At 55.4% G+C, this 105492-nt stretch carries 95 protein-coding genes, 1 rRNA gene and 1 riboswitch; of the genes, 46 read left to right on the forward strand and 50 right to left on the reverse strand.

Going from position 1 to position 105492, the window contains the following annotated elements:
- Window position 1 precedes the first annotated feature (1 nt).
- Window positions 2-117: ribosomal RNA gene (rrf, locus tag M8013_RS02210) — 5S ribosomal RNA — on the forward strand.
- Window positions 118-210: 93 nt separating this feature from the next.
- Here the strand turns inward: rrf and mobB are convergent.
- Both mobB and mobA read right to left on the reverse strand, forming a co-directional pair.
- Window positions 211-705 carry a molybdopterin-guanine dinucleotide biosynthesis protein MobB gene (mobB, locus tag M8013_RS02215; protein WP_271266202.1) on the reverse strand — a complete coding sequence of 165 codons (495 nt, stop codon included), beginning with the start codon at window positions 703-705 and terminating at the stop codon, window positions 211-213.
- Window positions 702-1286, reverse strand: coding sequence for a molybdenum cofactor guanylyltransferase MobA (gene mobA, locus M8013_RS02220; RefSeq protein WP_271266203.1), 585 nt, complete (start codon window positions 1284-1286; stop codon window positions 702-704). The genes mobB and mobA overlap by 4 nt, the downstream gene beginning before the upstream one ends.
- 68 nt (window positions 1287-1354) lie before the next feature.
- Between mobA and M8013_RS02225 the strand changes: the two genes are divergently transcribed.
- The 3 genes from M8013_RS02225 (at window position 1355) to dsbA (ending at window position 3337) form a co-directional block, all read left to right on the forward strand.
- Complete coding sequence (locus tag M8013_RS02225; protein WP_271266204.1) at window positions 1355-1624, forward strand: YihD family protein; 270 nt, start codon at window positions 1355-1357, stop codon at window positions 1622-1624.
- A 75-nt stretch (window positions 1625-1699) separates the two neighbouring features.
- Complete coding sequence (locus tag M8013_RS02230; protein ID WP_271266205.1) at window positions 1700-2686, forward strand: serine/threonine protein kinase; 987 nt, start codon at window positions 1700-1702, stop codon at window positions 2684-2686.
- Window positions 2687-2713: 27 nt separating this feature from the next.
- Window positions 2714-3337, forward strand: a complete 624-nt coding sequence (gene dsbA / locus M8013_RS02235) for a thiol:disulfide interchange protein DsbA (protein WP_271266206.1) — start codon at window positions 2714-2716, stop codon at window positions 3335-3337.
- A gap of 14 nt (window positions 3338-3351) precedes the next feature.
- On the opposite strand, the gene M8013_RS02240 is transcribed toward dsbA, so the two are convergent.
- A complete protein-coding gene (locus tag M8013_RS02240; RefSeq protein WP_271266207.1) occupies window positions 3352-4260 on the reverse strand; it encodes an acyltransferase in 909 nt (302 codons plus the stop codon).
- A gap of 436 nt (window positions 4261-4696) precedes the next feature.
- Here M8013_RS02240 and polA point away from each other — a divergent pair, with 436 nt between their 5' ends.
- Together polA and spfP are read left to right on the forward strand one after the other, a co-directional pair.
- Window positions 4697-7489, forward strand: coding sequence for a DNA polymerase I (gene polA, locus M8013_RS02245; protein ID WP_271266208.1), 2793 nt, complete (start codon window positions 4697-4699; stop codon window positions 7487-7489).
- A gap of 164 nt (window positions 7490-7653) precedes the next feature.
- Entirely contained in the window at window positions 7654-7701 is a 48-nt protein-coding gene (gene spfP / locus M8013_RS23685) for a small protein SpfP (protein ID WP_071892919.1), read from the forward strand.
- A gap of 98 nt (window positions 7702-7799) precedes the next feature.
- Here the strand turns inward: spfP and yihA are convergent, their stop codons facing one another.
- Entirely contained in the window at window positions 7800-8426 is a 627-nt protein-coding gene (gene yihA, locus M8013_RS02250; protein ID WP_271266209.1) for a ribosome biogenesis GTP-binding protein YihA/YsxC, read from the reverse strand.
- A 577-nt stretch (window positions 8427-9003) separates the two neighbouring features.
- Between yihA and yihI the strand changes: the two genes are divergently transcribed.
- Together yihI and hemN are read left to right on the forward strand one after the other, a co-directional pair.
- Window positions 9004-9519: a Der GTPase-activating protein YihI gene (yihI, locus tag M8013_RS02255; protein ID WP_271266210.1), complete on the forward strand. Its 516-nt coding sequence runs from the start codon at window positions 9004-9006 to the stop codon at window positions 9517-9519.
- 188 nt (window positions 9520-9707) lie between these two features.
- Complete coding sequence (gene hemN / locus M8013_RS02260; protein WP_271266211.1) at window positions 9708-11081, forward strand: oxygen-independent coproporphyrinogen III oxidase; 1374 nt, start codon at window positions 9708-9710, stop codon at window positions 11079-11081.
- Between the two features lie 52 nt (window positions 11082-11133).
- On the opposite strand, the gene glnG is transcribed toward hemN, so the two are convergent.
- The 3 genes from glnG to glnA form a co-directional block, all read right to left on the reverse strand.
- A complete protein-coding gene (gene glnG / locus M8013_RS02265; protein ID WP_271266212.1) occupies window positions 11134-12546 on the reverse strand; it encodes a nitrogen regulation protein NR(I) in 1413 nt (470 codons plus the stop codon).
- A gap of 11 nt (window positions 12547-12557) precedes the next feature.
- Window positions 12558-13607 (reverse strand): nitrogen regulation protein NR(II), encoded by a 1050-nt coding sequence (glnL, locus tag M8013_RS02270; RefSeq protein ID WP_271266213.1) that lies wholly within the window; start codon window positions 13605-13607, stop codon window positions 12558-12560.
- Window positions 13608-13793: 186 nt separating this feature from the next.
- On the reverse strand, window positions 13794-15203 hold the full coding sequence (glnA, locus tag M8013_RS02275; protein ID WP_271266214.1) for a glutamate--ammonia ligase: 1410 nt from the start codon (window positions 15201-15203) through the stop codon (window positions 13794-13796).
- 387 nt (window positions 15204-15590) lie between these two features.
- Between glnA and typA the strand changes: the two genes are divergently transcribed.
- The 5 genes from typA to fabY all read left to right on the forward strand — a co-directional run bounded on the left by typA (window position 15591) and on the right by fabY (window position 20615).
- On the forward strand, window positions 15591-17414 hold the full coding sequence (typA, locus tag M8013_RS02280) for a ribosome-dependent GTPase TypA (protein WP_271266215.1): 1824 nt from the start codon (window positions 15591-15593) through the stop codon (window positions 17412-17414).
- A 306-nt stretch (window positions 17415-17720) separates the two neighbouring features.
- Window positions 17721-18320, forward strand: a complete 600-nt coding sequence (gene yihX, locus M8013_RS02285; RefSeq protein WP_271266216.1) for a glucose-1-phosphatase — start codon at window positions 17721-17723, stop codon at window positions 18318-18320.
- Window positions 18314-19195: a virulence factor BrkB family protein gene (locus tag M8013_RS02290; RefSeq protein ID WP_271266217.1), complete on the forward strand. Its 882-nt coding sequence runs from the start codon at window positions 18314-18316 to the stop codon at window positions 19193-19195. Before yihX ends, M8013_RS02290 begins: the two co-directional genes overlap by 7 nt.
- Window positions 19192-19629, forward strand: a complete 438-nt coding sequence (dtd, locus tag M8013_RS02295) for a D-aminoacyl-tRNA deacylase (RefSeq protein WP_271266218.1) — start codon at window positions 19192-19194, stop codon at window positions 19627-19629. The genes M8013_RS02290 and dtd overlap by 4 nt, the downstream gene beginning before the upstream one ends.
- A 44-nt stretch (window positions 19630-19673) precedes the next feature.
- A complete protein-coding gene (gene fabY / locus M8013_RS02300) occupies window positions 19674-20615 on the forward strand; it encodes a fatty acid biosynthesis protein FabY (protein ID WP_271266219.1) in 942 nt (313 codons plus the stop codon).
- Window positions 20616-20634: 19 nt separating this feature from the next.
- On the opposite strand, the gene M8013_RS02305 is transcribed toward fabY, so the two are convergent.
- Entirely contained in the window at window positions 20635-21549 is a 915-nt protein-coding gene (locus M8013_RS02305; protein ID WP_271266220.1) for an alpha/beta hydrolase, read from the reverse strand.
- A gap of 200 nt (window positions 21550-21749) precedes the next feature.
- Between M8013_RS02305 and M8013_RS02310 the strand changes: the two genes are divergently transcribed.
- The gene (locus M8013_RS02310; RefSeq protein ID WP_271266221.1) at window positions 21750-21992 is read left to right on the forward strand and encodes a ribbon-helix-helix domain-containing protein; all 243 of its coding nucleotides are present in this window, start codon (window positions 21750-21752) and stop codon (window positions 21990-21992) included.
- Window positions 21993-21994: 2 nt separating this feature from the next.
- Entirely contained in the window at window positions 21995-22366 is a 372-nt protein-coding gene (locus M8013_RS02315; protein WP_271266222.1) for a type II toxin-antitoxin system VapC family toxin, read from the forward strand.
- Between the two features lie 39 nt (window positions 22367-22405).
- Here M8013_RS02315 and fdhE read toward each other — a convergent pair whose 3' ends face one another.
- The 4 genes from fdhE to fdnG are packed head-to-tail and all read right to left on the reverse strand — an operon-like array spanning window position 22406 to window position 27929.
- Entirely contained in the window at window positions 22406-23335 is a 930-nt protein-coding gene (fdhE, locus tag M8013_RS02320) for a formate dehydrogenase accessory protein FdhE (RefSeq protein ID WP_271266223.1), read from the reverse strand.
- On the reverse strand, window positions 23332-23967 hold the full coding sequence (gene fdoI / locus M8013_RS02325) for a formate dehydrogenase cytochrome b556 subunit (RefSeq protein WP_271266224.1): 636 nt from the start codon (window positions 23965-23967) through the stop codon (window positions 23332-23334). The genes fdhE and fdoI overlap by 4 nt, the downstream gene beginning before the upstream one ends.
- Window positions 23964-24866, reverse strand: coding sequence for a formate dehydrogenase subunit beta (gene fdxH, locus M8013_RS02330; RefSeq protein WP_271266225.1), 903 nt, complete (start codon window positions 24864-24866; stop codon window positions 23964-23966). The genes fdoI and fdxH overlap by 4 nt, the downstream gene beginning before the upstream one ends.
- A 12-nt stretch (window positions 24867-24878) precedes the next feature.
- The gene (gene fdnG, locus M8013_RS02335) at window positions 24879-27929 is read right to left on the reverse strand and encodes a formate dehydrogenase-N subunit alpha (RefSeq protein ID WP_271266226.1); all 3051 of its coding nucleotides are present in this window, start codon (window positions 27927-27929) and stop codon (window positions 24879-24881) included.
- A 428-nt stretch (window positions 27930-28357) separates the two neighbouring features.
- On the opposite strand from fdnG, the gene fdhD reads away from it, so the two are divergent.
- Both fdhD and M8013_RS02345 read left to right on the forward strand, forming a co-directional pair.
- Window positions 28358-29143 (forward strand): formate dehydrogenase accessory sulfurtransferase FdhD, encoded by a 786-nt coding sequence (gene fdhD, locus M8013_RS02340; RefSeq protein WP_418939520.1) that lies wholly within the window; start codon window positions 28358-28360, stop codon window positions 29141-29143.
- A 113-nt stretch (window positions 29144-29256) separates the two neighbouring features.
- Window positions 29257-29469, forward strand: coding sequence for a YdgH/BhsA/McbA family protein (locus tag M8013_RS02345; protein WP_271266228.1), 213 nt, complete (start codon window positions 29257-29259; stop codon window positions 29467-29469).
- A gap of 42 nt (window positions 29470-29511) precedes the next feature.
- On the opposite strand, the gene M8013_RS02350 is transcribed toward M8013_RS02345, so the two are convergent.
- On the reverse strand, window positions 29512-29835 hold the full coding sequence (locus M8013_RS02350) for an AzlD domain-containing protein (RefSeq protein ID WP_271266229.1): 324 nt from the start codon (window positions 29833-29835) through the stop codon (window positions 29512-29514).
- Window positions 29835-30494 carry an AzlC family ABC transporter permease gene (locus M8013_RS02355; protein WP_271266230.1) on the reverse strand — a complete coding sequence of 220 codons (660 nt, stop codon included), beginning with the start codon at window positions 30492-30494 and terminating at the stop codon, window positions 29835-29837. The genes M8013_RS02350 and M8013_RS02355 overlap by 1 nt, the downstream gene beginning before the upstream one ends.
- Before the next feature lie 101 nt (window positions 30495-30595).
- Here M8013_RS02355 and M8013_RS02360 point away from each other — a divergent pair, with 101 nt between their 5' ends.
- From M8013_RS02360 to M8013_RS02375, 4 genes are all read left to right on the forward strand, one after another.
- The gene (locus M8013_RS02360; protein ID WP_271266231.1) at window positions 30596-31144 is read left to right on the forward strand and encodes a helix-turn-helix domain-containing protein; all 549 of its coding nucleotides are present in this window, start codon (window positions 30596-30598) and stop codon (window positions 31142-31144) included.
- A 20-nt stretch (window positions 31145-31164) separates the two neighbouring features.
- Window positions 31165-32160, forward strand: coding sequence for a LacI family DNA-binding transcriptional regulator (locus tag M8013_RS02365; RefSeq protein ID WP_271266232.1), 996 nt, complete (start codon window positions 31165-31167; stop codon window positions 32158-32160).
- A 104-nt stretch (window positions 32161-32264) separates the two neighbouring features.
- Window positions 32265-34388, forward strand: coding sequence for an alpha-galactosidase (locus M8013_RS02370; RefSeq protein WP_271266233.1), 2124 nt, complete (start codon window positions 32265-32267; stop codon window positions 34386-34388).
- 44 nt (window positions 34389-34432) lie between these two features.
- Entirely contained in the window at window positions 34433-35707 is a 1275-nt protein-coding gene (locus tag M8013_RS02375; protein ID WP_271266234.1) for an MFS transporter, read from the forward strand.
- Here the strand turns inward: M8013_RS02375 and rhaM are convergent.
- The 9 genes from rhaM to rhaB all read right to left on the reverse strand — a co-directional run bounded on the left by rhaM (window position 35695) and on the right by rhaB (window position 45552).
- A complete protein-coding gene (gene rhaM / locus M8013_RS02380) occupies window positions 35695-36009 on the reverse strand; it encodes an L-rhamnose mutarotase (RefSeq protein WP_271266235.1) in 315 nt (104 codons plus the stop codon). The genes M8013_RS02375 and rhaM overlap by 13 nt on opposite strands.
- A complete protein-coding gene (fucO, locus tag M8013_RS02385) occupies window positions 36006-37154 on the reverse strand; it encodes a lactaldehyde reductase (protein WP_271266236.1) in 1149 nt (382 codons plus the stop codon). The genes rhaM and fucO overlap by 4 nt, the downstream gene beginning before the upstream one ends.
- A gap of 58 nt (window positions 37155-37212) precedes the next feature.
- Window positions 37213-38217 (reverse strand): ABC transporter permease, encoded by a 1005-nt coding sequence (locus tag M8013_RS02390; RefSeq protein ID WP_271266237.1) that lies wholly within the window; start codon window positions 38215-38217, stop codon window positions 37213-37215.
- The gene (locus tag M8013_RS02395) at window positions 38214-39218 is read right to left on the reverse strand and encodes an ABC transporter permease (protein ID WP_271266238.1); all 1005 of its coding nucleotides are present in this window, start codon (window positions 39216-39218) and stop codon (window positions 38214-38216) included. Before M8013_RS02395 ends, M8013_RS02390 begins: the two co-directional genes overlap by 4 nt.
- Window positions 39218-40723: a sugar ABC transporter ATP-binding protein gene (locus M8013_RS02400; RefSeq protein ID WP_271266239.1), complete on the reverse strand. Its 1506-nt coding sequence runs from the start codon at window positions 40721-40723 to the stop codon at window positions 39218-39220. The genes M8013_RS02395 and M8013_RS02400 overlap by 1 nt, the downstream gene beginning before the upstream one ends.
- A gap of 109 nt (window positions 40724-40832) precedes the next feature.
- Window positions 40833-41819 (reverse strand): rhamnose ABC transporter substrate-binding protein, encoded by a 987-nt coding sequence (rhaS, locus tag M8013_RS02405; protein ID WP_271266240.1) that lies wholly within the window; start codon window positions 41817-41819, stop codon window positions 40833-40835.
- Window positions 41820-41900: 81 nt separating this feature from the next.
- Entirely contained in the window at window positions 41901-42731 is an 831-nt protein-coding gene (gene rhaD, locus M8013_RS02410; RefSeq protein WP_271266241.1) for a rhamnulose-1-phosphate aldolase, read from the reverse strand.
- 95 nt (window positions 42732-42826) lie between these two features.
- Window positions 42827-44086, reverse strand: coding sequence for an L-rhamnose isomerase (gene rhaA, locus M8013_RS02415; RefSeq protein ID WP_271266242.1), 1260 nt, complete (start codon window positions 44084-44086; stop codon window positions 42827-42829).
- The gene (gene rhaB, locus M8013_RS02420; RefSeq protein ID WP_271266243.1) at window positions 44083-45552 is read right to left on the reverse strand and encodes a rhamnulokinase; all 1470 of its coding nucleotides are present in this window, start codon (window positions 45550-45552) and stop codon (window positions 44083-44085) included. Before rhaB ends, rhaA begins: the two co-directional genes overlap by 4 nt.
- Window positions 45553-45855: 303 nt before the next feature.
- On the opposite strand from rhaB, the gene rhaS (M8013_RS02425) reads away from it, so the two are divergent.
- The 4 genes from rhaS (M8013_RS02425) to yiiM all read left to right on the forward strand — a co-directional run bounded on the left by rhaS (M8013_RS02425) (window position 45856) and on the right by yiiM (window position 49174).
- On the forward strand, window positions 45856-46692 hold the full coding sequence (rhaS, locus tag M8013_RS02425; RefSeq protein WP_271266244.1) for an HTH-type transcriptional activator RhaS: 837 nt from the start codon (window positions 45856-45858) through the stop codon (window positions 46690-46692).
- Between the two features lie 73 nt (window positions 46693-46765).
- Window positions 46766-47614: an HTH-type transcriptional activator RhaR gene (gene rhaR / locus M8013_RS02430; protein WP_271266245.1), complete on the forward strand. Its 849-nt coding sequence runs from the start codon at window positions 46766-46768 to the stop codon at window positions 47612-47614.
- Between the two features lie 188 nt (window positions 47615-47802).
- Window positions 47803-48423 carry a superoxide dismutase [Mn] gene (sodA, locus tag M8013_RS02435; protein ID WP_271266246.1) on the forward strand — a complete coding sequence of 207 codons (621 nt, stop codon included), beginning with the start codon at window positions 47803-47805 and terminating at the stop codon, window positions 48421-48423.
- 76 nt (window positions 48424-48499) lie between these two features.
- On the forward strand, window positions 48500-49174 hold the full coding sequence (yiiM, locus tag M8013_RS02440) for a 6-hydroxyaminopurine reductase (protein ID WP_271266247.1): 675 nt from the start codon (window positions 48500-48502) through the stop codon (window positions 49172-49174).
- Window positions 49175-49218: 44 nt separating this feature from the next.
- Here yiiM and cpxA read toward each other — a convergent pair whose 3' ends face one another.
- Window positions 49219-50592 (reverse strand): envelope stress sensor histidine kinase CpxA, encoded by a 1374-nt coding sequence (gene cpxA / locus M8013_RS02445; protein ID WP_271266248.1) that lies wholly within the window; start codon window positions 50590-50592, stop codon window positions 49219-49221.
- The gene (gene cpxR / locus M8013_RS02450) at window positions 50589-51287 is read right to left on the reverse strand and encodes an envelope stress response regulator transcription factor CpxR (protein WP_271266249.1); all 699 of its coding nucleotides are present in this window, start codon (window positions 51285-51287) and stop codon (window positions 50589-50591) included. The genes cpxA and cpxR overlap by 4 nt, the downstream gene beginning before the upstream one ends.
- Before the next feature lie 150 nt (window positions 51288-51437).
- Between cpxR and cpxP the strand changes: the two genes are divergently transcribed.
- From cpxP to M8013_RS02480, 6 genes are all read left to right on the forward strand, one after another.
- Entirely contained in the window at window positions 51438-51938 is a 501-nt protein-coding gene (cpxP, locus tag M8013_RS02455) for a cell-envelope stress modulator CpxP (protein WP_271266250.1), read from the forward strand.
- Between the two features lie 154 nt (window positions 51939-52092).
- The gene (gene fieF, locus M8013_RS02460; RefSeq protein WP_271266251.1) at window positions 52093-52998 is read left to right on the forward strand and encodes a CDF family cation-efflux transporter FieF; all 906 of its coding nucleotides are present in this window, start codon (window positions 52093-52095) and stop codon (window positions 52996-52998) included.
- 173 nt (window positions 52999-53171) lie between these two features.
- Window positions 53172-54134: a 6-phosphofructokinase gene (pfkA, locus tag M8013_RS02465; RefSeq protein ID WP_271266252.1), complete on the forward strand. Its 963-nt coding sequence runs from the start codon at window positions 53172-53174 to the stop codon at window positions 54132-54134.
- 208 nt (window positions 54135-54342) lie between these two features.
- The gene (locus M8013_RS02470) at window positions 54343-55332 is read left to right on the forward strand and encodes a sulfate ABC transporter substrate-binding protein (protein WP_271266253.1); all 990 of its coding nucleotides are present in this window, start codon (window positions 54343-54345) and stop codon (window positions 55330-55332) included.
- Window positions 55333-55438: 106 nt separating this feature from the next.
- Window positions 55439-56188 carry a CDP-diacylglycerol diphosphatase gene (locus M8013_RS02475; protein WP_271266254.1) on the forward strand — a complete coding sequence of 250 codons (750 nt, stop codon included), beginning with the start codon at window positions 55439-55441 and terminating at the stop codon, window positions 56186-56188.
- Window positions 56189-56261: 73 nt separating this feature from the next.
- A complete protein-coding gene (locus tag M8013_RS02480) occupies window positions 56262-57566 on the forward strand; it encodes an SLC13 family permease (RefSeq protein WP_271266255.1) in 1305 nt (434 codons plus the stop codon).
- A gap of 57 nt (window positions 57567-57623) precedes the next feature.
- Here M8013_RS02480 and tpiA read toward each other — a convergent pair whose 3' ends face one another.
- Both tpiA and M8013_RS02490 read right to left on the reverse strand, forming a co-directional pair.
- Entirely contained in the window at window positions 57624-58391 is a 768-nt protein-coding gene (gene tpiA / locus M8013_RS02485) for a triose-phosphate isomerase (RefSeq protein ID WP_271266256.1), read from the reverse strand.
- Between the two features lie 111 nt (window positions 58392-58502).
- Window positions 58503-59093, reverse strand: coding sequence for a DUF1454 family protein (locus M8013_RS02490; RefSeq protein ID WP_271266292.1), 591 nt, complete (start codon window positions 59091-59093; stop codon window positions 58503-58505).
- 119 nt (window positions 59094-59212) lie between these two features.
- Between M8013_RS02490 and M8013_RS02495 the strand changes: the two genes are divergently transcribed.
- Window positions 59213-59632, forward strand: coding sequence for a DUF805 domain-containing protein (locus M8013_RS02495; protein WP_271266257.1), 420 nt, complete (start codon window positions 59213-59215; stop codon window positions 59630-59632).
- Here M8013_RS02495 and fpr read toward each other — a convergent pair whose 3' ends face one another.
- The 4 genes from fpr to M8013_RS02515 all read right to left on the reverse strand — a co-directional run bounded on the left by fpr (window position 59633) and on the right by M8013_RS02515 (window position 63977).
- The gene (gene fpr / locus M8013_RS02500; protein WP_271266258.1) at window positions 59633-60379 is read right to left on the reverse strand and encodes a ferredoxin--NADP(+) reductase; all 747 of its coding nucleotides are present in this window, start codon (window positions 60377-60379) and stop codon (window positions 59633-59635) included.
- Window positions 60380-60475: 96 nt separating this feature from the next.
- Complete coding sequence (gene glpX / locus M8013_RS02505) at window positions 60476-61486, reverse strand: class II fructose-bisphosphatase (protein ID WP_271266259.1); 1011 nt, start codon at window positions 61484-61486, stop codon at window positions 60476-60478.
- A 116-nt stretch (window positions 61487-61602) separates the two neighbouring features.
- Complete coding sequence (gene glpK, locus M8013_RS02510) at window positions 61603-63111, reverse strand: glycerol kinase GlpK (protein WP_271266260.1); 1509 nt, start codon at window positions 63109-63111, stop codon at window positions 61603-61605.
- Between the two features lie 20 nt (window positions 63112-63131).
- Window positions 63132-63977: an MIP/aquaporin family protein gene (locus tag M8013_RS02515; protein ID WP_271266261.1), complete on the reverse strand. Its 846-nt coding sequence runs from the start codon at window positions 63975-63977 to the stop codon at window positions 63132-63134.
- A 402-nt stretch (window positions 63978-64379) separates the two neighbouring features.
- Here M8013_RS02515 and zapB point away from each other — a divergent pair, with 402 nt between their 5' ends.
- The gene (zapB, locus tag M8013_RS02520) at window positions 64380-64619 is read left to right on the forward strand and encodes a septal ring assembly protein ZapB (RefSeq protein ID WP_106995785.1); all 240 of its coding nucleotides are present in this window, start codon (window positions 64380-64382) and stop codon (window positions 64617-64619) included.
- A gap of 352 nt (window positions 64620-64971) precedes the next feature.
- Here zapB and M8013_RS02525 read toward each other — a convergent pair whose 3' ends face one another.
- From M8013_RS02525 to priA, 10 genes are all read right to left on the reverse strand, one after another.
- Window positions 64972-66066 (reverse strand): DUF6708 domain-containing protein, encoded by a 1095-nt coding sequence (locus M8013_RS02525; RefSeq protein WP_271266262.1) that lies wholly within the window; start codon window positions 66064-66066, stop codon window positions 64972-64974.
- A gap of 131 nt (window positions 66067-66197) precedes the next feature.
- Complete coding sequence (locus tag M8013_RS23535) at window positions 66198-66914, reverse strand: DUF6708 domain-containing protein (protein WP_336263502.1); 717 nt, start codon at window positions 66912-66914, stop codon at window positions 66198-66200.
- A 53-nt stretch (window positions 66915-66967) separates the two neighbouring features.
- A complete protein-coding gene (locus tag M8013_RS02535; RefSeq protein WP_271266264.1) occupies window positions 66968-68425 on the reverse strand; it encodes a T6SS effector BTH_I2691 family protein in 1458 nt (485 codons plus the stop codon).
- Window positions 68426-68881: 456 nt separating this feature from the next.
- Complete coding sequence (gene rraA, locus M8013_RS02540; RefSeq protein ID WP_271266265.1) at window positions 68882-69367, reverse strand: ribonuclease E activity regulator RraA; 486 nt, start codon at window positions 69365-69367, stop codon at window positions 68882-68884.
- 92 nt (window positions 69368-69459) lie between these two features.
- The gene (menA, locus tag M8013_RS02545) at window positions 69460-70386 is read right to left on the reverse strand and encodes a 1,4-dihydroxy-2-naphthoate polyprenyltransferase (protein WP_271266293.1); all 927 of its coding nucleotides are present in this window, start codon (window positions 70384-70386) and stop codon (window positions 69460-69462) included.
- A gap of 62 nt (window positions 70387-70448) precedes the next feature.
- On the reverse strand, window positions 70449-71780 hold the full coding sequence (gene hslU, locus M8013_RS02550) for an HslU--HslV peptidase ATPase subunit (protein ID WP_271266266.1): 1332 nt from the start codon (window positions 71778-71780) through the stop codon (window positions 70449-70451).
- A gap of 9 nt (window positions 71781-71789) precedes the next feature.
- Window positions 71790-72320: an ATP-dependent protease subunit HslV gene (gene hslV, locus M8013_RS02555; RefSeq protein WP_271266267.1), complete on the reverse strand. Its 531-nt coding sequence runs from the start codon at window positions 72318-72320 to the stop codon at window positions 71790-71792.
- A gap of 91 nt (window positions 72321-72411) precedes the next feature.
- Window positions 72412-73410, reverse strand: a complete 999-nt coding sequence (gene ftsN, locus M8013_RS02560) for a cell division protein FtsN (protein ID WP_271266268.1) — start codon at window positions 73408-73410, stop codon at window positions 72412-72414.
- A 93-nt stretch (window positions 73411-73503) separates the two neighbouring features.
- Window positions 73504-74529 carry a DNA-binding transcriptional regulator CytR gene (gene cytR / locus M8013_RS02565; protein WP_271266269.1) on the reverse strand — a complete coding sequence of 342 codons (1026 nt, stop codon included), beginning with the start codon at window positions 74527-74529 and terminating at the stop codon, window positions 73504-73506.
- Between the two features lie 134 nt (window positions 74530-74663).
- Window positions 74664-76859 (reverse strand): primosomal protein N', encoded by a 2196-nt coding sequence (priA, locus tag M8013_RS02570; protein WP_271266270.1) that lies wholly within the window; start codon window positions 76857-76859, stop codon window positions 74664-74666.
- A gap of 207 nt (window positions 76860-77066) precedes the next feature.
- On the opposite strand from priA, the gene rpmE reads away from it, so the two are divergent.
- Window positions 77067-77279 carry a 50S ribosomal protein L31 gene (gene rpmE, locus M8013_RS02575; RefSeq protein WP_271266271.1) on the forward strand — a complete coding sequence of 71 codons (213 nt, stop codon included), beginning with the start codon at window positions 77067-77069 and terminating at the stop codon, window positions 77277-77279.
- A 48-nt stretch (window positions 77280-77327) separates the two neighbouring features.
- Here rpmE and metJ read toward each other — a convergent pair whose 3' ends face one another.
- The gene (gene metJ, locus M8013_RS02580; protein ID WP_015960995.1) at window positions 77328-77645 is read right to left on the reverse strand and encodes a met regulon transcriptional regulator MetJ; all 318 of its coding nucleotides are present in this window, start codon (window positions 77643-77645) and stop codon (window positions 77328-77330) included.
- A gap of 277 nt (window positions 77646-77922) precedes the next feature.
- Here metJ and metB point away from each other — a divergent pair, with 277 nt between their 5' ends.
- From metB to katG, 4 genes are all read left to right on the forward strand, one after another.
- Window positions 77923-79083 (forward strand): cystathionine gamma-synthase, encoded by a 1161-nt coding sequence (metB, locus tag M8013_RS02585; RefSeq protein WP_271266272.1) that lies wholly within the window; start codon window positions 77923-77925, stop codon window positions 79081-79083.
- 2 nt (window positions 79084-79085) lie between these two features.
- Window positions 79086-81518 carry a bifunctional aspartate kinase/homoserine dehydrogenase II gene (locus M8013_RS02590; protein ID WP_271266273.1) on the forward strand — a complete coding sequence of 811 codons (2433 nt, stop codon included), beginning with the start codon at window positions 79086-79088 and terminating at the stop codon, window positions 81516-81518.
- 230 nt (window positions 81519-81748) lie between these two features.
- The gene (gene metF, locus M8013_RS02595; protein WP_271266274.1) at window positions 81749-82639 is read left to right on the forward strand and encodes a methylenetetrahydrofolate reductase; all 891 of its coding nucleotides are present in this window, start codon (window positions 81749-81751) and stop codon (window positions 82637-82639) included.
- Window positions 82640-82783: 144 nt separating this feature from the next.
- On the forward strand, window positions 82784-84955 hold the full coding sequence (gene katG, locus M8013_RS02600; protein WP_271266275.1) for a catalase/peroxidase HPI: 2172 nt from the start codon (window positions 82784-82786) through the stop codon (window positions 84953-84955).
- A 111-nt stretch (window positions 84956-85066) separates the two neighbouring features.
- On the opposite strand, the gene gldA is transcribed toward katG, so the two are convergent.
- The 6 genes from gldA to argE form a co-directional block, all read right to left on the reverse strand.
- Window positions 85067-86170 carry a bifunctional L-1,2-propanediol dehydrogenase/glycerol dehydrogenase gene (gene gldA, locus M8013_RS02605; RefSeq protein WP_271266276.1) on the reverse strand — a complete coding sequence of 368 codons (1104 nt, stop codon included), beginning with the start codon at window positions 86168-86170 and terminating at the stop codon, window positions 85067-85069.
- Window positions 86171-86182: 12 nt separating this feature from the next.
- Entirely contained in the window at window positions 86183-86845 is a 663-nt protein-coding gene (fsa, locus tag M8013_RS02610; RefSeq protein WP_271266277.1) for a fructose-6-phosphate aldolase, read from the reverse strand.
- 128 nt (window positions 86846-86973) lie between these two features.
- Window positions 86974-87795: a helix-turn-helix transcriptional regulator gene (locus M8013_RS02615; RefSeq protein WP_271266278.1), complete on the reverse strand. Its 822-nt coding sequence runs from the start codon at window positions 87793-87795 to the stop codon at window positions 86974-86976.
- Window positions 87796-87882: 87 nt separating this feature from the next.
- Window positions 87883-89616, reverse strand: coding sequence for a phosphoethanolamine transferase CptA (locus tag M8013_RS02620; protein ID WP_271266279.1), 1734 nt, complete (start codon window positions 89614-89616; stop codon window positions 87883-87885).
- 206 nt (window positions 89617-89822) lie between these two features.
- Entirely contained in the window at window positions 89823-92474 is a 2652-nt protein-coding gene (gene ppc, locus M8013_RS02625; protein WP_271266280.1) for a phosphoenolpyruvate carboxylase, read from the reverse strand.
- Between the two features lie 247 nt (window positions 92475-92721).
- On the reverse strand, window positions 92722-93873 hold the full coding sequence (gene argE / locus M8013_RS02630) for an acetylornithine deacetylase (protein ID WP_271266281.1): 1152 nt from the start codon (window positions 93871-93873) through the stop codon (window positions 92722-92724).
- An 88-nt stretch (window positions 93874-93961) separates the two neighbouring features.
- On the opposite strand from argE, the gene argC reads away from it, so the two are divergent.
- The 4 genes from argC (at window position 93962) to oxyR (ending at window position 98403) form a co-directional block, all read left to right on the forward strand.
- Window positions 93962-94966 (forward strand): N-acetyl-gamma-glutamyl-phosphate reductase, encoded by a 1005-nt coding sequence (argC, locus tag M8013_RS02635; RefSeq protein WP_271266282.1) that lies wholly within the window; start codon window positions 93962-93964, stop codon window positions 94964-94966.
- Window positions 94967-94972: 6 nt separating this feature from the next.
- Entirely contained in the window at window positions 94973-95749 is a 777-nt protein-coding gene (gene argB / locus M8013_RS02640) for an acetylglutamate kinase (RefSeq protein WP_271266283.1), read from the forward strand.
- Window positions 95750-95850: 101 nt separating this feature from the next.
- The gene (gene argH, locus M8013_RS02645; protein ID WP_271266284.1) at window positions 95851-97224 is read left to right on the forward strand and encodes an argininosuccinate lyase; all 1374 of its coding nucleotides are present in this window, start codon (window positions 95851-95853) and stop codon (window positions 97222-97224) included.
- Window positions 97225-97485: 261 nt separating this feature from the next.
- Window positions 97486-98403 carry a DNA-binding transcriptional regulator OxyR gene (gene oxyR / locus M8013_RS02650; RefSeq protein WP_271266285.1) on the forward strand — a complete coding sequence of 306 codons (918 nt, stop codon included), beginning with the start codon at window positions 97486-97488 and terminating at the stop codon, window positions 98401-98403.
- Here oxyR and sthA read toward each other — a convergent pair.
- Window positions 98386-99786: a Si-specific NAD(P)(+) transhydrogenase gene (gene sthA, locus M8013_RS02655; protein WP_271266286.1), complete on the reverse strand. Its 1401-nt coding sequence runs from the start codon at window positions 99784-99786 to the stop codon at window positions 98386-98388. The genes oxyR and sthA overlap by 18 nt on opposite strands.
- 196 nt (window positions 99787-99982) lie before the next feature.
- On the opposite strand from sthA, the gene fabR reads away from it, so the two are divergent.
- Together fabR and M8013_RS02665 are read left to right on the forward strand one after the other, a co-directional pair.
- Window positions 99983-100621: an HTH-type transcriptional repressor FabR gene (gene fabR / locus M8013_RS02660; RefSeq protein WP_271266287.1), complete on the forward strand. Its 639-nt coding sequence runs from the start codon at window positions 99983-99985 to the stop codon at window positions 100619-100621.
- A 10-nt stretch (window positions 100622-100631) separates the two neighbouring features.
- A complete protein-coding gene (locus M8013_RS02665; protein ID WP_271266288.1) occupies window positions 100632-100991 on the forward strand; it encodes a YijD family membrane protein in 360 nt (119 codons plus the stop codon).
- Window positions 100992-101036: 45 nt separating this feature from the next.
- Here M8013_RS02665 and trmA read toward each other — a convergent pair whose 3' ends face one another.
- Entirely contained in the window at window positions 101037-102137 is a 1101-nt protein-coding gene (trmA, locus tag M8013_RS02670; protein WP_271266289.1) for a tRNA (uridine(54)-C5)-methyltransferase TrmA, read from the reverse strand.
- Between the two features lie 104 nt (window positions 102138-102241).
- Window positions 102242-102420: riboswitch (cobalamin riboswitch) on the forward strand.
- Between the two features lie 66 nt (window positions 102421-102486).
- On the opposite strand from trmA, the gene btuB reads away from it, so the two are divergent.
- Both btuB and murI read left to right on the forward strand, forming a co-directional pair.
- Complete coding sequence (gene btuB / locus M8013_RS02675) at window positions 102487-104343, forward strand: TonB-dependent vitamin B12 receptor BtuB (protein WP_271266290.1); 1857 nt, start codon at window positions 102487-102489, stop codon at window positions 104341-104343.
- On the forward strand, window positions 104288-105169 hold the full coding sequence (gene murI / locus M8013_RS02680; protein ID WP_271266291.1) for a glutamate racemase: 882 nt from the start codon (window positions 104288-104290) through the stop codon (window positions 105167-105169). Before btuB ends, murI begins: the two co-directional genes overlap by 56 nt.
- Window positions 105170-105492: the final 323 nt, after the last annotated feature.

Genomic DNA, 105492 nt, shown 5'->3' on the forward strand with positions numbered 1-105492 from the left:
GCCTGGCGGCTTTAGCGCGGTGGTCCCACCTGACCCCATGCCGAACTCAGAAGTGAAACGCCGTAGCGCCGATGGTAGTGTGGGGTCTCCCCATGCGAGAGTAGGGAACTGCCAGGCATCAAATAAGTAAAAAGGCCATCCGCAAGGATGGCCTTTTTGCGTTATGACAAAAAGCGAAAAAACTACCGGGCGCCACTGCATCTGCCCGGTCTACGAAGCCGTCAACCATCTCAGGATGAAATCAACGATCTCCCCCGTATCATTGATATCCAACACCGGTACATTAAGCGAAAGTGGAATATCACTGGCGACCGCGATGACGTGCTCATCCAGCGTTAATTCACTGACATCATGCCCGGCATCACTTCGGAATAGCAGCACTTTCGACACTGCTTCATGCTTAAACCCCTCAACCAATACCAGATCCAATGCTGCATGGTCCATTCTGCTGATAAGATAAGCCAGATTTACCCTCTCCTGATCGGGTGTTTCCCAGCGCTGAGTGCTGGCTACTATCGTTTGTGCTGCGCCGGCTTTGCGTAGCTCATAGCTATCCTTCCCTGGTATATCAACATCCATATTGTGATGCGTATGCTTAATAAGCCCAGGGCGGATACCTTTTGCACATAGAGCCGGGATAACGTTTTTCAGCAGGGTTGTTTTTCCCGTCCCACTCCACGCAGCAATGGCTAAAACAGGGATCATGGTTGCCTCTGAATGTTATGTATCTCTTCAATCGTATTAATATTAATAAGTGATTGTTTCATATCACTAAAATCAACGGAATGGCCGCCAGCCTGGCGCATAAAGACCATAACCCGCCGCTCTCCTGATGCCAGATAATCCTGTAATAGCGGCAGGAGCTGACGGCTCATGAGCGCAATCGTTGGATGATCGCGCTCTCCGTCACTCGCCCAGACGACGGGGGAAGTCTCAATTTGTTCAATAAAGCGCGCGACCAGGCAATCGGGTATAAAAGGCGTATCACACGGACAAAACAGAAACCATTGCGCATCCGAATGCTGCATCACGGACAGCATGCCGGCAAGAGGGCCCGGATAATCTGCCAGACGATCCGGATAGACGGCATACCCACTTTCCTGATAAGTCGCGATATTTCTGTTGGCGCTGATAGCCAACGTGGTGACCTGCTTTTGCAACGTCTGGGCAACGTATTGCCATAAGGGTTTGCCGTTGAGTTCCTGCAAACCCTTATCTGTTCCTCCCATCCGCGACGCCTTGCCCCCGGCCAGTACCACGCCGGTGATTTTGCTTATCTCACTCAAAAATATCGCCTCTTTTATTGTGGGATTGACCCTGATAACGTGTCACTCTCAATGAAAGGAGTATTACCATGAAATGTAAACGTCTCAACGAAGTTATTGAACTCCTCCAGCCTGCCTGGCAAAAAGAACCAGAGCTTAATCTGATGCAATTTTTACAGAAACTGGCGAAGGAGTCAGGTTATGACGGCGATCTGGCCGACCTTTCTGATGACATCCTGATCTATCATCTGAAAATGCGTGATTCCGGTAAAGATGCGGTGATCCCTGGCATTCAGAAAGACTATGAAGAAGATTTCAAAACGGCATTACTCCGCGCGCGTGGCGTAATTAAAGAGTAAAAGCTTGTAAGAGCAGCCACTGAAAACGCCGTTAAATGATATCCTCAATCATTCGTATAATTTCCGGATGATCGGATGAACGACCAGGCTTTTACTTTCCAGACCTTACACCCGGATACCATTATGGATGCGCTGTTTGAACAGGGCATTCGGGTGGACTCAGGACTGACTCCCTTAAATAGCTATGAAAACCGCGTCTATCAGTTTCAGGATGAGGATCGCCAGCGCTTCGTGGTGAAATTTTATCGCCCGCAGCGCTGGTCTGTGGAACAGATTCAGGAAGAGCACCAGTTTTCACTCGACCTTCTGGCCGATGAGGTTCCGGTTGCTGCGCCGCTAAAATTCAATCATCAGACGCTCCTGACGCACCAGGGATTCTATTTCGCTGTATTTCCCAGCCTGGGAGGCCGACAGTTTGAAGCTGATAATATCGACCAGATGGAATGGGTTGCCCGCTATTTAGGGCGCATTCATCAGACAGGTAACAAAAACCGTTTTATTGCGCGCCCTACAATCGGTATTCAGGAATATTTGCTCGAACCACGTCAGCTGTTTGAAACCGCTACGCTCATTCCTGCTGGGCTGAAAGCGGCATTCCTTGCGGCGACTGATGGCCTGATTAACGCCGTTATCTCGCGCTGGGATGAAAACGTAAAAATGCTGCGTTTGCACGGTGACTGCCACGCAGGAAATATTCTCTGGCGCGATGGGCCATTATTTGTTGATCTCGATGATGCGAGAATGGGGCCTGCCATTCAGGATCTCTGGATGCTGCTGAACGGCGATAAAGCCGAACAGAGGATGCAGCTCGAAACCATTATTGAAGCTTACGAAGAGTTCACCCCCTTCGATTCAGACGAAATTGCGCTGATAGAACCTTTACGCGCCATGCGTTTTGTTTATTATCTTGCATGGTTAATCAGGCGTTGGGACGACCCCGCGTTTCCCAGAAACTTCCCGTGGCTGACCGGGGAAGATTACTGGCGTAACCAGATATCCACATTTGTTGAACAGGTAAAGGTTCTACAGGAACCCCCTTTGCAATTAACGCCAATGTATTAATCGAACACACCCAGGAGAGAGTTGAGCATGAAAAAAATATGGCTGGCGCTGGCAGGTATGATTTTGGCTTTTAGCGCCTCGGCTGCGCAGTTCACCGATGGTAAGCAGTATATTACCCTCGAAAAACCCGTTGCCGGAGAACCTCAGGTTCTCGAGTTCTTCTCATTTTACTGCCCGCACTGCTATGAGTTCGAGCAGGTTCTGCACGTTTCCGATAGCGTGAAGAAAAAGCTGCCAGAAGGCACCAAAATGACCAAATACCACGTTGAGTTTCTTGGTCCTTTGGGCAAAGACCTGACTCAGGCGTGGGCGGTTGCGCAGGCACTTGGCGTGGAAGACAAAATCACTGCACCGATGTTTGAAGCGGTTCAGAAAACCCAAACCGTACAAACTACGGCTGATATTCGTAAAGTGTTTGTTGATGCGGGTATCAAAGGTGAAGAATACGATGCAGCCTGGAATAGCTTTGTCGTGAAATCACTGGTTGCTCAGCAGGAAAAAGCGGCAGCCGACCTGCAGCTGCGTGGCGTACCGGCGATGTATGTTAACGGTAAATACCAGCTCAATATGCAGGGTATAGATACCAGCAGCATGGATATCTTTGTGCAGCAGTATGCTGACACAGTGAAATATCTGGTTGAGAAGAAGTAATAAAAAAACGCCGGTCAATGACCGGCGTTGTTGTATTGCGCTTTGATGTGATCAATCTGCCCGTCTTTATCATTCCACACGGCGTTCAGCCAGAGCTGGAAACGTCGCTTAAAGTTCTTATCGTTCACATAATCCCCGTGTAAATCCTCTGCCACAGGAACCAGGTTAATACGCACCACGATCTGCGTTAACCTTCCGCTTAACATGTCATAAAATGGCGTGCTGTCGTTTTTGGGATAACAGAGGGTGACGTTCAATAATTTGTCGAACTTTTGACCCAGCACGTTAACGGCCATCGCAATGCCGGCTGCTTTTGGCGGCAGCAGATTTTTATAGGGTGAGCGCGTCTGGCGTTGTTTCTCTTCGGTAAAGCGCGAGCCTTCAACAAAGTTAACGATCGTGGTGGGGTGGGAACGAAACTTCTCGCACGAGCGGCGCGTTGTTTCCACATCTTCCCCGCGACGCTCAGGGTGGCGAATCAGGTAGCTACGTGAATAGCGTTTCATGAACGGCATATCCAGCGCCCAACAGGCGAGGCCAATAAAAGGCACCCAGGCAAGCTGTTGCTTAAGGAAGTATTTATTCATCGGAATATGTTTGCGAAAGAGCACGCATAACACCACGATGTCGGCCCAGCTGTGGTGGTTGCAGATGAGCAGATACCCGTTTTTCTTATTCAGACCTTCCAGCCCCTGAACATCCCATTTCAAATGCGGATTAAGGTGCATCAGCACCGCCAGACCCTCGCACCAGCAGTACATCATAAAATTACAGAAGGCAGAGACGTAACGCCAGATGACAGGAATGGGTAATAGCAGCTTAATGATTCCGGCGATGATGATCGGCACAGAACAGGCGATGGTAACCAGAATAGTTAATGCGATACTTAACAGAAGGATTATCGCAGCCAGGAATCTCGACATGATGAATGTTTTCAGGTGGTTAGCTATGATTTATGCCTGATAAACAGACATCGGGCGCTGATTTTACCAGAAAATGAACCCGGGATGGCGCTTTAACGTAGCGCGAGGGTGGATTTGCGCCCAGAGCGTATAAACACACGGTCATCCGATCCAGGTGCGGCTTATATCCACATGGAGTAAAATGTCATCAACCAGAAATATGAGATCGCGATCGATCTATAATTTATTGATAGAAAAAGATAATTATTAATCCGAGGATCTTCTATTCACCGGATTTCTCCACCCTCCAGAAATTACTCACAAACTTATCCACAGAATTAATTTGCGAGCGATCCTGACGATCGCAAAATCTTTGGCTGTATTTTTCCTGAAAAACTGATGTTTTCATCCTTCTGTGGCATCCTTTATCTATAAATTACTCAAAGGCACGGACATTATGGTTCAGATCCCCGAACACCCCCTTATTCTCGTCGACGGCTCTTCTTACCTGTATCGGGCGTATCATGCCTTTCCCCCACTGACGAACAGCGCGGGTGAGCCAACAGGCGCAATGTATGGCGTGCTAAATATGCTGCGTAGTCTGATCCTGCAGTATCAGCCAAGCCATGCGGCGGTGATCTTCGACGCGAAAGGAAAAACTTTCCGGGATGAGCTGTTTGAGCATTACAAATCACATCGACCACCGATGCCGGACGATCTGCGTGCGCAGATTGAGCCCTTGCATAAGATGGTAAAAGCGATGGGATTGCCGTTAATGGCTGTATCAGGCGTAGAAGCTGACGATGTTATCGGCACGCTGGCGCGTGAAGCGGAGAAACAGGGGCGCCCGGTATTGATCAGTACCGGTGATAAAGACATGGCACAGCTGGTCACGCCAGGGATCACCCTGATTAACACGATGACCAACACCATTCTCGGGCCTGAAGAGGTGGCGAACAAATACGGTGTGCCGCCAGAGCTGATCATTGATTTCCTGGCGCTGATGGGCGACTCCTCCGACAACATTCCTGGCGTACCGGGCGTGGGTGAGAAAACCGCGCAAGCCCTGCTTCAGGGCCTTGGCGGACTGGATACACTGTATCGCGAACAGGATAAAATTGCCGGATTAACCTTCCGCGGCGCCAAAACGATGGCCGCCAAACTTGAGCAAAATAAAGAGGTTGCCTACCTTTCCTACCAGCTGGCGACCATTAAAACGGACGTGGAGCTGGAGCTGACCTGCGAACAGCTGGAAGTACAACAACCCGCCGCAGATGAACTGCTGGATCTGTTTAAACAGTACGAATTCAAACGCTGGGTTACCGACCTTGAGGCGGGGAAATGGCTGCAGGCGAAAGGTGCAAAACCGACGGCTAAAGCCAAAGAAGCCCTCGTGGTTGAAGCGCAGGCGGAGTCTGAAGAAGAGGCCAGCGTACTCTCCTTTGAACGCTACGAAACCATCCTTGATGAAGCACAGCTAAAAAGCTGGATCGAAAAGCTGCAAAAAGCCCCGGTCTTCGCTTTTGATACCGAAACCGATAGCCTCGACAATATCTCCGCCAATATGGTGGGACTTTCGTTTGCCACGGAACCCGGCGTTGCCGCCTATGTGCCGGTCGCTCACGACTATCTGGATGCCCCTGACCAACTCTCCCGCGAGCGCGTGCTGGAACTGCTCAGGCCAATCCTGGAAGACGAAAAGGCGCTCAAGGTTGGGCAAAACCTGAAGTACGATCGCGGTATCCTGCAAAATTACGGTATCGAGCTGCGCGGTATCGCCTTCGATACCATGCTGGAATCCTATAACCTGGATAGCGTTGCCGGTCGTCACGACATGGATTCGCTGTCCGATCGCTGGCTGAAGCATAAAACGATTACCTTTGAAGAGATTGCCGGCAAAGGTAAGAATCAGCTGACGTTTAACCAGATCGCACTGGAAGAGGCCGGGCGTTATGCCGCAGAAGATGCGGATGTCACCCTGCAGCTGCATTTAAAGATGTGGCCAAAACTGCAAAAAGACGCCGGGCCGCTGAATGTATTCCAGAATATCGAGATGCCGCTGGTACCGGTCCTGTCCCGGATTGAACGCAATGGCGTTAAAATCGATCCGTACGTACTGCATAAGCACTCTGAAGAGATCGCGCTGCGACTTGCTGAACTTGAGCAGAAAGCGCACGAGATTGCCGGTGAACCGTTTAACCTTTCGTCGACTAAACAGCTACAGGCCATCCTGTTTGAAAAACAGGGTATTAAGCCATTGAAGAAAACCCCGGGTGGAGCGCCATCCACCTCGGAAGAGGTGCTTGAGGAGCTGGCACTGGACTATCCGCTGCCAAAAGTGATCCTCCAGTACCGCGGGCTGGCAAAGCTAAAATCGACTTACACCGACAAGCTGCCGCTGATGATCAACCCGAAAACGAGTCGCGTGCACACGTCCTATCACCAGGCGGTGGCCGCCACCGGTCGTCTGTCTTCTACCGATCCGAATCTGCAAAATATTCCGGTGCGTAATGAAGAGGGGCGTCGTATTCGTCAGGCGTTTATTGCCCCGCAGGATTACCTCATCGTCTCTGCCGACTACTCGCAGATTGAGCTGCGCATCATGGCGCATCTTTCCCGCGATAAAGGACTGTTGACCGCTTTTGCACAAGGGCAAGATATTCACCGGGCAACGGCAGCTGAAGTCTTCGGTATGCCGCTGGATAGCGTGACCGGCGAACAGCGTCGCAGTGCAAAAGCGATTAACTTTGGTCTGATCTATGGGATGAGTGCTTTTGGTCTTTCCCGCCAGCTCAATATTCCGCGTAAAGAGTCGCAGAAGTACATGGATCTCTATTTCGAACGCTATCCGGGGGTGCTGGAATATATGGAGAGCACCCGCGCGCAGGCGAAAGAAAAAGGCTATGTCGAAACTCTGGAAGGGCGTCGTCTCTACTTACCGGACATCAAATCCAGTAATGCTGCCCGCCGGGCAGGGGCTGAACGTGCAGCCATCAATGCCCCGATGCAGGGAACGGCAGCAGATATCATCAAACGTGCGATGATCGCCGTCGACGCCTGGCTGGAGAACGAGCGTCCACGGGTGCGGATGATCATGCAGGTGCACGATGAATTGGTGTTCGAAGTGCATAAAGACGATCTGGAATCCGTATCGGAAAAGATCCACGAGCTGATGGAGAACAGCGTCAAGCTGGATGTGCCTTTGCTGGTGGAAGTGGGCAGCGGCGAAAACTGGGATCAAGCTCACTAGGCATTTACGTTACTTGCGCTTTTCTGTAACTAAACAACATAACGTAGAACGTTTTGTGATGATCATTAGAATTCCCTATGTAAAGAATGAAAAAAAACTACAAAAAGTGCTTTGTGAGTTGTTTAAAAAAGAGTAGAGTTATTCGCGTAGGGTACAGAGGTAAGATGTTCTATCTTTCAGACCTTTTACTTCACGTAATCGGATTTGGCTGAATATTTTAGCCGCCCCAGTCAGTAATGACTGGGGCGTTTTTTATTGCGGCAAAGAAAAAATAGCTGCAAAAAAAGCGCGGACATCGCCGCGCATCTTGTTACTCTTCCGCTTCTGTCGCGGGTTCCAGGTCGTTATACCAGCCATCCAGTTTCTGACGCAGTTTGTCCACACCCAACTTTTTCAGCGAGGAGAAGGGCTCAACCTGCACATCACCATTGAACGCCAGTACTGCCTCACGCACCATATTCACCTGCGCTTTACGCGCTCCGCTGGCCAGCTTATCGGCTTTGGTTAACAGCACCAGCACGGCAATTTCGCTTTCCACAGCCCAGTTGATCATCTGCTGATCGAGATCCTTAAGCGGATGACGGATATCCATCAGGATCACCAGCCCTTTCAGACACTGGCGTTTTTCCAGATATTCACCCAGCGCGCGCTGCCACTTAAGCTTCATCTCTTCCGGTACTTGTGCATAGCCATAGCCCGGTAAATCCACCAGGCGTTTACCCTCAGCAACTTCGAAAAGGTTAATCAGCTGGGTACGGCCAGGTGTTTTTGAGGTACGCGCCAGGCTTTTCTGGTTGGTCAGCGTATTCAGCGCGCTGGATTTACCAGCGTTAGAACGGCCAGCAAAGGCGACCTCAATACCCGTATCGGAGGGCAAATGGCGAATATCAGGCGCACTGGTGACAAAATGCGTCTGTTGATAATTCCAGTTAGTCACGGGTTGTTCTCCAAAATCTTAATGTTGAGAGGATTATACCTGAACGCGGGCAAAAGGCTTTGGACATCGGCAAATGACTGTAAGCAATAACCACTGGATTTGTAGGATATATGCCATTCAACGCATGAGAGATTTAAGAGAAATCGCAGGGTGTTTAAATATAAAAATCATTTAAATCAAATTATTAACCTTTAGGTCTAATCTGAAAATGGCCAATAGTCAGCTTGAGTGGCTTGTAGGTTTAGCCGAAGAAGGTAAAGTAGCTGTCAACGGCGAGGATGCCAACAGGAATCGGACTTAAGGAAAAGGGTCAGGAGCGCCAGGAGGCGAAGACAAAGGACAGTCAGGAAGACATGCGCCAGGAGGCGTGGGTAAAAGGAAAAGGATTGTATCAGGGACGGTACCGCTGAAGGAAAAACAGGGTTGGTTGTAGGCAAACAGGGATTGTCAGACCCGTTAAGGGTTTTGAGTCAAGAAAAAAGGCGACAGATTGCTCTGTCGCCTTTTTTCTTTGCTTGCTTTCTGCTAGATTTCGCCGCAATTCTATACTGATGAAAACGGCTTAAGATAAGACACCATGAAAAAACCGACTTCCGCACCGCGTGGCAAAAGCTCCGCAAAAGCGCACCGTAAAACTCGCGAAGAACTGAACCAGGAAGCACGCGATCGCAAACGCGATAAAAAGCACAGTGGTCACACTGCGGGCAGCCGCGCGAGCGGTGAATCCTCAGGTACGTCTGGGAAAAACTCAAAGCAAGTGAAAGACCCGCGTATCGGCAGCAAAACCCCGATCCCACTGGGTGTGACTAACGCACCAGTGGCCAAGCAGCACAAACCGAAGAGCGAGAAACCTATGCTTTCACCGCAGGCTGAGCTGGATTTGCTGGAGAATGATGAGCGCCTGGACGCGCTGCTGGAACGTCTTGAAGCGGGCGAAGCCCTGAATGCTGAAGAGCAGTCCTGGGTTGATACCCGACTGGATCGTATTGATGAACTGATGCAGCAGCTTGGCCTGTCTTACGATGATGAAGACGAAGAAGAAGAAGACGAAAAGCAGGAAGATATGATGCGTCTCCTGAAAGGTGGAAACTAACATTTGCACCCGGTGGGCTTTACGGTCCTGCTTATAACCCTTCCGGTTATATGTTATCTGGTGTGGTTATTCGTTAAACTACGGCGGTTGTCGCGGCGACAGAAGTGGCTGCGCACCCGTGTTCTGACACGTACTAGTGCCAGAACGGGCCGCCGTATACGAACGCGACACCATCGGAAGGAGTGAGCATGTCTGTAGCAACCATCGACTGGGATCTGGCCCTGATCCAAAAATATAACTATTCCGGGCCGCGTTATACCTCTTATCCCACCGCGCTGGAGTTTTCCGACGCCTTTGGTGATCCCCAATTTCAGCAGGCGGTCGCACGTTACCCTGACCGTCCGCTTTCGCTTTACGTGCATATTCCGTTCTGCCACAAGCTCTGCTACTTCTGCGGCTGCAATAAAATAGTGACTCGCCAGCAGCATAAAGCCGATCAGTATCTGGATGCACTTGAGCAAGAGATTCTCCATCGCGCGCCGCAGTTCGTTGGCCGTCATGTCAGCCAACTCCACTGGGGCGGCGGAACGCCAACTTACCTCAATAAAGCGCAAATCAGCCGCCTGATGGATCTGCTGCGGGAAAACTTCCGCTTCGATGCTGATGCGGAAATCTCTATTGAAGTCGACCCGCGTGAAATCGAACTGGACGTCATCGATCATCTGCGTGCCGAAGGGTTTAACCGCCTGAGCATGGGCGTGCAGGACTTCAATAAAGAGGTCCAACGGCTGGTAAATCGCGAGCAGGATGAAGAATTTATCTTTGCGCTGCTCAACCATGCGCGTGAAATCGGTTTTACCTCAACCAATATCGACCTGATTTATGGCTTGCCCAAGCAGACCGCAGAAAGCTTTGCTTTTACGTTGAAACGGGTGGCGGAGCTGAATCCGGATCGCCTGAGCGTGTTTAACTATGCGCATCTGCCGACGCTGTTTGCCGCTCAACGCAAAATCAAAGATGCCGACCTGCCTTCTGCCCAGCAAAAGCTGGATATTTTGCAGGAAACCATTACCTCGTTGACCGAGACAGGTTATCAGTTTATCGGCATGGATCACTTTGCCCGCCCCGATGACGAACTGGCGATTGCCCAGCGCGAGGGTGTGCTGCATCGTAACTTCCAGGGCTACACCACGCAGGGAGATACCAATTTGCTGGGGATGGGCGTCTCGGCTATCAGCATGATTGGCGACTGCTATGCGCAGAACCAGAAAGAGCTGAAGCACTATTATCAGCAGGTGGATGACACCGGCAATGCCCTGTGGCGCGGGATCGCACTCACCCGCGATGACTGCATCCGCCGGGATGTGATTAAGGCGCTGATCTGTAATTTCTGCCTGGATTTCTCGGCTGTGGAACGCGAGTGGGATCTGGTCTTTAGCGACTACTTTGCCGATGACCTGAAACTGCTGGCACCCCTGGCGAAAGATGGGCTGGTGGATGTGACTGATACGACCATTCAGGTTACGCCGAAAGGCCGGTTGCTGATCCGCAACATTTGCATGTGTTTTGATGCCTATCTGCGTCAGAAAGCGCGGATGCAGCAGTTTTCTCGCGTCATTTAACGGTCCTGCCCGGTGGCACTAGCGCTTCCCGGGCTAACAGAACATCGTTCAGTTACTCCATTCCCAACTCTTTTAGCTTACGCGTCAGGGTATTGCGTCCCCAGCCGAGCAAGCGGGCCGCTTCCTGCTTGTGGCCCTGCGTATGACGCAGCGCGGTGGTGAGCAGCGTGCGCTCCATTTCGGGCTGCGCCTCGGACAACAGATTTTGATGACCGGAACGCAGCGCCCGATCGGCCCATTGCGCCAGCAGCGTAGCCCAGCTGTCAGGCAATGTCTGACCGGTGCTGCTTTCCGGAACATGGGTTTCAAAGAGTTCAGGAGGGAGATCCTGGATCAACACTTCCTGGCCCGCTGCCATCACCGTTAGCCAGCGGCAGGTATTTTCCAGCTGACGCACGTTGCCTGGCCAGGCCAGACGCGTCAGCGCAGCTTCTGTTTCTGCGTGCAGCAGTTTTGCTTCGACGCCCAGTTCGCGCGCCGCATCCTGCAGGAAATGACGCGCCAGACGCGGGATATCTTCCCGACGCTCGCGCAGTGGCGGCAGGTGAACGCGGATCACGTTCAGACGGTGGAATAAGTCCTCACGGAATTTACCCTCCTGCACGCGCAGCTCCAGATTCTGGTGCGTCGCGGCAATAATACGCACGTCGACTTTTACCGGCGCATAGCCGCCCACACGGTAAAACTGGCCATCCGCCAGCACGCGCAGCAGTCGGGTCTGCACATCCAGCGGCATATCGCCGATCTCATCCAGGAACAGCGTCCCGCCGTCAGCCTGCTCAAAGCGGCCCTGACGAATGGTATTCGCGCCGGTAAATGCCCCTTTTTCGTGACCAAACAGCTCGGACTCAATCAAATCTTTGGGAATAGCCGCCATATTCAGGGCGATAAACGGCGCTTTGGTGCGCGGGCTGTGGCGATGCAGGGCGTGAGCAACCAGCTCTTTCCCGGTCCCTGATTCCCCGTTAATCAAAACGCTGATCGACGAACGTGACAGACGGCCAATGATGCGAAACACATCCTGCATGGCCGGCGCTTCGCCAATGATATCCGTCGTCGGGCCGAACACCGGCGCGTTACGCGGCTGCTGCTGTTCCTGATAATGACTGATCGCCCGCTCAACCAGTGCCACCGCTTCGTCGATATCAAAGGGTTTTGGCAGATAATCGAACGCGCCCTGCTGGTAGGCGCTAACGGCAGCATCCAGATCGGAATGCGCGGTCATTATGATGACCGGGAGCATTGGGTGACGCTGTTTAATCTGTTTTAACAGCGCCAGGCCGTCCATTCCCGGCATGCGGATATCGGACAACAGCACATCCGGGGTTTTGGTGGTGAGGGCATCAAGCACCTCAGCGCCGCTTTCAAAAGTGGTGCAGTTTAATCCTGCGCCCGTCAGTGCCCGTTCAAGCACCCAGCGGATGGAGCTATCGTCATCAACTACCCAGACTATCCCTCGTTGCATAACTTAACCCTCTATTTCCTGATTGGCAGGTAAACCGAAAACTCGGTATGACCCGGCCAGCTGGTAAATTCAATTTTGCCGGAATGCTGATCTATCAAATTACGGGCAATCGATAATCCAAGCCCGGTCCCGCCTTCACGGCCGCTGACCATCGGGTAAAACAGCGTGTCCTGTAAATACGAGGGAATGCCCGGACCGTTATCCTGAACGTCAATCCGTGCCGCCAGACGGTAGCGCACGCCGTGCAGGGTGAGCTGAAACGCGGTGCGGGTGCGCAGCACTATTTCGCCGCCCTCCGCGCCTAAAGCCTGCAGGGCATTACGCACAATATTCAGTAATACCTGCTCTATCTGGTCGGGATCGTGCGGCAGTTCCGGCAGACTTGGATCGTAATCACGCACCAGCCTGACGTTTTCCGGCAGCTCCATTGATACCAGCTTAACGACACGCTCTGAAACTTTATGGATGCTTTCGGTGACGTGCATTCCGGGCTGTTGCGGGCCGAGTAAGCGGTCCACCAGGTTTCGCAGCCGGTCAGCCTGTTCAATGATGACGTTGGTATATTCTGCCAGCGCCGGGTCGGGCAGAGCTTTGGTTAACAGCTGTGCTGCCCCGCGCAGGCCGCCGAGCGGGTTTTTAATTTCATGGGCCAGGCCACGTACCAGATCGCGGGCCGCAATCTGCTGGGCATGCTGAAGCTGCTCCTGACTCAGGCGACGCTGATTATCCATCGGCGCCATCTCCAGCAGGATCAGCCCTTCCGGCAGTCTCTGGGCGGTCAGGGACAGAATATGCGAGCGTCCGTCGATCACCAGCGTGACTTCGTTATCCGTAAATCCTTGCCCCGCCTGCAGGCTCTCCTGCATCAGGCCAATATTCAGCGAGAAATAACTCAACAGCTCGGGAAGCGGCGCGCCAAACAGCTTGCGTGAACTTTGGGCAAGCAGCTGCTGGGCCGCAGGATTGGCGTAATGCACGGCCAGATCGTCGTCGACCAGTAAAATGCTGTTGATAAGAGAATTGAGGATCTGCCCAGCATCGGGCAGGGTGCCAGTTGCCATACAGCAGTCTCCTGGAGTTGATTGCACCAATTTAGTGCAGTATAGCGTTTCTGACGAAAAAAGCGCATAAGATCAGCTTGTTGGTGGAGAAAAAAGCCCATCCGAAGATGGGCTGAAAAGTTTCCACGGCAACAAAAAACGGCTATCGCTGTCGCGCTGAAAAAGTCGCGCGACCGCGTTTATCGATTAAACGCTGTAGTACAGTTCAAACTCAACCGGGTGTGGCGTCATGCGAACACGGTCGTTCTCTTCGATACGCAGACCGATGTAAGCATCGATTGCTTCGTCAGTGAACACGCCGCCCGCAGTCAGGAACTCACGGTCTGCGTCCAGTGCCTGCAGTGCTTCTTCCAGAGAACCGGCAACCTGTGGGATCTCTTTTGCTTCTTCTGGCGGCAGGTCGTACAGGTTTTTGTCCATGGCTTCGCCAGGGTGGATCTTGTTCTTAATACCGTCAAGGCCAGCCATCAGCAGTGCTGCGAAGCACAGGTACGGGTTAGCTGCCGGGTCCGGGAAGCGCACTTCGATACGACGTGCTTTCGGAGAAGCAACCACCGGAATACGGATGGAAGCAGAACGGTTACGCGCAGAGTAAGCCAGCATAACCGGTGCTTCGTAACCCGGGACCAGACGCTTGTAGGAGTTGGTGGTCGGGTTAGCCAGGGCGTTGATCGCTTTAGCGTGTTTGATCACGCCGCCGATGTAGAACAGTGCCTGCTCGGACAGACCGGCATATTTGTCACCAGAGAACAGGTTTACGCCGTTCTTGGACAGAGACATGTGGCAGTGCATACCGGAACCGTTATCGCCAAACATTGGTTTTGGCATGAAGGTCGCAGTTTTACCGAAACGGTGCGCGACGTTATGAACCACATATTTGTAGATCTGAATTTCGTCCGCTTTTTTGGTCATGGTGTTGAAACGGGTGGCGATTTCGTTCTGGCCAGCTGTTGCAACTTCATGGTGGTGTGCTTCAACAACCAGGCCCATCTCTTCCATGATCAGACACATGGTAGAACGGATGTCCTGTGAAGAATCGACCGGAGGAACCGGGAAGTAACCGCCTTTCACTGCTGGACGGTGGCCTTTGTTGCCGCCTTCGTATTTGGTGGAGGAGTTCCACGCACCTTCGATATCATCGATAGCAACGTGGGAACCGGAAGTGGACGAACCAAAACGGATGTCGTCAAACAGGAAGAACTCTGGCTCTGGCCCGAACAGAACGGTGTCTGCGATGCCAGTTGAGCGCAGGTACTCTTCAGCGCGTTTTGCGATAGAGCGTGGGTCGCGGTCGTAGCCCTGCAGCGTGCCTGGCTCGAGGATGTCGCAACGGATGATCAGGGTAGACTCTTCGAAGAACGGGTCAATGAGCGCGGTAGATGCATCTGGCATCAGAACCATGTCGGATTCGTTGATACCTTTCCAGCCGCCAATCGAGGAGCCGTCAAACATTTTGCCTTCTTCAAAGAATTCGGCATTTACCTGATGTGCAGGAATAGTGACGTGCTGTTCTTTACCTTTGGTGTCAGTGAAGCGCAGATCAACAAACTTCACTTCATGTTCGTTCAGCATCGTCAAAACGTGTTCAGCGGACATACGTACTCTCCAGATTGGTCATTGTCGTCGTGGTAACGAGGTCTTCAAATTCTGTGTAAGGCAGGCGTTGTTGCCTTTTTTTGCCGTATTTTTACTAAGCGAAATCTGTGCCAACTTTTAAAACACCCCAAAAAGGCGTTATCATGCACACCATAGTGCAAAAGGGCTGCACCAGAATGGTTTTGTTGCACCAGTATAGTGCTTCAATGTGAACATTGGGCACCATATTGGTGCAATTTATGTTAAGGCGCCCTTTTACCGCTCCGTGAAAGCGATCACAAAGCATCTCTGCAATACTTGTTTGCGGGGGATGTTTGTGATCCTGTTTTGTAGTGCGCTTAATCCGTGTACAATAACGCGCTATTTCTAAATGCCTGAGGCAAAGTTGTGATCGAAAATCTGCGTAATATCGCCATCATCGCGCACGTTGACCATGGTAAAACTACCCTGGTTGATAAGCTGCTGCAGCAATCCGGTACCTTCAGTAATGAACGTGCTGAAGCCACCGAACGCGTGATGGACTCCAACGATTTGGAGAAAGAGCGTGGGATTACCATCCTCGCTAAAAACACCGCTATCAAATGGAATGACTACCGTATCAACATCGTTGATACCCCAGGGCACGCCGACTTCGGTGGTGAAGTTGAACGTGTAATGTCCATGGTAGACTCCGTTCTGCTGGTCGTTGACGCAATGGATGGCCCAATGCCGCAGACGCGCTTCGTAACCAAAAAGGCATTTGCCCATGGTTTGAAGCCAATCGTGGTTATCAACAAAGTTGACCGCCCTGGCGCGCGTCCTGACTGGGTTGTGGATCAGGTCTTCGACCTGTTCGTTAACCTGGACGCCAGTGACGAGCAGCTCGATTTCCCAATCATCTATGCATCAGCATTGATGGGTATCGCGGGTAACGAGCACACTGATATGGCGGAAGACATGACCCCGCTGTACCAGGCAATCGTTGACCACGTTAAAGCACCAAGCGTTGACCTTGACGGTCCGTTCCAGATGCAGATCTCCCAGCTGGATTACAACAACTACGTTGGCGTAATCGGCATCGGTCGCATCAAGCGCGGTCGCGTTAAACCTAACCAGCAGATCACCTTGATCGACAGCGAAGGTAAAACACGTAACGGTAAAGTCGGTAAAGTGCTGACTCACCTCGGTCTGGAGCGTATTGAATCCACCGAAGCCGAAGCGGGCGATATTATCGCTATCACCGGTCTGGGCGAGCTGAACATCTCCGACACCCTCTGCGATACGCAGAACGTCGAAGCGCTGCCAGCGCTGTCTGTTGATGAACCAACTGTAACCATGTTCTTCAACGTCAACACCTCTCCGTTCTGTGGCAAAGAAGGTAAATTTGTTACCTCTCGTCAGATCCTTGACCGCCTGAACAAAGAGCTGGTGCACAACGTGGCACTGCGTGTTGAAGAAACCGAAGATGCGGACGCGTTCCGTGTATCCGGTCGTGGCGAGCTGCACTTGTCTGTGCTTATCGAAAACATGCGTCGTGAAGGCTTCGAACTGGCTGTGTCCCGTCCGAAAGTAATCAACCGTATGATCGATGGCCGTATGCAAGAGCCGTTCGAGAACGTGACGCTGGATATCGAAGAACAGCACCAGGGTTCTGTGATGCAGGCGATGGGCGAGCGTAAGGGCGATGTCAAAGACATGATCCCTGACGGCAAAGGTCGTATCCGTCTGGATTACCTGATCCCGGCACGTGGCCTGATCGGCTTCCGTACCGAGTTCATGACCATGACTTCCGGTACCGGTCTGCTGTACTCCACCTTCAGCCATTACGATGACGTTAAACCGGGTGAAATCGGCCAGCGCCAGAACGGCGTGCTGATCTCTAACGGCCAGGGTAAAGCAGTTGCGTTCGCACTGTTCAGCCTGCAGGACCGCGGTAAGCTGTTCCTGGGTCACGGTGCAGAAGTTTACGAAGGCCAGATCATCGGTATTCACAGTCGTTCTAACGACCTGACTGTAAACTGCCTGACCGGTAAGAAACTGACCAACATGCGTGCTTCCGGTACTGACGAAGCCACCACGCTGGTTCCAGCACTGAAGATGTCTCTTGAGCAGGCTCTGGAATTTATCGATGACGACGAACTGGTAGAAGTTACCCCTACCTCCGTACGTATCCGTAAACGTCACCTGACCGAGAACGACCGTAAACGTGCAGGCCGTGGTCCTCGCGACTAATACGAAGCCTCATTGAGGTTGCGTAGGCCGGGTGAGCGTTATCGCCATCCGCACAGTAAAAAGCCGCTGATTATCAGCGGCTTTTTTTATTAGAACGAATAACGTAACCCTAAGCGAATGCGGTACTGCTCGCGGTTATCGTCGTCCCAGCGACGAGCAACCAGCAGGTTAACGCCTTCCGTTTAACAACCCGACTCACGCTGCGTCGGGTTTTTTATTTCTCTTTCTCTAAGCGGAATCCGGCGCATAGCCAAAGTGTATCTTTCCCGCTAAAGTTAATTCTTCATGGCGCAAAGGGAGATAAACATGCTTTATATCTTTGACTTAGGAAATGTCATCGTCGATATCGACTTCAACCGCGTGCTGGGGAGCTGGAGTGATTTCAGTCGCGTTCCGCTGGCAACGCTAAAGCAAAGCTTCACGATGGGGGAGGCTTTCCATCAGCATGAGCGCGGTGAGATTTCTGATGAGGTTTTTGCCGAAAAGCTCTGTCACGAGATGGATCTGCCGCTCAGCTATGAACAATTTGCCCACGGCTGGCAGGCGATCTTTGTCGGTATTCGTCCTGAAGTGATTGCCATCATGCACAAACTGCGCGAGCAGGGGCATCGTGTGGTGGTGCTGTCTAATACCAACCGTCTGCACACCACCTTCTGGCCAGATGAATACCCCGACGTGAAAGCGGCGGCGGATAAAATCTATCTTTCCCAGGAGATGGGGATGCGCAAGCCGGAAGCGCGAATCTATCAGGCTGTGCTGCAGGCTGAAGGATACCCGGCGGCCGATGCGGTCTTTTTCGATGATAACGCCGATAATATAGAGGGTGCTAACACGTTGGGAATAACGTCAATTCTGGTGACCGGAAAACAGACAATCCCCGACTACTTTGCGAAGCAGTTATGCTAAAAACCGTTCATCAAAAAGCCAGCCATCATACCAGGCCACTGCGTGCGTGGCTAAAACTGCTCTGGCACCGCATCGATGAGGACAACATGACCACCCTGGCAGGTAACCTTGCCTACGTGTCATTGTTGTCCCTGGTGCCGCTGGTGGCGGTGATCTTTGCCCTTTTTGCCGCCTTTCCGATGTTTGCCGACGTCAGTTTGCAGCTGCGACATTTCGTGTTTGCCAACTTTATCCCTGCAACCGGGGATGTCATTCAGAATTACATCGAGCAGTTTGTCGCTAACTCCAGCAAGATGACAGCAGTCGGGTCGATTGGATTGATCTTCACGGCGCTGCTGCTTATGTATGCCATTGATAGCGCGCTCAATACCATCTGGCGCAGCAAAAAAGCGCGACCGAAAGTGTACTCCTTTGCCGTCTACTGGATGATATTAACGCTGGGTCCGTTGCTGGCCGGGGCAAGCCTGGCCATCAGTTCCTATCTGCTGTCGCTGCGCTGGGCCAGCGATCTCGACAGTGTGATTGACGACGTGCTGCGTATCTTCCCGCTGATCCTGTCCTGGCTCTCATTCTGGCTGCTCTACAGCGTCGTCCCCACCACGCGCGTACCCAACCGGGATGCGGTAATTGGGGCGCTGGTGGCTGCGCTGCTGTTCGAACTGGGCAAGAAAGGGTTTGCGCTTTACATCACCATGTTCCCCTCTTACCAGCTGATTTATGGCGTGCTGGCGGTGATCCCCATTTTATTCCTCTGGGTTTACTGGACGTGGTGTATCGTCTTGCTTGGTGCGGAAATTACTGTCACTCTCGGGGTATACCGCGAGCTAAAAAAAGCTGCAGAAGACGAAAGACAACGAGAAACAGATCAACCATGATTGCATTAATTCAGCGCGTAACCCGTGCCAGCGTCACCGTGGAGGGAGAGGTGACGGGTGAAATTGACGCGGGACTTTTAGTCTTGTTAGGTGTCGAAAAGGATGACGACGAGCAAAAAGCCAACCGTTTATGCGAACGCGTGCTGGGTTACCGTATCTTCAGCGATACGGAAGGCAAAATGAACCTCAATGTTCAGCAGGCGGGTGGCAGCCTGCTGGTGGTTTCGCAGTTTACCCTGGCGGCAGATACCGAACGCGGCATGCGCCCGGGCTTCTCGAAAGGGGCTGCGCCGGATCGGGCAGAGGCGTTATACGAATACTTTGTTGAACGCTGCCGCCAACAAGAAATGCATACACAGACCGGACGATTCGCTGCTGATATGCAGGTTTCGCTGGTGAACGATGGCCCTGTCACCTTCTGGTTACAGGTATGAGCGAACTGACGGCATTGTCGCGGGTAACCAGAGAGAGTACAGCTATGTATCACCTTCGCGTACCGCAAACGGAAGAAGAATTAGATCTCTACTACCATTTCCGCTGGGAAATGCTGCGTAAGCCCCTGCATCAACCACAAGGGTCTGAGCGCGACGCCTGGGATGCCATGGCGCATCACCAGATGGTGATGGACGAAGAGGGCAACCTGGTTGCCGTGGGGCGGTTGTACATCAATGCGGATTACGAAGCCTCGATTCGCTTTATGGCGGTGCACCCTTCCGTGCAGGATAAAGGGCTGGGCACGCTGATTGCGATGACGCTGGAGTCTGTTGCTCGCCAGGAGGGCGTTAAGCGCGTGACCTGTAGTGCGCGCGAAGATGCCGTCGAGTTCTTCGGCAAGCTCGGTTTCGTGAATCAAGGTGAAATCACCACCCCGCAAACCACTCCGATCCGCCACTTTCTGATGATCAAACCGATCGCCTCACTGGATGATATTCTGCATCGCGCCGACTGGTGCGGTCAGTTGCAGCACGCCTGGTATCAGCACATTCCGCTGAGCGAGAAGATGGGCGTGCGCATTCAGCAGTATACCGGGCAGAAATTTATCACCACCATGCCGGAAATTGGCAATCAGAATCCGCACCATACCCTGTTCGCCGGCAGCCTGTTCTCACTGGCGACGCTGACGGGCTGGGGGCTTATCTGGCTGATGCTGCGTGAGCGCCACCTTGGCGGCACCATCATCCTGGCCGATGCCCATATCCGTTACAGCCGCCCGATCACCGGAAAGCCGAGCGCGATTGCGGATTTAGGCTCCCTGGGCGGCGATCTCGACCGCCTGGCGCGAGGACGTAAAGCCAGGGTTCAGATGCAGGTAGAGCTTTTCGGCGACGACAAATCCGGTGCGATTTTCGAAGGCACTTATCTCGTTCTCCCGGCGAAGCCGTACGGCGCGTATGAAGAAGGTGGGAACGAGGAGGAGTAGCTTCAGCGAGCCCGGTGCATTACCGGGCTGTGCTCACTCGCCATGCGATATCTTTCATCACATCTCTGGCTGACTGGCTGATATCGGCCAGTTGAAAGAACCCGTGGATCACGCCCTGCCATCGCTGAGCAGTACACACCACGTTCTGCTCTGTCAACCTCTTAAAGAGAGCCTCGCCCTCATCACATAGCGGATCAAACTCAGCAGTAATAATGTGTACGGGCGGTAGACCGCTAAAATCATCACGCCATAGCGGACTGGCTTCTGGATGTTGGCGTTCGGTTGTAGCCAGATACATTTCGTAGCCGCTGAGTAGCGCATCGCGAGTGATGACATAATCCAGGCCATTGCGGGTATAACTCTCAAAGAACGCTGTGGCATCAAGCATGGGATAAATAAGAATAAGCTGCGCGGGTAGCCATGTTCCTGCAGCTTTAAGCCGTAATGACGTCACCAGCGCCAGATGGCCACCAGCACTGTCTCCGCACAGTGTGAGACGATGTTTATCTGCGCCAAAAAATTCTGCATATTGCCTGACCAGATTAGCGCCTTTCTCCGCGTCATCATGCGCAGCAGGAAAGGTATGCTCGGGAGCTAACCGGTACTGAACCGCAATGACCCGACAGTTACCGTAGAATGCCAGTTGGCGGAGCTGATTATCATGGGTATTAAAGCCACCGCTGATAAAACAGCCGCCGTGATAGTAAATAACTGCAGGAAGTGTTTCTGGTGCATTGAGTGGTGAAAATACGCAGAAGACGATGCCTTCCAATTCGAGCGTTTCCACTTTTACACGTGTCTCCATTTTTCCGGCAAGTACTCTGCTGGCAACGTACCCTGCCCGCCGAAGATCAATATTCTGATTCCGAGCAGAAGGCCGCCCTGCTGCAATAAAATCCTGAACCAGCTTATCAATACCCTTTTCCAATGCCATAAAACTATCTCTTTATCTGTATGGATATACAGTCTTATAACTGGATTTTATACAGATGAAAACAGAGGATTCAGGTTGGGATGAGATTATGGAAAGTGGCTCGCAAAATTAAAAACTGTCGTTCTAATGTGCTTCAACCCTAAATTGTTTGGGTGTATTTTGCCTGAAAATTAACCGTCGATGATATACTAAGGTGATATATGAGTGTTTTGGCGGATCTTGATATGGGTAGAATACTGATCGATTTGTCTGATGATGTTATTCAACGACTGGATAACCTGAAACAACTGCGTAACAAGCCGCGTGCCGAATTGCTGCGAGAGGCCATTGAGCTATATCTGGAGCAGCAGAACGCTTCAGTGATCCGCGATGCGCTTGGCCTGTGGGGTAATCAGCAAGAAGATGGGCTGGAGTATGAACGTAAACTCCGTGAGGAGTGGTAATCATGGAGCACACGGCAGTGTTTGATACCAATATTCTCATCGACCTCTTTAATAATCGCATGGAGGCTGCGGATGCGATTGAACGCACGGCATCACATCGGGCGATCAGTCTCATCACCTGGATGGAAGTCATGGTGGGTGCACGTAAGCACGGTCATGAAGCCAAAACGGCGGCAGTGATGGGTGCTTTTGAGATTATCGACGTGTCGCGAGAGATTGCGGAAAGAAGTGTATCACTTCGCGAGAAGCACGGGATGAAACTTCCCGACGCCATCATCCTGGCGACTGCCCAGAGCAGAAATTGCGCGTTAATTTCACGAAATACCAAAGACTTTGCGGGGATTGCAGGCGTGGTTTCACCCTATCATTTGTAGGCCGGGCAAGCACACGCTGCCCGGCACTCTTGCCGAAGGCTACTCCCCTTCACCCGGGAACAGGAACGGGTTGATCGAGCTGCGGGCAAAGCCCTCTTGCTCCATGCGCGCGTCCAGCACCAGGGTGGCGAGATCGTCAGCGACGGCTTCCACTTTCGGGTCTTTTTCCTGATACAAAATCTTCAGGTAAGTGCCGCAATCGCCGCAGCTTTCGGCTTTCACCGACGACTGCTCGTTCTCCAGCGACCAATAGTTCAGATCGCGGGATTGCTCGCAATTACTGCATTTAACGCGCACCACGTGCCATTCGGTTTCGCACAGGTTGCAGTGCAGATAGCGCAGGCCCTGTTTAGAACCGATTTGCACGACGCTTGAGACCGGCATCGAACCGCAAACCGGACAGAACTGACGTGCTTCACCGTATTCGGCTCGCGCTTTACCGGGGATCAGGCTGGCCATTTGCGCCCAGTAAAGCGACAGGGCCGCCCAGATGAACGGCGCTTTATCGCTGCTGACGGAAGCAAAGTCGGCGGCAAACAGCGCGCTTGCCATCAGCTCCAGCTCCTGCTCAGAGGCTTTCTCAAGATTCTCTATAACCGACAGTGCCGGGCCGCTCATCTCGGGTTTTAGCTCAGCGATCAGCGAATGCAGCAGCGTCTGCCAGTGCTTGTCGCGCGGCAGAACGTGGATATCCAGCGGCGGTTTGCCCTGCACGTTCGCCTCTTTAATGCGCGCGGTCAGGTCCATTTGCAGTGGATGGTCGTACAGCACCACTTCCTGCGCGTGGGCGATAAGTCCGGCAAAGCGCAGGAAATCGCCGAGGGGATTATCCTCTGCCAGCTCGCGCAGACGTTCAGCGCGGCGGTTGTAGAGGTTTTTCAGTCTGGGGAACAGAAGCGGCGGAATAGATTCCGCCGTGCGTTTCTCGCTCGAACCCAGCTCATCTTGCGGGATTATGCGAATACTCATTCAGATGGCTTATCCTGTTTCTGGCGGACTTCCCGGTACCAGCGCGGGTGATGTTTCTTCGCCCACGACTTAGTCACCCATCCTTCCACCATCGCGGTAATGGTGCCTTTCACCCAGAGGGCGGCGTAAATATGCACCATGATAACCACAATTAACGCCACTGCGGCAAATGAATGCAGCATTAACGCAAATCGGATCACCGGGATTGAGAAAGCAGGCGCAAAATACGGACGCCAGATGATCACCCCGCTCACCAACAGCAGTACCAGGAAAATAATCGCCGCCCAGAATACGCATTTCTGGCCGAAGTTATAGCGTCCGGTATCGCCCACTTCCTCGTTGACGATGATCTTACGAATATTCTTCGCCCAAAAGATATCCTCCCGATTGATTAGGTTGTGGTGCCAGTAGCGGAAAAACATGATGATGAACGAAGCAAACATCACCACCCCGACGAACGGGTGCAGGATGCGTGCCAGCTGTGGTGTACCGAGGATCTGCATCAGCCAGTTGAAGGAAGGGAAGAAGAACCCCAGCCCGCTTATCGCCGCCAGCATGAAGCAGAAGGCGGTGACCCAGTGGTTGATACGCTCCGGCGCCGTATAGCGCACGATGGTGTCACGTCTTTTCATTTGCGCACCTCGTCTTTCTCTTCATGCAGGTTGTCTTCCTCTTCGTCTGCGCGGTTAGGACCGACACCGACATAGTGGAAGATACTGGCGGCGAATGTGGCGGCAAAACCGACCGCTGCCAGCGGCTTCCAGATCCCTTTCCAGAACTTAACCGTGGCGCTGATTTCCGGGTTCTCCGGCAAGCCGTGATACAGATTCGGCTTGTCGGCGTGGTGTAGCACGTACATCACGTGCGTACCGCCAACCCCGGCCGGATCGTACAGGCCCGCGTTGTCGTAACCCCGGGTTTTCAGCTCGCTTACGCGCTCGCCTGCCAGCGTTTTCATGTCCTCTTTGGAGCCAAAATAAATGGCGCCGGTAGGGCAGGTTTTAACGCAGGCCGGTTCCTGGCCGACGGTCACACGGTCGACGCACAGCGTACATTTGTAGACGCGGTTGTCTTCCGGGTTCAGGCGCGGCACGTCGAACGGACAGCCCGCAATGCAGTAGCCGCAGCCAATGCACTGCTCAGACTGAAAATCGACGATGCCGTTGGCATACTGAATGATTGCACCTTCCGCCGGGCAGGCCTTCAGGCAGCCCGGATCCGCGCAGTGCATGCAGCCGTCTTTGCGGATCAGCCACTCCAGTTTGTCGTTCTGTTCCACTTCCGAGAAGCGCATCACCGTCCAGGATTTGGCGGTCAGATCGGCGGGGTTATCGTAAACCCCGACGTTGTGACCCACTTCATCTCGCAGATCGTTCCATTCGGAACAGGCGACCTGACAGGCTTTGCAGCCAATACAGGTGGTGACGTCGATAAGCTTCGCCACCTCCAGCTGGTGGTCCCGCGCCTGCGGCGCGGGGGTCAGTCCGTTAGTCGCGGAGCGACGAATAATGTCTTGCGATTGATAAGCCATAAGTCGTCTCCGTTACACCTTTTCCACGTTTACGAGGAAAGCTTTGAACTCCGGCGTCTGCGTATTCGCATCACCGACGAACGGCGTCAGGGTATTGGCGATAAACCCTTTCTTCGCCACCCCTTCATAACCCCAGTGGATCGGAATGCCGATGGTATCCACCTCCTGACCGTGTACCTTCAGGGTGCGGATACGCTTGGTCACCACTGCCTTGGCTTTGATGTAGCCACGGTTAGAGGAGACTTTCACCGTATCGCCTTGCGCAATGCCGAGCTTGTTCGCCAGCTTCTCGCCGATCTCCACGAACTGTTCCGGCTGCGCGATAGCGTTAAGCAGCGCGTGCTTGGTCCAGTAGTGGAAATGCTCGGTCAGACGGTAAGTGGTGCCGACATACGGGAACTTGTCTTTTTTGCCCAGCGCCTCGAAATCACCTTTAAAGATACGGGCAGCCGGGTTGGAGACCACGTTCGGGTGCAGCGGGTTAGTGCCCAGCGGCGTCTCAAACGGCTCGTAATGTTCCGGGAACGGCCCTTCTGCCATCTTATCGATCGCAAACAAGCGTCCCATCCCTTCCGGCTGCATGATAAACGGCCCGACGTCGCTGCCAGGCGCAGAGGCGTTGTAGTCCGGAATATCCACGCCGCCCCACTTCGCGCCGTCCCATTTCAGGAGCTGGCGCTTCGGATCCCACGGTTTACCCTGTGGATCGGCGGAGGCGCGGTTATAGAGGATGCGGCGGTTCAGCGGCCACGCCCATGCCCAGCCCAGCGTATTGCCGAGGCCCGACGGGTCGGCGTTATCGCGGTTGGCCATCTGGTTGCCTTTTGGCGTCCAGCTTCCGGCGAAGATCCAGCAGCCGCTCGAGGTGGTGCCGTCGTCGCGCAGATGGGCAAAGGTGCTGATCTGCTCGCCTTTCTTCGCCAGCACGGTGCCGGTGGCCGGGTCGATAATATCTGCCAGCGCTTTGCCGTTGCTCTCCATCGCCACTTCTTCTGGCGCCGGGTTGTCCGGGGTCGAGTAGTTCCAGGTCATGCTCAGAACCTGTTCCGGATTCGCGCCGCCCTGTGCCGCATACATCTTACGCAGACGTAAGAAGATACCGGCCAGGATCTCGCCGTCGTTCATGGCGATGCCTGGGGCGTCTGCGCCTTTCCAGTGCCACTGCAGCCAGCGACCGGAGTTAACGATAGAGCCGTTCTCTTCGGCGAAGCAGGTCGACGGCAGACGGAACACTTCGGTCTGGATTGTTGACGGGTCAACGTCGTTCGATTCGCCGTGGTTCTGCCAGAAGGTCGAGGTCTCGGTATTAAGCGGGTCAATCGTTACCAGGAACTTCAGTTTCGACAGGGACGCCACCACCTTGTTCTTGTTCGGGAACGAGGCTACCGGGTTAAAGCCTTGACACAGATAGCCGTTGACCTGGCCCTGGTTCATCATCTCGAAATACTGCAGAACGTCGTAACCTTTATCCCACTTCGGCAGTAAGTCGTAGCCCCAGCTGTTCTCGGCCGTCGCTTTATCGCCATAAAAGGCTTTCATCATTGAGACGAAGAATTTCGGGTAGTTACCCCAATAGTTAACCTGACCTTCCAGCAGCGGTTTCGGCGTGTTGGCGGTGAGGTAGGTCTGGAGATCGGCCTGCTTCTCGCTTGGCAGGGTCATGTAACCGGTCAGGCTCTGCGACAGCAGGCCGATGTCGGTTAAACCCTGAATGTTGGAGTGACCGCGCAGGGCGTTGACGCCGCCGCCGGCCATCCCCATGTTGCCGAGCAGCAGCTGAACCATCGCCATGGTGCGGATGTTCTGCGCGCCGACGGAGTGCTGCGTCCAGCCCAGCGCATACAGGAACGATGCGGTTTTATCGTGAACGCTGGTTTCGGCGATGTACTCGCATACCTTCAGGAAGTCGGCCTTCGGCGTGCCACAGATGTTCTCTACGACATCCGGCGTGTAGCGGGAGACGTGCGTTTTCAGCAGGTTCCATACACAGCGCGGGTGGGTCAGGGTAGTATCGCGTTTCGCAAAGCCGTTTTCATCCAGCTCGTAGTTCCAGCTGGTTTTATCGTATTTGCGTTTTTCGGCGTCATAACCGCTGAACAGGCCATCGTCGAAGCTGTAGTCCTCACGCACGATCAGGCTGGCGTTGGTGTAGGCCTCGGTGTATTCACGGTTATATTTTTCGTTAGTCAGCAGGTACAGCAGTACGCCTGACAGGAAAGTGATGTCAGTACCGGAACGAATTGGAGCATAGAAGTCGGCGACCGATGCCGTACGCGTAAAGCGCGGATCGATAACAATCAGCTTCGCGCCATTGTGGATTTTGGCTTCCATCGCCCAGCGGAATCCCACCGGATGCGCTTCTGCCGCGTTTCCACCCATCACGACGATGAGGTTGGCGTTTTTGATGTCGACCCAGTGGTTGGTCATCGCACCGCGACCAAATGTTGGAGCAAGACTTGCTACCGTTGGTCCGTGTCAGACACGCGCCTGGTTGTCGACCGCGAGCATGCCGAGTGCGCGCGTAAATTTCTGGGTTAAATAACCGGTTTCGTTACTGGAGGCAGAGGCACACAGCATCCCGGTGGAGAGCCAGCGGTTAACGGTGACGCCGTCAGCGTTCTGGGCGACAAAGTTGGCATCGCGGTCTTCTTTCATCAGCTTAGCGATGCGATCAAACGCCTCGTCCCAGCCAATTTGCTGCCATTTATCGGAGCCTGGCGCACGATATTCAGGGAACTTCAGGCGGCTTTCTGAGTGAATGAAGTCCACCAGACCGGCCCCTTTCGGGCACAGCGCACCGCGGTTGACCGGGTGATCCGGGTCGCCTTCGATATGAGTAATAGATGCTTTAGCGTTTTTCGCGCCGTCGCCGAGGCTATACATTAACAGCCCACAACCGACAGAGCAGTACGTACAGGTGTTACGGGTTTCGCGGGTGCGCAGCAGTTTGTACTGCCGTGTTTCCGCCAGCGCTACGCCTGGAGCAAAGCCCAGTGCCGCTGCCGTTGTGCCTGCCATACCGCCAGCGCAGATCTTAAAGAACTGCCTTCTGCTGACCTGCATGGGTCACTCCTTGTTTCGACATTGCAACCATATAATTTTTCTTTGCGCTTAAATAATAGACGCAAAGATGACGAATTTATGAATTCCCTCATTTCCATAAGGGATATGATTCAGAATACCACAATGTCGGTAGGCCTGTTTGAATGAAGTTAAAACAACGTGAACAAAATCTATGCAGATGAAGTGAAAAATGTGAGGAATGTCAATTTATTACCCTTGCATGTTACGAGTCTGTAGCGATATTTTCAGGCCCTCCCTCGCAAGGGGTAAGTCATTAGCACAAGCATCTGCACCAAAAATTGATCCATACTATGCGCAAGGCCTGCTGTTTGTGCTGCAATAGCGGGCTTAATTGCGAAGTCGCTCAGGATCAGGTCGTGCCAAAACTCAATCGTGAAACCCCATCCCATTCCTTGCCTGTTGGCGTCGTGACCTGCGAGGTGCGCCGGCCCCCGCAGCTTTCACAGCCGATCCCGGACTGGCTGGCGCAGGAAGTGCCCGTGGCGCTGGTGTATAACGGGATCTCACACGTAGTAATGATGGCTTCGCCCAAGGATCTGACGCAGTTTGCCATCGGCTTTTCCCTCTCCGAAGGCATCATCGACCATCCGCAGGAGATCTACGGCATGGAAGTGGTGCAGGTCTGTAATGGACTGGAAGTGCAGATTGAACTCTCCAGCCGTCGCTTTATGGGATTGAAAGAGCGGCGCCGCGCGCTGGCCGGACGCACCGGCTGCGGGGTCTGCGGCGTGGAGCAACTGAACGACATTGGCAAACCCATTACGCCGCTGCCCTTTAGCCAGACGTTTACCCTCGCGAATCTCGACGTGGCGCTGGAGACGCTTCATACCGTCCAGCCGATTGGTCAGTTGAGCGGGTGCACGCATGCGGCGGCCTGGATCCTGCCGTCGGGCGAGATTGCGGGTGGGCATGAGGATGTCGGCAGGCATGTCGCGCTGGATAAACTGCTGGGTCGCCGGGCGGGTGAAAGTGAGATATGGCAGCAGGGGGCGGCGCTGGTCTCGAGCCGGGCCAGCTACGAGATGGTCCAAAAAGCGGCGATGTGCGGAGTGGAGATCCTGTTTGCGGTCTCGGCTGCCACGACGCTGGCCGTCGAGGTGGCGGAACGCTGCAACCTGACGCTGGTGGGATTCTGCAAGCCGGGGAGAGCCACAGTGTATACCCATCCACAGCGTTTAATTGTTGATCAGTAATTTTGAATGATTTCGGCAAATCCTTCCGCTTTTAGTTGTCATTGATGAGGCCTATTATTATCACATCAAGGCGAAACGCCTTATCCAAACAACTAACTTGAAGGATTTACATCATGAAAAACATCAAAACTTTTGTCGCAGTTATCGCTCTGGCCGCTTCTTTTGGTTCTTTCGCAGCGCAGACTGTTACCGCATCTGCCAGCACCATTGATGGCGCTGAAGCTAAAATTGCCGCTCAGGCCCAGCAGGAAGGCGCATCGTCCTACACCATTACTCAGGCATTCTCGGGTAACCGCGTGCACATGACCGCTGAACTAAACAAATAAGTTAACAAGCATCTGTCGAAAGAGCGCCCCCGGGGCGCTTTTTTAGTTTATACCCGCCAGACGTAACAGCGCCGTCACCACCGCCGCTGCGACGATCACAATAATCAACGGCACCTTGCGCCAGGCAAGGAACACGGCAAAAGCCACCCCCAGCACGCGCGCCATCCCGGCAAAATGCTCCCCTTCATAAAAGGTCGTCGCCAGTGCAACCGAAAACAGCAGCACGGTTGCGGCATCCGACAGCAGCGCTTGCAAACGTTCGGACAGCGCTAACCGGCTGCCCAGTTTGGCGCCACCGAGGCGCATCAGATAGGTTCCGGTGGATAAAATAACGATGCCGAGAATAAAGACGGTCATGTTTTCCATTATTTTTTCCTCGCCGCCAGACCCAGTAACGAAAGCAGCACCGGCAGGCCCACCGGGGCAAAGGGCACGGCGGCCAGCGACAGCGCGGCACCGCTGCAAGCGCGGATAAGCGTGGTGCGGTTTTTAAAGGCGGGCACCACTAAGGCCAGTAAAATCGCCGGGAATACCGCATCCAGACCGATGGTTTCGGGCGCGGGCAGCAGCTTGCCGACTAACGCCCCCAGCATCGTGCCTAACGGCCAGATAATCGCTACACCCAGACCGCAGAGCCAGTACGCGGCTTTTCGCTGTTCCAGCGTTTTTTGCGACAGGCCAAACACCACGCTTTCGTCGTTCATAATGTGGCAACCCAGCAGGCTCAGACCGCGTTTACCCACCAGTTCACGCACCGTCACGCCAAAGGGCACATGGCGGGCATTGACCAGTAACCCGGCCGCCGCCGCGGCAAGCGGGTTCCCGCCGCTGGCGACAATGCCGATAAACATAAATTCGGATGCCCCCGCCAGCACGGAAACCGACAGCACAAACGGCACCCACAGCGGGAAGCCATACGCCATCGCCAGCGAGCCGTAGGACATGCCCACCACACCCACCGCCAGACACACCAGCACAATCGCCTTGATGGTGTCGCCTTTAAGACTTGAAAGAGAATGCTTCATACACTGTTAGCCATATCGAACGAATATCCATTATAATGAACGCATCAATATCGTTTTACAAGATGAACGATTCGTTCGATTTATAGAACAGAGGCCGTTTTATGACGCAGCCAATTAGCGTGATCGCCAAAAGCCTGGTGCGGGAACGTCTGCGGACCGGACTTTCGCTGGCGGAAATCGCCCGCCGCGCCGGGATCGCCAAATCCACGCTGTCGCAGCTTGAGTCCGGTAACGGCAACCCCAGCCTCGAAACGCTCTGGTCGCTGTGCGTGGCGTTAGGCATCCCCTTTGCCCGCTTGCTTGAGCCACAGCAGCCCACGACCCAGGTGATCCGCCGTGGCGAAGGGACAAAAGTGATTGCCGAGCAGGCAAACTTTGAAGCCATTTTGTTAGCGAGCTGCCCCCCGGGTGCGCGACGTGATATCTACATGCTGATGGCGCAGCCGGGTGCGGATCGTATTTCTCATCCGCATACGACGGGGGCGGTTGAGCACATTATTGTGACCCAGGGTCGGGCGCTGGTTGGCCTGACGGACGCGCCGGAAGAGCTGGGGGAAGGGGACTACATTTGCTATCCCGCCGATCAGCCGCATATTTTTAAAGCCCTTGAGCGCGATACCTGTGCGCTGATGGTTGCTGAACAAAACTAACGAGTCAGACACGGATAATCATGTCGCTTAAAGCCATTGCCAAAGAACTGGGACTGTCGGTTACCACAGTCAGCCGCGCCCTGAACGGCTACGATGACGTCTCCCGCGAGACGCGCGCCCGCGTAGAAGCCGAAGCCCAGCGCCGTGGCTATCGTCCGAACACCTTCGCTCGCCGCCTGAAGATGGGCAAAATCGACGCCGTGGGGCTGGTGTTTCCGGTGCATCCTGTTCCGCTCAATAACAGCGTTTTTATGGACATGGTCGGCGAAATTAGCCACGAACTGGCGCGACATGAGATCGATTTACTGCTAATTGCCGACGACGATCTGGCTAACAAACACAGCTATATGCGGATGGTGCAAAGCCGCCGCGTGGATGCGCTGATCGTGGCCCACACCCTGGACAACGATCCGCGTCTCGAACAGCTGCAGGCCGCCGGGTTCCCGTTCCTCGCGCTCGGGCGTAGCCATTTGCCGGAGCCGTATGCGTGGTTCGATTTTGATAACTATGCCGGAACCTACCAGGCGACGCGGCGTCTTATCGCGCGCGGGCATCAGCGCATCGCCCTGTTAGGGGAAAGCAACAACCAGGCGTTTATTACCCAGCGCCGCCAGGGCTACCTCGATGCCCTGCACGAGGCGGGGCTCTCCAGCGAATGGCTGTGTATCATGCCGCCGTCGCGCCGCGCGGGGTACACCACCACTCAGGCACTGCTGGCAAGGGATGTAGCGCCAACGGCGATCGTCACCGACTGCAACACCCACGGCGACGGTGCCGCGATGGCACTGGCGCAGATGGGGCGCTTAACGGGCGAAAACGCCGTTTCGCTGGTGGTTTACGACGGCCTGCCACAGGACAGCATTGTCGACATCGATGTGGCAGCAGTGATCCAGTCCACCCGCGAAGGCGTCGGGAAACAGATCGCCGACATGGTGCGGCAGCTCATTAACGGCGACGACATCAGTCAGCTTCAGGTGCTGTGGCAACCAGAATTCTCCCCAGGCCAGACGGCATAAATTTCCCTATTTTCTAAACCCGATCACAAATCCGAAACGTTTTGGTTTCTATCCGAAACGTTTCGGATCAACACTCAGGACATCCCGACGACAGGAGATGTCCGATGCACGATTCAATTTTACGAATTACCAGCGAAACGGTAGATGTGGTTATTAAAACTCACCCGTTCGGCGAAATTCTTTACTGGGGGCCGCACCTTCGCTACTTTTCACCACAAGATGCCGCCACGTTGTCCCGTCCGGTCGCCAACGGCAGGCTGGATGTCGACTTGCCGGTGACGCTGATGGCGGAGCTTGCCCACGGCCTGTTTGGTGCGCCGGGTATTGAGGGCCACCGCCAGGGGCTCGACGGCTCGCCGCAGTTCCGCACCGTTGCGGTCTCGCAGGAGGGGCAAACCCTGACCCTGACGGCAGAAGATGACCACGCAGGCCTGCGCTTAGCCAGCGAAATTGCGCTGGACGACAGCGGTGTGCTGGTGGTTCGCCACGGCCTGACCAACCTTAAGAGCCAGCCGTGGCAGGTGGATCGCCTGGCCGTCACCCTGCCGCTGGCGGAACGTTCGCGCGAAGTGATGGCGTTCCATGGCCGCTGGATCCGTGAATTCCAGCCGCATCGTCTGCTGCTGGAGCACGACAGTTTTGTTATCGAAAACCGTCGCGGCCGCTCCTCCCACGAGCACTTCCCGGCGTTGATCAGCGGCACGGCAGGCTTTAGCGAAATGGCGGGTGACGTCTGGGGCGTTCACCTCGGCTGGAGCGGCAACCACCGCCTGCGCGCGGAGGCCAAAACCGACGGCCGCCGCTACCTGCAGGCCGAAGCGCTGTATCTGCCGGGCGAAATGAACCTGCAGGAGGGCGAAACCCTGTGGACGCCGCGCCTGTACGCCAGCTATTCGGCACAGGGGCTGAACGGCATGAGCCAGCAGTTCCACCGCTATCTGCGCGATAACCTCATTCGCTTCCCGGAGAACAAACCGCGCCCGGTGCATCTCAACACCTGGGAGGGGATCTACTTTAATCACGACCCGGAATACATCATGCGGATGGCCGAAGAAGCGGCCACGCTGGGGGTGGAGCGCTTTATCATCGACGACGGCTGGTTCAAAGGACGTAATGACGACCACCGCGCGCTGGGCGACTGGACTCTCGACGAGAAAAAATACCCTAACGGCCTGATGCCGGTGATCAATCACGTCAAAAACCTCGGCATGGAGTTTGGCATCTGGGTTGAACCGGAAATGATTAGCCCGGATTCGGATCTGTATCGCGCTCATCCTGACTGGGTGCTGGGGCTGCCGGGATACGCCCAGGCGACCGGTCGTCATCAGCTGGTGATGAACCTGAATATTCCACAAGCCTTTGATTATATTCTGGAACGCATGAGCTGGCTGCTGGGTGAACACCCGGTGGACTATGTGAAGTGGGATATGAACCGCGAGCTGGTGCAGCCTGGTCATCACGGTAAAGCCGCCGCCGACGCCCAGACCCGCCAGTACTACCGCCTGCTGGATATCCTCGGCGAGCGCTTCCCGCAGGTGGAGTTTGAATCCTGCTCCTCCGGCGGTGGGCGCATTGATTATGAAGTGCTGACCCGCTGCCACCGCTTCTGGGCTTCCGACAACAACGACGCGCTGGAGCGCAACACCATTCAGCGCGGGATGAGCTATTTCTTCCCGCCGGAGGTGATGGGCGCGCATATCGGTCATCATAAATGCCACGCGACTTTCCGCCAGCACAGCATTGCATTCCGCGGCCTGACGGCGCTGTTTGGCCATATGGGGCTGGAGCTGGATCCGCTGAGCGTGGATCAGCATGAGCGCGACGGCTACCGCCACTATGCGGCGCTGCACAAGCAGTGGCGCGAAGTGATTCACCACGGCACCCAGTGGCGCGTGGATATGCCCGATGCCACTACTCTGGCGCAAGGTATAGTGAGTGACGATAAGAAGCAGGGGCTGTTTATTGTCAGCCAGCTGGCGATGCCGGATTACACCCTGATGATGCCGCTGCGCATGCCGGGGCTGGAGGCCAACGCCCAGTACCGCATCACGCTGCTCGATCACCCGAATATCCGTCTGACCGGTGAAGGCGGCCACACCATGCGCAAGCTGCCGGCGTGGATGGAGGCTCCGCAAACGGTGAGCGGCGAATGGCTGATGCAGGCGGGACTTGCGCTGCCGATTCTGGATCCGGAAACCGCCATTCTGATTGGCGTTGAACGCGTATAAGGCCAATGGGCCGGGCAACCGGCCCTCAGTTGAGGATAAAAATAATGAACACGACTGCCTGTACCCACAAAGACAACCCTAACTTCTGGATCTTCGGGACATTCTTCTTTCTCTACTTCTTCATTATGGCGACCTGCTTTCCGTTCCTGCCGATCTGGCTGTCGGATATCATCGGCCTGAATAAAACCCATACCGGGATCGTCTTCTCCTGCATTTCGCTGTCTGCCATTGCGTTCCAGCCGGTGCTGGGAGTGGTATCTGACAAGCTGGGGCTGAAGAAACACCTGCTGTGGATTATCGCCGTTCTGCTGTTCTTTTTTGCCCCCTTTTTCCTCTACGTCTTCGCCCCGCTGCTGAAAGTCAGCATCTGGCTCGGGGCGCTGAGCGGTGGGTTGTATATCGGTTTTGTCTTCTCGGCGGGCGCCGGGGCGATCGAGGCCTACATCGAACGCGTAAGCCGTAACAGCTTCTTTGAATACGGTAAGGCGCGGATGTTCGGCTGCCTGGGCTGGGGGCTGTGTGCCTCCACCGGCGGGGTGCTGTTCAGTATCGATCCGTCGTATGTTTTCTGGATGGGATCGGCGGCGGCGTTGCTGCTGATGTTGCTGCTGGTGGTGGCCAAACCGAAGCCTAACCAGACCGCACAGGTGATGGGGGCGTTAGGCGCTAACCAGTCGCAGATCACCGTCAAAACCGTGATTAACCTGTTCCGCCAGCGCAAAATGTGGATGTTCGTTTTGTATGTGATTGGCGTGGCCTGCGTCTACGACGTGTTCGATCAGCAGTTTGCCACCTTCTTTAAAACCTTCTTCGCCACGCCGGAGGAAGGCACCCGGGCATTTGGTTTTGCGACCACCGCCGGGGAGATTTGCAATGCCATTATCATGTTCTGCTCACCGTGGATCATTAACCGTATCGGTGCCAAAAATACGCTGCTGATTGCCGGGTTGATTATGGCGACGCGCATTATCGGCTCGTCGTTTGCCACTACGGTTGCGGAAGTGATTGCCCTGAAAATGCTGCATGCGCTGGAAGTACCGTTCCTGCTGGTGGGCGCGTTCAAATACATTACCGGCGTCTTTGATACCCGCCTGTCGGCCACCATCTACCTGATTGGCTTTAACTTTGCCAAACAGCTGGCGGCGATCTTCCTTTCGGCCTTTGCCGGGAATATGTATGACCGGATCGGCTTCCAGGATACGTATCTGATGCTGGGCTGTTTTGTACTGGCAGTGACGGCGGTGTCGGCCTTTACGTTGAGCAGCAAGCGGGATATCGCTGCCGCGAGCGCGGCAGCGTTAACACATCAGGCCAGGTAAAACACCTCTTGCAGCCCGGTGCTCACCGGGCTGTTGTCCGGGTTCGACGGCATCACGTCACCCATGTGCTTCCACCAGCGCTGGCAGACGTCGGTATTCGCTACCGCGTTCCAGCGCTCCTCCGATTCAATCTCCACCGTGGCGAACAGCAGGTTGCGTTCTTTATCCAGCCAGATGGCGTAGTGGTGCGCGCCGTGGTCTTTCAGCACCGCTTCCAGTTCCGGCCAGATGGGGGTGTGACGCCGCTGGTACTCCTCGTGGGCATCGGGGTTTACCTGCATCACAAAGGCTTTGCGGATCATAAGGCCTCCAGATACAGCTCGCGCACCTCGTCGCGGCTGGCGGTGCGCGGGTTGCATGGCGCACATGGGTCGGCGAGGGCTTTATCCAGCCAGCCTTCGATATCGGCCTGGGTGACGCCCAGTTTGCTGAAGCCAGATGGAATGCCGACGCGGGTGCTCAGGGCGCGGATGGCATTGATCGCCTCCATGCTTGCCACTTCATCGCTCATCTCACGGGTATCAACGCCCATCGCCTGCGCCACGCGGGCAAACCGTGCGACGGCGTTCGGGCGATTAAAGTTTTCGATGATCGGCAGCAGGATGGCATTGCAGACGCCGTGCGGCAGGTTGTGCGTGGCACCCGGTTGGTGGGCCAGGGCGTGCACCAGGCCCAGTCCGGCGCTGTTAAATGCCATCCCCGCCAGGTACTGTCCAAAGGCCATTTGCTCGCGGGCCTCGAGGTTGTGCCCGTTGTCGACGGCGTGGGGCAGCCACTGGGTAATTAAGCGAATCGCCTCCAGCGCGTTGGCATCGGTCAGCGGGTGCGCGCCGACGGACACATAGGCTTCGATGGCGTGGGTCAGGGCATCCATCCCGGTGGCGGCGGTGACGGAGGCCGGAATATCCAGCATCACGCTGGCATCGTCCACGGCGATATCCGGGATGATGTTCGGGTCGATAATCACCTCTTTCACCTGACGGTCAGTGTCGATGATCACGGCGTTGCTGGTCATCTCCGCCGCCGTTCCGGCGGTGGTGTTAATGGCCACCAGCGGCACGCCGGCGTTTTTCACTTTGCCGACCCCGGAGTAGGCGGTGGAAGGACCCGGATTGGCGGTCAGGATTTTAATCGCTTTGGCGGTATCAATCGGGCTGCCGCCGCCGAAGGCAATGAGGTAATCGCACTGCGCGGCCTGGTAAGCGGCATAGCCTTTTTGCACCAGCGCTTCCGTTGGGTTCGGGAACACCTCGTCGAACAGGTGATACGACATCTGCTTCTCATCCAGCGCGGCAAACAGGCTGTCGAGCAGGCCCATTTTTACCAGCTGGCCGTCGGTGACGATCAGCGCGGTGCCCCACTGTTTGCTTGCGACCAGATTCACCATATCGCCGATTGCGCCCGCGCCGTGCAGGCTGATTTTAGGAAGCGCCAACATAAAGCTCATGATAATTCTCCTTAATTACGTTGATTTTTATGCCCGGCGGCGCTGCGCCGCCCGACATTTAGATCCGTCTTCGCTGCATAATCCGGCGGGTGATAATCGGCAGGGAGATCACCACAATCAGCATCGCGCCGATAATCACCGACATCACAATGCCCGGCACGTTGAGCAGGCTCAGGCCGAAGGTCACCAGCCCCATCAGGAAGGCGGCGATAATCACGCCGACCATGCTGCCGGAACCGCCGAGGATATTCACACCACCCAGGACCGCCATGGTCACCACCGCCAGCTCCCAGCCCATCGCGATGGTCGGGCGGGTACTGCCCAGACGCGAGGTGAGCAGCACCGACGCCAGTCCCGCCATCAGCCCCACCAGCGCAAACAGGATCAGGTTGTGGCGTTTGACGTTAATACCGGAATACCACGCGCCGGTCGGGTTATTGCCGATGGCGTAGGTGCGGCGGCCGAAGTTGGTGCGATGCAGCACGAAGGCAAACAGCAATGCCAGCACGATAAACAGCGCGAACTCAAACGACAGCGCCCCCCAGACGTAGCCTTGTCCAAGCCAGGCAAAGCTTTCCGGGTAGGCGTTCAGCGCCTGGTCGCCGAGCAGAATGTAGGTAATGCCGCGATACAGGCTCATGGTGCCGATGGTGATCACAATCGACGACAGGTTAAAGCGTGTCACCAGCAGGCCGTTGAACAGCCCGCACAGCAATCCGACCCCTAACCCCACGCACACCAGCAGCGGTGTATCCAGCCCGGCCGCCGCGCAAAAGCCCATCACCGTGGAGCTGAGCGCGATGGTGGAGGCCACCGACAGGTCAATTTCACGGGCGATAATCAGCATCGCCATTGGCAGCACGATGATCGCTTTTTCGGTGAAGTTGAACGTGGCATCCGACAGGTTCCAGATATCGAGGAAGTACGGGGAGGCCAGGGCGTTAACCACAAACACCGCCAGCGTTACCGCCAGCAGAAAACCTTCCCAGCACAGCAGGCGCTGGAAAATCCCCGCCGCAGCGGGCCTGCTTTTGATCTCTTCAGACGTCATAATTTTGCTCATGATCTTACCGCCTGTTTCTGGCGTGCCAGCGCCGCGTCGCGCAGGATTAACCGACCTTTACGTTTATTGCCGCGCTCATTGAGCAGCACCGCAATCACGATCACCGTCCCGGAGATGGCCATCTGCCAGAACGGCGACACGCCGATCACCGGCAGGGCATTGTTGATGACCCCAAGGAACAGCGCCCCGCACAGGCAGCCCAGTACCCGACCGGTGCCGCCCATGGTGCTGATGCCGCCGATCACGCAGGCCGCCACCACCTGTAGCTCAAAGCCGTTGGCGACGTCGACATAGGCCACCGCAAAGCGCGAGATCCACAGATAGCCGCAGAATCCAGCCAGCGCCCCGGAGAGGCAGAAGCTGACGAACTGCATTTTGCCGGCGTTGATCCCGGTGTAGTACGCCGCCGTGGCGTTGCCGCCTGCGGTGTAAAGTGCGCGGCCGGTGCGGCTGTAGCGCAGGAAATACCCCACCAGCAGCAGCGCGGCAACGGCGCACCAGCTCAGTACCGGCATCCCCAGCAGTGAGGTACGTGGCAGACCGAGGAAGTCCGCGCCCATCTGGTTGGAGTTGACCCAGCCGCCGCCGGAGAGCAAAAAGATAATCCCGCGGTAGATGCTCATGGTGCCGAGCGTCACCACAATCGCCGGAATACCCATCTTCCACACCAGTAAACCGTTGATCATCCCCATCAGCAGGCCAAGCGCGGTGGCCAGAATCAGCAGCGCCCACACCGGCACGTCGGGGTAGTGGAAGTTAATCAGCGCGACAATCATGCCGGTCAGCGCCAGATTGGCCGCCATCGACAGGTCAATGCCTTTGGTGAGCAGCACCATCATCTGGCCGAGGGCGAGAATAATCAGAATCGAGGTGTCGTTGAACATCTCCACCAGGTTGCCCGGGGCGATAAACGACGGGACGCGCGTGCCGATGGCGATAATCATCAGCACGATCACCGCGGCCAGTAGCGCCTCGCGGTGTTTAAGCAGTTGCTGCACCATTATGCGGCCTCCTGTCTGGCACCGCTGGCGGCGCTGACGATGGTTTCGGCTGTTGCCTCACCCGCCTGATACTCCGCCACCATCAGCCCTTCATGCATGACGATAATCCGGTCGGCCATGCCCATCACTTCCGGCAGTTCGGAGGAGACCATGATCACCGCCAGCCCCTGACCGACCAGCTCAGACATAAACTGATGCACCGCCGCTTTGGAACCGATGTCGATCCCTTTGGTCGGTTCATCCAGAATGATGACGTCCGGGTGGGTCGCCAGCCATTTGCCGATCACCACTTTTTGCTGATTGCCGCCGGACAGCGTTTCAACCGCCTGTTTCCAGCTAAAGGCTTTTACCTGCAGGCGCTTCGCGTATTCATCCGCCAGTTGCCACTCCTGCTCCTCATTCAGCACCCCGTTAGGGTTGAGTTTGCTGAGCTGCGGCAGGCTGATGTTCTGCGCAATCGACAGCTCGATAATCGCCCCCTGTTTTTGCCGCTCTTCGGGCACGCAGACGATCCCGGCTTTGATGGCGTCCGCCGGCTGGCGGAAGTGCTGGGCGTTGCCGTTGAGCACAATATTGCCGGAAGAGGGGCGAGACACCCCGCTCAGGGCCTGCATCAGCTCGGTGCGCCCGGCGCCGACCAGCCCGTAAAAGCCGAGGATTTCGCCTTTGCGGAGGGTGAAAGAGATATTGGCAAACTCAGTTGGATGGCAGAGATCCTGCACTTCCAGCACGGTTGCGCCTTTTTCGCAGGCCACTTTCGGGAAGGTCTGGGTAATGGCGCGCCCGACCATCATCGCCACCATCCGCTCTTCGGTGATGTCGTTGATGGCACCTGCGCCGACAAACACGCCGTCGCGCAGGATGGTGTAGTGATCCGCCAGCTCAAAAATCTCGTCGAATTTATGCGAGATAAACAGGATGGCTTTTCCTTCCTGCTTCAGGCGCTCGACAATCTGGTAAAACTCAAGGATTTCGTGCTGCGACAGGGCGGCGGTCGGTTCATCGAGGATCACCACCTGGGCGTCGAACGACAGCGCACGGGCAATCGCCACCATATGGCGTTGGGCGATGCTCAGGGTTTTGAGCGTCGCACGCGGGTCAATCTGCACCTCCAGACGGGTGAGGATCGCCTGCGCTTTGCGGTGCATTTCCGGCCAGTCGAGCTTCTTGAAAATGCCTTTATGCAGATACTGGCCGACAAAAATATTTTCGGTGACCGACAGCTCATCGAACAGCACGGTCTCCTGGTGAATAGCGGTAATGCCCACCTTATGCGCCGAGTCGGGTGTGGGCAGGTGGATAGGTATCGCTTTGTAGAGGATCTCGCCTTCGTCAGGCTGATAGATGCCGGTCATCACTTTGACCAGCGTGGATTTGCCCGCGCCATTCTCACCGATAAGGGCGGTGACTTTGCCGGGCCACAGCTCGAGCTGCACGTTCTCAAGGGCCCGCACACCGGGGAAAACCTTGGTGATGCCCTGAAGTTGAAGCAGGGGTGTGGACATGATAGTTCTCCAAATGATCCCCTCTCCCCTCGGGAGAGGGTTAGGGTGAGGGGACGTGCGGCCTGATGCCCTCACCCCGGCCCTCTCCCACAGGGAGAGGGAGAAAGGATTAAAAGATTTTCGAGAACTTATCAATGTTGCTGGCATCGTAAACAAACGGCTCAGCCATCGCGCCGCTGCCGTCGGCATCGAGCTTCACTTTGCCCAGTTTACCCATGCTGGCTTCCTGCTTGGTGGCGGTGCCTTTCACCAGGTCATCCGCTAAATACGTAGCGGCATAGCCGAGGTCGATCGGGTTCCAGATGGCGAAGCTCTTGCTGGCGCCGGATTTCACCGCGCCCGCCATCTCAGACGGCAGGCCTAAGCCGGTGACATACACTTTGCCAATCTTGCCCTGGTCTTTAACCGCCTGCGCCGCCGCCACAATGCCCACGGATGACGGGGAGACAATCACTTTCAGGTCAGGATAGGTTTTCAGCAGACCGACCGCTTCACGGTAGCTCTTGTCCGACAGATCGTCGCCATAGGCCACGGTCACCAGATTGACCGACGGGTACTGTGGCAGCACCTTTTTCATCTCGGCAATCCAGGTGTTCTGGTTAGTGGAGGTTGGGGTGGCGCTGAGGATCGCCACGTCGCCTTTTTCGACGTTCAGCGCTTTCAGCGCTTCGGCCGCCAGCTTGACGTTGGTTTCGCCAATCAGGGCGTTATTGGACGGGTTGAGGTGGATCTGTCGGCCCGCTTTCGCCACGCCGGAATCCCATGACACCACTTTGATCCCGCGCTGCATCGCCTTTTTCAGCACCGGTACCACGGCATCAGGATCGTTGGCAGAGATAGCGATCGCATCTACCCCCTGCGCGATCAACCCGTTCAGCACTTCGATCTGCGCTTCTGCGGTGGTGGTGGTTGGGCCGGTATAAATCACTTTTACATCACCTAACTCTTTGGCTGCCTCCTGGGCGCCCACGTTTGCGGCTTCAAAGAAACCATTACCTAACGATTTCGCCACCAGGGCGATTTTCACTTCAGCTATCGCGGAACCGGACAACGCCAGAGCGGCAACGGTGAGGATCAAGCTTGTCTTTATTTTCATTGCTTTTACTCCACATGAGTCAGTTGTGTAGGGATTGCAGGTGCAGTTTCGCCCCGTCTCGGTGAGCGGGGCGCGATGTTCTTATTTGTACAGATCTAACGCAGACTGCATCGGGTTAACGCCAAAGCGTTTGCCCAGCGCAATCAGTTCTTCCCGGGTGATGGTCTGCTTCATGCCACCCATGGAATAGACTTTCACCAGCACTTCGGCAGACTTCTCGGCGGTGTCGATCAGGCCAAAGGTTTCATCAAGGTTCGGGCCGCTGCCAAACACACCGTGGAACGGCCACAGCACCAGGGAATGTTTTTGCATCTCAACGGCGGTGGCTTCGCCAATTTCGTCAGTACCTGGCACCATCCACGGCAGAATGCCCACGCCATCCGGGAACACTACCAGACACTCGGTACTGCCTTCCCACAGCTGACGGGTGATAACGTCAGTGTTGTTCTCCAGCACAAAGGTCAGGGCGATCAGGTTGGTGGCGTGGCAGTGCATGATCACGCGGTCTTTCCCACCGGTGGCTTTGATACGCTCACAGTGGGAAAGGAAGTGGGCCGGCAGTTCAGAGGTTGGCACCGCTTCGTGGGTCAGCCCCCAAAGAATGTGGTAGCCCGCGCCGTCGCTGTCCACTTTTACGATACCTAAATTCGCCGCCGGATCGAGCTGGACGTTGCGGAAGAACTTGCCGGAGCCGGTGACAATAAACGGCGTGTTGGCGAGCAGCGGCATCGGCTGGCTCAGGGCGATATAGCGCGGCTTCGCGTGGAAGTCGGCTTCGAACGGGGCGATATCCGCATCCTCCAGGCGTAGCGTCAGGTTACCGCCGTTGCGCTCGTCCCAGCCTTTCAGCCAGGCGTCGGTGGTGGCTTTGATCATGCCCTGGACGAACCAGGATTGAGTGATGGTCTGCATTCTGTGTTTCCTTTAAAAATGCCGGGTGGCGCTGTGCTTTCCCGGCCTGTTCTGACTTGTAGGCCCGGCAAGCGAAGCGCCGCCGGGCAATGTTGTTACTTACGATTCGCCAGCACGTCTTGCTCATACGCCCGCACGCTATCCAGCCACTGGCTGCCCGCCGGGGTATCGTTGCGCTGGCAGTACATCTCCCATACCGCCTGCCACGGCAGCGATTTTTGTTCTTCCAGCAGCGCCAGACGGGTGGTGTAATCGCCAGCCGCTTCCAGCGCACGCAGCTCCCCGGTCGGTTCCAGCAGGGCGCGCAGCAGGGCTTTTTTCATGTTGCGGGTGCCGATAACCCACGCCGCGATGCGGTTAATCGATGCGTCGAAGAAGTCGAGGCCGATGTGCACGCGGTCGAACAGGTCATGGCGGATAATTTCGCTGGCGATGGCCTGGGTTTCATCATCCAGCAGCACCACGTGGTCGCTGTCCCAGCGCACCGGGCGGCTCACGTGCAGCAGCAGGTGCGGGACGTACAGCATCGCGGCAGAGATTTTGTCGGAGATCACTTCCGTCGGATGGAAGTGGCCCGCATCCAGACACAGCGCGGTCTGACGGCTGGTGGCGTAACCCATGTAGAACTCGCCGGAGCCGACGGTGTAGCTCTCGGCACCGATGCCGAACAGCTTGCTCTCAACCGCATCGAGGTGGTGCGCCGGATCCAGTTTCTCGCTCATCGCGTCATCCAGCGCCGCCAGCAGACGCTGGCGCGGGGCGAGGCGATCGACGGTGATGTCTTTCATCCCGTCCGGGATCCAGATGTTCATCACCGATGGCGTACCGAGCTGCTCGCCGAAATACGCCGACACGCGGCGGCTGGCCTTCACGTGATCAATCCAGAACTGGCGAATCTCGTCGTCGGCGTGGGAGAGGGTAAATCCGTCGGCGCTCAAAGGGTGCGAGAAGCAGGACGGGTTAAAATCCAGCCCCAGCTTGTTGGCTCTGGCCCACTCGACCCAGTTCTTAAAGTGTTCTGGCTTAATCGCATTGCGATCGACCGGCTGGTCGGATTCCAGATAAATGGCATGCAGGTTCAGGCGTTTAGGGCCCGGGATCAGGCTCAGGGCCAGCTCGAGATCTGCCCGCAGTTCCGAGGCGTTACGCGCCTTGCCCGGATAGTTACCGGTGGCCTGAATACCCCCGGTCAGCGCGCCGCCTGGGTTCTCAAAGCCGGCGACGTCATCGCCCTGCCAGCAGTGCATAGAGACGGGCAGACGGTCGAGCTGACGCAGAGCCTCCTCGACATCCACGCCCACGGCGGCGAAACGCTGTTTAGCCAGTTCCCAGGCTTGTTCAAGTTGAGTGGTCATGCGCAAAGCTCCTTAGTCGGTCGTTGTTGCTGTAACTGCGCGCGATAGCGGGCAATTTCATGATCGGGATGGGGGGTAAAGGTGGTCAGGGCATAATTGCCGGTCACCACCTGACGGAATTGGTCAACGTTGGTCAGTTCGTCGAGGGTCATCAGCTGGATGCCGATATTGCCGAGGGTTGAGGCTTCAATCGGCCCGGCGACCACGGTGATACCGCAAGCGTCGGCGCACAGCTGGTTAAGCAGCTGGTTCTGGCAGCCACCGCCCACAATGTGCAGCTGGCTGAACGGCTTGCCGCGCAGGGTCGCCAGCTCGTGCAGCACCTCGGCGTACAGCAGGGCGAGGCTGTCAAAGATGCAGCGTGCCAGCTCGGCGGCGCTGGCAGGCACCGGCTGCGCGCTGTCGCGACAGGCGGCCTGGATCTCCGCGCTCATGTTGTCTGGATTGATAAAGCGGCCATCGTTCGGATTGATCAGGAAACGGCACGCCGGAACCGTTTCGGTTTCACTAATCAGGGCGGCCAGGTCGCTCACGCTCTGCTCTTTCAGCACCCGCTGCAGCAGCCACAGGCCCATAATGTTTTTCAGCACCCGATAGCGACCTTCTGCTCCACCTTCGTTGGTGATATTGGCCGCCAGCGCGTGCTCGCTGGTGTACGGGGTTTTGCTTTCAAAGCCCATCAGCGACCAGGTGCCGGAGGAGAGATACGCTGCATCCTGGCTGGCCAGCGGCGAGGCGATCACCGCGCTGGCGGTATCGTGGCTGGCCACGGCGACCACCGGGATCGAATGACCCTGCGGGCATATCCAGTGACCGATCACGTTGCCCGGATGGGTAGGCGTGCCGAACCAGCTCTGCGGTGCGCCGGTCCAGCTGAGCAGGTTTTCATCCCAGCTATCGGAGTTGATGTTCACCAGCTGAGTGGTGGTGGCGTTGGTGTACTCCCAGTTCATCTTGCCGGTCAGCCGGTAGCTGAAGTAGTCCGGGATCAGCAGCGCATGGGCGACGTTTGCCGCCAGATCCGGCTGCTGTTCAATCAGCGCCCGTAACTGATACAGGGTGTTGAATGGCAGGAACTGAATGCCGCTGCGACCATAGATTTCTGCTTTGCCAATTTGCTGCTGCGCGTGCGCCATCATTCCGTCGGTACGGCTGTCGCGATAGGAAACCGGCAGCCCGATGCGCTTGCCCTGGCGGTCCAGCAGCACGTAATCCACGCCCCAGGTGTCGATCCCGATGCTGTCGATGCGAATACCCTCTTCGCACACCTTATTCAGCCCGGTGCGGATCTCCGCTTCCAGGCTGTCGATATCCCAGCAGTCAAAGCCGTCCTGCTTTTGCAGACAGTTAACAAAACGGTGGATCTCGCGAAGCAGAAGCGTGCGCTGTTCGCGGTGATAGCTCGCCAGCATAACGCGGCCGCTGGATGCGCCTAAATCGACGGCCACACAATGGCGGAAAGTCATGGTCGGAGGTCCTTCTTAGAGTCATTGCTCGAAAGTGTAAGAAGGGGAACAAAAAAACACCTTCTTGCCACTGACAGCGGAATTCCACTGCTGGCAAGAAAGCAAAGATGAACGTGAGGGAGTTCACAATTTCCATTAATAGCGCGGATTTCGGGCGATGTGACGCTGGCCGCATTTCCGGATCTTTCCCGCCGTTTCTTAAAAAAGCGACAGGATTTGCGCCAATTGCTGTCGGAAATTTAAGGTGAGAACGGCATCCCTTCATTACTATTTTGAGAACATTTCTCATTAGTGGTGGCCGTGATGACCGTACTGCACAGCGTGGATTTTTTCCCTTCTACAGGCTCGCCTGTGGCGATTGAACCGCGACTGCCTCAGGCGGCCTTTCCTGAGCATCATCATGATTTTCATGAAATTGTGATTGTTGAACATGGGACCGGGATCCACGTCTTTAACGGCCAGCCCTATACCATCAGCGGCGGCACGGTCTGTTTTGTCCGCGACCACGACCGGCACTTGTACGAACATACCGACAATCTGTGCCTGACCAACGTTCTGTATCGTTCCCCGGATGCGTTCCAGTTTTTGTCCGGCATCAATCAGCTGCTGCCGCAGGAAATAGACGGGCACTATCCATCGCACTGGCGGGTGAATCAGTCCACGCTGCAGCAGGTACGCCAGCTGGTCAGCCAGATGGAACAGTCTGACGACAATAACGAAACCCATACGCTTGCCAGCCGCGAACTGCTGTTTATGCAGCTGCTGGTTCTGCTGCGCCGCAGCAGCCTGGTGGAGGGGCTGGAGAATAACGATGCCCGGCTCAATCAGCTGATGGCCTGGATGGAAGACCATTTTGCCGAAGAGGTGTGCTGGGAGACGCTGGCAGAGACCTTTTCGCTCTCGTTGCGCACCTTGCATCGCCAGCTAAAGCAGCACACCGGACTGACGCCCCAACGCTATCTGAATCGCCTGCGGCTGATCAAAGCCCGCCACCTGCTGCGCCATACCGATGATAGCGTGACGGATATCGCCTATCATTGCGGTTTCGGCGACAGTAATCACTTTTCCACCCTTTTTCGCCGCGAGTTTGAATGGTCGCCTCGCGACATTCGTCAGGGCCGGGACGCGTCACTTCAGTAACGCGAAGGCAATCACCGTTTTCTGACCATAAACCGGGTAATAATGTCAGGTTATTCACCGTTGGGGTTGGGATGTGGCGGGACAGCTGATTCTTCGTAGAGCCGATTTTTTTGCATCTTCCGCGCAGGCCGTGGCGGTAGCGGATCGCTATCCGCAAAATGTCTTTGCTGAACATACCCATGACTTTTGCGAGCTGGTGCTGGTGTGGCGCGGCAATGGTTTGCATGTCCTCAACGATCGCCCTTACCGCATTACCCGCGGAGATCTGTTTTACATCCGTGCCGAAGATAAACACTCCTACGCCTCAGTGAACGATCTGGTGCTGCAAAATGTCATTTACTGCCCTGACCGGCTGCGGCTCAACGTCGACTGGGGGGAGAATATTCCGGGCTTTCTGGATACGCGCGCCAACCCGCACTGGCGACTTGGCAGCAACGGCATGACGCAGGTCCGCCCGGTGATCACCCAGCTCGAACAGGAGAGCAAGAAAGACTGTCCGCACGCGTTTGAACTGTCTGAACTGCTGTTCGCCCAGCTGGTGTTAACCTTGAAACGCTATCGCTATGCCACCGACGGCCCTGCCGCCAGCGGGCCGGAAGCGTTGCTGGATAAGCTCATTACCACGCTTGCAGGCAGCCTCAACCGCAGCTTTGTGCTGGAAAAGTTCTGTGAACAGGAGCAGTGCAGCGAGCGCGCCCTGCGCCAGCAGTTCCGGGCTCAGACCGGGATGACGGTCAACCATTATCTGCGTCAGCTGCGGATCTGCCACGCGCAGTATCTGCTCCAGCATACTGAGATGATGGTCAGTGAAGTGGCGATGCAGTGTGGGTTTGAGGACAGTAACTATTTTTCGGTGGTGTTCAACCGGGAGATAGGGATGACTCCGGTTCAGTGGCGTCATCGCAGCCGCCATGCTGCCTGATAAATATATCGTCTGTGAGCGCGATCGCGCTCACACCCCCCGCCAGATCAGTAACATAACCAGAAGTTATAACCTTATTATAACTACGGCATTGATAAACATTTTCAATATCATTTAATTAACTATAATGAACCAACTGCTTACGCGGCATTAACACCTTTGCCGCCCGACAATTAATGGAGATGATTATGAGCTATACCCTGCCATCCCTGCCGTACGCTTATGACGCACTGGAGCCGCATTTCGACAAGCAGACGATGGAAATCCATCACACTAAACACCACCAGGCCTATGTCAATAACGCCAACGCTGCGCTGGAAAGCCTGCCGGAATTCGCTAGCCTGTCTGCGGAAGAGCTGATCGCTAAACTCGATCAACTGCCAGCTGACAAGAAAACCGTACTGCGCAACAACGCAGGCGGTCACGCGAACCACAGCTTCTTCTGGAAAGGCCTGAAAACCGGCACCACCCTGCAGGGTGACCTGAAATCCGCTATCGAGCGCGACTTCGGTTCCGTTGATAACTTCAAAGCTGAGTTTGAAAAAGCCGCTGCTACCCGTTTCGGCTCAGGCTGGGCGTGGCTGGTACTGAAAGGCGACAAACTGGCTGTGGTTTCTACCGCTAACCAGGACTCCCCGCTGATGGGTGAAGCAGTCTCTGGCGCATCCGGCTTCCCAATCGTGGGCCTGGACGTGTGGGAACACGCTTACTACCTGAAATTCCAGAACCGTCGTCCAGACTACATCAAAGCATTCTGGGACGTGGTGAACTGGGACGAAGCAGCAGCGCGTTTCGCCGCTAAAAAATAAGGTTGCATTGCCACCTGTGAGAAGCGAGTCTGATGACTCGCTTTTTTTATACCCACAATCTGCATAAGGAGTCGCGATGAACTATCCCGCTAACGTATTTACCGGAAAAGTAAGGGATTACGACGGCAGTCGCCCGAGTGCGATTGCTAAACTGCAGGTTGACGGTGAGCTGACGTTGAGCGAACTGGGGCTGGCTGGCGATGAGCAAGCCGAGAAGAAAATCCACGGCGGGCCCGAGCGCGCGCTGTGCCACTATCCGCGAGAACACTATCAGCACTGGGCGCGCGAGTATCCCGCTCAGGCCGACCTGTTTGTCGCCCCCGCTTTTGGCGAGAACCTCTCTACCGATGGGCTGACGGAGCACAACGTCTTTATCGGCGATATCTACCGCTGGGGGGAGACGCTGATCCAGGTCACCCAGCCACGTTCTCCCTGTTTTAAGCTCAACTACCATTTTGGCATCAGCGATATGTCGGCCCAGTTGCAAAACGCAGGCAAAACCGGCTGGTTGTACCGCGTAGTGCTGGCGGGCAATGTCTCCGCCGAAGCCCCGCTGGAGCTGGCGTCACGCCTGAGCGATGTGTCCGTTTATGATGCCTGCGCCATCGCCTGGCATATGCCGTTTGATGACGACCAGTACCGGCGCCTGCTGTCGGCGGCGGGGTTATCCACCAGCTGGACAAGAACCATGCAAAAGCGCCGCATTAGCGGCCAGATCGAAGATAATTCGCGAAGATTGTGGGGAAGTTGAACGTCATGCCGGGTAGGCGCAGCCGCCACCCGGCATGACATATGTTACGCGCGTTTATACAGCGGCAGCCACAGCGTTAAGCGCAACCCACCCAGCGGGCTGTCATCGGCTTTTACCCAGCCGCGATGCTGCTGAATGGCGGTCTCGACAATCGCCAGGCCCAACCCGGTACCGCCAGATTCGCGGTCGCGGGCCTCATCGGTACGGTAGAACGGACGGAAAATCTGCTCGCGATCTTCCGGGCTCACGCCAGGACCGTCATCATCCACGTTGATGGTGATCCCGTCTTTATCCACCGCAAACGCCACCTCAATTTTGGTATGCGAGTAGCGCAGGGCGTTACGCACGATATTTTCCAGCGCGCTTTCCAGCGTGTTGGGGTTACCGTACAGCGGCCATGGTCCCGGCGGGAAGTTAACGGTGAACGATTTACCCACCTGTTCCGCTTCGAAGGCGGCGTTGTCCAGCACCTCATGCCACAGGTGATTGGCTTTCACCGTCTCGCTGACCAGCGCGTTTTTCTGCTGATTGCGCGACATCACCAGCAGATCGTTGATCATGCTGTCCAGACGGTGCGCTTCCGTTTCGATACGCTCCAGTTCTTTGCTTTCACCACTGCGGCGGCGCAGCAGGGCAGTGCCCAATTGCAGACGCGTCAGCGGGGTACGCAATTCGTGTGAGATATCCGAAAGCAGGCGCTGCTGAGCGGTCATCATCCGTTCGAGCGCTGTCACCATCTGGTTAAAACTGGCACCTGCCGCTAAAAATTCCTGCGGGCCGGCTTCCAGTTCCGGGTGCTGTCGCAGGTTGCCCTGCGCGACTTCATCTGCCGCGTTTTTCAGCTTACGCGCCGGTTTCGCCAGACTCCAGGCTAGCCACAGCAGTAGCGGCGAACTGACCAGCATGGTGACAATCAGCAGCAGTAGCGGACGGTCAAATAGCAGGTTGATAAAGTCAGACTGAGAATTGCTTGCCGGCCGAATCAGATAGAGCTGGTAGTTATCTTCCCCGTCACTGACCGAAAAAGGCCCCACCATCTCTACGCGACCGTACTTTTTCTTTTGCGGGTGATCGGCGTTATCCGCCTGGCCAATAAAGTTGCGGATGATCTGCATTTCATTGCGTTCCGCGCCGATCACACGCCCTTCGCTGGTGACCAGCAGCAGGCGTTGTCCGGGCGGTGCCCACTTATCGATGGCGCGAAACAGCCTGCGCCACCACATCAAATCGTTGGGCGGATCAATGGCCAGTTCGGCTTCTACGTGCTGCTCGATCATCACACCCTGACGTTGCTCGCTGTCGAGGAGCTCCGTCATCTGGCGTGAGTCGAGTTTGGGTAACATCAAAACCAGCATTAAAACCAGTGCCAGCGTCAGCCAAAAAATGGCGAAGATGCGGGCGGTTAAGCTGCCTATCATGAAGCGGAAACCATCAGATAACCGCGTCCACGCAGCGTTTTAAACCATGGATGACCATCTTTACGCTCCGGCAATTTACGGCGCAGGTTAGAGATGTGCATATCAATAGCGCGGTCAAACGGCGTCAGGCGTTTACCCAGCACTTCCTGGCTTAAATGTTCACGTGATACCACCTGGCCGAGATGCTGCGCCAGCAGGTAAAGCAGGGTGAACTCGGTGCCGGTTAGCTCCAGCGCCTGGCCGTCAAAGTTGGCTTCCTGGCGGCCTGGATTGAGGCTGAGGGCGTCGACTTCCAGCGTTGGCGAGCTGTTGTCGGTATTCTGCTGCTGCTCGCTCCAGTGGGAACGGCGCAGGATGGCGCGAATACGCGCGACCAGCTCACGATCGTTAAACGGTTTAGGTAAATAGTCATCGGCACCCAGCTCAAGGCCGAGTACGCGATCCAATTCGCTGCCGCGCGCGGTCAGCATAATCACGGGTGTCTGGTGCGTCTGGCGTAGCTCTTTAAGCGTGTCGATACCGTTCTTCTTCGGCATCATGACATCGAGCAAAAGTAAATCGATGCTATCGTCGAGCTGGCTCAGGGCCTGCTCCCCATCATGGGCAACCGATACATCAAAGCCTTCCATGTCGAGCAACTCCTTTAAAAGGGATGTCAGCTCTCGGTCATCATCAACTAATAGGATTTTATTCATTCTTTAAATACCTCCGAGGCAGAAATTACGTCATCAAGGCTCTCTAATCCATGACTTTACGTTGTTTTACACCCCCTGACGCATGTTTGCAGCCTGAATCGTAGACTGTCTCTCGTTGAATCGCGACACGAAAGATTTTGGGAGTATGTGATGCGCATTGTTACCGCTGCCGTCATGGCCTCAACACTGGCGTTCAGTACATTTAGCCAGGCTGCTGGAGCTATCACCGGCGATAACCGCCCCTCAACGGAGGGAGTCGTGCAGCACAGTGGCCAGGTCAATATGTTTGATGGCATAAGTTTAACCGAACATCAGCGTCAACAGATGCGCGATCTTATGCAACGGGCTCGTCATGACCAGCCCCCTGTTAATGTTAGCGAAATGGAGACAATGCACAGCCTTGTCACCGCAGAAAATTTTGACGAAAGCGCTGTACGCGCTCAGGCAGAAAAGATGGCGCAGGAGCAGGTTGCTCGCCAGGTCGAAATGGCCAGGGTCCGCAACCAGATGTTTCACCTGCTAACGCCCGAGCAGCAAGCGGTTTTGAACCAGAAACACCAGCAACGAATGGACCAGTTGCGTGAGGTTGCACGGATGCAGAAGAAGTCTGAATCGACGCTTTTTAGTAGCAATACCCGTAGTAACCAGTAACCCTGTTTTTCCTTGCCATAGACACCATCCCTGTCTTCCCCCACATGATGTGGGGGTTTTTTTTGCCCGCCATTCAAATGTGTTAACCGTTTATTCATCTTATTGCCTCCCCTGCATCCGTTATACTAGCGGCAGAAGCATGTCAGGAGTGTTTATGAATCAAACTTATGCGCGGCTCGTCAACCGGGCGGCAATCGCTGCGACGATCATGGCGTCGTGCCTGTTGGTTATCAAAATTTTTGCGTGGTGGTATACCGGTTCGGTCAGTATTTTGGCCGCGCTGGTGGATTCGCTGGTCGATATTGCCGCTTCGCTCACCAATCTGTGGGTGGTGCGCTATTCCCTGCAGCCGGCGGATGAAGAGCACACGTTTGGGCACGGTAAAGCCGAGTCGCTCGCCGCGCTGGCACAAAGTATGTTCATTTCCGGCTCGGCACTGTTCCTCTTTTTGACAGGGATTCAGCACCTGTATACCCCGTCGCCGATGAAAGATCCCGGCGTGGGCATGATTGTTACCCTTATCGCACTTATTAGCACATTGGTTCTGGTAACGTTCCAGCGCTGGGTTGTGCGAAAAACGCAAAGCCAGGCGATACGGGCAGATATGCTTCATTATCAGTCTGATGTTATGATGAACGGCGCTATTCTTGTTGCGCTTGGTCTGGCCTGGTATGGCTGGCACCGGGCCGATGCGTTGTTTGCGTTAGGGATTGGGATCTATATTTTATACAGTGCCTTACGCATGGGCTACGAAGCGGTGCAATCGCTTCTCGACCGGGCGCTGCCCGACGCAGAACGGCAAGAAATCTTTGAAATCGTCATCTCCTGGCCAGGCGTCAGTGGGGCACACGATCTTCGCACGCGGCAGTCAGGGCCGACCCGCTTTATTCAGATTCATTTAGAAATGGAAGACAACCTGCCGCTCGTTCAGGCGCATCTGGTGGCTGAGCAAGTTGAGCAAGCGATTTTGCGGCGTTTCCCGGGTTCGGATGTCATTATCCACCAGGATCCCTGCTCGGTTGTACCCAGGTCAGACAACAAGCATTTTGAGCTTTCGTAATTCGTTGTAAAAAAGTGAGCCAGGCCAGCATTTTGTGGAAAAATAACTGCCATTTGGTCTGACCTGAATCAATTCAGCTGGAAGTGATTGATATACTATTTGCAGTATTCGTTGGTCGATAGACGTCTTCCGGCAACAGATTTCATTTTGCATTCCTAAGTTCAGAGGTAGTCATGATTAAGAAAATCGGTGTGTTGACAAGCGGCGGTGATGCGCCCGGCATGAACGCAGCAATTCGTGGCGTGGTTCGCGCGGCGTTGACGGAAGGTCTTGAAATTTTTGGTATCTATGACGGTTATCTGGGCCTGTATGAAGATCGTATGGTACAGCTCGATCGCTACAGTGTGTCCGACATGATTAACCGCGGCGGCACCTTCCTGGGCTCTGCACGTTTCCCGGAATTCCGCGAAGAGCACATCCGTCAGGTGGCTATCGAGAACATGAAGAAACGCGGTCTGGATGCGCTGGTCGTTATCGGCGGTGACGGTTCCTACATGGGGGCAAAACGCCTGACCGAAATGGGCTTCCCGTGCATCGGTCTGCCAGGCACCATCGATAACGACATCAAAGGAACGGACTACACCATCGGCTTCTTCACCGCGCTGGGCACGGTTGTCGAAGCGATTGACCGTCTGCGCGACACCTCCTCTTCTCACCAGCGTATCTCCATCGTTGAAGTGATGGGCCGCTACTGTGGCGACCTGACGCTGGCTGCGGCCATTGCGGGCGGCTGTGAGTTTGTGGTGGTTCCCGAAGTGGAATTCAGCCGTGAAGACCTGGTTAACGAGATCAAAGCCGGTATCGCCAAGGGTAAAAAACACGCCATCGTTGCGATCACTGAGCACATCTGTGATATCGAAGAGCTGGCACGTTACATCGAAACCGAAACCAAGCGCGAAACCCGCGCGACCGTTCTCGGTCACATCCAGCGCGGCGGCTCCCCGGGTCCTTACGACCGTATCCTGGCTTCCCGTATGGGTGCGTACTCCATTGAGCTGCTGCAACAGGGCTTCGGTGGTCGCTGCGTCGGTATTCAGAACGAAAAACTGGTTCACCACGATATCGTCGATGCGATTGAAAGCATGAAGCGTCCGTTCAAAGGTGACTGGCTGGACTGCGCGAAAAAACTGTACTGATAGCCGTTTTGCCCGGTGGCGCTTCGCTTACCGGGCTTACGGATCGTGCTGTTGTAGGCCGGGCAAGGCGAAGCCGTCCCCCGGCTTTTTTACGCCATTTGCCTATTTATTCCCCAATGTTATATCCAATCTTTTTTTATTCTTTAATCATTGGTTAGCTTTCTGGCACGCTACACTCATCAAAAACAACATTAAAGCGAGTTGGACGATGAACAAATGGGGCGTGGGGTTTACTTTATTGCTGGCATCGACCGGCGTTCTGGCAAAGGATATCCAGTTACTGAACGTGTCTTACGATCCGACACGTGAGTTGTACGATCAGTACAACAAAGCGTTTGCGGCGCACTGGAAACAGGAAACCGGCGACAACGTGGTGATCCGTCAGTCGCACGGTGGCTCCGGTAAACAGGCAACGTCGGTCATTAACGGTATTGAAGCCGATGTCGTGACGCTGGCGCTGGCATACGATGTAGATGCCATCGCGGAACGCGGGCGGATCGATAAAAACTGGATTAAACGCCTGCCGGATAACTCCGCACCGTACACCTCCACCATCGTTTTCCTGGTGCGTAAAGGCAATCCGAAACAAATTCATGACTGGAACGATCTGGTGAAGCCGGGTGTGTCCGTGATCACCCCGAACCCGAAAAGCTCTGGCGGCGCACGCTGGAACTATCTGGCCGCCTGGGGTTACGCCCTGCATCACAATAATGGCGATCAGGCTAAAGCACAGGATTTCGTGAAGTCGCTGTATAAAAACGTTGAAGTGCTGGACTCCGGCGCGCGTGGTTCAACCAATACCTTCGTGGAACGTGGCATTGGCGATGTGCTGATTGCGTGGGAAAACGAAGCGCTGCTGGCCACCAACGAACTGGGCAAAGACAAATTTGAAATCGTCACCCCGAGCGAATCGATTCTGGCTGAACCGACCGTGTCTGTTGTCGACAAAGTGGTGGATAAGAAAGGCACTCAGGCCGTGGCCGAAGCCTATCTGAAGTATCTCTACACGCCAGAAGGCCAGGAGATCGCTGCGAAGAACTACTATCGTCCGCGTGATGAAGCGGTGGCGAAGAAGTATGAAAACGCCTTCCCGAAACTGAAGCTGTTCACTATCGATCAGGAATTCGGTGGCTGGACCAAAGCGCAGAAAGAACACTTCTCGAATGGCGGGACTTTCGACCAGATCAGCAAACGCTAGACGCTGATAGCCACATCAGGCCCGGGACGCATCGCGCGACCGGGCTTTTTTGTTTGTCATCATTTTGCGTTACTCTTTCGTCTCATTCAGAAACAGGAAACGCATCATGAAAAAAGCCGCTTTTCTCCTGCTGGCGCTGGTGGCGTTAGCCATTGTGGCCGTCAGTGTGTTCCGGATGAAGGCGGGCCACCCCGATGCGCTACGCGACATTGTCCTCGACCAGTGCCTGCCCGGTCAGCTGCAGCAGCGCAATCCCGCGCCCTGCGCCCAGGTGAAACCGGATGCCGGATACGCGGTATTAAAAGATCGCAACGGGCCGCTGCAGTATCTGCTGTTGCCCACTTACCGGATCAATGGCACCGAAAGTCCACTTCTTACCCAGGCTAACACGCCCAACTTCTTCTGGCTGGCATGGCAGGCGCGCAGCTTTATGCGCCTGAAACACGGCGCGGATATTCCTGACAGTGCGGTGTCGCTGACGATTAATTCCCGCACCGGACGCACGCAAAATCATCTGCATATCCATATCTCCTGCCTGCGCCCGGACATCCGTGCGTCGCTAAATGCGCATCAGGCGCAAATCAGCACCCAGTGGCTGCCGTTCCCCGGTGGACTGGAAGGAAACACCTATCTGGCGCGTCGGGTAACGGATGCGGAGCTGGTCAAACGCAGTCCATTCATCATGCTGGCCGAGGAGGTCCCGGATGCGCGTGAGCATATGGGACGCTACGCCATGGCGATGGCGCAGCAGGCAGATGGGTCGTTTATCCTGCTCGCAACCGAGCGTAATCTACTGGCGCTTAACCTCGCATCGGCTGAGGAATTGCAGGATCATCAATGCGATATCCTGAATTGACCCCACCATAAATGGCGTTTACACAGGCAAACGCTCCTCGTAGACTTGCTGAAAAATTCTACAGGAGACAGGTATGTCGCTCTGGTTTACTCACCCGCTATTTCTGCCCTCGCTGATTATTCTGGTCACCATCGTGCTGTGGGCGACGGCGCTATTGCCGGAATTTCTTACCGCATTGCTGTTCTTTACGGCAGCGATGATCGCCCGTATTGCGCCGCCGGAGGTGATTTTTGGTGGATTTGCGTCGTCTGCCTTCTGGCTGGTGTTCAGCGGATTTGTGCTGGGCGTGGCGATCCGCAAAACGGGGCTGGCGGACAGGGCCGCGCGGGCGCTGTCGGCAAAGCTGACCGACTCCTGGGTGCTGATGGTGGCGAGCGTAGTGCTGCTCAGCTACGCGCTGGCGTTTGTGATGCCGTCTAATATGGGGCGTATCGCTTTGCTGATGCCGATTGTGGCGGCGATGGCGAGGCGGGCGGGCATTGCCGATGGCTCCCGGGCGTGGTTTGGCCTGGCGCTTGCCGTCGGGTTTGGCACCTTCCAGCTTTCCGCCACCATCCTGCCTGCCAACGTGCCCAATCTGGTGATGAGCGGTGCGGCGGAAGGGTCCTACGGTATCCACCTCAACTACGTGCCGTATTTGCTGTTGCACACGCCAGTGCTGGGCATCCTGAAAGGATTGATTCTGATCGGCCTGATCTGCTGGCTGTTCCCTGGTGCCCCGAAACCGGCGCAGGATCTGGCGCCATCGGAACCGATGGGGCGCGATGAGAAGCGGCTGGCCTGGCTGTTGGCCGTGGTGCTGGTGATGTGGGTAACCGAGAGCTGGCACGGCATTGGCCCGGCGTGGGTTGGGCTTGCGGCCTCGCTGGTGGTACTGCTGCCACGCGTGGGGTTCATCAGCGGCGAGGAGTTTTCGACGGGCGTGAACATGCGCACCTGTATTTACGTGGCGGGCATTCTGGGGCTAGCGATCACCGTAACGCAAACCGGGATAGGCCGCGCGGTGGGCGAGGCACTGCTACAGGTGATGCCGCTGGATGCCGACAACCCGTTCACCAGCTTCCTGGCGCTGACCGGCATTACCACGGCGCTGAATTTTATTATGACCGCTAACGGCGTGCCGGCGCTGTATACCACCCTGGCACAAAGCTTCTCGGACGCGACCGGTTTTCCGCTGCTGTCGGTGATCATGATTCAGGTGCTGGGCTATTCCACGCCGCTGCTGCCGTATCAGGCGTCACCGATTGTGGTGGCGATGGGCTTAGGTAAGGTGCCTGCGCGGGCGGGGATGTTGCTGTGTCTGGCGTTGGCAATCGCCACTTATCTGGTGCTGCTGCCGCTGGATTATCTGTGGTTCAGGATATTGGGACAGCTATAAAAAAAGCCCGGTAGCGCTCGCGCTTGCCGGGCCTGAAATGCAACGGGCGTTAACGAATTACGCCTGTTTAGCGGCTTCTGCTGCTTTTACGATCACTGCGAAAGCGTCTGCTTTCAGGGATGCACCGCCAACCAGCGCGCCGTCGATATCCGGCTGGGTGAACAGCTCAGCTGCGTTGGCTGCGTTTACGGAACCGCCGTACTGGATGATCACTTGCTCAGCCACTTTCGCGTCGGCTTTAGCAATGTGGTCACGGATAAATTTGTGAACCGCCTGAGCCTGCGCAGGGGTGGCAGATTTGCCAGTACCGATTGCCCATACAGGTTCGTAAGCGATAACTGCGCCTTCGAACGCGCTAGCGCCCTGAGTTTTCAGCACGGCGTCAATCTGACGTGCGCACACTTCTTCGGTTTTGCCTGCTTCGTTTTCTGCTTCGGTTTCACCGATGCACAGAACCGGCACCAGACCTTGCTCTTTCACCACGGCAAATTTCTTCGCGATGAATTCGTCAGATTCTTTGTGGTAAGTACGACGCTCAGAGTGACCGATGATGATGTATTTTGCGCCGATATCTTTCAGCATTTCAGCGGAGGTTTCACCGGTGAATGCGCCAGACAGGTTAACGTCAACGTTCTGCGCGCCCAGAATGATATGGCTGCCGTCAGCGGCGTGTTTAGCCAGATCCAGATACATGTCTGGTGGAGCGATAGCAACGCCGCAGCCGGTCACGCCAGCCAGCTCTTTACGCAGGTTCGCAACCAGTTCATTTACCATGTGGCGGCTGCCGTTGAGTTTCCAGTTACCCATCACTAAAGGATGTCGCATTTCAATTCTCCACGCTACAAGAGCGAATTAAGGATTATGGCCGCCCTGACGGGCAGCATGGTCTGTGAATCAGTATAGAGATTTTCCCTCGAAAGGCTTTGCTTTTTGTCATTAATTCACCCCTCCAGGCGTCTCAGATAGCGCCAGCTTAATCGGTTCAACAGCGAAGGTCAGCCCCTTTTCGCCGTTGTCTGCCACCACATAGCGAACCGCACCTTCCGTTTCGGCGTAGTAGCGCTTATTTTTGCCTGCCGACAGGAGCTTTTGCAGTTTCTTCTGGCTTTGAGAGGGGGTCAGTGCGGGGGTAAAGGCGCGTAAAATCGCACTCATGTACTCCAGCGCTTTGGCTTTCGCCGCTTTCTGTTCTGGCCCCTGTACGGGCAGCCAGGTGATCTGCATGCTCTTGATTTTTAGCGTTCCGCGCTCAAGCGCGGTAGAGGCATACAGATTGTCATTAATCTTACTGGCCGCGCGGGTCAGGTTCGGGGTGTCGCGGGCACCGTCAATGGCACGAAACTCGCTAAGTGCAAGCGTGGGGTTGCTGCTATTGAACGTTTCACGAAAGAGGCTAATGGACTGGTCAAAAGACGGCGCACCCGGCATTACATAAGGTGCCGTAGCAGGCGCGGATGTCTGTGCTGCGCGCGCAGAAAAGCTCGCACCCAGCAGTATTAAACTCAGCCAAATAAAGAGAAACTGCATCTTCATCAATAAAATCCCTGAATGTTACTACCCACGATTAAAACGGTATCCGCTTGGCTTGTCAAAAGGATGCAACTCCAGGGTAAACTACGCTCCGCTACGAATCTAAGGAACCCGATATGACCATACAGCAGTGGCTGTTCTCATTCAAAGGGCGTATTGGACGCCGTGATTTCTGGATCTGGATAGGCATCTGGATTGTCGCCCTGCTGATCCTGTTTAGCCTCGCGAGCCTCGCGTGGTTAACTACCCAGACCGCTGCATTTGTGCTGGTCTCACTGCTGTGGCCGACGTCAGCGGTGTTGGTTAAACGGCTGCACGACCGGGGCCGATCAGGGCTGTGGGCGCTGCTGGTTGTTCTGGCGTGGATGCTGCTGGCGGGGAACTGGTCGATGCTGCCGTCGATGTTGCCGTGGGTCGTCGGGCGCTTAATCCCCACCATTATTTTTGTGATGATCGTTGTCGACCTGGGCGCCTTTATTGGCACCCAGGGCGTGAATAAATACGGGAAAGATACGATCGACGTGAAGTACCTTTAATTACCAGTAGTGTTCAGCAGTCATATGGCCCGGCCGACGACGCAAATGTTTGGTCATCTGTCGGGTCGTTTTCAGCAGTTCCTGGGTATCGCGCACCATCTGCGGGTTGCCACACAGCATCACATGACAGGTTTCAGCCGCCATTGACAGACCCACGGCCGCTTCGAGCTCGCCATTTTCAATCAGCGCCGGCACACGTCCGGTCAGGGAACCTTCCACCGTTTCGCGACTGACCACCGTCTGAATTTTCAGTTTGCCTTCATAGCGTTTTTGTAATTCCAGCATCAATGGCAGATAGCTCAAATCGGCGGCATAGCGCGCGGCGTGAACCAGCACGATATTTTTAAACCGTTCCAGGTCCTGTCCGTACTGCAGAATAGAAAGGTAAGGGCCGATGGCGGTACCGGTTGCCAGCATCCACAGCGTGTCGCAGGCCGGAACTTCATCCAGCACGAAGAAACCTGCCGCTTCGCTCACAATCTGGATCTCATCGCCAGGCTTGAGTGCCGCCAACCGCGGGCTCAGTTTGCCATCGGGGACGGTGACCAGATAGAACTCAAGATCCGGGTTATCCGGTGCGTTAACGTAGGAGTAGGCGCGCTGCACGCGTTCGCCGTCGATTTCCAGACCCAGCTTGGCGAATTGCCCGGCAGTGAAGGGATGGATGGGCGCATGGACGGTGAGACTAAATAGCGCATCGGTCCAGAATTCTACCTTTTTAACTTTACCTGTTACCCACTCGGCCATGATGTTCTCCTGTGCTGATTTCTTGTTCTATCTTCCTTACCTGAGAGGCAGATTTCCAGCCCGTACGGGCCGGAAAGCTCAATTGATCAAACGGTATTACAGAATGTGGGTCTGCACGTCGGGATCTTTGCGGTCCAGATAGTGAATCGACTGGATGCGGCGAATGGTGCGTGATTTGCCACGGATCAGCAGCGTTTCGGTGGTCGCCATGTTGCCTTTGCGGCTGATGCCGTCCAGCAGGTCACCCTTGGTGATGCCGGTGGCCGAGAAGATGACGTTATCGTTACGCGCCATGTCATCCAGCTGCAGGACGGTATTGGCTTCAATACCCATAGCGGCACAGCGCGCCAGCTCCTGCTCGCCGATAAGACGGTTCGCGTCGCTGTCGCCTTTTACCGCATGACGTGCCAGCAGGCGGCCCTGCATATCGCCATCTAGGGCGCGGATCGCCGCCGCTGAAATTACACCTTCCGGTGCGCCACCGATCCCGTACAGCACGTCGACTTCGCTGTCCGGCATACAGGTGAGGATCGAGGCCGCGACGTCGCCATCGGGGATGGCAAACACGCGTACGCCCAGCTGCTGCATGTGAGCGATGACGGCATCATGACGGGGTTTCGCCAGAATAGTGACGGTCAGCTCGCTCAGCGGTTTATCCAGCGCGGCGGCAACGTTACGCAGGTTATCCGCCAGAGGCAGGTTCAGGTCGATAGCCCCTTTGGCGCCCGGCCCGACAATCAGCTTTTCCATGTACATATCCGGCGCATTAAGGAACGAACCTTTATCGCCCACCGCCAATACTGCCAGCGCGTTGGCCTGACCCATGGCGGTCATGCGGGTGCCTTCAATCGGATCGACCGCGATATCCACCGCGTCGCCTTTGCCGGTACCGACTTTTTCACCAATAAACAGCATCGGCGCTTCGTCGATTTCACCTTCGCCAATCACGATGGTGCCGTCAATGTTGACCTGGTTGAGCACAATGCGCATCGCATGAACGGCAGCCCCGTCAGCGATATTCTTATCGCCGCGGCCAAGCCACTTGTAGCCCGCAAGGGCGGCGGCTTCGGTTACGCGGGAAAATTCGATAGCAAGTTCACGTTTCATTGAGTACTCGTGCGGTCAAAAGGAATTGCACGAAGTTTATCACAGAGTGGGGAGGGGCGAGGGGACCGGTGCGGTCAGTGCCCCTCTCCCCAGAGGAGAGAGGGGCAAAGAAAGGATTACTCCTCGTGCTCTTCCCACGCCAGCGCGCGTTTCACCGCTTTCTTCCAGCCGCTGTAGCGGAAGTTGCGCTCGGTGGTTTCGATGCCCGGACGGAATTCACGTTCGATGACTGCTTTTTCCTGCAGCTCGTCGAGGTTCTGCCAGAAGCCCACCGCCAGACCGGCAAGGTAAGCCGCGCCGAGGGCCGTCACTTCACGCACTTCCGGGCGCTCCACGCGGGTGCCAAGAATGTCGGACTGGAACTGCATCAGGAAGTTGTTCGCTACCGCGCCGCCGTCCACGCGCAGGGCGTGCAGACGAATGCCGGAGTCGGCCTGCATTGCTTCCAGTACATCGCGGGTCTGATAGGCAATAGATTCCAGCGTCGCGCGGATGATGTGGTTCGAGTTCACACCACGCGTCAGGCCGAAAATCGCACCGCGGGCATATGGATCCCAGTACGGCGCGCCCAGTCCGGTAAACGCCGGTACCACGTACACGCCGTTGGTGTCTTTCACTTTGGTGGCGAAATACTCGGAGTCAAACGCGTCGCTGATCAGCTTCATCTCGTCACGCAGCCACTGAATGGATGCGCCGGCCATAAACACCGCGCCTTCCAGCGCGTAGTTCACTTCTCCGCGCGGACCGCAGGCGATAGTGGTCAACAGCCCGTGTTCCGACTTCACCGCTTTCTCGCCGGTGTTCATCAGCATAAAGCAGCCGGTACCGTAGGTGTTTTTCGCCATCCCTTCCTTCACACACAGCTGGCCAAACAGCGCCGCCTGCTGGTCACCGGCGATCCCGGCGATAGGAATACGCGTGCCGCCTTTACCGCCGATATTGGTCTGACCATAAATCTCAGAGGACTTACGTACCTGCGGCAGCATGGCGCGCGGGATGTCCAGCGCCTCCAGCATCTTGTCATCCCACTCGAGGGTGTTGATGTTGAACAGCATGGTGCGCGAGGCGTTGGTGTAGTCGGTGACGTGGACGCGTCCCTGGGTCATCTTCCAGACCAGCCAGGTATCCACGGTGCCGAATAACAGTTCGCCGCGCTTAGCACGCTCGCGGGAACCTTCCACGTGGTCGAGGATCCACTTCACTTTGGTCCCCGAGAAGTACGGGTCAACCACCAGGCCGGTGGCGCTGCGGACATACTCTTCCATGCCGTCGCGCTTGAGCTTTTCGCAGATCTCTGCGGTACGGCGACACTGCCAGACGATAGCGTTGTAGATTGGTTTACCGGTTTCACGTTCCCAGACAATCGCCGTTTCGCGCTGGTTAGTAATGCCAATCGCCGCAATTTCATCGGAACTGATGTCCGCTTTCGCCAGCACTTCGACCAGGGTCGAACTTTGTGTCGCCCAGATCTCCATCGGGTCGTGTTCAACCCAGCCTGGCTTAGGATAAATTTGCTCGAATTCGCGCTGCGATACGCTGACGATATTCGCGTCATGATCCATCACGACAGCGCGGGAGCTGGTCGTGCCCTGGTCGAGCGCAACGATATATTTTTTGTCGGTCATAGTAGGGTCCCGTAGTCAGATTACAGCGAAGCGTTTTGTTGTGTGCCAGAGGTCGTGTCCTTCTCCTCGGCGATACAGGTGTCGCACGGCAAGTGGCGGCCAATCAGCTTACGATAGCCGAATGCGCCCAGCGCAGCACCTACAATGGGGCCGAACAGCGGCACCAGGAAGTAAGGAATGTCTTTCGCACCGGTGAAAGCAACATCGCCCCAGCCTGCAAAGAAGGCGAAGGTTTTCGGTCCGATGTCGCGGGCCGGGTTCATGGCGAAGCCGGTCAGTGGTCCCATCGATGCGCCGATAACCGCAATCAGCAGGCCGATCAGCAGCGGTGCCAGCGGCCCGCGCGGAATGCCGTTGCCATCATCGCCCAGCGCCATGATGACGCCCATCAGGATCGCGGTAATCACCATTTCGACGGCAAAGGCCTGCACAAAATTAATGTGTGGGTTGGGATAGGTCGAGAAGATGCCCGCCAGCTCCAGACTTTCGGCGCTGCCGCGAACCATGTGGTGCGTTTGTTCAAAGTCGATAAACAGATTGTAATACAGGCCGTAAACCAGTGCTGCCGCGCAAAAGGCACCGGCAAACTGCGCCACGATATAGGGGGCGACTTTGCGCCCGTCAAAGCAGGCAAACAGCCATAACGCAATGGTCACCGCAGGGTTAAGATGCGCGCCAGAAACACCCGCGGTCAGGTAGATGGCCATCGCCACACCCAGACCCCAGATCACGCTGATTTCCCACTGACCGAAGCTGGCGCCCGCCACTTTCAGCGCCGCCACGCATCCGACACCGAAGAAAATGAGCAATCCGGTACCCAGAAACTCGGCGATGCACTGACCTTTTAAGGTTGAGGTTTCACTCATAATCGGATCCTGAAAGAAAATTTATGGTTATTGTTAGCGTGGCTATGGTCATACCAGCCCGCTCGTTCTGTAGATATAGTGTTAATTTATCGTTAACGAGCAAAAACGAGAAATATCGAAATCAAAATGTGTGTACTGCGTCAATAAAATGAGCGATAACGCGCCATAAAGTGAGCGCACCAGCAGAAGAGGGGTAGCGGGCTGAAGCATTTCATTAACTAAAGTGTTAACAATTTAGGGGTATATGACGCGAACGCACCAGGAGGAGGCCGAAAAGTGTGGGAAACCGCAATCTGCGCGGTCTGCCGCTGGACAGGGACGACGGGGCTCCATACAATCGGCACTATATGTTGTGCGCGTTTACGTTAAAGCGTCGCCTTGCAATTCAGGAGAGGTAGGATTATGTCTTTAGAAGTGTTTGAGAAACTGGAATCCAAAGTACAGCAGGCGATTGACACCATCACCCTGCTGCAGATGGAAATCGAAGAGCTGAAAGAAAAAAACAACGCGCTGTCGCAGGAAATTCAGACTGCTCAGCACGGTCGCGAAGAGCTGGAGCGTGAAAACCACCACCTGCGCGAACAGCAGACTGGCTGGCAGGATCGTCTGCATGCCCTGCTGGGACGTATGGAAGAAGTGTAATTTTGAATTCGTAAAAAAGGCATCCTGAATGGATGCCTTTTTTATTATAGGGAATCAGTTCGCACGGGATATCGTACTCAGCAACCAGCACCTGTCACTCACGTGGGCTGAGCGGCCAGGTTTGTATTTTCAGTCCATGACACAGAGACTTCTCAGCCAGCATTATTTTACTCGCCTTTTAAAAGGGTTAAATATGCGACCCTCCTTGTTCTTTCAGGGCCATGTAGTTGTCAGTTCCTGTCCGCGCTCATCAGCCGGAAACCATCGCCACGTCATACTGAGCAGCCAGGGCAACAACAGCGGCATGACAATGTTCACACAGGTGATAGTCGGTGTCTGACCGGTAAGCCCCTCAGTCCGCATGATTCTGCCCGCCATATTTGGCTTTCAGCCGGGCAACGACCCGGTCCATTGCTCCGCGTTCTTTTGCAAAGGTACGGGCATAACGCTCCTTGCCCTGTAAGCCCAGCATTGGTCGCCAGACCTGCGGTGGATTATGCTCTGCGCCCTTGTTGACGGGGTCATTCTCAGCCGGCTGACAGGCGGCAACCACTTCCGCAGGCCATTCCGGGATTTTGCAGGTCAGCATAACCAGCCAGCGCGGAAAGCTGATAACGAAAAAGACAGGAAGCTGCAGCGCATTGACCAGCAGGCCGAGCCGCCCGAACCACTGCTTACTGAGGTAAAACAGTCCGAACAGCCAGCCCTCTTTCTGCTTTTCCACCGGCGGGCACCAGGCTATGGAGTCCGCGAGGTCCGGGAGATACTCATCCCCCTCTTCCATATAGCAGCGAATAAATTCCCAGTACATGGTCAGGACATCGGGGTCACTCTCCAGATTAATCGGGAGAGGGATACATTCCGTAACAGTGTCCCCGTCATCTCCCGTAAGGCATCCCAAAATGGTCCATTCTTTTGCCAGCCGTCCCTTCGTTGAACGCAGAACAAATCTGAGATCCTGCCACGGCACGGACAACACCGTTCCACCGGACTGATAGACATACACCATCCCGTTTTTACGGTTAAAGCGGATCGGATAGTAGGTACTGAAAAATATCTCAGAGACCATTAGCCTGTATGCAGCCCAGGAAAGAGGAAGTGATATTAAGCACCACACAACAATCAAAAGTATCCAGGTCTTAAGCGGATATCCGCCCTCCCAGAGCATAGGAACTATCAATGAGAGAAAGGTGCCAATAAACATAATACAGAATATTATTCCTGCCCCCAGAGTTAAGACACCTCTCCAGTTATAATACCGGTCAACCAGTTCCAGATAGGTCGAGTTCAGACGCACCACGCTGTCAAACCCGGAGATCCCTGGAACATCCGGATCACCTGTTTTCTGCGAGTAAATTTTAAAAACACGTTTATCACTGAGGCGGAGAAATCCCTTATAGAACCGCTTGGTCGGGTCGGCAGGGAAGCGTTTAAACGGATTAAACATGCGCGCCTCGCTGGGTGGTCAGAGCCATATAGCCGCCTGTTTCCTTGTGCTCATCAGCCGGAAACCAGGGCAACAACAGCGCCATGACAATGTCCCTATAAGTGATATAAGGTGCCTGGCCGGTAAGCCCCTCAGTCCGCATGATTCTGCCCGTCATATTTGGCTTTCAGCCGGGCAACAACCCGGTCCATTGCTCCGCGCTCTTTTGCAAAGGTACGGGCATAACGTTCCTTGCCCTGCAAGCCCAGCATTGGTCGCCAGACCTGCGGCGGATTATGCTCTGCGCCCTTGTTGACGGGGTCATTCTCAGCCGGCTGACAGGCGGCAACCACTTCCGCAGGCCATTCCGGGATTTTGCAGGTCAGCATAACCAGCCAGCGCGGAAAGCTGATAACGAAAAAGACAGGAAGCTGCAGCGCATTCACCAGCAGACCGAGCCGCCCGAACCACTGCTTACTGAGGTAGAACAGTCCGAACAGCCAGCCCTCTTTCTGCTTTTCTACCGGCGGGCACCAGGCTATGGAGTCCGCCAGGTCCGGGAGATACTCATCTCCCTCTTCCATATAGCAGCGAATAAATTCCCAGTACATGGTCAGGACATCGGGGTCACTCTCGAGATTAATCGGGAGAGGGATACATTCCGTAACAGTGTCTCCGTCATCTCCCGTAAGGCATCCCACAATGGTCCACTGCGTTGAGAGTCGTCCCTTCGTTGGGTGCAGGACAAATTTGAGTTCATCCCAAGGCACGGACAGTACCGTTCCACCGGACTGGTAGACATACACCATCCTGTTTTTACGGTTAAAGCGGATCGGATAGTAGGTACTGAAAAATATCTCAGAAACCATTAGCCTGTATGCAGCCCAGGAAAGAGGGAGTGATATTAAGCACCATACAACAATCAAAAGTATCCAGGTCTTAAGCGGATATACTCCTTCGCGCCGTCCGCCAGACGGTCCCAGCTTATGCCCAGCCACCAGTCTGGTCCGCTGCTTTTCAGCTGTGCATTCATCTCGGCAATCCAGCCATCGTGATTAAAGAAGGCCGCCCGCTGAAGAAAGTTTTCCGGCGTCAGTGGGGCCTGATTCAGCTGCTGATCGATGTGGGTAATCACTCCGCCTTTGTCGTTCATCCCTGCCAGTACTTTCGTCACTGTCTGGATATAGCGTCCGCCACTGTGTGCACAGGTCGGGTCAAAGTGCTGCACAAAGTAATTCGTCATCACCGGCCCCTGCAGCCAGGCCAGATACATCCGGGTGATGGGAATGACTGAACTGTTGTCATACTCGGTCAGCCAGTCTTTCAGCGTTTGACTGAATGCCTGTGTCTTCGCCCGATCGATATATTTTTCATAACCCGTCTGCCACGCCTCATCTATCCGGTCCTTCCTGCTGGCCTCATTCAGGACATGCATTCGGTCGGCCATGTCCGGAGCCGGAAATCTCGGTCCCGCTGGCGTGTCCCCGCCATAGCGCATCTGCCGCTCATATTTTTCATCGCCGGCTTCTGCCGACAGGTAAAAGTGGTTACGCATCGACAGTTCGACGCTGCCGAGCATGGTCTGCAATGCAATACCACGACTCAATACCGGATTTGTGGCAATAGCCTGCTGCATCCGGTAGCGTGCCAGCGCCGAAATTTCCGTCGCTACCCCGACCGGGTCAGACAGCATCAGAATCGCGCCGTTACCGGCGTTCAGGTTATCTGCTGCCTGTTGTAAATCGGCTGCAGAATGATTGCTGACAGCTTTGAGGGGAGAGGGAGTCCAGGCTTTAAGAGTGCTGTTGCGCAGTACGGAGCTGTATTCAGCCACGCAGTCAACGAGCTGACTGAAGGGCAGAGCCTGCTGACCGCTATGGTTAGTAAGCCAGGCATCCATATCAAATTTCTGCATATACTGGCGTTGCCATGCCGCATCTTCATGCTGTTTGCGTACCAACGGTGTCCACGACTCTTCAGACCACGCAAACCAGTACACCCCGTTAAGTATACCGGCTGGCTTCACCGGCAATGTCACCAGGGAAGCGGTGGCCAGTTCATCTGATTGGGTAATACAGGGCTTGATATCCCCACTTTCCACGCGCGGCGGCACGACGCCATCCTCTGGAAGAGGATAAAAATAGCCGTCGCCGGTAACATAATAGTGAAGCCAGCGTTGTGAACGTTCTGCCCAAATGTATAAAAATCCCTGCCTTAGCAGACGGGCGGTATAGTCTGCTCCTCCTTCGGCCGTTACCGGTACGGTGATACTGCCGGGTAATGTCGGTAGCCTGTCACCTTTTTCCATGATTGCCGGACGAACCGGCAGGACGGGTAAACCGTAGCGCTGGCAGAACTTACATCCCTTTTCGTTGCTCATAATGAATCCATTCTTCTTCAGTCAGTGAAACCTGTCCGGCATGTAGGAAAGGTATAACCCTTGTTTTGTGGTGGTTATTTGGCCATGATACACCCAGTAGGATTTAACCTAACCTAAATTTTCTTGGCGTCGGCAGCTATTATTAACGTTTGGCTGTTCAGGAGACGTGCGATGGGCTGAGGGTAAAACTGTCGGGGCGTATTAAGGCAAAGGTTCGTGGGGGTGTGCGTGCATTCAGGTTGTAGGGAAATGCCGTAAGCCTGCAACGAAGAGTATGAACAAGGCAATTTTACTGAATGTTATCTTTTAACGCCAAAGCCATTGGGGAAGCAGGATGCTCAGGGGGCGGTGGAGACTTACAACACATAGCGGGCTCATCTGTCGCTGGAATACAAAACGCCCGATGAAGTTCATCGGGCGTAGCAAGGCTGAAAAGTGTCAACCTATTCCAGACAGTTACTCAATATCCAGCGGATCTTCGGAAAGAATGATCCCGGTATTGTCGGCGTAGAGATGGTCGCCGGAGAAGAACGTCACACCGCCGAAGTTGACGCGCACGTCGCTTTCACCAATGCCTTCACCTGCGGCACCCACCGGAATAGCGGCCAGCGCCTGAATGCCCAGGTCCAGCTCTTCCAGGTCATCTACCTGACGCACTGCGCCATACACCACAAGGCCTTCCCATTCGTTTTGCAGGGCGAGACGGGCAAGATCGGCGTCGATGAGTGCGCGGCGTACAGAGCCCCCGCCATCGACCAGCAGAATGCGACCACGGCCGTTCTGCTCGAGCAGATCGTACAGCAACCCGTTGTCCTCAAAACATTTCACCGTAATGATCTGTCCGCCAAACGACGACCGTCCTCCAAAGTTGGAAAACAGCGGTTCTACGACGTTAACATCTTCCTGGTAGATGTCACAAAGCTCAGAGGTATCGTATTTCATAGGCTTAAGGTTCAGTTGCTGCGAGTGATTTCAGTATATCGCGCGAATCGCATTGTTTGCAAAATCATCAATTGTTAATTGATATTTGTCAGCTAAATAAGCGTCTGGCTGAGCACAATTCCGACCACGAACAACAGGTTAGTCAGCAGTGCGCCTTTTACCGTGCGTTCGAGCATTGGCGGCATCGCAGAGGCGTTCAGCTCGCGCATCACGAAGCGCGCCTGCTTAATCAGCAGCGGCGCCGCCAGCACAAACAGCCAGCCCCACAGGCTGTGCAGGGAGATCAGGTTAAACAGCGCCAGGCAAACCAGCGCGCCGATGAGCAGGCCAGCATGGTAATGTCGTGCGTTGATCGGGCCTAACCGCACCGCCAGGGTGTTTTTACCGTTCTGACGGTCGCTGTCGATATCACGCAGGTTATTGATGTTCAGCACCGCGGCGGCCAATAAGCCACAGGCAGTGGCAGGCAGGAACAGGGCGGGAATTAACGTATGTGCCTGCAGATAACCGCTACCCATCACGCTCAGCCAGCCGAAAAACACCAGCACCGAAATATCACCCAAACCGATATACCCGTAGGGACGCGTGCCGACGGTGTAAGTGATGGCGGCAATGATGGCCAGAAGACCCAGCACCATAAAGCCAATAAAATCAGCCGGCGTTTTACAGGCGACCGAGACCAGCGCCAGGCCCGACAAGCAGATTAAAACCACGGTGATAATCAGCGCGCGCTTCATCTGCGCCTGGGTAATCGCCCCTTTCTGCATGCCGCGCAGTGGCCCGATACGATCGGGTTTGTCGCTGCCTTTCACCGCGTCGCCGTAATCGTTCGCCAGGTTAGAGAGGATTTGCAGCAGTCCCGCAGTGGTCAGCGCTAATACCGCGACGAGCGGATCGAAATGACCTTGCCACCAGGCAAGCGCGGTGCCAACGACAATGGCGGCAAAGGCCAGAGGTAATGTCTTAGGACGAAGACTTTCGAGCCACGCCTGAGTACGGCTGATATCAGTCATAGTAATTTAGCCAATAAAAATGGGGGCTATAGCCCCCATCAACAGTGATGAAAATACAGTAACCGCGATTATAGGATAAAACGGCTCAGATCTTCATCTGCTACTAAAGCGTCAAGATGCTTACTCACATAGTTGGCATCAATAGTAATGCTCTGACCATTCAGGTCGCTCGCCTCATAGGAGATATCCTCCACCAGACGTTCCAGCACGGTGTGCAGACGACGCGCACCGATGTTTTCGGTGGTTTCGTTAACCTGCCATGCCGCCTGAGCGATGCGTTTAATACCGTCCTCGGTGAACTCAATGTTCACGCCTTCGGTGGCCATCAGCGCTTTGTACTGCACGGTGATGGACGCATTCGGTTCAGTCAGGATGCGCTCGAAATCTTCGGTGGTCAGCGCCTGCAGCTCAACGCGGATAGGCAGACGACCCTGCAGCTCAGGGATCAGATCGGATGGCTTCGCCACCTGGAATGCGCCAGAGGCGATAAACAGGATGTGATCGGTTTTGACCATGCCGTGCTTGGTAGAGACGGTACAGCCCTCTACCAGCGGCAGCAGGTCGCGCTGAACGCCTTCACGAGACACGTCCGGACCATTGGATTCGCCACGCTTACAGATTTTATCGATCTCATCGATAAACACGATCCCGTGCTGTTCAACGGCATCGATAGCATCCTGCTTCAGCTCTTCCGGGTTCACCAGCTTCGCGGCTTCTTCTTCAATCAGCAGTTTCATCGCGTCTTTGATTTTCAGCTTACGCGGTTTTTGCTTCTGTCCGCCCAGGTTCTGGAACATGGACTGCAGCTGGCTGGTCATCTCCTCCATACCAGGAGGTGACATAATTTCCATGCCCATTGGCGCGGCGGCGAGATCGATCTCAATCTCTTTGTCGTCCAGCTGGCCTTCACGCAGTTTTTTACGGAAAGACTGACGCGCGGCAGAAGGTTCAGCAGGTTGTTCTGCCTGGCCCCAGTTATTTTTTGCCGGTGGGATCAGCACATCCAGGATGCGCTCTTCCGCCATCTCTTCAGCGCGATAGCGGTTTTTCTCGATTGACTGGACTCGCACCATTTTAATCGCCGAATCGGTCAGATCGCGGATGATAGAGTCCACTTCTTTGCCCACATAGCCCACTTCGGTGAACTTAGTCGCTTCAACTTTGATGAACGGCGCGTTCGCCAGCTTCGCCAGACGACGGGCAATTTCAGTTTTACCGACGCCGGTCGGGCCGATCATCAGAATGTTTTTTGGCGTCACTTCATGGCGCAGCTCTTCGTCGAGCTGCATGCGGCGCCAGCGGTTACGCAGGGCGATCGCCACAGAACGCTTGGCGTTATCCTGGCCGATGATGTGTTTGTTCAGTTCGCTAACAATTTCGCGTGGGGTCATTTCAGACATGAGAAATCCTTACGCCTTAGACGGCAATTCTTCGATGGTGTGGAAGTGGTTGGTATAGATGCAGATATCACCTGCAATATCCAACGCCTTCACAGCGATATCGCGTGCGCTCATGTCGGTATTTTCCAACATTGCGCGGGCGGCGGCCTGGGCGTATGGGCCACCGGAACCGATAGCAATCAGGTCGTTTTCTGGTTGTATCACGTCACCGTTACCGGTGATGATCAGTGAAGCATTTTCGTCAGCAACGGCCAGCAGCGCTTCAAGTTTGCGCAGCATACGATCGGTACGCCAGTCTTTTGCCAGTTCAACGGCGGCTTTAACCAGATGGCCCTGGTGCATTTCGAGCTTACGTTCGAACAGCTCAAACAGCGTGAAGGCGTCAGCCGTACCGCCTGCAAACCCAGCGATCACTTTGTCGTTATACAGACGACGCACTTTTTTCACGTTGCCTTTCATGACGGTATTACCCAGCGTGGCCTGGCCATCACCGGCAATTATCACCTGGCCGTTACGGCGTACACTTACTATTGTTGTCACGAAGACCCCCTGGTTTACATAATCGGAATAGGGGCCCCGAGCCAGTGCTCAGGGCTGAATAGTATGATAGATGGGGGGGATTTTGGGGGTTTCAACCCCCGGAGGCGAGTCGAATGCAGTTTGTATGACCCGCCATCTTGAGGCGAGTAATGGTGCTGTCGGCATTGTCTTTGCCTTTCACCGGGCCTATCACTACGCGATTCCAGCCGTTGTTGGTGGTGATGCGCGAATCAAAGCCTTCAAAGGCCAGCTGTGCACGCACAGTCTCCGCCTGTTCTGCGCCTTTAAATGAACCGCACTGCACCATCCAGCGGCGCTCGTCTTTCTTCTCTGCGGTCGGCTTCGGTGCTTCGGTTTCACGGGTAACCGGTGCCGCCTGCTGGGCTTTCGGCTGCTGTGCGGCCGTGTGCGCTGGCGTTTGCAGTAGATCCTGGTACGGCTGCGCAGCGGTGCTTTGCTTAGCGGGCTGCGTTTTTGCCGGCTGCGCTGGCTGAGTCTGCACGGTGCGCGGCTGCTGATACGGCTGTTCCGTTACGCGCGGCTGCGCTTTCGGCTGCTGTACCGTCTGGGTTTGAGCCCATTGTTGCTGCTGTTGTTGTTGAGTTTGCTGCTGCGCCTGACGTTGGCGCTGCAGCGTTTGCTGGCGTTGCGCTGCCGTTTGTTCATTCCACGGCACTTCGTTGAGCTGCGTGGGCTGCTGGCGCATATCGGCCTGCATTTGTGCCAGCAACTGGCGCTGTTCGTTGGTTAACTGCGTGGGATCCTTGACTTCGCCGCCAGCAGAAGGTTCGGTCGGGGCGCGAACGCCCGGCTGACGACTTTCTAGCTCTTTGATATAGCGCCAGCGCTCTTCAGGTTTAGGCGGTAAGCCATTACCGGCGACCTTTTTGCCCTGCAGCGCTTCTGCTTCTTCTTTTTTATGATGCGTAATGAACCAGAGGCCGCCGATAAACGCCACCAGCACCGCCGCAGCAATCGCAACCATTGCAGGTGAGACAGCAGGCAGACTACGTTGCTGGCTCCGTGGGCTACTCTTTTTGCGTCGCGAAGGTGCCGGCTGGCCGCGACGTACATAATCTCGTTGTGCCACTATCGTTTCGCTGTATTTATTCGTTTGTCAGCCCGTCATGTTACTTAAGCGGCGGGCCTTTGACCAGCCGAGGAAGTCTGAAAGGCGGCGACTTTACGTCAGCGCCTGAGTGGAACCACGAATGATTAATTCACAGTCCAGCAAGCGTGACCCGCTGTTGACGGTTTGCCCGTTAAGTTGATCAAGCAACAACATCATCGCTTCACGGCCAATATCGTAGCGTGGCTGCGCCACTGTGGAGAGCGGCGGATCGCAAAACTCAGACAATGAAATATTATCAAAGCCGATAATTGAGAGATCTTTCGGCACATTCAGGCCACGGCGTTTCGCATAAGAGAGCGCACCCAGCGCCATCACGTCGCTGTGGCAGAACACCGCAGTAGGCGGTTCCGGCAGCGCCAGCAGTGTTTCCAGCGCCAGTCCGCCAGCGGCATAGGTAAAATCACCGCGCGCAATGTAGTGTGGATCGACCGTCACGCCGGTACGACGCAGTGCCTGAACGTAGCCCTGCAGGCGATAATGGCACAGTGGCATCTCTTCTGGCCCGGCAATACAGCCAATGCGCTTATGCCCCAAATCCTGCAGATAATTCACGGCGTTAAATGCGGCGGTGAGGTTATCGATATGGACGGTAGGCAGCTCCAGCTCCGGGGCAAATTCGTTAGCCATCACCATCGGCGGCAGGTTGCGCTGCTCTTCGATGCTGGCATCGAACGGCAAACGTGAGCCGAGCAGCAGCATGCCGTCGATCTGCTTGGTGATGATCAGGTCAATAAAGGTTTTTTCCTGCTGGTTCTGGTGCGCGCAGTCGCCAATCAGCACCAGATAGCCTGCAGCGGCGGCAGTCACTTCGATACCGCGGATAATTTCACTGAAAAAGGGATCGCAAATATCGGGCACAATGACCAGGATGGTGCGGGATTCATTTCGTTTGACGTTACGGCCCATCGTCTGGGGCAGATAGCCCACTTCCAGTGCCGCCTGCTCAACGCGATTGCGCGTGGTCTGAGAGACTTTATCGGGATTCATTAAGGCTCGGGATACCGTTGCCGTAGATACATTCGCTTTCAGGGCAACATCTTTCATGGTCGCCGAGGCAACCTCTTTCCTGGACTTCAACCTCTTCTCCTCACAGGCGTATCACCGGTCTTCTGACTCCGTCAGTTTTATCAGATCGTGAATGGAATCGGTTACAGAATTTTCATAAAAAGTGTGAGGCGTGTTGAATTTTTCGATCCGCCTCTCACCGTGATTCAGCTTTCAATGGGATCAACGTCAAGCACCCACTTCACTTTACGCGCTTCCGGCAGGGTATTGATCAGCGTCAGCGCGCCGCTGACGATGTGTTGCAGACGGATCCGCGAAGGGTGCTGCAGCAGGATTTGCCAGCGATAACGTCCGCCACGTTTGGCGGCCAGCGCCGGCACCGGGCCTAAAATCCACAGCTGATTGTCCACCAGCGGACTGGCCTGCAGCAAATTGCGCAGCTGCTGGAGAAACAGCGGTGCCTGCTGGTTGTTGTGATCCTCAGCGCGGATAATCACATGGCTGGTCCATGGCGGGAGTTGCAGGGTCTGCCGCTCCGCCAGCGCCTGGTCGGCAAAGGCGTCATAGCCTTTATGCAGCAGCGTTTGCAGCAGGGGATGATCCGGGTGGTGGGTTTGCAGCACCACTTCACCCTGTTTACCCGCGCGTCCGGCCCGGCCTGCCACCTGCGTGTAGAGCTGGGCAAAGCGTTCCGCAGAGCGGAAATCAGCCGAAAACAGTGCCCCGTCAACGTCCAGAAGCGCAACCAGCGTCACGTCCGGGAAGTGATGGCCTTTCGCCAGCATCTGAGTGCCAATCAGAATACGCGCGCCGCCGCGATGCACTTCGGCCAGCTGCTGCTCAAGCGCACCCTTACGGCTGGTGGTGTCGCGGTCAATGCGCGAGATCGCCACGCCGGGGAAGAAGGGGGTCAACGCCTGTTCCAGCTGTTCGGTACCCAACCCGACCGGCACCATATGAGTCGAGCCGCACGACGGGCACTGACGCGGCACCGGGCGCTGGCTGTCGCAGTGGTGGCAGCGCAGATGGTGCTGGGCCTGATGCAGGGTGTAGTAATGATCGCAGCGCGGACATTCGGCAATCCAGCCGCAGTCGTGGCACAGCAGCGCGGGTGCAAAGCCGCGGCGGTTCAGAAACAGGATCACCTGGTTATTGGCCTGCAGATGCTGGCGCATGCGGGCGATCAGCGCGGGCGCTAATCCGGCCTGCACCTGCTGACCTTTAAGATCCAGTACATGTTGCGTGGCCGGGCGCGCATTGCCCGCCCGGCGGGTCAGGCGCAGCAGATGGTATTTACGCTGCTGCACATTATGCAGAGTTTCAAGCGCCGGGGTGGCGGAGCCGAGAATAATCGGGATCTGCTCGCTGTGGGCGCGATACACCGCCAGATCGCGGGCGTGATAGCGCCAGCCTTCCTGCTGTTTATAGGAACTGTCGTGCTCTTCGTCGATGACGATCACGCCCAGATTTTTAAACGGCGTAAACAGCGACGAGCGGGTGCCAATGACAATCGCCGCCTCGCCATTTTTGGCTTTCAGCCAGGCGCTGAGGCGTTCGCTGTCGTTTAATGCCGAGTGCAGCACTTCCACCGGGGCATTAAAGCGCTCGCGAAAGCGGGCGATAGTTTGCGGCGTCAGGCCAATTTCCGGCACCATTACCAGCGCTTGCTTCCCTTGTGCGAGCACATTTTCCAGCACGCTCAGATAGACTTCGGTCTTGCCGGAGCCGGTCACGCCCGCGAGCAGCCAGGCCGAGAAACGGTCCGACGCGCTGTGGATAGCGCCAACGGCAGTGGCCTGCTCGGTATTCAGACGCAGACGATCGCCCGACACGGCAAAGCCGTCTCGCCAGTCGATTAGCGCGGGCGCTTCGCAGGCCAGTTCGCTCAGTCCTTTTTTACGTAAGCCTTGTAACGCGGCGTCGTTAAAATCGAGGGCTTCAACCTGATGACGCCAGATCCGCCCCTGACGCAGTGCTGCCAGCGCCTGCTGCTGTTTTGGCGAGCGTTTCAGGCTGTTGATGTCGACGGCTTGTCCCTGCTCGGTGGCAAACCAGTACCACACCGGCGCATGGCTGGCGTTTTTACCCTGGCGCAGCAGAATGGGTAAGGCGTGGAACAGCACGTCACCTATCGGATGATGGTAATACTCAGCCGCCCACAGCAGCAAACGCCAGACGCTTTGGGAGAAGACCGGTTCACTGTCCAGCACCTCAACAACGCTTTTCAGCTCATTGATCGGCAGCTCGCTTTTTTCGCTGACGGCGACCACGACCCCCACGCGCTGCTGCTTACCAAACGGCACGTTCACACGACAGCCCGCTTTGGCCTGTATACCGTCTGGCAGCAGGTAATCAAAGGTGCGGGGAAGCGGAACGGGAAGGGCAACGTGAACAACGGGCATCGAATCTTCCTGACTTGAAAAGTGGCGCGTTAGTATACACATTAGTTGCTGGCGTCGTGCTGATCAGTTTGCATACACAAATCTTATTCTGTATGATTCGCCGCCTTTGATGCGCTTTTTGTCGCGTCAGAGTACATACTATTAACATCGCGTGGTGTCTGGCGTTAGGGCTGGAAGAGCGACGCGGCCTTAACTGAGGTTCTCCCCATGAAAAAAGATATTCATCCTAAATACGAAGAAATTACTGCAAACTGCTCTTGCGGTAACGTGATCACCATCCGTTCTACCGCGGGTCACGATCTGAACCTGGACGTGTGCGGCAAATGCCACCCGTTCTACACTGGTAAGCAGCGTGACGTTGCAACCGGTGGCCGTGTTGACCGCTTCAACAAGCGTTTCAGCATCCCGGGCGCTAAATAAGCTACCCGAAAAAAAAGCGCCGAAAGGCGCTTTTTTTGTATCTGTAAATCAGTATTCCCACGTATCCGGGTCGATACCCAGTTCACGCATGATCACCTTTGCCGCTTCCGGAATTTCATCACTGCGCTCTTTACGCAGGTCTTCATCGTTCGGCAACGGTTGACCGGTAAACGCATGCAGGAACGCTTCGCACAGCAGTTCGCTGTTGGTGGCGTGACGCAGGTTATTCACCTGACGACGCGTGCGTTCATCGGTGAGGATCTTTAACACCTTCAGAGGAATGGAAACCGTAATTTTTTTTACTTGTTCACTCTTCTTACCGTGCTCAGCGTATGGGCTGATATATTCGCCGCTCCATTCAGCCATGAGATACCTTCATCCTCTATGTCATTAATATGAGGCCGCCACCGCAGCGATTCGCAGGGTTTCGGGCCATAATCGGGCGTAGTTTACCGTAGAGACGCGGCCGTGACACGGATATTGCCTCTGAGGTCTGCGCTAAAGCGTATAATTTTAACGGCTATTTACGCATTGCTCAATCTATACGCAAAGAAGTTTAGATGTCCAGATGTATTGACGTCCATATAATCAGTGTTTACATTGGTGACTGACTTTTCATCCAATAAGCCAGGAAGCCTTCACCATGACGCGTAAACAGGCCACCATCGCAGTGCGTAGCGGATTGAATGATGACGAACAGTACGGCTGCGTTGTCCCACCGATCCACCTCTCCAGTACCTATAACTTCACCGGATTTAATGAACCGCGTGCGCATGACTACTCGCGCCGTGGCAACCCTACGCGTGACGTCACCCAGCGAGCGCTGGCGGAACTGGAAGGCGGCGCAGGCGCGGTGATGACCAATACCGGCATGTCGGCAATCCATCTGGTGACCACCGTTTACCTGAAACCCGGCGATCTGCTGGTGGCACCACACGACTGTTACGGTGGTAGCTACCGTCTGTTTGATAGCCTGGCGAAGCGCGGTTGCTATCGCGTGCTGTTTGTCGATCAGGGGGATGAACAGGCGCTGAAACAGGCGCTGGCAGAAAAGCCGAAGCTGGTTTTAATCGAGAGCCCGAGTAACCCATTGCTGCGCGTCGTGGACATTGCGAAAATTTGTCAGCTCGCAAGGGATGCGGGAGCGATAAGTGTAGTGGATAATACCTTCCTCAGTCCGGCGCTTCAGAACCCGCTGGCGCTGGGTGCGGATCTGGTATTGCATTCATGCACCAAATATTTGAACGGCCATTCTGACGTCGTTGCGGGCGTGGTGATTGCCAAAGATCCGGACGTTGTCACTGAACTGGCATGGTGGGCGAATAATATCGGCGTCACCGGTAGCGCGTTTGACAGCTATTTGCTGTTGCGTGGACTGCGTACCCTGTCGCCGCGTATGGACGTGGCGCAGCGTAATGCCCAGGCAATTGTCGATTTCCTGAAGACCCAGCCGCTGGTGAAGAAGCTTTATCACCCGTCGCTGCCGGATAATCAAGGACACGAGATTGCGGCCCGTCAACAAAAGGGTTTTGGTGCAATGTTAAGTTTCGAACTGGATGGCGATGAGCAAACGCTGCGCCGCTTCCTCAGCGGGTTGTCACTGTTTACGCTGGCGGAATCCTTAGGTGGGGTTGAAAGCTTGATCTCCCACGCCGCCACCATGACGCACGCAGGCATGGCGCCAGAAGCGCGTGCCGCCGCCGGGATCTCTGAGACGCTGCTGCGTATCTCAGCCGGTATAGAAGATTGTGAAGATTTAATTGCCGATCTGGAAAATGCCTTCCAGGTTGCAACCAAGGGGTAATCATGAGTGTGATAGCGCAGGCAGGGGCGAAGGGTCGCCAGCTGCACAAGTTTGGTGGTAGTAGTCTTGCTGATGTGAAATGTTACCTGCGGGTCGCGGGGATCATGGCAGAGTATTCGATGCCGGGGGACATGATGGTTGTCTCTGCGGCGGGCAGCACCACCAACCAGTTGATTAGCTGGCTGAAGTTAAGCCAGACCGATCGTCTCTCTGCGCATCAGGTTCAACAAGCGTTACGCCGTTATCAGAGCGAATTGATCGCCGGCTTACTGCCTGCTGATGTTGCCGATGGCCTGATCAGTACCTTCATTCACGATCTGGAGCATCTGGCCGGTTTGCTCGACAGCGGCGTCAGCGATGCGGTGTATGCCGAAGTGGTGGGACACGGTGAAGTCTGGTCTGCGCGCCTGATGGCCGCAGTCCTGCAGCAGCAAGGTCTGGAAGCCGCATGGCTGGACGCGCGTGATTTTCTGCGCACCGAACGCGGAGCCCAGCCGCAGGTTGATGAAGGGCTGTCCTATCCATTGCTGCAACAGCTGCTGGTTCAGCATCCGAACAAACGTATCGTGGTCACCGGCTTTATCAGCCGCAGCAACGCGGGCGAAACCGTGCTGCTGGGGCGTAACGGCTCTGACTATTCTGCCACGCAAATCGGTGCCCTGGCAGGCGTGTCCCGCGTCACCATCTGGAGCGACGTGGCCGGTGTGTACAGCGCCGATCCGCGCAAAGTCAAAGATGCCTGCCTGCTGCCGCTGCTGCGTCTCGATGAGGCCAGCGAGCTGGCACGTCTGGCGGCGCCGGTCCTGCACGCCCGTACGCTGCAGCCGGTTTCCGGTAGCGACATCGACCTGCAGCTGCGCTGTAGCTATACGCCGGATAAGGGCTCGACCCGCATTGAACGCGTGCTGGCCTCCGGGACCGGGGCGCGTATTGTCACCAGCCATGATGACATCTGCCTGATCGAATTCCTGGTTCCTTCCGGTCTGGATTTCAAACTGGCGCATAAAGAGATCGATCTGGTGCTCAAGCGTGCCCAGGTTCGTCCGCTGGCGGTGGGTGTCCATCCCGATCGTCAGCTGCTGCAGTTCTGCTACACCGCAGAAGTTGCCGACGGCGCGCTCAAAATTCTGGATGAAGCGGGCCTGCCGGGCGAACTTCGTCTGCGTCAGGGGCTGGCGCTGATCGCGATGGTTGGCGCGGGCGTCACCCGTAACCCGCTGCACTGCCACCGTTTCTGGCAGCAGCTGAAAGGCCAGCCGGTTGAGTTTACCTGGCAGTCGGAAGAGGGCATCAGCCTGGTGGCGGTGATGCGTACCGGGCCAACCGAGAGCCTGATTCAGGGGCTGCATCAGTCGCTGTTCCGTGCGGAAAAGCGCATCGGTCTGGTGCTGTTTGGTAAAGGCAATATCGGTTCTCGCTGGCTGGAGCTGTTCGCTCGCGAACAGACCACGCTGTCGGCGCGTACCGGCTTTGAATTTGTGCTGGCGGGGGTCGTCGACAGCCGCCGCAGCCTGCTTAACTACGAAGGGCTGGACGCCAGCCGCGCACTGGCCTTCTTTAACGATGAAGCCGTGGCCCAGGACGAAGAGTCGCTGTTCCTGTGGATGCGTGCCCATCCGTACGATGACCTGGTGGTGCTGGACGTGACCGCCAGCGAACAACTTGCCGATCAGTATCTGGATTTTGCCAGCCACGGTTTCCACGTGATCAGTGCCAACAAGCTGGCGGGCGCCAGCAATACCGATAAGTATCGCCAGATCCATGACGCCTTTGAAAAAACGGGCCGTCACTGGCTGTACAACGCCACCGTTGGGGCCGGTTTGCCGGTTAACCATACCGTGCGTGACCTGATCGAAAGCGGCGACAGTATTCTGGCGATCAGCGGGATTTTCTCCGGCACCCTGTCGTGGCTATTCCTTCAGTTTGATGGCACCGTGCCGTTTACCGACCTGGTGGATCAGGCGTGGCAGCAAGGGCTGACCGAGCCCGACCCGCGCGTTGACCTCTCCGGTAAAGACGTGATGCGTAAGCTGGTGATCGTGGCCCGTGAAGCGGGTTACGACATTGAGCCAGGTCAGGTGCGCGTGGAGTCACTGGTACCTGCCGGTTGCGAAGAAGGTTCTGTCGATCACTTCTTCGAAAACGGCGATGAGCTCAATGATCAGATGGTACAGCGCCTGGAAGCCGCGCGTGAAATGGGCCTGGTGCTGCGCTATGTGGCGCGTTTCGATGCCAACGGCAAAGCGCGCGTCGGGGTTGAAGCCGTCCGCCCGGAACACCCGCTGGCGGCGCTGCTGCCGTGCGATAACGTCTTTGCCATCGAAAGTCGCTGGTATCGCGATAACCCGCTGGTGATCCGCGGACCGGGTGCGGGCCGTGACGTGACTGCCGGGGCCATTCAGTCCGATATCAACCGTTTAGCGCAGCTGCTGTAGTCAGTATGCTTTCTCCCTCTCCCTGTGGAGAGGGTTGGGGTGAGGGCATCAGCGCGCACTCACCCCGCTTATCATGAACGTTCTTCATCTTCCCTGAGCATTCCTCACCGTCAATGATGATATTTTCAGTTGACGCCAGTCCGCTTTTCCGTCATTTTTACATCTGGACGTCTAAACGTATAGAAGTTCGAACCATAACAAACAACGACACGCGATTGATGAGGTAAGGTATGAGCTTTTTTCACGCCAACCAGCGGGAAGCCCTGAATCAGAGCCTGGCTGAAGTAAACGGCCAGATTAACGTCTCTTTTGAATTTTTCCCGCCGCGCACCAGTGAAATGGAGCAGACCTTGTGGTCCTCTATCGATCGCCTGAGCAGCCTGAAACCCAAATTTGTTTCCGTCACCTACGGTGCCAACTCCGGCGAGCGCGACCGCACGCACAGCATCATCAAAGGCATCAAGGATCGCACGGGGCTGGAAGCCGCGCCGCACCTGACCTGCATCGATGCCACCCGTGATGAGTTGCGAACCATCGCCCAGGATTACTGGAATAACGGTATTCGCCACATTGTTGCCCTGCGCGGTGACCTGCCGCCAGGCAGCGGTAAGCCGGATATGTACGCCACCGATCTGGTGACGCTGTTGAAAGAGGTGGGCGACTTCGACATCTCTGTGGCGGCTTATCCGGAAGTGCACCCGGAAGCGAAAAGCGCCCAGGCGGATCTGCTCAACCTGAAACGCAAAGTGGATGCCGGCGCAAACCGTGCCATCACCCAGTTCTTCTTTGATGTCGAAAGCTACCTGCGTTTTCGCGACCGCTGCGTCACGGCAGGTATCGACGTCGAAATTATTCCGGGCATTTTGCCGGTCTCTAACTACAAGCAGGCGAAGAAATTTGCCGACATGACCAACGTGCGTATCCCGCTGTGGATGTCAAAAATGTACGAAGGTCTGGACGACGATGCGGAAACCCGCAAGCTGGTGGGTGCCAATATCGCGATGGACATGGTGAAGATTTTAAGTCGCGAAGGGGTGAAAGATTTCCATTTTTATACCCTTAACCGCGCCGAAATGAGCTACGCGATCTGCCACACGCTGGGGGTTCGCCCCGGTTTATAACTGCAAGACCCTCATAAATATGAGGGTCTTTTTGTTTCTGATAGATGTCAACGGAATTAACTATCAAATCTGTGGATCGTTTCAATTATCTCTTGTTCCCAGTGGTGTATATCCTAACGATAAAACTACAAAGGGAGAAAAGTGATGAGCATGTCCGACGAGAACCAGAATTCAGGTAAGTGTCCTTTTCATCAGGGCAGTTTTGACAAGAGTGCGGGTGCCGGTACTAACAGCCAGGACTGGTGGCCTAAACCACTTCGTATCGATCTTCTCAATCAGCATTCCGAACGTTCCAACCCGCTAGGTAAAGATTTCAATTACCGCAAAGAATTCAGCAAACTCGATTACTCCGCGCTAAAAGGCGATCTCAAAGCGCTTTTAACCGATTCTCAACCCTGGTGGCCTGCAGACTGGGGCAGCTATGCCGGCCTGTTCATTCGTATGGCGTGGCACGGGGCAGGCACCTATCGCGCCATTGACGGCCGCGGCGGCGCGGGCCGCGGTCAACAGCGTTTCTCACCGCTTAACTCGTGGCCGGATAACGTCAGCCTCGATAAGGCGCGTCGCCTCCTGTGGCCGATCAAGCAAAAATATGGCCAGAAAATATCCTGGGCCGACCTGTATATTCTCGCCGGAAACGTGGCGCTGGAAAATTCCAGCTTCCGTACTTTTGGCTTTGGCGCCGGACGCGAGGATGTCTGGGAACCGGATCTGGACGTTAACTGGGGGGACGAAAAAGCCTGGTTGACCCATCGTGACCCGGAAGCACTGGCGAAAAACCCTCTATCCGCCACCGAGATGGGGCTTATCTACGTCAACCCGGAAGGACCAAATGCCAGCGGTGATCCGCTGTCTGCGGCGGCGGCGATTCGCGCCACGTTCAGCAACATGAATATGAACGACGAAGAGACTGTGGCGTTGATTGCTGGCGGTCATACGCTGGGTAAAACGCACGGTGCCGGGGAGGCCTCCCATGTCGGTGTCGATCCGGAAGCGGGCTTAATCGAGTCGCAGGGTCTGGGCTGGACCAGCACCCACGGCAGCGGTATCGGTGCTGATACGATCACCTCGGGTCTGGAAGTCATCTGGTCGCAGACGCCAACCCAGTGGAGCAATTACTTCTTCGAAAACCTGTATAAATACGAATGGGTGCAAACCCGCAGTCCTGCAGGAGCGATCCAGTTTGAAGCGGTTGACGCCCCTGAAATTATGCCCGATCCGTTCGACCCGTCGAAAAAGCGTAAACCGACCATGTTGGTCACCGACCTGACGCTGCGCTTTGATCCGGAGTTCGACAAAATTTCTCGTCGTTTCCTTAACGATCCGCAGGCCTTTAATGAAGCCTTTGCCCGGGCCTGGTTCAAGCTGACCCACCGGGACATGGGGCCGGTATCCCGCTACTTCGGACCTGAAGTGCCTAGAGAAGAGCTGATTTGGCAGGATCCGCTGCCGCATGCGTTCTTCCAGCCGACGGCGGCGGATATTGAAAGCCTGAAGGTGGACATTGCCGCATCCGGGCTGTCCGTCAGCGAACTGGTCTCGGTGGCCTGGGCGTCTGCTTCGACGTTCCGCGGTGGCGATAAGCGCGGTGGCGCGAACGGTGCGCGTCTGGCGCTGGCGCCGCAGCGCAGCTGGGATGTTAACGCCGTGGCTGCACGTGCTCTGCCGGTGCTGGAAGGTATTTATAAATCGGCACACAAAGCGTCGTTGGCCGACATCATCGTGCTGGCGGGCGTTGTGGGCATCGAACAGGCTGCGAAAGCGGCAGGCGTGAATATTACGGTGCCGTTTACTCCAGGCCGCGTTGACGCGCGTCAGGATCAGACCGATATCGAGTTGTTTGGACTGCTTGAACCCGTTGCCGATGGTTTCCGTAACTACCGTGCTGCAATTGACGTGTCGACCACTGAATCGTTGCTGATCGATAAAGCGCAGCAGCTGACCCTGACCGCACCGGAGATGACGGTGCTGGTCGGGGGTTTACGTGTGCTGGGTGCTAATTTTGATGGCGGTAAGAGCGGCGTCTTTACCGATCGCGTGGGCGTGCTCAGCCCTGACTTCTTCGTCAATTTGCTGGACATGGGGAATCAGTGGAAGGCCACCGATGACTCTGCGGAGTTGTTTGAAGGCCACGATCGCGTCAGCGGTGAGGTGAAGTTCACGGCGAGCCGTGCCGACCTGGTATTCGGTTCTCACTCTGTTCTGCGTGCCCTGGCAGAAGTGTATGCCTGCAGCGATGCCAACGAGAAGTTCGTGAAGGACTTTGTGGCGGCGTGGACCAAGGTTATGAATCTCGACCGATTTGATCGGCAGTAAACAGGAAAATCCCCGCTGATGCGGGGATTTTTTTGTCGGGTGGCGGCTGCGCCTGACCCGGCCTACGGATTTTGTAGGCCCGTGCAAGCGCAGCGCCGCCGGGCAAAAAGGTTACTGCCACTCCTGTAAAAAGCGCTGACCGTACTGGTCGGCAACCAACAGCGCCGCGTAGACCTGGTCCGGCGTCGCTCCGCCCGGCATGTTGTGGATTGTTTCCCCTTCTGCACAGGCGGCTTGTGCCACCGCCTGCATTTTGGCCGCAATATCCGTTTTGATATCCAGCTGCGCCAGGGTAATTGGCAGACCCACGCTGCGACACAGCGCAGCCACGGTTTCGATCTCTTCTACCGGGGCATTTTCCAGTACCAGCTGAGTGAGTGTACCGAAGGCCACTTTCTCGCCGTGATAGTAATGATGCGCATCCGGGATGGCGGTCAATCCGTTATGGATGGCATGTGCTGCCGCCAGCCCGCCGCTTTCAAAACCGACGCCGCTTAGATAGGTGTTAGCTTCAATAACCCGCTCGAGTGCAGGCGTGACGACGTGCTGTTCCGCCGCCAGCATCGCTTTTTCCCCTTCTTCGACCAGCGTGTTGTAGCACAGCTCGGCCAGCGCCAGTGCGGCCTGGGTACATTTTCCGCCCGCCATGGTCGTGGCCCCGCTGCGCGAGCAGGCGCGGGCTTCAAACCACGTCGCCAGCGCATCGCCAATCCCCGCGGCCAGCAGGCGCGCCGGCGCCCCGGCTACGACTTTGGTATCGACAATCACCATGTTTGGGTTGTGCGGCAGCATCAGATAGCGATCAAATTCGCCGCTGTCGGTGTAGATAACGGAAAGGGCGCTGCACGGCGCGTCGGTTGAGGCAATTGTCGGGACGATAGCGACCGGCACGTCCATAAAATGCGCCAGCGCTTTGGCCGTATCCAGCGTCTTACCGCCGCCGATACCGAGGATAGCCTGGCAGTCGGCACCTTTGGCCAGCTTGCGCAGACGGTCGATCTCGTTTTGTGAACACTCCCCGCCGAAGGAGGCGATTTCAACTTGCAGTTCGGCCTGTTTAAAGCTCTGGCGCAGGGTCTCTTCGGCAAAACCCAGTACAAATTTATCGCCTACCACCAGCCAGCGCGCAGCCAGCGGCCGCAGATAGTCGCCGAGGCGGGTGAGCACATCTGCGCCCTGAATGTATTTACCGGGCGATTGAATAATACGGTCCATAACATGTCTCCCTTAGAGGTTGAGGTTACCAAACGCGTTTTTCCAGTCCTGCTCGAACTTCTCTATGGCTGACTCTACCGCGGGTGTGTTGAGCATTTGTTGCGCTACATCTAAAGGAAGCGTGATGGCTTCACATCCGGCCAGCAGGCAGTCGAGCGCCTGGCGGGGGGTTTTGAAGCTGGCGGCCAACACCATGCTGCCCGGCGCATGCAGCTCCAGCAGGCTTTGCAGCTCCTGCACCGTGCGGATCCCGTCTCCGCCCTGGGCATCAACCCGGTTAACGTACGGGGCGACATATTTCGCACCCGCCAGCGCCGCCAGCAACCCTTGTGCAGCGCTGTACACCGCCGTACCAAGCGTGGTAATGCCTTCTTTTTTAAGCGCTTTAATGGCGATCAGGCCTTGTGCGGTCACCGGGATTTTCACCACGATGCCGGGCAGGGCGTTGCTCAGGCGTTTGGCTTCGGCAGTCATACCCTGCGCCTCCCGGCTCATGGTCTGGGCGAACAGAATGCCGTCCGGACCGATGGCCTGTTGCAGGCGCGGCAGCACTTCCCAGAGGGATTCCCGGCTGGCGGCCACAATGCTCGGATTGGTGGTCACACCGGCGATCGGAAAGATGCGCGCCAGGCGTTCAACTTCCGCCACGTTGGCGGTATCCAGATACAGTTCCATTATTTTTCCTTAAGTCAGCATGTCTGGATTAAGGATACGGCGGGCCTGGTGGCAGGAGAAAGAGGTCAAATTTGCCAAATACTGGACAAATGTAAGGTCCTCAACAAAGTGCGAAGAGGATCACAATGCTAGTTTTTAGTCGTTAACTGGCTGTGATACTGGCGGCGATATTCCGAGGGAGAGCGTTCCGTGTTTTTGCGAAACAGTCGGCAGAAGTAGTTACTGTCAGCAAACCCGCAGTTGTGCGCGATATCTTTTACTTTCAGATCATACCCTTTCAGCAATGCCTTGGCGTGTTCCAGCCGCGTGTGATTGAGGTATTCGTTAAAGCCGACAGCGCCGGTTTTATGGAAAAGATGAGACAGATAATTGGGCGAGATATAAAAGGCCTGCGCCACGGATCCCCGGGTCAGATCCGACGCGAAATGATCGTCGATATAGCAACGTATGGCGTCGAAAAGCGCCTGGCTTCGGGATGCGGTTTGGATTTGGCTGCCCAGTAAATCACAGCAATGGCTGAGCAGGCTGGTAACGACGCATCGTGCGGTTTGTTGTTCCTGAGGCTGCATCTGCAGTTCATTGAGCGTTTGTAGCAGGAAAGAGCCGACCCGCGGTCCGCGGCGCGCCACCTGCTGTTTAGCCAGCGTGTGATACCACGTCCCGTCCCACTGAACAACGCTGAAACTTAACTGCTGTTTGCCAAACACAATGCTGCAGGTGGTGGAAGGCATGTTCTTCTGCGAAACATTCCAGCTGCCAGCCGGTAGATAGAGAACATCGCTGATAGCGGCGTCAGTAAGTTCCCCTTCCAGCACAATCTCCAGACGCGGAAAATCGGCCCGACAGGCCCCGTCCGGGATCGGTCCGATGGTGCTGGCGAAGTCAATCTGGCCCAACGGCAGCGCGCCACTAACAAGACGCGAAAGCAGGTGGCTAACGTCGTAATGCATGTTGTTCCCTTGCCTGATGCAAACAGGGCAACATTAACGTTGATAGAAAAAAAAGGCCACCCTATATCGGATGGCCTTGAGAGGGGATTACTGATTCCCGGTTTGCTCGCCGTACGGCAGGCTATCGTAATCAATCAGTGCATTTTTCTTATACGGATTGCCAATCCAGCGCGTTATCGGAGTGAACTGCGGGCTGGTGATGGAGCGCGTAGGGTCGAAGCCGTCATAGCTTAATCCCGCTAAGTCTGACCAGGTATGGATCAGCTCAGAGCTACTGTACTTGCGGTCGACGTCCTGGGAGAAGTCGCGCGGATGGGCAGCCTGCCACTTCTCAGACGTCCACAGCAGGAACGGAATGGTATACATATGACGCGTAGGGTTGTCTTCATTACGGCCCTGGGTTTTGTGCGGCGGCGTGTCGTACACCTCTTCACCGTGATCGGAGAAGTACAGCAGGAAGCCGTTCGGATCCGTCGCTTGATAATCCTTAATCAGGCTGGCGACTACATGGTCGTTATACCGATTGGCGCTGTCGTAATCGTTGTAAGACTCCTGCTCATCTTTGCTCAGACCCGCCGGTTGGTTATCGGTTTTGCCGTCAAAGACGCCCTGGTTTTCCGGATAGCGGAACTTGTACTTAATATGCGTCCCGAGCAGATGCACGATAATGAACTTTTTCTCTGCCGGATCGGCCATCACTTCTTTAAACGGCGCCAGCACGTTGGTGTCATATTCGCGAGCACTCTGGGTGCGCTGCTGGTTCATATAATATTGCTTGTCAGTCTGCTGAGAGAAGACCGTCAGCATGGTGTTACGCGCCGTCATTGTCTGCTGGTTAGTGATCCAGAAGGTCTTATACCCGGCCTGTTTCATCATGTTCATCAGCGACGGTTTCGTCAGATACACGTCCGGGTTCTTTTCGTTGGCAAAGGTCAGTACCTGCTGCAGGATCTCGATGGTGTAGGGACGCGAGGTCACCACGTTATTGAAAACCGTCAGTTTGGCATCGCTTTTATGCAGGGCATCCAGTTCCGGCGTGGTTTCACGCGGATAACCGTACAGGCTCATACGACCGCGCTGAGTCGACTCGCCAATCACCAGCACCAGCGTGCGCGGTGCATTGCCTGAGCTGTCTTTGAAGTTCGCCAGCGGCGGCAGGGCCGTGTTCTTATCGAGCAGGTTTTTCAGTGATGTTAGCTGCTGACGATACTGATAATACCCGGAGATAAACTGCCACGGGGCCGCAGGTTCCATGCGGGACGCCAGGCCATTAAGCGCTTTTTCGAACGGTCTCTGGTTGACGACAGAGTTCATCACAATCGGATGCAGAATCAGGCCATACAGCAGCGCAAACGACACCAGCCAGCGCCACGGCGACGGGACGTAAACCGGGCGCAGGCGCGTCCACAGGAATATCGCCACCGCCGTATAGACCAATGCGACGAGGATAATCTTGAGGCTGAAGTACTGGCTAAGGTATTCACTGGCTTCGTTCGCATTGGATTCAAACATCACGAACAGCACGCTCTGGGAGAACTCCTGTCCGTAAATCACGAAGTAGTTCAGCGCCGCTAGCGATGCTGCCCACAGGACAACGCCAATCACCGCCGCGATGATGCGGGTCCGGTTTGGAAACAGCAGAACCGGGATCAGCCAGAGCGAGCTGAACAGCAGCGAATCGCGCAAACCGTTGGTGCCGCTATAGCCGCTGACGCAAATGGCGACCTGGAGTAAAGAGGAGAAAAACCAAAAAAAGAGGAGTGCCCATCCCAGGGCTTTCCAGCTAAACGGAGGTTTAGTCTGCGATGTTAAGGATTGCATAGTCATAGCCTGTCTTGAATATAGTCGCCAAACGTAACGACTTAACCTTAAGGGAACCTGAAGCAGAGCGATCTAAGTCACTTTTGCTAATGAGAACCGTTTAAGAGAACTAAAGAGAGGCGGAAATATATTGAATTCGAATCATTTATGACAGGAATATTTCATCTTCCCCTCGCACAGGCGTGCGAGGGGAAGATGAATAGCGATTAGCCGGTGTTACGCATGCCTGCCGCAACGCCCGCAATGGTCACCATCAGCGCTTGTTCAACGCGGGGATCCGGCTCCAGGCCTTCTTCTTCCGCTTTACGCGAACGGTGCAGTAGCTCGGCCTGCAGGACGTTCAGCGGATCGGTGTATATGTTACGCAACTGAATAGACTCGGCAATCCACGGCAGGTCGGCCATCAGATGGGAGTCATTGGCGATGTCCAGCACCACCTTGATGTCGCCTTCCAGCAGCTCACGCAGCTCGGTACCCAGCGTCCACAGCTCCGGTTTCACCAGACGCTGATCGTAGTATTCTGCCAGCCACAAATCGACTTTCGAGAACACCATCTCCAGCATGCCCAGACGGGTGGAGAAGAATGGCCAGTCGCGACACATGGTTTCAAGTTCGTTCTGCTTCCCGTCGTCCACCACTTTTTGCAGCGCAGCACCGGCACCCAACCAGGCCGGCAGCATCAGGCGGTTTTGCGTCCAGGCGAAGATCCACGGAATGGCGCGTAGGGACTCGACGCCGCCGGTCGGACGACGTTTTGCCGGACGCGAACCGAGCGGCAGTTTGCCCAGTTCCTGCTCTGGCGTGGCCGAGCGGAAGTAAGGCACGAAGTCTTTGTTTTCGCGCACATAGCCGCGATACATATCGCAGGAGATATCCGACAGTTCATCCATGATGTGGCGCCAGGCGTCTTTTGGCTCCGGCGGTGGCAGCAGGTTCGCTTCCAGAATCGCGCTGGTGTAAAGCGACAGGCTGCTGATGGTCACTTCTGGCAGACCGTACTTGAAGCGGATCATCTCACCTTGTTCGGTGACGCGCAGGCCGCCTTTCAGGCTACCCGGCGGCTGCGAGAGCAGCGCTGCGTGGGCAGGTGCGCCGCCGCGACCGATAGAGCCGCCGCGACCGTGGAACAGGGTCAGTTCGATACCCGCTTTTTCACAGGTTTTGATCAGCGCGTCCTGAGCCTGATACTGCGCCCAGGAGGCGGCCATCACGCCCGCGTCTTTTGCGGAGTCGGAATAGCCAATCATGACCATTTGTTTGCCCTGAATAAAGCCGCGATACCAGTCGATGTTCAGCAGCTGGGTCATCACGTCGTTCGCGTTATTCAGGTCGTCGAGGGTTTCAAACAGTGGCGCAACCGGCAGGGCGAAGGTGATCCCGGCTTCTTTCAGCAGCAGATGAACCGCCAGCACGTCGGACGGCGTTTTGGCCATCGAGATCACGTAGGCCGCCACCGATCCTCTTGGTGCATCGACGATCGCTTTGCAGGTATTGAGCACTTCGCGGGTTTCTTCGCTCGGTTCCCAGCTGCGCGGCAGGAGTGGACGTTTGGAGTTCAGCTCGCGGATCAGGAAAGCCTGTTTGTCGGCTTCTGACCAGCTTTCGTAGTCGCCAATGCCGAGGTAGCGGGTCAGCTCGCCCAGTGCTTCGGTGTGGCGGGTGCTTTCCTGGCGCACGTCGATACGCACCAGTGGGACGCCGAAACACTTCACGCGGCGCAGGGTGTCGAGCAGTTCGCCGTTAGCGATAATGCCCATGCCGCACGCCTGCAAGGATTGATAGCAAGCGTACAGTGGATCCCACAGCTGTTCGTTCTGGCTCAACAGGCCTGCTGGTTTTGGCAGACGCTGACCCTTAAGGCGCGCTTCCAGCCAGGTCTGGGTGGCCAGCAGCTGGCCGCGCAGGTTTTTGAGCAGGAAACGGTATGGTTCGGTTGCACCTTCTTCACCCACCAGCTCAAGCAGCTCTGGGGTGGCGTCGACCATTGACAGTTCAGAAATCAAAATCTGAATGTCTTTCAGGAACAGGTCGGTGGCTTTCCAGCGGCTTAGCAGCAGGACGTGGCGCGTGATATCTGCGGTGACGTTCGGATTGCCGTCACGGTCGCCGCCCATCCACGAGGTGAAACGCACCGGAACAAAATCGACCGGCAGGCGATAGCCAAGGTTCTCTTCCAGCTGTTCATTCAGCTCGCGCAGGTAGTTAGGCACCCCTTCCCACAGGCTGTTTTCCACCACCGCAAAGCCCCATTTAGCTTCGTCAACCGGGCTTGGGCGATGTTTACGGATTTCATCGGTATGCCATGACTGGGCAATCAGCTGGCGCAGGCGGCGCATCAGCTGGTTACGTTCGTAGTCAGCAATCTCTTTGTTATCAAGCTGCTTCAGGCAGTTATTCACTTCACCCATTTTGTGGATCAGGGTGCGGCGGGTAATTTCTGTCGGGTGGGCGGTAAGTACCAGCTCCAGCGAGAGCGATTCCACCGCTTTTTTAATGGTCGCTTCGTTGAGATCGGACTGGTCTTTCAGTTTTCTGAGCGTCTGGGCAATCACTTCCGGGTTGCTGGCGCCTTCACCTTTTGGCGAAATGCTGTGGTACTGCTCGGCGGTATTCGCAAGATTCAGAAACTGGCTAAAAGCACGGGCAACCGGCAGCAGTTCGTCGTTAGAGAGGTTCTGCAAAGTGGTGAGCAGCTCCTGACGATTAGCTTCGTTACCGGCACGGGAAGATTTGGACAGCTTACGGATTGTTTCAACGCGATCGAGAATGTTCTCTCCCAACGCATCCTTAATGGTATCTCCCAGCACTTTGCCGAGCATACTGACATTACTACGCAACGCGGAATATTGTTCGTTCATAAAAACCCAATCACCCCATCATTTTTGTTTATGCCCATTCGGAAATCTTTTGGACATTATTTTGTCATCTCCCTTTATAAAGCCACGTAAAACCCCCGTCGTCAATTGCTGCGAAAACGGTTCAGCAAACGAATAAATGCGGGTAATTTACGAAATTTAATTCGCTTCGTGTCAGATAAGAGATGCTTATGGGAATGTGATGGGGATCGCGAGATTTTCCTCCTCTCCGCAGAGAGGAGGGCAGACGTTAATGCCAGCAGAAGTGATGCACAACCTGGGAAATTAACTCGCGCGTCGGCTTAATAAAGCGGGTTTCCAGGTATTCATCCGGCTGGTGAGCCTGGTTGATGGAGCCCGGACCCAGTACCAGCGTCGGGCACAGCGTCTGGATAAACGGCGCTTCGGTACAATAGTTCACCACGTCTGTTTTCTCGCCGAGCAGTTTTTCGACCACTTCCACCAACTGGTGATCCGGTGGGCATTCGTAGCCTGGGATCGGTGGGTGCAGGTCGGTCACTGTCAAACGGCCCGGCCAGCGTTCGCTAACCGGCGCGAGCGCTTCGGTCAGTAAGCCATTCAGGTCGCTCAGGGTCATGCCCGGCAGCGGGCGAATATCCATATGCAGTTCACAGCAGGCGCAAATGCGGTTCGAGGCATCACCGCCGTGCAGGCTCCCAAGGTTTAACGTCGGGTACGGCACGGTGAACGAATCGTGGTGATAACGTTCTTTCAGCGAGTCGCGCAGCTGCATGATATGGCCGATGGCATCGTGCATCAGCTCAATGGCGTTCACGCCACGGGCCGGATCGCTGGAGTGGCCGGACTGGCCCAGCACGCGCACTGCCGTCGAGATATGGCCTTTATGGGCACGAATCGGTTGCAGCGACGTCGGTTCACCGATGATCGCGCAGTCCGGGCGAATCGCCGTGTTTTCAGAGAAATAGCGTGCGCCCGCCATGCTGGTTTCTTCGTCAGCGGTGGCCAGAAGGTAGAGCGGTTTTTTCAGCGTTTTCACGTCGACGTCACGCAGCGCGTCGAGAATAAAGGCGAAGAAGCCTTTCATGTCGGCGGTGCCCAGTCCGTACAGCTTGTTGTCATGTTCGGTCAGGGTGAACGGATCGCGGGTCCAGCGACCGTCGTCAAAGGGTACGGTATCGGTATGCCCGGCTAACAGCAGGCCGCCGGCACCCTCGCCGGTACTGGCGAGCAGGTTGAATTTATTACGGGTTCCAGGAACAGATTGAACCTCCACCTTAAAGCCGAGATCGCTGAACCAACCTGCCAGCAGATTGATTAAAGTCTCATTACTCTGATCCAGCGCTTCTTCCGTTGCACTGATCGACGGAGTGGCAATCAGGGCGCGGTAAATCTCGATAAATGGCGGTAAATTCATTTTCATTGTTGACATACCTTAGGTCGTGATAGTATCAATATTCATGCAATAAATGTGAATAAAAATACACTAACGTTGAGCATAAAGGAACCCGATGTTGAATACGCTGATTGTAGGCGCTAGCGGTTATGCGGGCGCAGAGCTTGTAAGCTACGTGAATCGCCATCCACATATGACCATAACCGCTTTGACTGTCTCAGCGCAAAGCAATGATGCAGGAAAGTTAATTTCCGATTTACATCCGCAGCTTAAAGGTGTTGTGGATCTGCCATTGCAGCCAATGTCGGATATCAGCGAGTTTACCGACGGCGTGGACGTGGTCTTTTTAGCCACCGCTCACGAAGTCAGCCACGACCTGGCACCGCAGTTCCTGGCGGCCGGTTGCGTGGTCTTCGATCTCTCCGGCGCGTTCCGCGTGAACGATGCCGCCTTCTATGAAAAATACTATGGCTTTACCCATCAGCACCCCGATCTGCTTGATAAAGCAGTGTATGGACTGGCGGAGTGGAGCGCCGATAAGCTGAAAGACGCGGATCTGGTTGCCGTACCGGGTTGTTATCCAACGGCGGCGCAGCTCTCCCTTAAGCCGCTGATCGACGCGGGCCTGCTGGATCTGAATCAGTGGCCGGTGATCAACGCCACCAGCGGCGTGAGTGGAGCAGGGCGCAAGGCGGCTATTGCCAACAGCTTCTGCGAAGTCAGCCTGCAGCCGTATGGCGTGTTCAACCATCGTCATCACCCGGAAATCACCACGCATCTGGGCGCGGAGGTGATTTTCACCCCGCATCTGGGCAGCTTCCCGCGTGGGATCCTTGAGACCATTACCTGCCGCCTGAAGCCTGGCGTGACCCAAGATCAGGTGGCTGACGTGTTTACTCAGGCCTATGCCAGCAAACCGCTGGTGCGTCTGTACGACAAAGGTCTTCCGGCGCTGAAAAACGTGGTCGGTCTGCCGTTCTGCGATATCGGTTTTGCCGTGCAGGGCGAACATCTGATTGTCGTGGCAGCTGAGGATAACCTGCTTAAAGGTGCAGCCGCCCAGGCAATGCAGTGCGCAAATATTCGTTTTGGCTACGCTGAAACCCAGTCTCTTATTTAAGGTGTGATGATGAATCCATTAATTATCAAACTCGGTGGCGTATTGCTGGACAGCGAAGAAGCGCTGGAGCGCCTGTTTACCGCGCTGGATAGCTATCGCGCCGCGCATCAACGTCCGCTGGTGATTGTGCACGGCGGCGGCTGCGTGGTGGATGAGCTGATGAAAGGCTTAAACCTGCCGGTGAAAAAGAAAAATGGCCTGCGTGTGACGCCTGCCGATCAGATTGACATTATTACCGGCGCGCTGGCGGGTACCGCGAACAAAACCCTGCTGGCGTGGGCGAAGAAGCATGGTATCGCCTCCGTTGGTCTGTATCTGGGTGATGGCGACAGCGTTAAAGTGACCCAGCTCGACGAAGAGCTTGGCCATGTTGGTCTGGCAAAGCCAGGTTCGCCTAAGCTGATTAACACCCTGCTGGAAGGCGGTTTCCTGCCAGTCGTGAGCTCTATCGGTGTCACCGAAGAAGGGCTGTTGATGAACGTTAACGCTGACCAGGCGGCGACCGCTCTGGCAGCGACGCTGGGCGCGGACCTGATCCTGCTCTCTGACGTGAGCGGCATCCTGGACGGTAAAGGCCAGCGCATCGCAGAAATGACCGCCGAGAAAGCAGAGCAACTGATCGCCCAGGGCATTATTACCGACGGGATGATCGTCAAAGTGAACGCGGCGCTGGATGCTGCCCGCACGCTTGGCCGTCCGGTGGATATCGCCTCCTGGCGTCACGCCGAGCAACTGCCAGCGCTGTTTAACGGCACGCCGATTGGCACGCGTATTCTGGCTTAAGATTTAATGCCCGGCGGCGCTTTGCTTGCCGGGCCTACAAGACCGTAGGCCGGGTAAGCGTAGCGTCACCCGGCGGAACTAACGAATAAAGGAAGCATGTTATGGCACTTTGGGGTGGGCGTTTTACACAGGCAGCAGATCAGCGGTTCAAACAGTTCAACGACTCTTTGCGCTTCGACTATCGCCTGGCCGAACAGGATATCGTCGGCTCTGTGGCCTGGTCCAAAGCGCTGGTGACCGTGGGCGTACTGACCGCAGACGAACAGCTGCAGCTGGAAGAGGCGCTGAATAATCTGCTGGAAGAGGTGCGACTGAATCCGCAGCAAATCCTCGAAAGTGATGCCGAAGATATTCACAGCTGGGTAGAAGGCAAACTGATCGACAAAGTGGGTCAGTTGGGTAAAAAGCTGCACACCGGCCGTAGCCGTAACGACCAGGTCGCCACCGATTTGAAGCTGTGGTGTAAAGACACCGTGGTGGAACTGCTGGCCGCTAACCGTCAGCTGCAAAGTGCGCTGGTGGAAACTGCACAGAACAACCAGGACGCGGTGATGCCGGGTTATACCCACCTGCAGCGCGCACAGCCGGTCACCTTTGCTCACTGGGCGCTGGCCTACGTTGAGATGCTGGCGCGTGATGAAAGCCGTCTGCAGGATACCTTAAAACGTCTGGACGTCAGCCCACTGGGCAGCGGCGCGCTGGCGGGTACTGCGTATGAAATCGACCGCGAGCAGCTGGCAGGCTGGTTGGGCTTTGCCTCGGCGACCCGCAACAGTCTGGATAGCGTCTCCGATCGCGACCACGTACTGGAACTGCTCTCTAACGCCTCGATCGGCATGGTGCATCTGTCGCGCTTTGCCGAAGACCTGATTTTCTTCAACTCGGGTGAAGCCGGTTTTGTTGAACTGTCCGATCGTGTGACGTCGGGTTCTTCCCTGATGCCGCAGAAGAAAAACCCGGATGCGCTCGAGCTTATCCGCGGTAAATGCGGCCGCGTGCAGGGTGCACTCACCGGCATGATGATGACCCTGAAAGGCCTGCCGTTGGCGTACAACAAAGATATGCAGGAAGATAAAGAAGGGCTGTTCGACGCGCTCGACACCTGGCTCGATTGTCTGCATATGGGCGCGCTGGTGCTGGACGGCATTCAGGTGAAACGTCCACGCTGTCAGGAAGCGGCGCAGCAGGGTTATGCGAACTCAACCGAACTGGCGGACTATCTGGTCGCGAAAGGCGTACCGTTCCGTGAAGCACACCATATTGTGGGTGAGGCGGTGGTCGAAGCGATTCGTCAGGGCAAACCGTTGGAGGATCTCACCCTTGCTGATCTGCAAAAATTTAGCGCGGTGATTGGCGATGACGTCTATCCGATTTTGTCGCTGCAATCCTGTCTGGATAAACGTGCGGCAAAAGGTGGCGTGTCACCTAAGCAGGTCGCGCAGGCGATTGCGGATGCGAAAAACCGGTTAGTTTAGGATTTCTGCGGGCTAATGCCCTCTCCCACGGGAGAGGGAGCAAAAACAAAAAAAAGCGGACCACGGGGTCCGCAAAAGTTCACGTTGGCTTTAGTTGTTTGAGTTTGAGAGAAACTCTTCTGACTCAGCAGGAACTACAAGGGTCAAACAATCCCCGCTTCGTCTATGTGGTGCATTATTCAACAGAATGCTTGATAGGGATAATCGTTCATTGCTATGCTATCTATCGCCATGAACTATCATGGCGACGGAGGATGAATAATGAATATTCGTGATCTTGAATACCTGGTCGCACTTGCAGAGCATCGTCATTTTCGCCGCGCGGCAGATTCCTGCCACGTTAGCCAGCCTACGCTGAGCGGTCAGATCCGCAAACTGGAGGATGAGCTGGGCGTGATGTTGCTGGAGCGCACCAGTCGTAAAGTGCTGTTCACCCAGGCCGGTTTGCTGCTGGTGGATCAGGCGCGCACCGTGCTGCGCGAGGTCAAAGTGCTCAAGGAAATGGCAAGCCAGCAGGGGGAAACCATGTCCGGCCCGCTGCATATCGGCCTGATCCCTACCGTTGGCCCGTATCTGTTGCCGCACATTATCCCGATGCTGCACCAGACCTTCCCGAAACTCGAAATGTACCTGCACGAAGCGCAAACCCATCAGCTGCTGGCGCAGTTGGATAGCGGCAAGCTCGACTGCGTGATCCTGGCGCTGGTGAAAGAGAGTGAAGCCTTTATCGAAGTGCCGCTGTTCGATGAGCCGATGATGCTGGCAATCTATGAAGATCACCCGTGGGCAAACCGCGATCGCGTGCCGATGTCCGATCTGGCGGGTGAAAAACTGCTGATGCTGGAAGATGGCCATTGCCTTCGCGATCAGGCGATGGGATTTTGCTTTGAAGCGGGTGCTGATGAAGATACGCACTTCCGCGCAACCAGTCTCGAAACGCTGCGTAATATGGTGGCGGCGGGAAGTGGTATCACATTGCTGCCAGCACTGGCGGTGCCAAAAGAGCGTAGGCGCGATGGCGTGGTCTATGTGCCGTGCATTAAACCTGAGCCTCGTCGTACGGTTGGTCTGGTATATCGTCCAGGTTCACCGCTGCGCAGCCGCTATGAGCAGCTGGCAGAGGCCATCCGCAGTTCGATGGATGGCCATTTCGACAGCGCGTTAAAACAGGCGGTTTAAGCCGTTGAGTGCTGCTACCCGATAGGCTTCTGCCATGGTCGGGTAGTTAAAGGTGGTGTTAACGAAGTACTCGATAGTGTTACCGCCACCTTTTTGCTCCATGATCGCCTGGCCGATATGAATGATTTCCGCCGCGCGTTCACCGAAGCAGTGAATGCCGAGGATTTCTTTCGTCTCGCGATGGAACAATATCTTCAGCGTGCCTACGCTCATTCCCACGATTTGCGCCCTCGCCAGGTGTTTAAACTGCGCACGACCCACCTCATACGGCACTTTCATTGACGTCAGTTGCTGTTCGGTTTTCCCCACTGAGCTGATTTCCGGAATGGTGTAAATACCGGTCGGAATGTCCTCAATCAGATGGGCAGTCGCTTCACCTTTTACCAGCGCCTGTGCAGCAATGCGGCCCTGATCGTAGGCAGCAGAAGCCAGACTCGGATAGCCAATCACATCGCCCACGGCGTAAATATGCGGCAGGGCCGTCTGGTACATGCTGTTGACCTTCAGCTGGCCGCGGCTGTCGGTGGTCAAACCGATGTTTTCCAGCGCCAGTGAATCGGTGTTACCGGTTCGACCGTTGGCGTATAGCAGGCAGTCAGCTTTTAGCTTCTTACCGGACTTCAGGTGCATGATCACACCGTCATCGCAGGCTTCGATTTTCTCGTACTCTTCGTTGTGGCGAATGACCACGCCGCTGTTCCAGAAATGGTACGAGAGCGAATCGGACATCTCCTGATCGAGAAACGCCAGCAGACGATCGCGGGTGTTAATCAAATCAACTTTGACCTCCATCCCACGGAAAATTGACGCGTATTCACAGCCAATGACGCCGGCACCGTAAATCAGTACATGACGTGGCTCGTGATGCAGGCTCAGGATCGAGTCGCTGTCGTAAACGCGCGGATGGGTAAAGTCGACATCATCCGGATGATACGGACGTGACCCGCAGGCGATAACAAATTTCTCGGCGGTAATCGTTTCGACGGAACCGTCGTGGCACTTCAGCGCCAGCGTGTGCTCGTCAACGAAGTGCGCATCGCCCTGCAGAATCTCGCAGTGGTTGCGCTCGTAAAATCCCTGACGCATCCGCGTTTGCTGATTAATGACGGTATCGGCATGATTGAGGATATCAGCAAAGGAAGAACGAAGAAGTCGGGAGTGGTCGCTGTAAAGAGGGTTCTGGTTAAATTCGATAATGCGGCTGACGGCGTGGCGGAGGGCTTTTGAAGGGATGGTGCCCCAATGGGTGCAACCGCCGCCAACATTATGGTAGCGCTCAATGACGGCTACTCTCGCTCCCTGCTTCACCAGACCCATAGCAGCGCCTTCGCCGCCGGGGCCGGAACCAATAACTATTGCGTCGTAATCGTAGGAATGTGACATGGCAAGGCTTACCTGTTCTTATACATAAAAGCAACAGAATAGTAACATCATTGCCGGGATAACCCAATTATCGTTGTGCTCTTTTCGCGTGGTGAAGCACAAACAACATGTAAACCGTCATTCTCAAAGCCTGGTAAACAGATTAAATTTATTCTCTGGTATAGTGCCAGCGGGCCTTTGGAAGGATTCAACTATCGTGATGGGCGTAAGAGCACAACAAAAAGAGAAAACCCGGCGTTCGCTGGTGGAAGCGGCATTCAGTCAACTGAGTGCTGAGCGAAGTTTTGCCAGTCTGAGCCTGCGCGAAGTCGCACGCGAAGCCGGGATTGCGCCTACCTCCTTCTACCGTCACTTCCGTGATGTAGATGAACTGGGTCTGACCATGGTGGATGAAAGCGGTCTGATGTTGCGCCAGCTAATGCGTCAGGCGCGCCAGCGGATCGCCAAAGGAGGAAGCGTGATCCGCACCTCTGTTTCCACTTTTATGGAGTTTATCGGCAATAATCCCAACGCATTTCGTTTATTGTTGCGTGAGCGTTCGGGAACATCGGCAGCTTTTCGTGCCGCCGTGGCGCGTGAGATTCAGCACTTCATTGCGGAACTTGCTGACTATCTTGAACTCGAAAACCACATGCCGCGCGCCTTCACTGAAGCGCAGGCCGAGGCGATGGTGACAATTGTCTTCAGTGCGGGCGCCGAAGCACTGGATGTGAGCGTTGAGCAACGCAAGCAACTCGAAGAGCGACTGGTATTGCAACTGCGGATGATCTCCAAGGGCGCGTATTACTGGTATCGCCGTGAACAAGAGAAAATGGCGCATCAATCCGATGAGTGAAAGGTGAGTAATGAAACAGACAGGACAGGATAAAGGAACATTGTTGCTGGCATTGATCGCTGGCTTATCCATTAACGGGACCTTTGCAGCTGTATTCAGCTCCATTGTGCCGTTTTCAGTTTTCCCGATGATTGCGCTGGTACTGACGGTGTACTGCCTGCATCAGCGTTATCTGAATCGCACCATGCCAGTGGGTTTACCGGCACTGTCAGCAGCCTTCTTTGTACTGGGTGTTCTGCTGTACAGCACCGTGGTACGCGCTGAGTACCCGGATATGGGCTCTAACTTCTTCCCTGCGGTACTGTCTGTCATTCTGGTGTTCTGGATTGGCTTTAAGATGCGTGACCGTAAGCACCAACTGCCAGAATAAGGTTTTGTAGGCCGGATAAGCGAAGCGCCATCCGGCAACCGAAATTTATCGAGCCGTCAGTAACACGCCGCACTCCATATGGTGCGTGTACGGGAACTGATCGAACAACGCCAGACGTTCAACCTTGTGCGTCTGGCTTAATGTTTCCAGGTTCTTGCATAAGGTTTCTGGGTTGCAGGAGATATACAGAATACGCGGGTACGCCTGCACCATCTTCTCGGTTTCGCTGTCCAGCCCGCTGCGCGGGGGATCCACGAAAATCGTTTCACACTGATAGCTCTTCAAATCAATACCCTGAAGACGGTTAAAGTCCCGCACGCCGTTCATTGCCTGGGTGAATTCTTCCGCCGACATCCGAATAATCTGCACATTATCAATATGGTTCGCAGCGATGTTGTATTGCGCGGCCGCAACCGACGGTTTGGCAATTTCGGTTGCCAGTACGCGTTCAAAGTTACGCGCCAGCGCCAGCGAGAAGTTACCGTTACCGCAATACAGTTCAAGCAGATCGCCCGTTGCGCCTTCGGTCGCGTTTAGCGCCCACTCCAGCATTTGCACGTTCATCGCCGCATTCGGCTGAGTAAAGCTGTTCTCAACCTGGCGATAAATCATCTCTCTACCTCCAACCGGCAGGCGCTCATCGACGAAATCCTGATCCAGGGCGATTTTGGTTTTTGTCGCGCGGCCAATCAGGTGCACGTTGATGTTCTGCGCACGCAGTGTATCGCGAAGAGCTTCTGCCGCCTGGCGCCACTCATCATTCAACGCTTTATGATACAGCAGCGAGACGATGGCCTGATTGCTTTGGGTGGTCAGGTAGTCAATCTGGAAAAGCTTATGGCGCAACAGTGGATTATCGCGCACGCCATCCATCATCAACGTCATTAACTGGTTAATCAGCTCGCTGGCGGCCGGGAAGGTATCCACACGGATACGGCTCTTCGTCTGCTGATCGAAAATGATGTGATACAGGTCGTCGCCGTCGTGCCAGATTCGGAACTCGGCGCGCATACGATAGTGGCTGACCGGTGAGCGGAACACCTCAGGCGCAGGCGCAGCAAAAGGCGTCATCATGCTTTGCAGGCGAATGACTTTCTCTGCCAGTTGCGCGTCGTACTGTTCTGTCGGGAGGTGTTCGGGGGTCATGATGCTTCCTGATTGATGATGAATTACGCCGGGATTGTAGGGATTGTGCAGGGGATGTCCAGCCTTAATGGTTAACAGCAGTCTGGACATCTATACGTGTCTAATTGTAGCATTATGTTTCCGGTCTCTTAGGAGTGAATAGGGAATCCAGTGTAAATCTGGAGCTGACGCGCAGCGGTAAAGACTGGCGGGATGAGAGTTGTAGACACTGCTGACAAAGCGGGAAGTCTTCATCCACAAAACGCCACCTAGCCCGAAGACCTGCCGGGATCACGTCGCATTTGGTGTCATCATCGCGTGCTATAGATGAGGCCTGCGGCATCCTTCTTATATTGTGGATGCTTTAACAATGATTAAAAAAGTTTCGCTGATGACGGCGCTTTCCGTCACGGCATTTTCGGGCTGGGCGCAGGATGGCGCAGACTCGATGGTGGTGACTGCAAACCGCGTAGAACAACCTGCTAATACCGTTCTGGCACCGAACTCCGTGGTGACCCGGGAAGATATCGAACGCTGGCAGGCAAAAAGCGTTGTTGAGGTGATGTCTCGCTTACCGGGCGTTGATATTGCACAAAGCGGTGGAATGGGCGCTAACTCCTCTACCTTTATTCGTGGCACCGAATCCCGCCATGTTCTGGTATTGATTGACGGTATTCCGCTGAATAACGCTGGCATCAGCAATTCCCCGGATCTCAGCCAAATCCCTGTTTCGCTCATTCAGCGTATCGAATACATCCGCGGCCCACGTTCGGCCCTGTATGGTTCTGATGCGATTGGCGGCGTCATTAACATCATTACCGGTCGCGACAAGCCGGGTGCTGAGATTTCAGCAGGCGTCGGTTCTAAGGGCTACCAAACCTATGACGGCTCTTTCCAGCAGGTACTCGATAAAACCAAAATCACGATGGGCGGTAACTATACTTACACGCGCGGTTTTGATATCGATGCCCAGGACGCCCCACGTCAGCCTGACCGCGATGGGTTTATGAGCAAATCGCTGTTTGGTTCCATCGAACAGCAGATCACCGACAACCTGAGCGGTTTCGTGCGGGGCTTTGGTTACGACAACCGCACCGACTATGACGGCTATGACCATTATGATAACGCCACCTTTATGGTCGATGGCACGCCAGATACGCGCCAACTGTACAGCCAGAACTGGGATACCGGCCTGCGCTTTAATCAGGGTATCTATCAGTCACAGCTGGTGGCTGGATATGGTCGCAGCAAAGACCTGAACTATGATCCTGCAAAAGGTCGCTATGCGTCGTCTGCCACCATGGATGATGTGAAGCAGTACACCGCCCAGTGGCTGAACACCGTCACGGTGGGTCATGGCAATATCGGTGCGGGTCTGGACTGGCAGAAGCAAAAAACGCAGGCAGGGACAGGCTATCTGGAAAACGGCTACGATCAGCGCAATACCGGTGTGTTCCTTTCTGCTATGCAGCAGTTCGATAGCGTCACGCTGGAAGCCGCCGCGCGTAATGACGATAACTCAAACTTCGGTAACCACAACACCTGGCAAACCAGCGCCGGATGGGAGTTTATCGATGGTTATCGCATTATCGGTTCCTACGGTACGGCGTATAAAGCACCCACCATGAGCCAGATCCACAGTGCGACCTATGGCAACCCGGATCTGAAACCGGAAGAGAGCAAACAGTGGGAAGGCGGTTTCGAGGGGCTGACGGGTCCGGTGAACTGGCGTGTATCAGGATATCGCAACGATATCGACAACCTGATCAGCAGTGACCCGCGCACCTTCCGCTACTACAACGTCGATAAAGCGCGCATCAAAGGCATCGAAGCGACGGCACAGTTCGATACCGGCCCGGTAGGTCATCAGATTTCCTATGATTATGTGGATCCACGTAATGCCAAAACCAACGAAGTGCTTGCCCGTCGTTCGAAGCAGCAGGTGAAATACCAGCTGGATATGCAGGTGTGGGACCTCGACTGGAACCTGGCGTATCGTTACCTGGGAACACGTTATGACGTTGCGTACGATCCGAATACCTTCACTTCCGAGCGAATGAAACTGGGCGGCGTAAGTTTGTGGGATCTCGCAGTTTCGTATCCTGTCACCTCACATCTTGTAGTTCGTGGTAAAATAGCCAACCTGTTCGATAAAGATTACGAGACAGTTTATGGCTACCAAACTGCAGGACGGGAATACACCTTGTCTGGCAGCTACACCTTCTGATCCGCGTCCCACCGTGCTGGTGTTTGACTCCGGCGTCGGTGGGCTTTCGGTCTATGATGAGATTCGGCATCTCCTGCCGGATCTTCATTACATCTATGCTTTCGACAACGTCGCTTTTCCTTATGGGGAAAAGAGCGAGGCGTTTATTGTCGAGCGCGTCCTCGAGATCGTTACGGCCGTGCAGCAGCGTTATCCCCTGGCACTGGCGGTGATTGCCTGCAATACGGCAAGTACAGTTTCCCTCCCTGCACTACGCGAAAAATTCCCGTTCCCGGTTGTTGGTGTGGTACCGGCGATTAAACCTGCTGCGCGGCTTACGGCAAACGGCGTGGTGGGATTGCTGGCGACACGCGGTACGGTTAAGCGTCCTTATACACGTGAGTTGATTGAGCGCTTCGCCAATGAATGCAAGATTGCCATGTTAGGGTCTGCTGAGTTGGTTGAGATGGCCGAAGCGAAGCTGCATGGCCAACAGGTGTCGCTGGAAGAGTTACGCCGCATTTTGCGCCCGTGGCTATTAATGAATGAACCGCCTGACACGGTGGTGTTAGGTTGCACTCACTTTCCTCTATTGCAGGAAGAGCTGCTTGCGGTCCTGCCGGAAGGAACCCGTCTGGTGGATTCGGGAGCTGCAATTGCTCGTCGTACGGCATGGCTGCTTGAGCATGAAGCGCCAGATGCAAAATCGGCTGATGCGAATATCGCGTATTGCATGGCGTTAACGGCAGAAACTGAGCAACTTTTGCCCGTTTTACTGCGTTATGGCTTCGAAACGCTCGAAAAACTCGCAGTGGACCACGGTTTTGAGCAAAAAAGAGACGGTTGAATGTTTTTTTTAATTTTCCTCTTGTCACCGTCAGAGAACTCCCTATAATGCGCCTCCACTGACACGGAACAACGGATTACAAACCGCCGTGGCAGCAGGGGTTCAGCGATGAACGCCGACAGAGAAAAGCGAAAATAAACGCTTGACTCTGAATGAGGAAAACGTATTATACGGGACCTCGCAACGGTGAGCGAAAGCCGCGTTGCACTGCTCTTTAACAATTTATCAGACAATCTGTGTGGGCACTCAAAGTGACATGGATTCTAAACGTCGCAAGACGCTAAATGAATACCAAAGTCTCTGAGTGAACATACGTAATTCAT

The sequence above is a fragment of the Silvania confinis genome, from assembly GCF_025564085.1.
Taxonomy (GTDB): Bacteria; Pseudomonadota; Gammaproteobacteria; order Enterobacterales; family Enterobacteriaceae; genus Enterobacter; species Enterobacter confinis.

Excerpts from the sequence above, each read along its gene's own strand:
- mobB (WP_271266202.1), bottom strand. The coding sequence starts at position 705 with ATGATCCCTGTTTTAGCCATTGCTGCGTGGAGTGGGACGGGAAAAACA.
- M8013_RS02225 (WP_271266204.1), top strand. The coding sequence starts at position 1,355 with ATGAAATGTAAACGTCTCAACGAAGTTATTGAACTCCTCCAGCCTGCC.
- M8013_RS02230 (WP_271266205.1), top strand. The coding sequence starts at position 1,700 with ATGAACGACCAGGCTTTTACTTTCCAGACCTTACACCCGGATACCATT.
- dsbA (WP_271266206.1), top strand. The coding sequence starts at position 2,714 with ATGAAAAAAATATGGCTGGCGCTGGCAGGTATGATTTTGGCTTTTAGC.
- M8013_RS02240 (WP_271266207.1), bottom strand. The coding sequence starts at position 4,260 with ATGTCGAGATTCCTGGCTGCGATAATCCTTCTGTTAAGTATCGCATTA.
- polA (WP_271266208.1), top strand. The coding sequence starts at position 4,697 with ATGGTTCAGATCCCCGAACACCCCCTTATTCTCGTCGACGGCTCTTCT.
- yihI (WP_271266210.1), top strand. The coding sequence starts at position 9,004 with ATGAAAAAACCGACTTCCGCACCGCGTGGCAAAAGCTCCGCAAAAGCG.
- hemN (WP_271266211.1), top strand. The coding sequence starts at position 9,708 with ATGTCTGTAGCAACCATCGACTGGGATCTGGCCCTGATCCAAAAATAT.
- glnG (WP_271266212.1), bottom strand. The coding sequence starts at position 12,546 with ATGCAACGAGGGATAGTCTGGGTAGTTGATGACGATAGCTCCATCCGC.
- glnL (WP_271266213.1), bottom strand. The coding sequence starts at position 13,607 with ATGGCAACTGGCACCCTGCCCGATGCTGGGCAGATCCTCAATTCTCTT.
- glnA (WP_271266214.1), bottom strand. The coding sequence starts at position 15,203 with ATGTCCGCTGAACACGTTTTGACGATGCTGAACGAACATGAAGTGAAG.
- yihX (WP_271266216.1), top strand. The coding sequence starts at position 17,721 with ATGCTTTATATCTTTGACTTAGGAAATGTCATCGTCGATATCGACTTC.
- M8013_RS02290 (WP_271266217.1), top strand. The coding sequence starts at position 18,314 with ATGCTAAAAACCGTTCATCAAAAAGCCAGCCATCATACCAGGCCACTG.
- dtd (WP_271266218.1), top strand. The coding sequence starts at position 19,192 with ATGATTGCATTAATTCAGCGCGTAACCCGTGCCAGCGTCACCGTGGAG.
- fabY (WP_271266219.1), top strand. The coding sequence starts at position 19,674 with ATGTATCACCTTCGCGTACCGCAAACGGAAGAAGAATTAGATCTCTAC.
- M8013_RS02305 (WP_271266220.1), bottom strand. The coding sequence starts at position 21,549 with ATGGCATTGGAAAAGGGTATTGATAAGCTGGTTCAGGATTTTATTGCA.
- M8013_RS02310 (WP_271266221.1), top strand. The coding sequence starts at position 21,750 with ATGAGTGTTTTGGCGGATCTTGATATGGGTAGAATACTGATCGATTTG.
- M8013_RS02315 (WP_271266222.1), top strand. The coding sequence starts at position 21,995 with ATGGAGCACACGGCAGTGTTTGATACCAATATTCTCATCGACCTCTTT.
- fdhE (WP_271266223.1), bottom strand. The coding sequence starts at position 23,335 with ATGAGTATTCGCATAATCCCGCAAGATGAGCTGGGTTCGAGCGAGAAA.
- fdoI (WP_271266224.1), bottom strand. The coding sequence starts at position 23,967 with ATGAAAAGACGTGACACCATCGTGCGCTATACGGCGCCGGAGCGTATC.
- fdxH (WP_271266225.1), bottom strand. The coding sequence starts at position 24,866 with ATGGCTTATCAATCGCAAGACATTATTCGTCGCTCCGCGACTAACGGA.
- M8013_RS02345 (WP_271266228.1), top strand. The coding sequence starts at position 29,257 with ATGAAAAACATCAAAACTTTTGTCGCAGTTATCGCTCTGGCCGCTTCT.
- M8013_RS02350 (WP_271266229.1), bottom strand. The coding sequence starts at position 29,835 with ATGGAAAACATGACCGTCTTTATTCTCGGCATCGTTATTTTATCCACC.
- M8013_RS02355 (WP_271266230.1), bottom strand. The coding sequence starts at position 30,494 with ATGAAGCATTCTCTTTCAAGTCTTAAAGGCGACACCATCAAGGCGATT.
- M8013_RS02360 (WP_271266231.1), top strand. The coding sequence starts at position 30,596 with ATGACGCAGCCAATTAGCGTGATCGCCAAAAGCCTGGTGCGGGAACGT.
- M8013_RS02365 (WP_271266232.1), top strand. The coding sequence starts at position 31,165 with ATGTCGCTTAAAGCCATTGCCAAAGAACTGGGACTGTCGGTTACCACA.
- M8013_RS02370 (WP_271266233.1), top strand. The coding sequence starts at position 32,265 with ATGCACGATTCAATTTTACGAATTACCAGCGAAACGGTAGATGTGGTT.
- M8013_RS02375 (WP_271266234.1), top strand. The coding sequence starts at position 34,433 with ATGAACACGACTGCCTGTACCCACAAAGACAACCCTAACTTCTGGATC.
- rhaM (WP_271266235.1), bottom strand. The coding sequence starts at position 36,009 with ATGATCCGCAAAGCCTTTGTGATGCAGGTAAACCCCGATGCCCACGAG.
- fucO (WP_271266236.1), bottom strand. The coding sequence starts at position 37,154 with ATGAGCTTTATGTTGGCGCTTCCTAAAATCAGCCTGCACGGCGCGGGC.
- M8013_RS02390 (WP_271266237.1), bottom strand. The coding sequence starts at position 38,217 with ATGAGCAAAATTATGACGTCTGAAGAGATCAAAAGCAGGCCCGCTGCG.
- M8013_RS02395 (WP_271266238.1), bottom strand. The coding sequence starts at position 39,218 with ATGGTGCAGCAACTGCTTAAACACCGCGAGGCGCTACTGGCCGCGGTG.
- M8013_RS02400 (WP_271266239.1), bottom strand. The coding sequence starts at position 40,723 with ATGTCCACACCCCTGCTTCAACTTCAGGGCATCACCAAGGTTTTCCCC.
- rhaS (WP_271266240.1), bottom strand. The coding sequence starts at position 41,819 with ATGAAAATAAAGACAAGCTTGATCCTCACCGTTGCCGCTCTGGCGTTG.
- rhaD (WP_271266241.1), bottom strand. The coding sequence starts at position 42,731 with ATGCAGACCATCACTCAATCCTGGTTCGTCCAGGGCATGATCAAAGCC.
- rhaA (WP_271266242.1), bottom strand. The coding sequence starts at position 44,086 with ATGACCACTCAACTTGAACAAGCCTGGGAACTGGCTAAACAGCGTTTC.
- rhaB (WP_271266243.1), bottom strand. The coding sequence starts at position 45,552 with ATGACTTTCCGCCATTGTGTGGCCGTCGATTTAGGCGCATCCAGCGGC.
- rhaS (WP_271266244.1), top strand. The coding sequence starts at position 45,856 with ATGACCGTACTGCACAGCGTGGATTTTTTCCCTTCTACAGGCTCGCCT.
- sodA (WP_271266246.1), top strand. The coding sequence starts at position 47,803 with ATGAGCTATACCCTGCCATCCCTGCCGTACGCTTATGACGCACTGGAG.
- yiiM (WP_271266247.1), top strand. The coding sequence starts at position 48,500 with ATGAACTATCCCGCTAACGTATTTACCGGAAAAGTAAGGGATTACGAC.
- cpxA (WP_271266248.1), bottom strand. The coding sequence starts at position 50,592 with ATGATAGGCAGCTTAACCGCCCGCATCTTCGCCATTTTTTGGCTGACG.
- cpxR (WP_271266249.1), bottom strand. The coding sequence starts at position 51,287 with ATGAATAAAATCCTATTAGTTGATGATGACCGAGAGCTGACATCCCTT.
- cpxP (WP_271266250.1), top strand. The coding sequence starts at position 51,438 with ATGCGCATTGTTACCGCTGCCGTCATGGCCTCAACACTGGCGTTCAGT.
- fieF (WP_271266251.1), top strand. The coding sequence starts at position 52,093 with ATGAATCAAACTTATGCGCGGCTCGTCAACCGGGCGGCAATCGCTGCG.
- pfkA (WP_271266252.1), top strand. The coding sequence starts at position 53,172 with ATGATTAAGAAAATCGGTGTGTTGACAAGCGGCGGTGATGCGCCCGGC.
- M8013_RS02470 (WP_271266253.1), top strand. The coding sequence starts at position 54,343 with ATGAACAAATGGGGCGTGGGGTTTACTTTATTGCTGGCATCGACCGGC.
- M8013_RS02475 (WP_271266254.1), top strand. The coding sequence starts at position 55,439 with ATGAAAAAAGCCGCTTTTCTCCTGCTGGCGCTGGTGGCGTTAGCCATT.
- M8013_RS02480 (WP_271266255.1), top strand. The coding sequence starts at position 56,262 with ATGTCGCTCTGGTTTACTCACCCGCTATTTCTGCCCTCGCTGATTATT.
- tpiA (WP_271266256.1), bottom strand. The coding sequence starts at position 58,391 with ATGCGACATCCTTTAGTGATGGGTAACTGGAAACTCAACGGCAGCCGC.
- M8013_RS02490 (WP_271266292.1), bottom strand. The coding sequence starts at position 59,093 with ATGCAGTTTCTCTTTATTTGGCTGAGTTTAATACTGCTGGGTGCGAGC.
- M8013_RS02495 (WP_271266257.1), top strand. The coding sequence starts at position 59,213 with ATGACCATACAGCAGTGGCTGTTCTCATTCAAAGGGCGTATTGGACGC.
- fpr (WP_271266258.1), bottom strand. The coding sequence starts at position 60,379 with ATGGCCGAGTGGGTAACAGGTAAAGTTAAAAAGGTAGAATTCTGGACC.
- glpX (WP_271266259.1), bottom strand. The coding sequence starts at position 61,486 with ATGAAACGTGAACTTGCTATCGAATTTTCCCGCGTAACCGAAGCCGCC.
- glpK (WP_271266260.1), bottom strand. The coding sequence starts at position 63,111 with ATGACCGACAAAAAATATATCGTTGCGCTCGACCAGGGCACGACCAGC.
- M8013_RS02515 (WP_271266261.1), bottom strand. The coding sequence starts at position 63,977 with ATGAGTGAAACCTCAACCTTAAAAGGTCAGTGCATCGCCGAGTTTCTG.
- zapB (WP_106995785.1), top strand. The coding sequence starts at position 64,380 with ATGTCTTTAGAAGTGTTTGAGAAACTGGAATCCAAAGTACAGCAGGCG.
- M8013_RS02525 (WP_271266262.1), bottom strand. The coding sequence starts at position 66,066 with ATGTTTAATCCGTTTAAACGCTTCCCTGCCGACCCGACCAAGCGGTTC.
- M8013_RS23535 (WP_336263502.1), bottom strand. The coding sequence starts at position 66,914 with ATGGTTTCTGAGATATTTTTCAGTACCTACTATCCGATCCGCTTTAAC.
- M8013_RS02535 (WP_271266264.1), bottom strand. The coding sequence starts at position 68,425 with ATGAGCAACGAAAAGGGATGTAAGTTCTGCCAGCGCTACGGTTTACCC.
- rraA (WP_271266265.1), bottom strand. The coding sequence starts at position 69,367 with ATGAAATACGATACCTCTGAGCTTTGTGACATCTACCAGGAAGATGTT.
- hslU (WP_271266266.1), bottom strand. The coding sequence starts at position 71,780 with ATGTCTGAAATGACCCCACGCGAAATTGTTAGCGAACTGAACAAACAC.
- priA (WP_271266270.1), bottom strand. The coding sequence starts at position 76,859 with ATGCCCGTTGTTCACGTTGCCCTTCCCGTTCCGCTTCCCCGCACCTTT.
- rpmE (WP_271266271.1), top strand. The coding sequence starts at position 77,067 with ATGAAAAAAGATATTCATCCTAAATACGAAGAAATTACTGCAAACTGC.
- metJ (WP_015960995.1), bottom strand. The coding sequence starts at position 77,645 with ATGGCTGAATGGAGCGGCGAATATATCAGCCCATACGCTGAGCACGGT.
- metB (WP_271266272.1), top strand. The coding sequence starts at position 77,923 with ATGACGCGTAAACAGGCCACCATCGCAGTGCGTAGCGGATTGAATGAT.
- M8013_RS02590 (WP_271266273.1), top strand. The coding sequence starts at position 79,086 with ATGAGTGTGATAGCGCAGGCAGGGGCGAAGGGTCGCCAGCTGCACAAG.
- metF (WP_271266274.1), top strand. The coding sequence starts at position 81,749 with ATGAGCTTTTTTCACGCCAACCAGCGGGAAGCCCTGAATCAGAGCCTG.
- katG (WP_271266275.1), top strand. The coding sequence starts at position 82,784 with ATGAGCATGTCCGACGAGAACCAGAATTCAGGTAAGTGTCCTTTTCAT.
- gldA (WP_271266276.1), bottom strand. The coding sequence starts at position 86,170 with ATGGACCGTATTATTCAATCGCCCGGTAAATACATTCAGGGCGCAGAT.
- fsa (WP_271266277.1), bottom strand. The coding sequence starts at position 86,845 with ATGGAACTGTATCTGGATACCGCCAACGTGGCGGAAGTTGAACGCCTG.
- M8013_RS02615 (WP_271266278.1), bottom strand. The coding sequence starts at position 87,795 with ATGCATTACGACGTTAGCCACCTGCTTTCGCGTCTTGTTAGTGGCGCG.
- M8013_RS02620 (WP_271266279.1), bottom strand. The coding sequence starts at position 89,616 with ATGCAATCCTTAACATCGCAGACTAAACCTCCGTTTAGCTGGAAAGCC.
- ppc (WP_271266280.1), bottom strand. The coding sequence starts at position 92,474 with ATGAACGAACAATATTCCGCGTTGCGTAGTAATGTCAGTATGCTCGGC.
- argE (WP_271266281.1), bottom strand. The coding sequence starts at position 93,873 with ATGAAAATGAATTTACCGCCATTTATCGAGATTTACCGCGCCCTGATT.
- argC (WP_271266282.1), top strand. The coding sequence starts at position 93,962 with ATGTTGAATACGCTGATTGTAGGCGCTAGCGGTTATGCGGGCGCAGAG.
- argB (WP_271266283.1), top strand. The coding sequence starts at position 94,973 with ATGATGAATCCATTAATTATCAAACTCGGTGGCGTATTGCTGGACAGC.
- argH (WP_271266284.1), top strand. The coding sequence starts at position 95,851 with ATGGCACTTTGGGGTGGGCGTTTTACACAGGCAGCAGATCAGCGGTTC.
- oxyR (WP_271266285.1), top strand. The coding sequence starts at position 97,486 with ATGAATATTCGTGATCTTGAATACCTGGTCGCACTTGCAGAGCATCGT.
- sthA (WP_271266286.1), bottom strand. The coding sequence starts at position 99,786 with ATGTCACATTCCTACGATTACGACGCAATAGTTATTGGTTCCGGCCCC.
- M8013_RS02665 (WP_271266288.1), top strand. The coding sequence starts at position 100,632 with ATGAAACAGACAGGACAGGATAAAGGAACATTGTTGCTGGCATTGATC.
- trmA (WP_271266289.1), bottom strand. The coding sequence starts at position 102,137 with ATGACCCCCGAACACCTCCCGACAGAACAGTACGACGCGCAACTGGCA.
- btuB (WP_271266290.1), top strand. The coding sequence starts at position 102,487 with ATGATTAAAAAAGTTTCGCTGATGACGGCGCTTTCCGTCACGGCATTT.
- murI (WP_271266291.1), top strand. The coding sequence starts at position 104,288 with ATGGCTACCAAACTGCAGGACGGGAATACACCTTGTCTGGCAGCTACA.